General features: G+C 71.7%; 98 protein-coding genes and 5 pseudogenes (1 of these 103 only partly in view). 51 read left to right on the plus strand and 52 right to left on the minus strand.

Translation table 11 applies throughout. The features are described 5' to 3' along the window. Window positions 1–166: 166 nt before the first annotated feature. Window positions 167–400, plus strand: a complete 234-nt coding sequence (locus ACFZDC_RS06425; protein ID WP_391320734.1) for a hypothetical protein — start codon at window positions 167–169, stop codon at window positions 398–400. A gap of 494 nt (window positions 401–894) precedes the next feature. Here ACFZDC_RS06425 and gcl read toward each other — a convergent pair whose 3' ends face one another. Beyond that, window positions 895–2,682 carry a glyoxylate carboligase gene (gene gcl / locus ACFZDC_RS06430; protein ID WP_391320736.1) on the minus strand — a complete coding sequence of 596 codons (1,788 nt, stop codon included), beginning with the start codon at window positions 2,680–2,682 and terminating at the stop codon, window positions 895–897. A 236-nt stretch (window positions 2,683–2,918) separates the two neighbouring features. On the opposite strand from gcl, the gene ACFZDC_RS06435 reads away from it, so the two are divergent. Then, complete coding sequence (locus tag ACFZDC_RS06435) at window positions 2,919–3,605, plus strand: hypothetical protein (RefSeq protein WP_391320737.1); 687 nt, start codon at window positions 2,919–2,921, stop codon at window positions 3,603–3,605. 9 nt (window positions 3,606–3,614) lie between these two features. On the opposite strand, the gene ACFZDC_RS06440 is transcribed toward ACFZDC_RS06435, so the two are convergent. Both ACFZDC_RS06440 and ACFZDC_RS06445 read right to left on the minus strand, forming a co-directional pair. Beyond that, window positions 3,615–5,225, minus strand: a complete 1,611-nt coding sequence (locus ACFZDC_RS06440) for an AMP-binding protein (protein ID WP_391320739.1) — start codon at window positions 5,223–5,225, stop codon at window positions 3,615–3,617. Continuing rightward, window positions 5,222–6,895, minus strand: coding sequence for an AMP-binding protein (locus ACFZDC_RS06445; protein WP_391320741.1), 1,674 nt, complete (start codon window positions 6,893–6,895; stop codon window positions 5,222–5,224). Before ACFZDC_RS06445 ends, ACFZDC_RS06440 begins: the two co-directional genes overlap by 4 nt. A gap of 146 nt (window positions 6,896–7,041) precedes the next feature. On the opposite strand from ACFZDC_RS06445, the gene ACFZDC_RS06450 reads away from it, so the two are divergent. The 3 genes from ACFZDC_RS06450 (at window position 7,042) to ACFZDC_RS06460 (ending at window position 11,897) form a co-directional block, all read left to right on the plus strand. Further along, window positions 7,042–7,878 carry a LuxR C-terminal-related transcriptional regulator gene (locus ACFZDC_RS06450; protein ID WP_391320743.1) on the plus strand — a complete coding sequence of 279 codons (837 nt, stop codon included), beginning with the start codon at window positions 7,042–7,044 and terminating at the stop codon, window positions 7,876–7,878. 179 nt (window positions 7,879–8,057) lie between these two features. Further along, the gene (locus ACFZDC_RS06455) at window positions 8,058–10,901 is read left to right on the plus strand and encodes an AAA family ATPase (RefSeq protein ID WP_391320745.1); all 2,844 of its coding nucleotides are present in this window, start codon (window positions 8,058–8,060) and stop codon (window positions 10,899–10,901) included. Window positions 10,902–11,105: 204 nt separating this feature from the next. Further along, a complete protein-coding gene (locus ACFZDC_RS06460; RefSeq protein WP_391320747.1) occupies window positions 11,106–11,897 on the plus strand; it encodes a trypsin-like serine protease in 792 nt (263 codons plus the stop codon). A gap of 111 nt (window positions 11,898–12,008) precedes the next feature. Here the strand turns inward: ACFZDC_RS06460 and dmpI are convergent, their stop codons facing one another. From dmpI to ACFZDC_RS06475, 3 genes are all read right to left on the minus strand, one after another. Further along, on the minus strand, window positions 12,009–12,191 hold the full coding sequence (dmpI, locus tag ACFZDC_RS06465; protein ID WP_361128401.1) for a 4-oxalocrotonate tautomerase DmpI: 183 nt from the start codon (window positions 12,189–12,191) through the stop codon (window positions 12,009–12,011). Window positions 12,192–12,292: 101 nt separating this feature from the next. Further along, window positions 12,293–13,159: a LysR substrate-binding domain-containing protein gene (locus ACFZDC_RS06470; RefSeq protein WP_391320749.1), complete on the minus strand. Its 867-nt coding sequence runs from the start codon at window positions 13,157–13,159 to the stop codon at window positions 12,293–12,295. A gap of 39 nt (window positions 13,160–13,198) precedes the next feature. Continuing rightward, a complete protein-coding gene (locus ACFZDC_RS06475; protein WP_391320751.1) occupies window positions 13,199–14,308 on the minus strand; it encodes a DNA glycosylase AlkZ-like family protein in 1,110 nt (369 codons plus the stop codon). Window positions 14,309–14,578: 270 nt separating this feature from the next. Between ACFZDC_RS06475 and ACFZDC_RS06480 the strand changes: the two genes are divergently transcribed. The 3 genes from ACFZDC_RS06480 (at window position 14,579) to ACFZDC_RS06490 (ending at window position 17,141) form a co-directional block, all read left to right on the plus strand. Continuing rightward, a complete protein-coding gene (locus ACFZDC_RS06480; RefSeq protein WP_391321544.1) occupies window positions 14,579–15,742 on the plus strand; it encodes a CorA family divalent cation transporter in 1,164 nt (387 codons plus the stop codon). Window positions 15,743–15,767: 25 nt separating this feature from the next. Continuing rightward, window positions 15,768–16,265 carry an NUDIX domain-containing protein gene (locus ACFZDC_RS06485; protein ID WP_391320753.1) on the plus strand — a complete coding sequence of 166 codons (498 nt, stop codon included), beginning with the start codon at window positions 15,768–15,770 and terminating at the stop codon, window positions 16,263–16,265. Window positions 16,266–16,445: 180 nt separating this feature from the next. Continuing rightward, entirely contained in the window at window positions 16,446–17,141 is a 696-nt protein-coding gene (locus tag ACFZDC_RS06490; RefSeq protein WP_391320754.1) for a sugar phosphate nucleotidyltransferase, read from the plus strand. Window positions 17,142–17,172: 31 nt separating this feature from the next. Here ACFZDC_RS06490 and ACFZDC_RS06495 read toward each other — a convergent pair whose 3' ends face one another. The 6 genes from ACFZDC_RS06495 to ACFZDC_RS06520 all read right to left on the minus strand — a co-directional run bounded on the left by ACFZDC_RS06495 (window position 17,173) and on the right by ACFZDC_RS06520 (window position 22,261). Continuing rightward, the gene (locus ACFZDC_RS06495) at window positions 17,173–18,348 is read right to left on the minus strand and encodes an aminotransferase class V-fold PLP-dependent enzyme (protein ID WP_391320756.1); all 1,176 of its coding nucleotides are present in this window, start codon (window positions 18,346–18,348) and stop codon (window positions 17,173–17,175) included. Then, window positions 18,303–19,370: a CDP-glucose 4,6-dehydratase gene (gene rfbG / locus ACFZDC_RS06500; protein WP_391320758.1), complete on the minus strand. Its 1,068-nt coding sequence runs from the start codon at window positions 19,368–19,370 to the stop codon at window positions 18,303–18,305. The genes ACFZDC_RS06495 and rfbG overlap by 46 nt, the downstream gene beginning before the upstream one ends. 27 nt (window positions 19,371–19,397) lie before the next feature. After that, window positions 19,398–20,174 (minus strand): SDR family oxidoreductase, encoded by a 777-nt coding sequence (locus tag ACFZDC_RS06505; protein ID WP_391320760.1) that lies wholly within the window; start codon window positions 20,172–20,174, stop codon window positions 19,398–19,400. Then, window positions 20,155–20,946, minus strand: a complete 792-nt coding sequence (locus ACFZDC_RS06510; protein ID WP_391320762.1) for a hypothetical protein — start codon at window positions 20,944–20,946, stop codon at window positions 20,155–20,157. The genes ACFZDC_RS06505 and ACFZDC_RS06510 overlap by 20 nt, the downstream gene beginning before the upstream one ends. Next, window positions 20,943–21,692: an SDR family oxidoreductase gene (locus ACFZDC_RS06515; RefSeq protein WP_391320765.1), complete on the minus strand. Its 750-nt coding sequence runs from the start codon at window positions 21,690–21,692 to the stop codon at window positions 20,943–20,945. The genes ACFZDC_RS06510 and ACFZDC_RS06515 overlap by 4 nt, the downstream gene beginning before the upstream one ends. Window positions 21,693–21,754: 62 nt before the next feature. Continuing rightward, complete coding sequence (locus tag ACFZDC_RS06520) at window positions 21,755–22,261, minus strand: VOC family protein (protein WP_391320767.1); 507 nt, start codon at window positions 22,259–22,261, stop codon at window positions 21,755–21,757. Between the two features lie 230 nt (window positions 22,262–22,491). Between ACFZDC_RS06520 and ACFZDC_RS06525 the strand changes: the two genes are divergently transcribed. Continuing rightward, window positions 22,492–22,953: a hypothetical protein gene (locus ACFZDC_RS06525; RefSeq protein WP_391320769.1), complete on the plus strand. Its 462-nt coding sequence runs from the start codon at window positions 22,492–22,494 to the stop codon at window positions 22,951–22,953. Here the strand turns inward: ACFZDC_RS06525 and ACFZDC_RS06530 are convergent. Next, entirely contained in the window at window positions 22,938–24,176 is a 1,239-nt protein-coding gene (locus ACFZDC_RS06530) for a methyltransferase domain-containing protein (RefSeq protein ID WP_391320771.1), read from the minus strand. The genes ACFZDC_RS06525 and ACFZDC_RS06530 overlap by 16 nt on opposite strands. Then, entirely contained in the window at window positions 24,173–24,763 is a 591-nt protein-coding gene (locus tag ACFZDC_RS06535; RefSeq protein ID WP_391320773.1) for a dTDP-4-dehydrorhamnose 3,5-epimerase family protein, read from the minus strand. The genes ACFZDC_RS06530 and ACFZDC_RS06535 overlap by 4 nt, the downstream gene beginning before the upstream one ends. A 310-nt stretch (window positions 24,764–25,073) precedes the next feature. Between ACFZDC_RS06535 and ACFZDC_RS06540 the strand changes: the two genes are divergently transcribed. The 4 genes from ACFZDC_RS06540 (at window position 25,074) to ACFZDC_RS06555 (ending at window position 30,442) form a co-directional block, all read left to right on the plus strand. Continuing rightward, complete coding sequence (locus ACFZDC_RS06540; protein WP_391320775.1) at window positions 25,074–25,688, plus strand: Type 1 glutamine amidotransferase-like domain-containing protein; 615 nt, start codon at window positions 25,074–25,076, stop codon at window positions 25,686–25,688. Window positions 25,689–25,773: 85 nt separating this feature from the next. Next, on the plus strand, window positions 25,774–26,544 hold the full coding sequence (locus ACFZDC_RS06545) for a glucose 1-dehydrogenase (protein WP_391320777.1): 771 nt from the start codon (window positions 25,774–25,776) through the stop codon (window positions 26,542–26,544). A gap of 105 nt (window positions 26,545–26,649) precedes the next feature. After that, complete coding sequence (locus ACFZDC_RS06550; RefSeq protein ID WP_391320779.1) at window positions 26,650–29,487, plus strand: SUMF1/EgtB/PvdO family nonheme iron enzyme; 2,838 nt, start codon at window positions 26,650–26,652, stop codon at window positions 29,485–29,487. Between the two features lie 109 nt (window positions 29,488–29,596). Then, complete coding sequence (locus ACFZDC_RS06555; RefSeq protein WP_391320781.1) at window positions 29,597–30,442, plus strand: patatin-like phospholipase family protein; 846 nt, start codon at window positions 29,597–29,599, stop codon at window positions 30,440–30,442. Window positions 30,443–30,463: 21 nt separating this feature from the next. Here the strand turns inward: ACFZDC_RS06555 and ACFZDC_RS06560 are convergent, their stop codons facing one another. Genes ACFZDC_RS06560 through ACFZDC_RS06590 form a run of 7 tightly spaced genes read right to left on the minus strand, consistent with a single transcriptional unit; the run spans window position 30,464 to window position 39,609 of the window. Then, window positions 30,464–31,777 (minus strand): extracellular solute-binding protein, encoded by a 1,314-nt coding sequence (locus ACFZDC_RS06560; protein ID WP_391320783.1) that lies wholly within the window; start codon window positions 31,775–31,777, stop codon window positions 30,464–30,466. Continuing rightward, window positions 31,774–32,862, minus strand: a complete 1,089-nt coding sequence (locus ACFZDC_RS06565; protein WP_391320785.1) for a hypothetical protein — start codon at window positions 32,860–32,862, stop codon at window positions 31,774–31,776. Before ACFZDC_RS06565 ends, ACFZDC_RS06560 begins: the two co-directional genes overlap by 4 nt. After that, window positions 32,859–34,448 carry a VWA domain-containing protein gene (locus tag ACFZDC_RS06570; RefSeq protein WP_391320787.1) on the minus strand — a complete coding sequence of 530 codons (1,590 nt, stop codon included), beginning with the start codon at window positions 34,446–34,448 and terminating at the stop codon, window positions 32,859–32,861. The genes ACFZDC_RS06565 and ACFZDC_RS06570 overlap by 4 nt, the downstream gene beginning before the upstream one ends. A gap of 35 nt (window positions 34,449–34,483) precedes the next feature. Next, the gene (locus tag ACFZDC_RS06575) at window positions 34,484–36,727 is read right to left on the minus strand and encodes a tetratricopeptide repeat protein (RefSeq protein WP_391320789.1); all 2,244 of its coding nucleotides are present in this window, start codon (window positions 36,725–36,727) and stop codon (window positions 34,484–34,486) included. Beyond that, window positions 36,724–38,418, minus strand: a complete 1,695-nt coding sequence (locus ACFZDC_RS06580; RefSeq protein WP_391320791.1) for a trypsin-like peptidase domain-containing protein — start codon at window positions 38,416–38,418, stop codon at window positions 36,724–36,726. The genes ACFZDC_RS06575 and ACFZDC_RS06580 overlap by 4 nt, the downstream gene beginning before the upstream one ends. A 53-nt stretch (window positions 38,419–38,471) precedes the next feature. Continuing rightward, window positions 38,472–38,942 carry a TIGR03668 family PPOX class F420-dependent oxidoreductase gene (locus tag ACFZDC_RS06585; RefSeq protein ID WP_391320793.1) on the minus strand — a complete coding sequence of 157 codons (471 nt, stop codon included), beginning with the start codon at window positions 38,940–38,942 and terminating at the stop codon, window positions 38,472–38,474. 16 nt (window positions 38,943–38,958) lie between these two features. Next, a complete protein-coding gene (locus tag ACFZDC_RS06590; protein ID WP_391320795.1) occupies window positions 38,959–39,609 on the minus strand; it encodes a phosphoribosyltransferase family protein in 651 nt (216 codons plus the stop codon). Between the two features lie 183 nt (window positions 39,610–39,792). Here ACFZDC_RS06590 and ACFZDC_RS06595 point away from each other — a divergent pair, with 183 nt between their 5' ends. Then, complete coding sequence (locus tag ACFZDC_RS06595; protein ID WP_391321546.1) at window positions 39,793–40,560, plus strand: polysaccharide deacetylase family protein; 768 nt, start codon at window positions 39,793–39,795, stop codon at window positions 40,558–40,560. Between the two features lie 96 nt (window positions 40,561–40,656). Next, on the plus strand, window positions 40,657–41,097 hold the full coding sequence (locus ACFZDC_RS06600) for an SRPBCC family protein (RefSeq protein ID WP_391320797.1): 441 nt from the start codon (window positions 40,657–40,659) through the stop codon (window positions 41,095–41,097). A gap of 12 nt (window positions 41,098–41,109) precedes the next feature. Here the strand turns inward: ACFZDC_RS06600 and ACFZDC_RS06605 are convergent, their stop codons facing one another. The 5 genes from ACFZDC_RS06605 to ACFZDC_RS06625 form a co-directional block, all read right to left on the minus strand. After that, complete coding sequence (locus ACFZDC_RS06605; RefSeq protein ID WP_391320800.1) at window positions 41,110–42,261, minus strand: XdhC family protein; 1,152 nt, start codon at window positions 42,259–42,261, stop codon at window positions 41,110–41,112. Window positions 42,262–42,304: 43 nt separating this feature from the next. Continuing rightward, complete coding sequence (locus ACFZDC_RS06610; protein WP_391320802.1) at window positions 42,305–43,762, minus strand: solute carrier family 23 protein; 1,458 nt, start codon at window positions 43,760–43,762, stop codon at window positions 42,305–42,307. Between the two features lie 209 nt (window positions 43,763–43,971). Continuing rightward, window positions 43,972–46,395: a molybdopterin cofactor-binding domain-containing protein gene (locus ACFZDC_RS06615; RefSeq protein ID WP_391320804.1), complete on the minus strand. Its 2,424-nt coding sequence runs from the start codon at window positions 46,393–46,395 to the stop codon at window positions 43,972–43,974. A 1-nt stretch (window position 46,396) separates the two neighbouring features. Further along, window positions 46,397–46,978: a 2Fe-2S iron-sulfur cluster-binding protein gene (locus tag ACFZDC_RS06620; protein ID WP_391320806.1), complete on the minus strand. Its 582-nt coding sequence runs from the start codon at window positions 46,976–46,978 to the stop codon at window positions 46,397–46,399. After that, window positions 46,978–47,871, minus strand: a complete 894-nt coding sequence (locus ACFZDC_RS06625) for an FAD binding domain-containing protein (RefSeq protein WP_391320808.1) — start codon at window positions 47,869–47,871, stop codon at window positions 46,978–46,980. The genes ACFZDC_RS06620 and ACFZDC_RS06625 overlap by 1 nt, the downstream gene beginning before the upstream one ends. 343 nt (window positions 47,872–48,214) lie before the next feature. On the opposite strand from ACFZDC_RS06625, the gene ACFZDC_RS06630 reads away from it, so the two are divergent. From ACFZDC_RS06630 to ACFZDC_RS06640, 3 genes are all read left to right on the plus strand, one after another. Next, window positions 48,215–49,909, plus strand: coding sequence for a PucR family transcriptional regulator ligand-binding domain-containing protein (locus ACFZDC_RS06630; RefSeq protein WP_391320809.1), 1,695 nt, complete (start codon window positions 48,215–48,217; stop codon window positions 49,907–49,909). Window positions 49,910–50,089: 180 nt separating this feature from the next. Further along, complete coding sequence (locus ACFZDC_RS06635) at window positions 50,090–50,872, plus strand: hypothetical protein (RefSeq protein WP_391320811.1); 783 nt, start codon at window positions 50,090–50,092, stop codon at window positions 50,870–50,872. Between the two features lie 91 nt (window positions 50,873–50,963). Next, window positions 50,964–51,500, plus strand: a complete 537-nt coding sequence (locus tag ACFZDC_RS06640; RefSeq protein WP_391320813.1) for a DUF2231 domain-containing protein — start codon at window positions 50,964–50,966, stop codon at window positions 51,498–51,500. 57 nt (window positions 51,501–51,557) lie between these two features. Here the strand turns inward: ACFZDC_RS06640 and ACFZDC_RS06645 are convergent, their stop codons facing one another. Continuing rightward, window positions 51,558–52,343 (minus strand): FCD domain-containing protein, encoded by a 786-nt coding sequence (locus ACFZDC_RS06645; RefSeq protein ID WP_391320815.1) that lies wholly within the window; start codon window positions 52,341–52,343, stop codon window positions 51,558–51,560. A gap of 997 nt (window positions 52,344–53,340) precedes the next feature. On the opposite strand from ACFZDC_RS06645, the gene ACFZDC_RS06650 reads away from it, so the two are divergent. Continuing rightward, on the plus strand, window positions 53,341–54,384 hold the full coding sequence (locus ACFZDC_RS06650) for a DUF2637 domain-containing protein (RefSeq protein ID WP_391320817.1): 1,044 nt from the start codon (window positions 53,341–53,343) through the stop codon (window positions 54,382–54,384). Between the two features lie 141 nt (window positions 54,385–54,525). Here ACFZDC_RS06650 and ACFZDC_RS06655 read toward each other — a convergent pair whose 3' ends face one another. From ACFZDC_RS06655 to ACFZDC_RS06665, 3 genes are all read right to left on the minus strand, one after another. Further along, entirely contained in the window at window positions 54,526–54,975 is a 450-nt protein-coding gene (locus tag ACFZDC_RS06655) for an ATP-binding protein (protein ID WP_391320819.1), read from the minus strand. Window positions 54,976–55,303: 328 nt separating this feature from the next. Beyond that, entirely contained in the window at window positions 55,304–57,046 is a 1,743-nt protein-coding gene (locus tag ACFZDC_RS06660; protein WP_391320821.1) for a pyruvate dehydrogenase, read from the minus strand. Window positions 57,047–57,115: 69 nt separating this feature from the next. Then, on the minus strand, window positions 57,116–58,825 hold the full coding sequence (locus tag ACFZDC_RS06665; RefSeq protein ID WP_391320823.1) for a protein phosphatase 2C domain-containing protein: 1,710 nt from the start codon (window positions 58,823–58,825) through the stop codon (window positions 57,116–57,118). A 371-nt stretch (window positions 58,826–59,196) separates the two neighbouring features. Here ACFZDC_RS06665 and ACFZDC_RS06670 point away from each other — a divergent pair, with 371 nt between their 5' ends. Next, window positions 59,197–59,391, plus strand: coding sequence for a hypothetical protein (locus ACFZDC_RS06670; RefSeq protein WP_391320825.1), 195 nt, complete (start codon window positions 59,197–59,199; stop codon window positions 59,389–59,391). A 4-nt stretch (window positions 59,392–59,395) separates the two neighbouring features. Here the strand turns inward: ACFZDC_RS06670 and ACFZDC_RS06675 are convergent, their stop codons facing one another. From ACFZDC_RS06675 to ACFZDC_RS06715, 9 genes and pseudogenes are all read right to left on the minus strand, one after another. Next, window positions 59,396–60,658, minus strand: coding sequence for a GDSL-type esterase/lipase family protein (locus tag ACFZDC_RS06675; protein WP_391320827.1), 1,263 nt, complete (start codon window positions 60,656–60,658; stop codon window positions 59,396–59,398). 226 nt (window positions 60,659–60,884) lie between these two features. Further along, window positions 60,885–61,430, minus strand: coding sequence for a methylated-DNA--[protein]-cysteine S-methyltransferase (locus ACFZDC_RS06680; RefSeq protein ID WP_391320829.1), 546 nt, complete (start codon window positions 61,428–61,430; stop codon window positions 60,885–60,887). Further along, entirely contained in the window at window positions 61,430–62,824 is a 1,395-nt protein-coding gene (locus ACFZDC_RS06685; protein ID WP_391320831.1) for an AlkA N-terminal domain-containing protein, read from the minus strand. The genes ACFZDC_RS06680 and ACFZDC_RS06685 overlap by 1 nt, the downstream gene beginning before the upstream one ends. 282 nt (window positions 62,825–63,106) lie before the next feature. Then, window positions 63,107–64,201 (minus strand): ribosome small subunit-dependent GTPase A, encoded by a 1,095-nt coding sequence (gene rsgA, locus ACFZDC_RS06690; RefSeq protein WP_391320833.1) that lies wholly within the window; start codon window positions 64,199–64,201, stop codon window positions 63,107–63,109. Window positions 64,202–64,452: 251 nt separating this feature from the next. Then, window positions 64,453–65,934 carry a cellulose binding domain-containing protein gene (locus ACFZDC_RS06695; protein ID WP_391320835.1) on the minus strand — a complete coding sequence of 494 codons (1,482 nt, stop codon included), beginning with the start codon at window positions 65,932–65,934 and terminating at the stop codon, window positions 64,453–64,455. 234 nt (window positions 65,935–66,168) lie between these two features. Further along, window positions 66,169–67,488, minus strand: coding sequence for a radical SAM protein (locus tag ACFZDC_RS06700; RefSeq protein ID WP_391320837.1), 1,320 nt, complete (start codon window positions 67,486–67,488; stop codon window positions 66,169–66,171). Window positions 67,489–67,545: 57 nt separating this feature from the next. Then, window positions 67,546–68,220, minus strand: coding sequence for a pyridoxamine 5'-phosphate oxidase family protein (locus ACFZDC_RS06705; protein ID WP_391320839.1), 675 nt, complete (start codon window positions 68,218–68,220; stop codon window positions 67,546–67,548). 145 nt (window positions 68,221–68,365) lie between these two features. Beyond that, a pseudogene (locus ACFZDC_RS06710) lies at window positions 68,366–68,434 on the minus strand (hypothetical protein); the annotation flags it as partial. 131 nt (window positions 68,435–68,565) lie between these two features. Beyond that, complete coding sequence (locus tag ACFZDC_RS06715) at window positions 68,566–69,573, minus strand: NAD(P)-dependent oxidoreductase (RefSeq protein ID WP_391320841.1); 1,008 nt, start codon at window positions 69,571–69,573, stop codon at window positions 68,566–68,568. Window positions 69,574–69,681: 108 nt separating this feature from the next. Here ACFZDC_RS06715 and ACFZDC_RS06720 point away from each other — a divergent pair, with 108 nt between their 5' ends. From ACFZDC_RS06720 to ACFZDC_RS06745, 6 genes are all read left to right on the plus strand, one after another. After that, window positions 69,682–70,935 (plus strand): FAD-binding protein, encoded by a 1,254-nt coding sequence (locus ACFZDC_RS06720; RefSeq protein ID WP_391320843.1) that lies wholly within the window; start codon window positions 69,682–69,684, stop codon window positions 70,933–70,935. 139 nt (window positions 70,936–71,074) lie between these two features. Continuing rightward, window positions 71,075–72,394, plus strand: a complete 1,320-nt coding sequence (locus ACFZDC_RS06725; protein ID WP_391320845.1) for an ROK family protein — start codon at window positions 71,075–71,077, stop codon at window positions 72,392–72,394. Window positions 72,395–72,401: 7 nt separating this feature from the next. After that, complete coding sequence (locus tag ACFZDC_RS06730) at window positions 72,402–75,305, plus strand: glycoside hydrolase family 2 TIM barrel-domain containing protein (protein WP_391320847.1); 2,904 nt, start codon at window positions 72,402–72,404, stop codon at window positions 75,303–75,305. Between the two features lie 117 nt (window positions 75,306–75,422). After that, window positions 75,423–76,007, plus strand: coding sequence for a WHG domain-containing protein (locus ACFZDC_RS06735; protein WP_391320849.1), 585 nt, complete (start codon window positions 75,423–75,425; stop codon window positions 76,005–76,007). Further along, window positions 76,000–76,728: an alpha/beta fold hydrolase gene (locus ACFZDC_RS06740; protein WP_391320851.1), complete on the plus strand. Its 729-nt coding sequence runs from the start codon at window positions 76,000–76,002 to the stop codon at window positions 76,726–76,728. The genes ACFZDC_RS06735 and ACFZDC_RS06740 overlap by 8 nt, the downstream gene beginning before the upstream one ends. A 192-nt stretch (window positions 76,729–76,920) precedes the next feature. Next, entirely contained in the window at window positions 76,921–77,259 is a 339-nt protein-coding gene (locus ACFZDC_RS06745) for a hypothetical protein (protein WP_391320853.1), read from the plus strand. Between the two features lie 56 nt (window positions 77,260–77,315). Here the strand turns inward: ACFZDC_RS06745 and ACFZDC_RS06750 are convergent, their stop codons facing one another. Beyond that, complete coding sequence (locus tag ACFZDC_RS06750) at window positions 77,316–77,894, minus strand: hypothetical protein (RefSeq protein WP_391320855.1); 579 nt, start codon at window positions 77,892–77,894, stop codon at window positions 77,316–77,318. A 933-nt stretch (window positions 77,895–78,827) separates the two neighbouring features. After that, window positions 78,828–80,042: a helix-turn-helix domain-containing protein gene (locus tag ACFZDC_RS06755; RefSeq protein ID WP_391320858.1), complete on the minus strand. Its 1,215-nt coding sequence runs from the start codon at window positions 80,040–80,042 to the stop codon at window positions 78,828–78,830. Window positions 80,043–80,448: 406 nt separating this feature from the next. On the opposite strand from ACFZDC_RS06755, the gene ACFZDC_RS06760 reads away from it, so the two are divergent. Continuing rightward, window positions 80,449–80,721, plus strand: a complete 273-nt coding sequence (locus ACFZDC_RS06760; protein ID WP_391320859.1) for a hypothetical protein — start codon at window positions 80,449–80,451, stop codon at window positions 80,719–80,721. Window positions 80,722–80,947: 226 nt separating this feature from the next. Here ACFZDC_RS06760 and ACFZDC_RS06765 read toward each other — a convergent pair. Further along, window positions 80,948–81,544: pseudogene (locus ACFZDC_RS06765) on the minus strand (DUF2264 domain-containing protein); the annotation flags it as partial. Window positions 81,545–81,761: 217 nt separating this feature from the next. Then, window positions 81,762–83,210 (minus strand): argininosuccinate synthase, encoded by a 1,449-nt coding sequence (gene argG / locus ACFZDC_RS06770; RefSeq protein WP_391320861.1) that lies wholly within the window; start codon window positions 83,208–83,210, stop codon window positions 81,762–81,764. Between the two features lie 251 nt (window positions 83,211–83,461). On the opposite strand from argG, the gene mmuM reads away from it, so the two are divergent. After that, window positions 83,462–84,379 carry a homocysteine S-methyltransferase gene (gene mmuM, locus ACFZDC_RS06775; RefSeq protein WP_391320863.1) on the plus strand — a complete coding sequence of 306 codons (918 nt, stop codon included), beginning with the start codon at window positions 83,462–83,464 and terminating at the stop codon, window positions 84,377–84,379. A 76-nt stretch (window positions 84,380–84,455) separates the two neighbouring features. Here mmuM and ACFZDC_RS06780 read toward each other — a convergent pair whose 3' ends face one another. After that, window positions 84,456–86,024, minus strand: a complete 1,569-nt coding sequence (locus tag ACFZDC_RS06780; protein ID WP_391320865.1) for a carboxylesterase family protein — start codon at window positions 86,022–86,024, stop codon at window positions 84,456–84,458. 93 nt (window positions 86,025–86,117) lie between these two features. On the opposite strand from ACFZDC_RS06780, the pseudogene ACFZDC_RS06785 reads away from it, so the two are divergent. Further along, window positions 86,118–86,333, plus strand: a pseudogene (locus tag ACFZDC_RS06785) (substrate-binding domain-containing protein); the annotation flags it as partial. A gap of 29 nt (window positions 86,334–86,362) precedes the next feature. Beyond that, a complete protein-coding gene (locus ACFZDC_RS06790) occupies window positions 86,363–86,542 on the plus strand; it encodes a hypothetical protein (protein WP_391320867.1) in 180 nt (59 codons plus the stop codon). A gap of 71 nt (window positions 86,543–86,613) precedes the next feature. Here the strand turns inward: ACFZDC_RS06790 and ACFZDC_RS06795 are convergent, their stop codons facing one another. The 4 genes from ACFZDC_RS06795 to ACFZDC_RS06810 all read right to left on the minus strand — a co-directional run bounded on the left by ACFZDC_RS06795 (window position 86,614) and on the right by ACFZDC_RS06810 (window position 89,716). After that, complete coding sequence (locus ACFZDC_RS06795; RefSeq protein ID WP_391320869.1) at window positions 86,614–86,886, minus strand: hypothetical protein; 273 nt, start codon at window positions 86,884–86,886, stop codon at window positions 86,614–86,616. Continuing rightward, on the minus strand, window positions 86,883–87,746 hold the full coding sequence (locus tag ACFZDC_RS06800; protein WP_391320871.1) for an isocitrate lyase/phosphoenolpyruvate mutase family protein: 864 nt from the start codon (window positions 87,744–87,746) through the stop codon (window positions 86,883–86,885). The genes ACFZDC_RS06795 and ACFZDC_RS06800 overlap by 4 nt, the downstream gene beginning before the upstream one ends. A 160-nt stretch (window positions 87,747–87,906) precedes the next feature. Then, the gene (locus tag ACFZDC_RS06805) at window positions 87,907–88,557 is read right to left on the minus strand and encodes a ThuA domain-containing protein (protein ID WP_391320873.1); all 651 of its coding nucleotides are present in this window, start codon (window positions 88,555–88,557) and stop codon (window positions 87,907–87,909) included. A 70-nt stretch (window positions 88,558–88,627) separates the two neighbouring features. After that, the gene (locus tag ACFZDC_RS06810) at window positions 88,628–89,716 is read right to left on the minus strand and encodes a calcium-binding protein (protein WP_391320875.1); all 1,089 of its coding nucleotides are present in this window, start codon (window positions 89,714–89,716) and stop codon (window positions 88,628–88,630) included. A gap of 217 nt (window positions 89,717–89,933) precedes the next feature. Between ACFZDC_RS06810 and ACFZDC_RS06815 the strand changes: the two genes are divergently transcribed. Genes ACFZDC_RS06815 through ACFZDC_RS06825 form a run of 3 tightly spaced genes read left to right on the plus strand, consistent with a single transcriptional unit; the run spans window position 89,934 to window position 91,553 of the window. Next, on the plus strand, window positions 89,934–90,758 hold the full coding sequence (locus ACFZDC_RS06815) for a Scr1 family TA system antitoxin-like transcriptional regulator (protein WP_391321548.1): 825 nt from the start codon (window positions 89,934–89,936) through the stop codon (window positions 90,756–90,758). Next, the gene (locus tag ACFZDC_RS06820) at window positions 90,755–90,949 is read left to right on the plus strand and encodes a DUF397 domain-containing protein (RefSeq protein ID WP_391320880.1); all 195 of its coding nucleotides are present in this window, start codon (window positions 90,755–90,757) and stop codon (window positions 90,947–90,949) included. The genes ACFZDC_RS06815 and ACFZDC_RS06820 overlap by 4 nt, the downstream gene beginning before the upstream one ends. Then, window positions 90,924–91,553 carry a VOC family protein gene (locus tag ACFZDC_RS06825; protein ID WP_391320881.1) on the plus strand — a complete coding sequence of 210 codons (630 nt, stop codon included), beginning with the start codon at window positions 90,924–90,926 and terminating at the stop codon, window positions 91,551–91,553. The genes ACFZDC_RS06820 and ACFZDC_RS06825 overlap by 26 nt, the downstream gene beginning before the upstream one ends. On the opposite strand, the gene ACFZDC_RS06830 is transcribed toward ACFZDC_RS06825, so the two are convergent. Further along, window positions 91,550–92,008 (minus strand): hypothetical protein, encoded by a 459-nt coding sequence (locus ACFZDC_RS06830; protein ID WP_391320883.1) that lies wholly within the window; start codon window positions 92,006–92,008, stop codon window positions 91,550–91,552. The two genes, ACFZDC_RS06825 and ACFZDC_RS06830, sit on opposite strands and share 4 nt — an antisense overlap. 77 nt (window positions 92,009–92,085) lie before the next feature. On the opposite strand from ACFZDC_RS06830, the gene ACFZDC_RS06835 reads away from it, so the two are divergent. Continuing rightward, the gene (locus ACFZDC_RS06835; protein ID WP_391320885.1) at window positions 92,086–92,484 is read left to right on the plus strand and encodes a VOC family protein; all 399 of its coding nucleotides are present in this window, start codon (window positions 92,086–92,088) and stop codon (window positions 92,482–92,484) included. Here the strand turns inward: ACFZDC_RS06835 and ACFZDC_RS06840 are convergent. Next, window positions 92,473–93,153 (minus strand): annotated as a pseudogene (locus ACFZDC_RS06840) (helix-turn-helix domain-containing protein); the annotation flags it as partial. The gene ACFZDC_RS06835 and the pseudogene ACFZDC_RS06840 overlap by 12 nt on opposite strands. A 214-nt stretch (window positions 93,154–93,367) precedes the next feature. Here ACFZDC_RS06840 and ACFZDC_RS06845 point away from each other — a divergent pair. Next, window positions 93,368–93,555 (plus strand): annotated as a pseudogene (locus ACFZDC_RS06845) (cupin domain-containing protein); the annotation flags it as partial. 158 nt (window positions 93,556–93,713) lie between these two features. On the opposite strand, the gene ACFZDC_RS06850 reads toward ACFZDC_RS06845, so the two are convergent. Beyond that, window positions 93,714–94,871 carry a YhjD/YihY/BrkB family envelope integrity protein gene (locus ACFZDC_RS06850; RefSeq protein ID WP_391320888.1) on the minus strand — a complete coding sequence of 386 codons (1,158 nt, stop codon included), beginning with the start codon at window positions 94,869–94,871 and terminating at the stop codon, window positions 93,714–93,716. Window positions 94,872–95,001: 130 nt separating this feature from the next. Here ACFZDC_RS06850 and ACFZDC_RS06855 point away from each other — a divergent pair, with 130 nt between their 5' ends. From ACFZDC_RS06855 to ACFZDC_RS06925, 15 genes are all read left to right on the plus strand, one after another. Beyond that, window positions 95,002–96,639 carry an acyl-CoA dehydrogenase family protein gene (locus ACFZDC_RS06855; RefSeq protein WP_391320890.1) on the plus strand — a complete coding sequence of 546 codons (1,638 nt, stop codon included), beginning with the start codon at window positions 95,002–95,004 and terminating at the stop codon, window positions 96,637–96,639. A 319-nt stretch (window positions 96,640–96,958) separates the two neighbouring features. After that, complete coding sequence (locus tag ACFZDC_RS06860; RefSeq protein WP_391321550.1) at window positions 96,959–98,233, plus strand: GAF domain-containing protein; 1,275 nt, start codon at window positions 96,959–96,961, stop codon at window positions 98,231–98,233. A gap of 802 nt (window positions 98,234–99,035) precedes the next feature. After that, window positions 99,036–100,370: a hypothetical protein gene (locus ACFZDC_RS06865; RefSeq protein WP_391320892.1), complete on the plus strand. Its 1,335-nt coding sequence runs from the start codon at window positions 99,036–99,038 to the stop codon at window positions 100,368–100,370. Between the two features lie 46 nt (window positions 100,371–100,416). Next, entirely contained in the window at window positions 100,417–100,989 is a 573-nt protein-coding gene (locus tag ACFZDC_RS06870; protein WP_391320894.1) for a GNAT family N-acetyltransferase, read from the plus strand. A 127-nt stretch (window positions 100,990–101,116) separates the two neighbouring features. Continuing rightward, the gene (locus tag ACFZDC_RS06875; RefSeq protein WP_309486338.1) at window positions 101,117–101,200 is read left to right on the plus strand and encodes a putative leader peptide; all 84 of its coding nucleotides are present in this window, start codon (window positions 101,117–101,119) and stop codon (window positions 101,198–101,200) included. 126 nt (window positions 101,201–101,326) lie between these two features. Next, window positions 101,327–103,024 (plus strand): nitrite/sulfite reductase, encoded by a 1,698-nt coding sequence (locus ACFZDC_RS06880; protein ID WP_391320896.1) that lies wholly within the window; start codon window positions 101,327–101,329, stop codon window positions 103,022–103,024. Further along, window positions 103,021–103,203: a hypothetical protein gene (locus tag ACFZDC_RS06885; protein WP_391320898.1), complete on the plus strand. Its 183-nt coding sequence runs from the start codon at window positions 103,021–103,023 to the stop codon at window positions 103,201–103,203. The genes ACFZDC_RS06880 and ACFZDC_RS06885 overlap by 4 nt, the downstream gene beginning before the upstream one ends. After that, window positions 103,200–103,916: a phosphoadenylyl-sulfate reductase gene (locus tag ACFZDC_RS06890; RefSeq protein ID WP_391320900.1), complete on the plus strand. Its 717-nt coding sequence runs from the start codon at window positions 103,200–103,202 to the stop codon at window positions 103,914–103,916. Before ACFZDC_RS06885 ends, ACFZDC_RS06890 begins: the two co-directional genes overlap by 4 nt. Window positions 103,917–103,942: 26 nt before the next feature. After that, window positions 103,943–104,479, plus strand: coding sequence for an adenylyl-sulfate kinase (cysC, locus tag ACFZDC_RS06895; protein ID WP_391320902.1), 537 nt, complete (start codon window positions 103,943–103,945; stop codon window positions 104,477–104,479). Continuing rightward, window positions 104,476–105,420, plus strand: coding sequence for a sulfate adenylyltransferase subunit CysD (cysD, locus tag ACFZDC_RS06900; protein WP_391320904.1), 945 nt, complete (start codon window positions 104,476–104,478; stop codon window positions 105,418–105,420). The genes cysC and cysD overlap by 4 nt, the downstream gene beginning before the upstream one ends. A gap of 2 nt (window positions 105,421–105,422) precedes the next feature. Further along, entirely contained in the window at window positions 105,423–106,757 is a 1,335-nt protein-coding gene (locus ACFZDC_RS06905) for a GTP-binding protein (RefSeq protein ID WP_391320906.1), read from the plus strand. A 234-nt stretch (window positions 106,758–106,991) separates the two neighbouring features. After that, entirely contained in the window at window positions 106,992–108,104 is a 1,113-nt protein-coding gene (locus tag ACFZDC_RS06910) for an aliphatic sulfonate ABC transporter substrate-binding protein (protein ID WP_391320908.1), read from the plus strand. Between the two features lie 36 nt (window positions 108,105–108,140). Continuing rightward, window positions 108,141–108,920: an ATP-binding cassette domain-containing protein gene (locus tag ACFZDC_RS06915; protein WP_391320910.1), complete on the plus strand. Its 780-nt coding sequence runs from the start codon at window positions 108,141–108,143 to the stop codon at window positions 108,918–108,920. After that, window positions 108,907–109,797 carry an ABC transporter permease subunit gene (locus tag ACFZDC_RS06920; protein WP_391320912.1) on the plus strand — a complete coding sequence of 297 codons (891 nt, stop codon included), beginning with the start codon at window positions 108,907–108,909 and terminating at the stop codon, window positions 109,795–109,797. The genes ACFZDC_RS06915 and ACFZDC_RS06920 overlap by 14 nt, the downstream gene beginning before the upstream one ends. 6 nt (window positions 109,798–109,803) lie before the next feature. Continuing rightward, window positions 109,804–110,544, plus strand: coding sequence for a CbiX/SirB N-terminal domain-containing protein (locus tag ACFZDC_RS06925; protein WP_391320914.1), 741 nt, complete (start codon window positions 109,804–109,806; stop codon window positions 110,542–110,544). 30 nt (window positions 110,545–110,574) lie between these two features. On the opposite strand, the gene ACFZDC_RS06930 is transcribed toward ACFZDC_RS06925, so the two are convergent. Then, window positions 110,575–111,909, minus strand: a complete 1,335-nt coding sequence (locus ACFZDC_RS06930) for a S28 family serine protease (protein ID WP_391320916.1) — start codon at window positions 111,907–111,909, stop codon at window positions 110,575–110,577. A 293-nt stretch (window positions 111,910–112,202) separates the two neighbouring features. Between ACFZDC_RS06930 and ACFZDC_RS06935 the strand changes: the two genes are divergently transcribed. Continuing rightward, window positions 112,203–113,940 carry the 5' portion of a hypothetical protein gene (locus ACFZDC_RS06935; RefSeq protein ID WP_391320918.1) on the plus strand. Its footprint extends 470 nt past the window's final position, so only the first 1,738 of its 2,208 coding nucleotides appear in the window; its start codon is at window positions 112,203–112,205; its stop codon lies off the right edge, out of view.

Genomic DNA, 113,940 nt, shown 5'->3' on the forward strand with positions numbered 1-113,940 from the left:
CGAAAGACGTCGAGCTCGCCGCATAACCTCAGCAACCCCGAACCACCCCAAACCCGACAGGAGTGCCTTGACGGAAGACATAGAGGCACCCCCCCGGACAGGGGGGCGCTTTCGTGCCGTCCGGCTCCGGCGTGCGGGTCCGTCCCATCCGCAGGACGCTGAAGCCATGGGCAATCCGACGCAGTACCCGCACATCGTGGTCCACGCTCCGGCCCTCGACGGCTCGCGGCGGGTCACCGAGGGAGAGGTGACCCTGGGGCTCGCCTCCCACCTGGACGACATCGTCGAGATCCTGCGGCTGGCCGATCTGGACCGGATCGAGGTGGAGGAGAGCGATCTGATCGAGTGGCAGGGTGGCGGCCCGGACGACTGGCCGGGGCTGTCGGAGCACGAGCTGTAGGCGGTGCCGCGTACGGCAGGGGCCGTAGTCGGGCTACGCAACCCTCAAATCAACCTCTGAACAGCGCGGACCAGGCGTCGACCGGCCCTGCGCGCGGGCACAGTATCGGCATGCGGGGCCCGCCGGCACGGGGGCGGCGGGCCCCACCGGGGTCTGTCGGGCCGTACGACGTCGCTTCCGCCCGACCCGTGCGCGGTCGCCCCGCTGGGGGGGCGGTGATCGCGCCGCCGTCACCGCGGCTGTCCTGCACGCCGTCCGCCCGCGCGCCGAGGGCGAGTCCCTCGCCGCCGACGGCCGATTCCTTCTCTGGCGGGCTGCATCCGCCCGGGCGGGCCGTCGGCCGGCCGACGGCCACGATGACGGCGGCTCGCTCGGCGGGCACGACTACGGGAGCCGGATGCGGGGGCGGGTCCGGGTGATGCGGGCGGGCACGGGCACGGCGAAGGGGCGGCCCCTCCTCTCGGACGGGCCGCCCCTGTACCGCGTGGGACGGGTCAGACCTTCAGCGGCTTGACCGACGTCGGCGCGTGGCCGGGCTCGGTGGCCAGGTCCTCGAACTCGGAGATGTCGCTGATGTCCATCGTCCGGCTCATGGAGATGTTGGTGATGCGCTCCAGGATCGCCTCGACGACGACCGGCACCTGGTACTCCGCGGCCAGCTTCCTGGCCTCTTCGAAGGCGGCGCCCAGCTGGTCCGGCTCGGTGACCCGGATGGCCTTGCAGCCCAGGCCCTCGGCGACCTTGACGTGGTCGACGCCGTAGCCGCCGAGCTCGGGGGCGTTGATGTTCTCGAACTCCAGGTTGACCTGGAAGTTGAGGTCCAGGCCGATCTGCGCCTGCCGGATCAGGCCCAGGTAGGCGTTGTTCACCAGGACGTGGACGTAGGGGATCCGGTGCTGCGCGGCGACCGCCAGCTCCTCGATCAGGAACTGGAAGTCGTAGTCGCCGGAGAGGGCGACGACCGGGGAGTCGGGGTCGGCCTTGGCGACGCCGATCGCGGCCGGGATGGTCCAGCCGAGCGGGCCTGCCTGGCCGCAGTTGATCCAGTGGCGCGGCTTGTAGACGTGCAGCATCTGCGCGCCGGCGATCTGGGAGAGACCGATGGTCGTGACGTACCGGGTGTCCGGGCCGAAGGCCCTGTTCATCTCCTCGTACACGCGCTGCGGCTTCATCGGCACGTTGTCGAAGTGCGTGCGGCGCAGCAGGGTGGCCTTGCGCTCCTGGGTGGAGGCGACCCAGTCGGCGCGGTCGGGCAGCTTGCCGGCGGCCTTCAGCTCCTTGGCGACCTCGACGAACAGCTCCAGCGCGGCCTTGGCGTCGGAGACGACACCGTAGTCCGGCGGGAAGATCTTGCCGATCTGGGTGGGCTCGATGTCGACGTGGACGAACTTCCGGCCCTGGCGGTAGACGTCGAGCTTGTAGCCGGTGTGGCGGTTGGCCCAGCGGTTGCCGATGCCGAGGACGAAGTCGCACTCCAGGAAGGTGGCGTTGCCGTAGCGGTGCGAGGTCTGGACGCCGACCATGCCGGCGTTCAGTTCGTGGTCGTCGGGCAGGGTGCCCCAGCCCATCAGGGTCGGGACGACGGGGGTCCGGGTCAGCTCGGCGAACTCGACCAGCAGGTCGGTGGCGTCGGCGCCGATGATGCCGCCGCCGGCGACGATGACCGGGCGCTCGGAGGCGAGCAGGAAGGAGATCGCCTTCTCGATCTGGGCGCGGGTCGCGGCCGGCCTGTAGACCGGGAGCGGCTCGTACGTCTCCGGGTCGAACTCGATCTCGGTGAGCTGGACGTCGATCGGCAGGTCGATCAGAACCGGGCCGGGGCGGCCGGAGCGCATCAGGTGGAAGGCCTGCTGGAAGACGCCGGGGACCTGCGCGGCCTCCAGGACGGTGACCACCATTTTCGTCACCGGCTTGGCGATCGAGGCGATGTCGACGGCCTGGAAGTCCTCCTTGTGGATCACGCTGGTGGGCGCCTGGCCCGTGATGCACAGGATCGGGACGGAGTCGCCGATGGCCGAGTACAGGCCGGTGATCATGTCGGTGCCGGCGGGGCCGGAGGTGCCGATGCAGAGGCCGATGTTGCCGGGCTTGGCGCGGGTGTAGCCCTCGGCCATGTGGGAGGCGCCCTCGACGTGGCGGGCGAGGGTGTGGTGGATGCCGCCGGCCTCCTTCAGCGCCTTGTAGAACGGGTTGATCGCCGCGCCCGGCACACCGAAGGCGTCGGTGACGCCCTCGCGCTTGAGGATCTGAACTGCCGCGCGGGCAGCGGTCATACGAGCCATCGAGTACTCCTGCTTCGGCTGTCGGATGCGTACTCCCGTCGCGCCCCGCGGTGAGCACAGTCCCCAGATCGAGCAAATTCCACATCACGGAATTTACTTTCTACTATCTGGAAGCAATGTAGGAGGGCAGGCGAATGCCGTCAAGAGACGGAAAGACCGCGTAAGCGCCGGACAAGCGGTGGCCTGAAGGAGGACGATGGGGGCCGCTGTCCCAACGCGACGCCTGGGAGTGGGCCATGCCCGAGAGCGTGCCGGTGCGCTGTCCGGCCTGTCGGCGCGAGCACGTCTACACCGCGCCGTCGTACCCCTGCGCCTGTGGCACGCCGACCGCCCTGCTGCCGGACAGTACGGCCGGCCCGGCCGTACTGGCGCACCGCGCCTGGGACGAGGACTGGGTCACCGTACGCTGCCCCGCCTGCGGTCGCGGCAACCAGTGGCCGCACCCCGAACTGGGCTGCCCGTGCGGCACGGTCCTGCGCATCCCGGTGAGCGACGCACCATCGGCGGCCGCCCGGAGACCGGTGCGCACGCCCCACCGCCGGGCCCCCTACCAACCCGTCACCATCCGCACCGCCCGCGACGCCGTCACCGCCACCGCGCTCTATCTGCGCTGGCTCGGCTACCCGGACATCCGCCGCGCCGACCAGCGCCCCCCGTCCGGCATCGGTCTGGCCGCGCACGGCCTGCTCGCCCAGGTGGACCCGACGGTGCGCCCTGCCTCGTTACGGGACGTGGAGTGCCTGTGGCTGACGGCCATGACGGAGTCGGCGGGCTGTGTCTACTTCTCCCTGGCCGGATACGCCGAGGACGCCCGCGCTCGTGCCGACACGCTGGGCGTCCCCCTGTTCGTCCTCGACCTCACCGGCACCCCCAACCCGGTGAACGGACCGGGACGGCGACTCGCCGAGTCGGGCGCGGCCTGACCGGTCATGTCAGGCTCCGTACTTCTCCCGCAGCTCGATCTTGCGCACCTTCCCGGACACCGTCATCGGGAAGGAGTCGAGGATCCGCAGCCGGCTCGGGATCTTGTAGTGCGCCAGCCGCCCCTGGCAGAAGGCGTGCAGCTCCTCCAGGGTGAGCGCGTCGGCCGCGTCGCGCGGGATGACGCAGGCGAGGACCTCCTCGCCGTACGTCTCGTGCGGCACCCCGACGACCTGGACGTCGCGGATCTTGGGGTGGGCGTACAGGAACTCCTCGATCTCGCGCGGGTAGATGTTCTCGCCGCCCCGGATGATCATGTCCTTGATCCGGCCGACGATCTCCACGTACCCGTCCTCCCGCATGACCGCGAGGTCCCCGGTGTGCATCCAGCGGCCCGCGTCGACGGCCTCGGCCGTCTTGTCCGGCTCGTTCCAGTAGCCGAGCATCACGCTGTAGCCACGGGTACACAACTCCCCCGCGCTACCGCGCGGTTGGGTGACCCCGGTGGCCGGGTCGACGACCTTGACCTCCAGGTGCGGCAGCACCCGGCCCACCGTCGCGGTGCGGTGCTCCAGATCGTCGTCGATGCGGGTCTGCAACGACACCGGTGACGTCTCCGTCATGCCGTAGCAGATGGAGACCTCCTCCATGTGCATCTCGGCGACGACCCGCTTCATCACCTCCACCGGGCAGGGCGAGCCCGCCATGATCCCGGTGCGCAGCGTGGAGAGGTCGTACGTCGCGAAGTCGGGGAGGTTCAGCTCCGCGATGAACATGGTGGGGACGCCGTACAGGGACGTGCACCGCTCCCGCTGCACCGCCTCCAGGGTCGCCTTCGGCTCGAAGGAGGGAGCGGGGACGACCATGCACGCGCCGTGCGAGGTGGCGGCCAGATTGCCCATCACCATGCCGAAGCAGTGGTAGAAGGGCACCGGGATGCAGATCCGGTCCTGCTCGCCGTAGGCGACCGACTCGCCCACGAAGTAGCCGTTGTTGAGGATGTTGTGGTGGGAGAGGGTGGCCCCCTTCGGGAAACCCGTCGTCCCCGACGTGTACTGGATGTTGATGGGGTCGTCGCAGGACAACTCCGCTTCGCGGGCCCGCAGTTCCTCACGCCGGACGGCGGAGCCACGCGCCGTGAACGCCGTCCAGCCCGGGTCCCCGATATGGACGACCTCCCGCAACCGCGGGCATCGGCCCCGCACTTCCTCGACCATCGCCCGGTAGTCGCTCGTCTTGTGGCGGAGGGAGGCGAACAGCAGGGAGATCCCCGCCTGGTTGAGCACGTACTCGACCTCGTGCGTGCGGTAGGCCGGGTTGATGTTGACCATGATGGCGCCGACGCGCGCGGTGGCGTACTGCACGAGCACCCACTCCGCGCAGTTGACCGCCCAGATGCCCACCCGGTGGCCCTTGGCGACCCCGCTCGCGAGCAGCGCGCACGCCAGCCGATCCACGTCGGCGGCGAATTCGGCGTACGTCCAGCGCCGTGCGGAAGGGACGTCGACCAGCGCCTCCCGGTCGGGCCAGGCGGCCACGGCCCGGCCGAGGTTGGCGCCGATGGTGTCGCCGAGAAGGGCGGTGGGGCCCGTCCCGTGCGTGTACGACAGCTCCGAGGTCACCGGAAGTCCTCCTCGCGGTACTCGTGCTCGGAGCCCGAGGCCGTGGCCTCGCGCAGCTCGATGCGGCGGATCTTGCCGGAGACGGTCTTGGGCAGCGTGCCGAACTCCAGCCGGCGGATGCGCTTGTAGGGCGCCAGCACCTCGCGGGAGTGCTCGAAGACCACCTTCGCGGTGTCGGGGCCCGGCTCCCAGCCCTCGGCGAGGACGACGTACGCCTTCGGCACCGCGAGGCGCAGCTCGTCGGGGGCGGGCACGACGGCCGCCTCGGCCACGGCCGCGTGCTCCAGCAGCGCGCTCTCCAGCTCGAACGGGCTGATCTTGTAGTCGGAGGCCTTGAAGACGTCGTCCGCGCGGCCGATGTACGTCAGATAGCCGTCCTCGTCGCGGGAGGCGATGTCGCCGGTGCGGTAGTAGCCGCCGGCCATCGCCTCCGCCGTGCGGTCCGGGTCGCCGTGGTAGCCGGCCATCAAGCCCACCGGGCGCTCGGACAGGTCCAGGGCGATCTCCCCCTCGTCGGCGCCGGGCGCGCCGGAGACCGGGTCCAGGAGTTCGACGCGGTAGCCGGGACTGGGCCGGCCCATGGAGCCGGTCTTCAGCGTCTGACCGGGGCTGTTGGAGACCTGGACGGCGGTCTCGGTCTGCCCGAAGCCGTCCCGGACGGTGACGTCCCAGGCACGGCGGACCTGCTCGATGACCTCCGGGTTGAGCGGTTCGCCCGCGGCCACGACCTCGCGGGGCGGTGTGCGCAGCTGGCCGAGGTCCGCTTGGATGAGCATGCGCCACACGGTCGGCGGCGCGCAGAAGGTGGTGACCCCGGCCCGGTCCATCTCGGCCATCAGGCGGGCCGCGTCGAAGCGCGTGTAGTTGTGGATGAAGACCGTCGCCTCGGCGTTCCACGGGGCGAACAGATTGGACCAGGCGTGCTTGGCCCAGCCGGGCGAGGAGATGTTCAGGTGCACGTCACCGGGTTTCAGGCCGATCCAGAACATCGTGGCCAGATGCCCGATCGGGTACGACGTGTGGGTGTGCTCGACCAGCTTGGGGCGGGCGGTCGTCCCGGAGGTGAAGTACAGCATCAGCGGGTCGTCGGCCAGGGTGGGACCGTCGGGGACGAAGTCGGCGGGTGCGGTGTACGCGTCCTCGTACGGCTCCCAGCCCTCCTCCGGCAGTCCGCCGACCGCGATCCGGGTGTAGGCGCCGGGCACGTCCGCGAACTTGGCGGTGTCCTCGGCCCGTACGAGCACGTGCTTGACCCGGCCCCGCTCCACCCGGTCGCGCAGGTCGGCGGGGCCGAGCAGCGGGGTGGCCGGGATGACGACCGCGCGCAGCTTCATCGCGGCCAGCGCGGTCTCCCACAGCTCGGCCTGGTTGCCGAGCATGACGAGGATGCGGTCCTCGGCGGCGACACCCCGCGCGCGCAGATGGTTCGCGACCCGGTTGGAGCGTTCGGCCATCTCGGCGAAGGAGAGGCGGGTCTCGGTGCCGTCCTCCTCGACGATGTGCAGCGCGGCCCGGTCGTTGCCGTCGGCGATCACGTCGAACCAGTCCAGCGCCCAGTTGAAGTGCTCGGGCCGGGGCCAGCCGAAGCCCTCGTAGGCAGTCGCGTAGTCCTCGCGGTGCTCCAGCAGGAAGTCCCGAGCACTGCGGAACAGCTCGGTCGCCGTCGTCATCTGTCCTCCTAGGTTCCGGACCATTGCCGGGCGGCTCTCTGGCATCGTCTAATCCGTGATGCAGGTCTCACTACCCCCGAACGGGGGTGTGGTCCACGCGAACGGGGGTGTGGGCAGCGCGGGAGCCGCACCGAAGGAGCGATGAAGTGGCAGCAGAGGCCGTGGCGGCGGCGGAGATACGTGGTGCGCTGGCCCGGCTGCGGCGCGGCACCGGACTTCCTGTTGCCTTCGGCGGCCTTGTCGAGTCCGGCCGGCCACGGATCCGCATCAGCGAGCTGAGCGGCACCACGACCGCGGCCCTCAGCTCGCTCGCGGTGGCCTCCGGCAACGGGCTGGGCGGCAAGGCGGTGGCACTGGCCCGGCCGTGCGCGGTCACGGACTACTCCAGCTCCCGGCAGATCAGCCACGAGTACGACGTCCCGGTGGCCGCCGAGGGCATCCGCTCGGTGCTCGCGGTGCCGGTCGTGGTGCGCAGGCGGGTGCGCGGGGTGCTGTACGGCGCGCTGCGCTCGGCCCAGCCGCTGGGCGACCGGACGCTGGGCGCGGCGGTGGCGGCGGCGCGGGACGTGGAGCAGGCTCTGGTGGTGCGCGACGAGGCACGGGGGCTGCTGGCATCGGCCCGGCCGGAGCCCACCGACGGCCACCCGGGACCGGGTACCGCCTGGGAGCAGGTGCGCGAGGCCCACGCGGCGCTGCGCGCGCTGGCGCCCCGGATCAAGGACCCGGCCCTGCGCGCGGAACTGCTCGCCGCCTGCGGTCTTTTGACCGCACCACACCCGGTCGGCGGCGGGAGCCTGGCGCCACGCGAGCTGGACGTGCTGTCCTGGGTGGCGGCGGGCGCCACCAACGCGGCCGTGGCCGAGCGGCTGGGCCTGCGCCCGGAGACGGTGAAGGGGTATCTGCGCTCGGCGATGCGGAAGCTGGGCGCGCACACACGAGGGGAGGCGGTGACCGCGGCACGCCGGACGGGACTGCTGCCGTAGGCGGGCCGGCCTCCGAGGAGGCCTGCCACCACAGCCGTGAGGAAACTTGTCCATTCATGCAACGTCACTTTGAATTTCCCTATGCGTAACCGTTTGTTATTTCCCTCACCACGGCTTCCGTCCGAATTTCACGGATCGTTGCCTAGAATTTGGCCAGTACGCGACACAGGAGGGGAGCGGTGACCGTGCGACGGGACTTCCAGGAGCCTGCCCGATGCCGCCCCGACCTGCTCATAGGCCGAGAGGACCTGTTCGCGACCGCGCGTGACCAGCTCGCCTCGGGTGGCAGTGTGCTGCTCCACGGCCCCGCCGGAATTGGGAAATCGACCGTGCTGCGAGCATTGGCCGAGGAATACGGCGCCACCGCGCGCACCGTCCTGCGCTGCTCCGCCACGGAGTCCGAATCCCACCTCCCCTTCCTGGCCCTGGCCGACCTCCTCGGTCTGGTCCTCGACGACGTCGCCCCCCGGCTGCCCGCCGCCCAGCGCACCGCCCTGGAGTCGGCACTCACCGGACGCGGCGAGTCCAGCCTCCTGCGCGACGGCCTCGCGCTGCGCCTCGCGGTGCTCTCCGCCCTGCGCGCGCTCGCCGCGCAGGGCCCGGTCCTCGTCGTCGCCGACGACCTGCAGTGGCTGGATCCGGCCAGCGCGGAACTGCTCGGCTTCGCCGCCCGCCGCCTGGAGGGCACACCGGTGCAGCTGCTGTGCGCGGTGCGCACGGAGGGCCAGGAGAGCCAGGAGTACGACCGGCATCTGCGTGCCTGCCCGCCGGACACCGTCGCCGTCCGGCTCGGCCCGCTCACCCACACCCAGACGGCGCAGCTGCTCGACCACCGCGGCCACGGCGGCCTGCCCCGCTCCACGCTGCGCGAGATCCATCGCACGAGCGGCGGCAACCCGCTGTTCGCCCTGGAGCTGGGCCGCGCCCTCGCCGAGAGCCCCACCCCGCCCCGGCCGGGCGAGCCGCTGCCGGTGCCGACCTCGCTGCGCGCCCTGGTGCTCAGCCGCCTGGACATGCTGTCGGTCGAGGCCCGCCGCACCCTGCTGGTGGCGAGCGCCGGCGCCCGCCCCACCCCGGCGCTGCTGCACGCGGCCGGCCGGGAGAACGCCGAGGCCGAGTGCGCCCAGGCCGCCGAACTGGGGCTGCTGGCCACCGAGCAGGAGGCGCCGGCCGTGCGGTTCGCGCACCCGCTCATCTCCGCCGCGCTGTACGCCGAGGCGCCCGCCCAGGAGCGGCGGGCCGCGCACGCGGCACTGTCGACCGCGGCCTCCGACCCGATCGAACGGGCCCGGCACCTGGCCCTCGCCACCACCGGCACCGACCCCGAGGTGGCCGCCCGGCTCGCCGAGGCCGCGGCCCTGGCCCGGGACCGGGGCGCCCCGTCGGTCGCCGCCCAGCTCGGGCTCCTGGCGGCCCGGCACACCCCCGCCGGCGGTGTGCCCAGCCCCGACGAGCGGCGGCTGCAGGCGGCCGAGGACGCGATCACCGCGGGCGAGGTCGACCTGGCCCGGGACATCGCCCGCGAGGTGCTCACCCGGGCGACCGTGCCGGCGGACCGGGTGCGGGCCTGGATCATCGTCATCGACACCGCCGGGCACACCATGGCCGAGGTCGACGCCGTCTTCCCGCAGGCCCTGGCCGACGCCGGCGACGACCCGCGGCTGCTGGCCCTCGTCCACTACCAGCTGGCCTGGCGGGGGCTGATCGTCGAGGGCGACTTCACCGAGGCCCGGGAGGAGGCCGCGCACGCCGCCGAGCTGGCCGAGCGCGGCGGCGACCGGCGCACCGAACTGCTCGCGCTCGCCTTCCAGGCGCAGACCGAGACCCTGATGGGCCATCCGGAGGCACCCCGGACCATCAAGCGCGCCCTGAAGGAGCCCCAGGACCCGAGGGTCGCCTGCCATCACAACGGTGCGGGCAGTGCCCGGTTCCGCTGGCTGGTCATGGGCGACCAGCTGGCCGAGGCCCGGGCGACGGTCACCGCGCTGCTGCGCGAGGTGCGCCGGCGCGGCTCGGTGGAGAGCGAGGTGCACTTCCTGCGCGGCCTCGCGGAGACCGAGCTGCGCGCCGGGCACTGCGGCCGCGCCCTGGAACTGGCCCGCGACAGCCTCCGGCTGGCCCGGGACTCCGGCATCGGCGAGACCGCCTCGGCGATGCTCACCTCCCTCGCGGAGGCCTCCGGCGGGGACGTGGACCGCGCGCTGGCGCTCGCCCGTGAGGCGGTGGAGCACGCCGAGGAGGACGGCGACCAGATGTACCTGTCCCGGGCGCTGGGCGCCCTCGGGTACGCCCAGTTGGTGGCCGGGGACCCGGCGGGCACGGTCCGTTCGCTGCGCCGGGTGCGCCGTCTGGAGCTGGGCCTCGGCATCACCGACCCGGCGCGCGGGCGCTGGCACGGAGACCTCGCCGAGGCGCTGGTCCGTATCGGTGAACCGGCCGAGGCGCAGGACGTCATCGACGCCAGCCGCGAGCACGCCCTCAGGCTCGGCCGGGACAGCGTGATCGCCGTGCTCGACCGCGCTGAGGCGCTGGTGCGCGCCGCTCTCGGCGACCAGGAGGCCGCCGTCGTCCAGCTGACGTCCGCTCAGGACCGGCTCGCGAAGCTCGGCTACGGCCTGGAGGAGGCACGGGCCGCCTTCGCGCTGGCCCATCTGCGCACCCGGCACGCTGAGACCGGCCCGCGCAGGACGGCCGCCTACGACGAGGCCACCCGGCTGTTCCGCCGCTGCCGCGCCCTGCCCTGGCTGCGCCAGGTGGACGAAGCCCTCACCGGCCAGGAGCCGGAGCCGGCCCTCGCCGTGCCGGACACGACGGACGGGCTCGACGCGCTGGCCGCCCTGGCCTCGATGGAGCGTCAGGTCGCCGCCCTCGTCATGGAGGGCGCCACCAACCGGGAGATTGCCGGCAGGCTGTTCGTCAGCGTGAAGACGGTCGAGGCGACCCTGACCCGGGTCTACCGCAAACTCGGGATCCGATCCCGCGTGGACATCGTCCGTTTGGCGGCGGCGCGGCGCGCGAAGTGACGGCGCGCCAGGTTAACTGATCCGGACCGAGGGTTTTCCCTCCCCCACCCCCCTAGGGGGTTCCCTCATTGGGACACGGGGGTTCCGGGTCCTAGCGTAATGGGCGTGCCGCTCGCCCGGGCATACGGGGGACGGTCCCGCGATCCCCGTGTACCACCCCCACACCCGCGCGACCCCCACCGGCAACCCCACCTGAGGAGACTCATGTTCGGGCTCAGACGTGCCAGAAAGACCGCCGCGGTCCTGGTGGCCACCGCCGCCGCCGCGACGACCGCGCTGATCGCCTCCCCCACGGCGACCGCCGCACCCCAGCCCATCGTGGGCGGTACGACCACCACCACCACGGCGTACCCCTTCGTGATGCAGATCACCGACGCGTCCGGCAGCCAGTTCTGCGGCGGCACCCTGGTGGCCGCCAAGAAGGTCGTGACGGCCGCGCACTGCGTGGTCGGCGAGACGACCGGCAGCGTCCGGGTGGTCGGCGGCCGGACCTACCTGAACGGCACCAACGGCACGGTCAGCAAGGTCAGCAAGATCTGGGTCGACCCGGACTACACCGACGCCACCAGCGGCGACGACGTGGCCGTACTGACGCTGTCGACGTCGATGCCGTACACGGCGGCGTCGTACGTCTCCTCGTCCCAGACCGGCCTGTACGCGCCCGGCACCACCGCCCGGATCCTCGGCTGGGGCACCACCTCGGAGAACGGCAGCTCCTCCAACCAGCTGCGGACCGCGACCGTCCCGGTCGTGTCCGACTCCAGCTGCAAGAGCTCCTACGGTTCGGGCTTCGTCCAGACCGACATGGTTTGCGCCGGATACACATCCGGCGGCGTAGACACCTGCCAGGGCGACAGCGGCGGTCCCCTGCTCATCGGGGGCGTCCTGGCAGGGATCACTTCTTGGGGCGAGGGGTGCGCGGAGGCCGGTTACCCGGGTGTGTACACCCGGCTGACCACCTTCTCGAACCTCGTGACCGCGCAGGTCAACTCGTGACCCGGAAGAAGAACACCTGAGCACCCCTCAGGCAGATGCCAGGGGGGCGTTGCGAGCCACCACGAGCGGCCCGCAGCGCCCCCCTCTCCATGCGTACGGCCTCAGGGGCGGCTACTTGTCGGCCGTGAGCTTCCCGGCGGCGCCCCAGCTGTCGGCCGGCACCTCGTGGATCCACACCTGCACGCTCTCCGCCGGGATCCGGTAGGCGTCCACGAAGGCGTCGGTGACCCGCTTGACGAGGTCCCGCTTCAGCTCGGTGTCGCGGGGGCCCTGCTGGATGGTGACGATCGGCATGACTGACTCCCTGGTCGCTCGCGATCTCGTGTGATCGCCTGTGGGAACCAGTCCATCGCTTGGCGGACCGCCGACCAAGAAGCAGATCGCGACCGTAACGATCAGCTTTCGTGATCACCGCAGGCCAGCAGCAGTTTCTTCAGATGCGGCGGGGGGTCGGCGGCGGAGACGGCGAGGCCCGTGGGCAGGGCGAGTCCGGGGGCACGGAAGGGGACGTAGGCGACCCGGGGCGTGCGCAGCACGCGCGCGTGGGAGGCGAAGACGACCGTCCACAGGGGGCGGGAGCCGATGGTGGCGAGGGTGTCCTGGAGAGAGCCGTTGACGGGCCCCGGCCGCGGCTCGAACCCGGCCGTGTGACAGGCGCCGACGACCAGGTCGACCAGGGCGGGGTTGTTGCGGCGCGGGGTGAGGGTGAGCGGCAGGTCGGCGAGGTCGGCCAGAGCGACCTCGGGGCGGGCGGCCAGCGGGTGGGTGGCCGGGAGGGCGGCCACCAGCGGGTCGGGCCACAGGGGCAGCACCCGTACGCCGGGCGGTGGTTCGGCCGCCCGGACGAACGCGGCGTCCAGCCGGCCGGCCGCTACCCGGGCCAGCCGTTCGGCGACCGGGAGCGAGAACAGCTCGACGGGCACCTGCGGAGCCCGCTCGGCGAACGCGGCGAGCACCCGGTCCAGGTGGGCGCCGAGCCCGGTGCTGGTGCCGATGCGCAGGCCGGAGGGTGGCGCCACGGCCGTCCGTGCCCGCTCCGCCGCCGCCAGCACCGACCGTGCCTCGGGCAGCAGCCGCTCGCCCGCCGCGGTCAGCCGCACCCGGCGCGGCGAGCGGTCGAACAGTTCTGCGCCCAGCTCTCGTTCCAGGCGCTGTATCTGCTGGCTGACCGCGGACTGCACGATGTGCAACCGGTCGGCCGCCCGACCGAAGTGCAACTCCTCGGCGACGGCGACGAAATAGGTGAGCTGCCGCAGTTCCATGGCCCGACTGTAGAGGGGTCACCCGCCCGGGTGACCGGCTCACCCCCGCACGACGGTGCCGAACCGGATGTCGTACGACGTCCCGGGATGCATCGTCTCCAGCATCCGCGCGCCCTCCGCGGTCACGTCCGCCCGCTGGGCCTTCGTCAGCGTCCCGAAGGGCTCGACGACCAGGGCGTCGCCGTCGAGCCTCCACAGACCGGCCAGGAAGCCGTCGACCAGGAGGGCGCGGTGGGCCTGGTTGCCCCGCCAGGTGCGGCCCCGGTGCTCGGGGGGTACGACGCGGGTGCGGTCGGCGTGGGAGAGGAGGAGGTTGTCGAACTCGGGCAGGAAGCGGGGCGGGGCCGGGGTGCCGGGGTCGGGGCGGGGGGCGTCGGGCAGGTCGAAGAGTTCGGCTCCCTTCGGGTCCCGGAAGGTGAGGAGCTTGGGGCGCAGGCGTTCGAAGACCTCGCGGAGCCGGGTGAGTCCGGCCCAGGTCTGCATGTCCTTGACGGAGGCGGGGCCGAACGCGGCGAGGTAGCGCAGGACCACGGCCTCGGGGGCCGGGGCCGGTCCGGCCGGACGGCCCAGCCAGTGTTCGGCGGTGGTGAGGGAGACCTGGCCGCTACGTCCCCACAGGCCGCGCGGGGTCACCTGGACCAGGGGGAGCCTGCAGCGGGCGGCGACGGCGAGGGACTGCGGGTCGGCGTCCGGCCACTGGGCGCTCAGCGCCTCCCGGAGCTGGGTCATGGTCCGGGGCCCGGCCTCGACCAGCTCCCGGGCGGACGCGGCCAGCCGGTCGAGGTCGACTCCGTCGAGGCCCTTGCGGAAGTTCGTCAGTTCCCGGTCCCGGGCGGGCTGGACGAGCGGCCGCAGGGTCAGGCAGTCCTCCGCGGTGTGGGTGTGGATGGTGGAGCGCAGGGTGACGATCCGGACGGCCTCGCGGGCGGCCATGAGCCCGGACAGCTGCTCGGGGGCGAAGCCGTCGAGGCGGGCGGCGAGGGCGTAGTACGGGGGCTTGACGTTCTGTGCCTGCAGTCCGAGCAGGTGCCGTACGGCGTCCCGGGCGGACAGCGAGGAGCGGCGCAGCAGGAGCTGCCGTTCGAGGGTGGCGCGGTTCAGGGCACGGGTGTCCAGGAGGGGAGCCGTCGCTGCGCTGCTCTTCGTCATGCCCGCACGCTAACGCGCCTTGCGGACACCTTCTGTCCGCAACTCTCACCGAACCCTGGCCCGGTTCCGGGCGCCCGTCGGGTACGCCCCCGATATCCTGATCCTGCTCGTACCCACCGCGTGATCACGCCGTACGCGGGCTCGACGAGAGGGGAGCCGATGTCCGAGCGCCCCGCCCGCCCCGCCGCGAGGAATGGCGGGACCTCCGGCCCCTCCGGCGGCTCCGCGAAGCCCGGCGGCTCGTCCGACGCCGTGAACGGCGCGAGTGCCGTGGGCGGCAGGAGCGGCGGCGGCAAGGGCAACGGCGGCGGCCGGAACGGCGGCCGCAGGTCCGTCTGGCGCCGTTCCCCCGCCGTGCCGCAGCCGGCCCCCGTCGAGCCGGGCACCGCACAGTCCCCGGAGCCGGCCGAGACGGCGAGTGCCGTCCAGGCGGCCCTGTACCGGGACGGTGTACGGGTCTCCTCCCCCGACACGCTCGCCGAGACGTACCGCGAGCTGCGCGAGCAGCCGTCGGGCATGGCGTGGATCGGCCTCACCCGCCCCACGGAGGCGGAACTGCTCTCGCTGGCCGCCGAGTTCGGCCTGCACCCGCTCGCGGTCGAGGACGCGATGGAGGCCCACCAGCGGCCGAAACTGGAGCGCTACGGCGACACGCTGTTCGTCGTCCTGCGCGCCGCCCGCTACCTGGACGCGCCGGAGGAGGTCGACTTCGGCGAGCTGCACATCTTCGTGAGCCCTGACTTCGTCATCACCGTCCGGCACGGCGCCGCCCCCGACCTGTCCGCGGTCCGCCGACGCATGGAGGACTCCCCCGAGCTGCTCAAGCTCGGCCCCGAGGCGGTCCTGTACGCGATCCTCGACGCGGTGGTCGACGGCTACGCACCCGTCGTCTCCGGCGTGCAGAACGACGTCGACGAGATCGAGACCGAGGTCTTCCGCGGCGACCCCGAGGTGTCCCGCCGCATCTACGAGCTCTCCCGCGAAATGGTCGAGTTCCAGCGCGCAACCCGCCCGCTGGTCGGCATGCTGCACGGTCTGATGGCGGGCTTCGCCAAGTACGAGACGGACGAGGAACTCCAGCGCTACCTCCGTGACGTCGCCGACCACGTCACCCACATCAGCGAACGCGTCGACGGCTTCCGCCAGGCCCTCACCGAGATCCTCACCGTCAACGCGACCCTCGTCACCCAGCAGCAGAACGCGGAGATGCGGGCCCTGGCGGAGGCGGGGTTCGAGCAGAACGAGGAGGTCAAGAAGATCTCGTCGTGGGCGGCGATCCTGTTCGCACCGACGCTGGTCGGCACCATCTATGGCATGAACTTCGAGCACATGCCGGAGCTGAGCTGGGGGTTCGGGTATCCGTTCGCGATCGGCCTGATGGGGGTGGTCTGCTTCAGTCTGTATGTGGTTTTCAAGCGGCGGGACTGGCTTTGACGGAAACCCGAAACGGAGCACCCACATGAGCGCCGTGGAGGCGGTCGACATCGACGGTGTCCCTCACGAGGTCGCGTTGGCGGACCTTTCGTGGCGGCCGAGCATCTATGCCGTGCTGATTCAGGACGGGAGCGTCCTCCTCGTGCCCCAGAAAGGGAGAGGTTTCGACCTTCCGGGCGGCGGTGTGGAGTTGGGCGAGTCGCTCGGCGAGGCAACGGTGCGCGAGGTCAAGGAAGAAACCGGACTCGATGTCGATCCCGGTCCCGTCATCGCGGTCCGGGAATCCTTCTTCGTATGGGCCCCGGCCGATCCGGCCGCGCGGGCGGCGTACCAGTGTCTTATGTTCTACGTCACCGCGACCGTGGTCGGTGGGAGCCTCAGCACCGATGGCTTCGATTCCCGCGAGCGGCAGGACTCGGCCATGGCCCGGTGGGTCCCGCTGGCTGCCCTGGACACGGTGAAAGTGGCCAGCAGCAGGGACTTCCGCCCCATTGTCGAGGCCGTGGCCGCGGGTAGTCGTTGACGCACCGCGCGCTCCTGCCAGGCGCGCGATCCGCAGGCATGCTCTTGGATCCGCAACCCGTGCTTCCTATGCTTGCTGAACGCCGCCAATGATCCCCGGCTGCGAATGCCAGACCCACGTTCATGTGTACGCCGCACCTGCTCAACGAACGACCGACGCAGGCTGACGTAAGGATCCCACGTGGAGCCGACATCGCTGGTAGTTCTCGCGGGAGGGCGGGGAAGCCGCCTGGGCACGCTGACCGATTCCCGACCCAAGCCTCTCGTGCCGATCGGCGATCAGCCCATACTGTGGCACATCCTCAAGGCTTACGAAGCCGCTGGAGTTCCACGCTCGGTCATCGCCGGGGGGTATCGCGTGGAGCAGTTGAAACGGGCCTTCTCCCACTCGGAATCGGTGGAGGTGGTGGACACCGGCGCAACGACCAGTACCGCAGGGCGACTCCTACGACTCGCCGACCGCCTGCCGGAGACCTTCTGCCTCACCTACGCCGACGGTCTCAGCGACGTCCCGCTGACCGAAGTGATCGGCCTTCATCTCAGCCATCGGCCACAGGCGACCATTACCGCCGTCCATCCGCCGTCGCGATTCGGAACCCTTTCCCTGTCCGGTAGGACGGTCACGAGCTTCGAGGAGAAAACGACGCTTCGGTCGGTCTGGGTCAATGGCGGATTCATGGTCCTCAACCGAAGCGTTCTCGACCTGATTTCCGGCGATGACACCAGTCTGGAGCAGGAGGTCCTTCCCAAGCTGGCCGCCACCGAGCAACTGATCGCGTATCAGCACGACGGATTTTGGTATCCGATGGACACGGTGGCCGACATGGCGTTCCTGAACGTTCTCTGGCAGGGAGGGGCCCCATGGCGGACGTGGTAGGGGCCGGCGGTCGCCGATCGGTGTACGCCGCTCAGCGCAGGCGCGCATGCCCGACGACCGCTCCCCGCAGGACCGTGCACACGCGATCGATCTCGGCCACCGACATGTCGTGGTAGCTCGGCAGGTTGATGGCACGCACGGCGAATCCCCGCGCGACGGGACAGACGTCCGCTGACAGCCGGAAGACCGGAAGGGTCGAGAGGCTGGGGAAGACGACCCGGGCGTCGATGCCCCCGTCCAGAAACGCTGTGCGCAGATACTGGTTCGAGATGCCGGTCGGCTCAAGACACTCGACAGTCGGCATCCACGCCCCGAGGCTGTCCCCGTCCCGGCACATGTTCAGCCTCACGCAGGAGAGCCCGCTCAGCCGCTCGCGGTACAGCTCGAGGATCTGCTTCTTCCTGGCGACGAGTTCCTCGATCCGCTCCAACTGCCCGAGTCCGAGCGCTGCTTGGAGGTTGGACATCCGGTACTTATAGCCGATTCTCTCCGGAGCGAAATCCGCAGCCCGTCCCGGAGCACGTCCGTGGTTGTTGAGGACGCGCACCGACTCGGCGAGAGACCTGTCGTTCGTCAGCAGCATTCCCCCTTCACCCGTGGTCACGGTCTTCGTCCCGTGGAACGAGAAGACGGAGAAGTGACCGAGGCCACCGGCTCGGTGCCCGCCGGCCACTGTCCCGATCCCCTCCGCGGCGTCCTCGATCAACGCGATGTGCCACTTCTCGCAGATCTCCGCCAGTCGAACGACGTCACAGGGATTCCCGTAGAGATGTACGGCCACCACGGCACGGGTCTTCTCCGTGATCAGGGACTCCACGGAGTCCGGATCGACGCACCAGGTGACGGGATCGATGTCCGCGAAGCGGACTGTTGCGCCAAGGTGAACGGCAGGCGCGGCAGACGCGATCCAGGTGATGTCCGGAACGATCACTTCATCTCCCGGCCCGACACCGAGGGCGCTCAGACCCAGATGAAGCGCTCCGGTCGCGCTCGAGGTGCTCACGGCGTGGGAGACCCCTACATGGTCGGCGAAGCCCTTCTCAAAACGCTCGATGTAGTCATAGCAGTGCTCACCCCAGCCGTGTGCCGCCGCATCGAGTGCGTAGCCGATCTCCACATCCGTGATCGAGGGCCGGGTGTAAGGAATCTTCCCCCCGTCTGTCATTTCGCCCCCAGATCCCAGTAATCCCGGATCATCGCCTTGCACACGGTCAGCGGATCCCTTCCGTCCTGGATGAGGTGGTACCAGCGAAACGTCTCTGCTATGGCTTCGTCGACGCCCAGCATGTTCGAGAAACCGAGGACCCGGCTCACCTTCGAGGAATCGATCTCCAGCCATGCGGACTCGTACGACGCGGTCCACCCGGTGCCCAGGACGACCTCTCCGTGTGGAAAGAGGGTCTGAGCCCTCGCCACCACGTACGCCACGTCCACGGCCTCGTTCGGGCCGGGGCCGAAGTTGTAGGGTCCTTCCGGGGCTTCCCCTCGGCAGATTCCTTCGGCCAGCAGAAGATAACCCGTCAAAACGTCGAGCACGTACTGCCAGGGACGCACATGGCCGGGATTTCTGATGAAGACCGCTTCTCCCGCGGCCCAGGCCCGAATGATGTCCGGAACAAGACGAGACTCGCCCCAGTCGCCGCCCCCCACCACGTTCCCCGCGCGGGCACTGGCGACCCGGGTGCCGATCGGTCGCAGATAGGTGTCCCGATAGCATTCCGTGACGAGTTCGGCGCAGGCCTTGCTCGCCCCGTACGGGTCGTTGCCACCGAGTGCGTCGGTTTCGCCGTAGCGGCGTCCGCGGCCCCGATTTCCGTAGACCTTGTCTGTGGTCGCCACGACCACGGCAGCTGTGTCTCCGTAGGAGCGCACAGCCTCAAGCACCCCCGCCGTGCCCAGAACATTGTGGGAGAACGTGTCCAGGGGGCTCGCATACCCATGCGCGACGATCGCCTGCGCCGCAAGGTGCACGACGATCTGTGGCCGCGCGGCCTCCACCGCTCGCCGGAGCGCGAGCGGGTCGCGCACGTCTCCGCGCAAGTCCCGGCAGAGACCGCCTACCCCCGCGGCCGAGAAGAGGCTCGGGTCACCGACCGAGGGAAGGCTGAAACCCGAGACCTCGGCACCCAGGAGGTGGAGAAGGATCACCAGCCAACTCCCCTTGAAGCCCGTGTGGCCGGTGACCAGGACCCTCCTGCCGTTCCAGAAGTCCGTGCTCAAGAGGCTCATGACTCTCGCACACCCCCAGCGGAGCCGCTAGTACGTCAGCAAGCCGCCGCTCACGTTGAATACCGATCCCGTCATGTACTCGGCGGCATCCGAGAGCACGAATCCGATGACGCCCGCGATCTCGGCAGGTTCCGCCAGGCGCCGCCACGGAATGCGGTCGGCCTGCCGCGCGAGCCCTTCCGGCGTCAACTGGCCCCGCAGCATCTCGGTGTCTACGAGTCCCGGGGCGACCGCGTTGACCGTGATCCGCACAGGCGCGAGTTCGCGTGCGATACCGCGCACGAGGGACACCACGCCCCCCTTGCTGGCGGCGTACGCGAGGGATCCGTCGTAACCGCCCGTCCACCAGGCGTCCGAGGCGACGGCGACGATACGCCCGCCGGTGTCCTGGAGCCGCATGACCCTGGCACACTCCTGCGCCAGGAAGAAGGTGCTCCTGAGGTTGGTGCGGATGTGCAGTTCCCAGTCCTGCTCGTCCACATCGAGAAACGGTGTCCGTTTCAGAACGCCGGCGGCATGGACGAGAAAGTCCACACCTCCCAGCTCCCTGACCGCGACCTCCACGACGTGGCGCGCGGACGAGGTCACCGAGAGGTCCTCCGTCACGAGGACGGCTCGGGCGTCCTGCCACTGCTCCAGCAGGCGTGTGTCCCGGTCGACCGCACAAACCATGGCGCCTCGGTCGAGGAGATGACGGGCAACCGCCCGTCCGATCCCGCGGCCGGCTCCGGTCACGATGGCTCGTCTGCCGGCGAAGGCACCCTCACCGGAACCATCCAGGTCCTCAGTTCGCCACGACGCCATGCGCGAGCTCCTCGGTCAGTGTCGCGTCGAACGCGGGCAGGACGACGGCTCCCGATTTCTCGAGGAACCCCTGCAGACGGGAGGACTCCTCCAGGGAGCGGGAGAGGCCCAGCGGCGTGCGGCTGCTGAAGTTCTCCCGGGTGAAGATTCCGTCGGTCCAGACCACCGCTCCCGTGCTCGTACTCACCGTAATGGCGAGTGATTCGGCGTGATGGACCCCTACGGCGAGCGAGGTGACACCGGGTGCGATCGTGTCCTCGTCCTCGAGGAAGTTGACCCGGTGCCAGGCGTCGAACAGCACGTGGTCCATGACGCGCCTCGGTACGGACAGCTCCCTGACCTGCGTCTGATCCCGCAGATACGAACGCGAGGGCGCGAGGAACTCGGCCCAACCCGAGCGCAGGATGTGCACGGTGGCGCCGGTGAACTCGCCGATGTCGGAAACGGAGTACGCCTGGAAGGGGGAGACTATGACGTCCGTGACGTCATGGGGGGCGATGTCGAGGGCGCGAAGCTGACCACAGACGGTGGTGCCGAAGCGCATCCTGGCGCGAGGGTGCCCGGAGTAGTCCTCCCATAGGCGATCCAGTGCCGGGTCCGCCTGCGACATCCCCGCGTTGATGAGCATGCAGCGGGACCTGTTGCGAACCAGCACGGACGAGAAGCCCAGGGTGACCCACTCGTCCCAGTGGCTCATCCAGAAGACCTCGGGCCCGCGTACGTCCGCCCGACCGTATTCCAGGATCCGAACCGAGTACCGGTCGTCCTTCATGCGCTGTATCCCCCGTCGACCAGAAGCGTCGCACCGGTGGTGAAGGAGGAAGCCCGGGACATGAGGAAGTACGCCGACTCGGCCACCTCCTGCGGGGAGGCGTACCTGCCGAGGGGGTGGGCGGACAACTCGGCGGCCACCGCTTCCGCGTAGGGAACCGGTCTGGCCATCATGTCAGCGTGTTGCATGGGGGTGTCCACGGCACCTGGCGCTATGACGTTCACGCGGATCCCGCGGGGTGCCAGCTCGAGGGCGAGTGCCTTCGCGAACATCATGAGGCCGCCCTTGCTCGCACAGTACGCGGCGAAGTTCTCCGATCCCCGCATGGAGGATATCGAGCCGGTGAAGAGGATGGACGAACCGCGGCTGAGGAAGGGCAGAGCGGCCCGGGTGACGAGGAACGCGCCCGTCAGATTGGTCGCGAGGATGCCGTTCCACATGGTCAGGGAGGTGTCCTCAAGGCTCTGGTAGTGGGCGACACCGGCGTTGCTCCAGACTCCGGTCAGCCGCGTGTGCGGTGGAACGGCAGTGGCGAAGGCGTCGCGGACGCTCGTTTCGTCGGACACATCGCAGGAGACGAAGACCGCGTCCCCTCCCTGACCGCGTATCTCGACGGCCACGGCTTCGCCCGCCGGATCACGGTCGAGGAGGACGACGGCCACTCCTCGTTCGGCGAAGTACAGCGCGCCGCCGCGTCCGATCCCGGAGGCCGCCCCCGTGATGACCACTGTCTCCTGAGTCTCCACGCATTCCTCCGCGTTGGCCTCGCATGGATGATCGGCTGGAGCTCACGGGTGGGTGAACGCTGTCACGGAGTAGGACCGCTGCCGTGCAGCCAGTTCGGGGACTGGATCAGTTCGACTCGTATGCCGTCGGGTCCGAGGGCCAGGACGACCTTGCCGCCACGGATCGGACCGATCGTGGGCACGACCGGGTCGGACAACAGCTCGAATCCCGCTTCCTTGACCCGTCGGCACATGTCCTCGATGTCCGTCACGGCGAGAGCGAGGTGGGCGGTTCCCGCTGCGGCGTTCCTGGCGTCGGCAGCCTGCGCGGAGACGTGGCCGAAGTGCACGAGTTCGACCGCGAAGGTGGACCCCTCGATGCGCAACACGACCGCTTCCATCTCGTACTCGGAATCGTCCAGCAGTGTCCCGAGATAAGGGGCCCGGGGAGACCAGCGGAAGGCCACCTCGAGTCCGAGGACGTCCACGAAGAATGGGAGGGCCTCATCGATTGAGGTGACGTGAATTCCGATGTGATGGGGTGCCAGGACCCTCGGAGTGGATTGCCTGCCCGGATTCTGCACCACCATGACTCTCCCCCATGAGCATGACAGTTGCTACTCCTCAGCCGTGATTAGGCTAGCCCAGCGTCCGGGTCCTGTCGATCCCTCGAAAAAACGATCTCCGCTGAGGCTGATGAGCCGGCCGCGACCGGCCTGTCCACCGGTTGACGTGCCTCATCTACGACGGTTGCGGCGTCGTCATCAGCGGTGCGGCCCCCATAAACTTCGATACTTCAAGCACGGTGGAGGGAGCGACCTTGAGCGCGGAGAATCGGCACCCCCAGCACCTGGACACCGGTGGCGGTGCCTTCGTGGGCGGAAATGTCGACACCGGAGGCGGAGACTTCGTGGGAAAGGACAGCATCAAGTCAGTTGTCCACGGGTCAGTGGGGCGCCTTTCCGTGGGAACGACTGACGGAGCTGCCGCCGACGGCCAAGGAGAGGCCGCCTTCGCGGAATTCCAGCGGGCGTTGGAGGACTTGACCGAACAGCTGAAGCTGGCGGAAATGAGCCCTGGCGCGAAGAAGGCCGTCATCGAGGACGTCGAGACGGTGCTCTCGGAGACGCAGGAGGAAGAGCCCGACGCGGACCTGATCCTTCACAAGGTCGACTCGATCAGCCAACTGCTCGGGAAGATGGCCGGTGCGGCCACTTCGCTGACCGGAATAGCCGATCTCGCGCACCGACTTCTCGATTGGGCCACTCAGCTGTTCCGGTAGCCGAGCACCGTGAGTTCGGGGACCGCGACGACGAACGCCACCCCGTTCTCCGCCAACGCCCCCAGCTGTTGCACCACTTCCTCGGCAAGGTTCCAAGGCAGAACCAGGACGTAGTCCCAGTCGCCGGGTGCGAGACATGAAGGCGGCATGACCGGGATGTGGCTGCCCGGCAGGTGCTTGCCCTGTTTCGATGGCGCGGCATCGTAGACCACGGGGAGCAGGTCGGGTTTGACACCGGCGAAGTTCAGCAAAGTGGTGCCCTTCGCCGCTGCACCGTAGGCGGCGACACGTACGCCTCGGCGTTTCGCGTCCAGCAGGAAGGTCAGCAGGTCGTCCTTGATTCTCTCCGCTCTGGCCTGAAGCTGAGCGTAGGTCCCGCTCTCCATCAGGCCCGCGTCGACTTCCGACTGCAGAAGCTGACGCACCCGAGGAGTCACTTTCCGAGCCTGGCCCTGATGCTGCGCGTAGACCCGAAGGCTCCCTCCGTGTGTGGGCAGCTGCTCCACGTCGAAGACTTCGAGACCCGCCCGTTCCAGGACGTGCCCCGCGGAGGTCAACGACAGATACGAGAAGTGTTCGTGGTAGATCGTGTCGAACTGTCCGTGCCGGAGGAGATTCTGCACGTGCGGGAACTCGAGGGTCACCACCCCCTCGGGCTTGATCATGGAGCTGAGGCCGGCGGCGAAGTCGTTGATGTCGGGCACATGGGCGAACACGTTGTTGGCGACGACGAGGTCGGCCAGGACGTCCTGCTTCGCCAGCTCATGGGCCAGGCTCGCCGAGAAGAACTCCTCGATGACGTCGATCCCGTACTGGCGGGCGGCCCGGGCGGCTTCCGTGGCCGGCTCGATGCCGAGGCACGCAATCCCCCGTCCGGCGAAGTTCCTGAGCAGGTGTCCGTCGTTGCATCCGATCTCCACGACAAGGGACTTGGCACACAGGCCCAGGCGAGCGGTGACGGAGTCGGTGAACGCCGCCACGTGTTCGAGCCATGACCGCGCTGTACCGGATCGGTAGGCGTAGTCCGCGGTGAAGAGCCGCCGTGGGTCGGAATGGTCCTCCAACTGCATGAGCTTGCACACGGAGCAGAAACGGACGCGCAGCGGAAGGTACACCTCCGGCTCGTCGAGTTGACGAGCCGACAGATAGGCGTTCGAGGGCGGGGCGAAGCCCAGGTCGAGCACCAGGCCGTTCAACGCGGACGCACACGATCTGCACTTCATAGCGTCACACCCGTGAAACCTGCGTCAAGGGGAGGGTAGGAGGCGTCCCGGGCCGACAGGTGTGAGACGGGGAGAGGCCAGCTCACGCCCAGTCGCTCGTCCTCGGCTCCGATCCCGCGCTCGTGCGGTGGTGAGTACTCGCAGCTGTGAACGTAGACCACCGTCGCGTGCGCGGACATGGCTTGGAAACCATGCGCGAAGCCGGGTGGGACGAGCATGCTGTTGAGCCCGTCCCCGCTGAGCGTGCGCGCACACCACTTCAGGAAGGTCGGCGAACCACTGCGAACGTCGACCGACACGTCCCGGATTTCCCCCCGGACGCAGGTGACGAGCTTGGCCTCGGCCCTGGGAGGAACTTGGTAATGCAGGCCACGGACGGTTCCCGCGCGGACGGTCTCCGAGACGTTCACGTGGACGACCGGCCACCGCCAGCCGGCGGCGAGCAGCTCCCGGCTGTCGAAGATCCGGGCGAACCTTCCCCGCGTGTCCTCCCTCGGGATCCGCGCGATTTCCACGAGGCCCTCGATCTCCGTGCAATGGAAGACCAGCACACCCCAGATGAAACCATTGCCCCGTCGGGGTGACAAGCGGGCCACCCGCGGCGGTGCGCCACACCCGGCCAGTGAGTACACACGCACCAGCACCTACACCAAAAGGCCCAGGCAGGCCGGAACTTGGCGCGACGGCCCCTCTCACGGGCGACAATGAGGACCCCGGTTCGCTCCACGGGCTCGGGGAGCGACTCCCGTACGCAAGGATGGGGATACCGACCTCCTTCACTCGATCAGTGTGCGGGCTGAAGAAGCTCAGTGACAGCGGTGAACTCCTGGCCGTGGTATTCCCATCCGACGGTCTGTCAGCTCACCTCCCTGCAGAACAGAGAGGGAAATTCCCGTCATGCCGTTGTTCCTCACGTCCATTGCCTGCGAGGTACTCGATCAGATCGCGGCCCACCTGGACGGCGATCCGCATGACCTGAAAGTCGCCTTCATCCCCACGGCCTCGAACCCCTCGGAAAACAAGGAGGGAACCGAGAACGACCGCAACAAACTGGTGAGCCTGGGATTTCAGGTCTTCGATGTGGACATCGCTGCCACCGGACATGAGGACCTCAGGCAGGCCCTGGAGCCGGCCGACGTCATCTTCGTCGGCGGCGGCAACACCTTCTACCTGCTTCAGGAGGCCCGCCGGAGCGGATTCGACCAGATGCTCCGCGATCTGGTGGGCAACGGCAGGTCGTACATCGGTTCCAGTGCGGGCTCGGTCCTGCTGGGCACCACCATCGAGCCCATCAAAATGATGGACGATCCCAAGGAGGCTCCGGAACTCGCCTCGTACGACGGACTCGGCTTCGTCGACTTCGTCCCGCTCGTCCACTACGGCAATGAGGAGTTCGTCGAGGAGTACGGCGCGGCCCTGGCCGAGCTCTACTCGTCCGGGCCCAGGTTCGTGCTTGTCCGCGACAACGAGTTCCTGATCGTCCGCGGCGACCACTGGCGGATCTGCGGTTGATTCGCGTCGGCGCTGTCCTTCGCGCCGGAGACGTGTCGGGACCTCTCGACGGACAGGCAACGCGGAGCGAGGAGCGGGGGCAGCCGTGGGTCAGCGATTGGCTGGGAAAGTCGCCCTGGTCACGGGCGGCGCGAGGGGGATCGGCCGGGCCACGGCACTGGTGTTCGCCCGGGAGGGTGCCGAGGTCGTGGTCAACTACGTCCGGCACGCCACGGCGGCCCGCGAGGTGGTCGAGGCGATCCTCGACGGCGGGGGCAGTGCGACGGCCCTGGGGGCCGATGTCGCGAACCCTGACCAGGTGTCCCGCATGTTCCAGGAGATCGAGCACCGATTCACCAGGCTCGACATCCTCGTCAACAACGCCGGGCTGTGGCGACCGGGGCGGGGCCTGACCATGGACGGCTCCCTCCTGGACGACCTGTGGTCGGTCAATCTCAAGGGCGCTCTCAACTGCGCGCAGCTGGCAGCACCCTTGATGAACCGCCATGACTACGGCCGCATCGTGAATGTCTCCTCGGTGGCCGGGCTCGCCATGGCCACCCCGGACAACACGCCGTACACCCTGACCAAAAGCGCACTCATTGCCCTGACCAAGCGCCTCGCCCTCGAACTCGGCCCCACCGTCACGGTGAACGCTGTCTGTCCTGGTCTGATCGCCACGGACATGATGGAGGGGGACCAGGCACGCCATACCACCGCGGGGATCGTGAGCCGCACGATCCTGGGTAGAGCCGGCACGCCCGCCGAGGTGGCGAACGCCATCCTGTTCCTGGCGAGTGAGGAGGCGAGCTTCGTGACGGCCCAGGCCCTCACCGTCGACGGAGGACGCACCGACTTCGTGTCGCGCTCGGGCTGAGCGGTCTTCACATCGCACCGGACGGGTGGCAGACCTTGGGGCAGCGGGAGCCTCCGCGGCCGAAGGAAAAAATCAATATGTCTCTGCGTAGAGGATTGCGCGATCATGGACGAGCCTGAATCTATCTCGACCGAGGGCGGAGCGGTGATCCGCGGTGACGTGGGCTCTGAAACGTTCATCGGGCGGGATCAGATCATCGTACTGTCCGGCTACTCGCAGGCCGAACTGGAACAGACCCTCGCGCGGATGGTGTCCCTGCTCCAACAGCCGGAGGCCTCGATCCGCTTCGGAGTCCGCGACGGCCACCGCACGATGTCCCTCACGGGTGGCGGCACCGAGGCCATGGTCTCCCTTGAGGCCGCGATGGCTCTGTCCTCGATGGTCCCCGGCGACCAGTCGTCGTACCTGGCATCCGTGATCGTCAGTCCGGTTCTCCGCCGCTGGGTCACCCAGTTCGTTCCGCTGTCCGGCACCGTGACGGTCGTGGAAGACCCGTCGGGGATCCTGGAAGTCCATCCGGAGTTCAGCATCCTCCACGCCCGTGGTGAGGGTGCTGCCCGCCGGGTCTTCCGCGAGCGAGTGGCCGACATATCGACAGTGGCTCGCCGGTACAACACGTTCGTCGTGCTGGGGGATCCCGGCGCGGGCAAGACCACGGTCCTGTGCAAGCTGGCGCTCGAAGCGGCTGAGATGCGCCTGCGCGACGGCTCCGGCCGGCTGCCCCTGATGGTCACGCTGGCCGACTACCGGAACCCCACCGACCCCTATGCGTTCCTGGTCGATCAGGCACGGCAGCGGCTCGGCGACTCCGTGTCCGTGAGGGACCTCCTCGCGCGCGGTGAACTCCTTCTCCTCGTGGACTCTCTCAACGAGATGCCCCGTACGAGCGACCAGGAGTTCAGAAGCAAGGTCCGGACCTGGAGGGATTTCGTCAACCGCTGGCCCGAGAACCAGTTCATCTTCTCGTGCCGGCAGCGCGACTACTCCGAGCCGTTGGGCGTCCAGCAGGTGGAGATCGACCCCCTGGACGATGCTCGAATCCGACTCTTCCTGGAGCAGTACCTGGGTGCGGAGTCCGCCGAGACCTTCTGGGCACGCATCGCGGCCGGGCGGGACAATCTCGTCAGCCTGGCGCGCAATCCCTACCTGCTGACGATGCTCACCGCGATCTATCTGTTCGAAGGGGACCTGCCGACCAACCGGGCCCTGCTGTTCACCAACTTCATCGAGGTGTTGTTCAGACGGGAGTCCAGCAAGGGGCACGCGGACTGGCCGCCCGAGACGGTGCTGTTCTCCGCACTGGCGCAACTCGCGTGGGAGATGCTGGCCAGCGGCGAGGGGACGAGGCTGTCCTACACGGCGATGGCGCGGCTGCTCCGGCACCAGGTGGACGCCCCGACGGACACCGGATACACGCCTTCCGACGTGATAATCCAACTCGGCCTGGCGACAAGCCTGTTGGAGTCTCATCCCGGAGCCGAGGGCGAGGAGGAGATCTTCTTCTACCATCACCTGCTCCAGGAGGCGATGGCCGCGCGAGAGATGCTGCGGCGGTGGCGGTCGGGGCAGGACCTGAGGCCCCAGGTCGAGGTCCCCCGGCTGGTGCACGAGATGCCCGACGTGGGACCGCTCGGCCCCAGTGAGCCCCTCCCTCCGCCGCCGTCGAGCGGATGGGAGGAGACCACCGTTCTCGCGGCCGGGCTGGCGGAGGATCCTGCCGCGTTCATCGACGCGGTCCGCGAGGTCAATCCGGTTCTGGCCGCGCGTTGTGTACTGGAAGCGGGCATCAACACCACGCCCGCCATGCGGTCACTGCTCGTCCGGGACCTGCAGCGGGAAGTGAGCGATGCGCGGGTCCATCTCAGAGCCAGGATCCTCGCGGGAAGCGTACTGGGAGACCTGGGCGACGGCCGCTTCGAGCACCTGGCGGTGGAGGAGCGACCGGTGCTTCTCGCGCCCCTGGTCGACGTTCCGGCCGCCAAGGCCCGGATCGGGAGCCCGCGGTGGGTCACCGGTCGGCTCGTCCGCGAGGGGCACAGGTTCGGACGGGACGAGGAGCCTCGCCATACGGTTCGCCTCGGGGCCTTCCGCATCGGCACCTACCCGGTGACGAACGCCGAGTACCGCCGTTTCGTGGCGGACGACGGCTACGGGAAGTACGGGTGCTGGACGGAGGCGGGCCGTGCCTGGTTGCGAGGCGAGGATCCGGGCGGCGGCCCCGAAGCGGAGTTCCTCAACCTGCGTCGCCATCTCAGCGTCGACCCCAGCACCATGAAGCGATGGACGCAGGACCCGAGCGCGTCCAAGGCGATCGCGGGGTGGCGGGCACTGATCTCGGAGTCGGACGAGCGGGCGATCGCGGAACTGGAGGAGTACTACGCGCGGAGGTCGAGGCAGCAGCCGGCCTTCTGGGAGGACGAACGGTACGGGCAGCCGAACCATCCCGTCGTCGGAGTGACGTGGTACGAGGCGATGGCGTACTGCTCCTGGCTCACAGTGCAACTGAGGCTGGCGGGCCGGCTGCCGCAGGAGCACGTCGTCCGGCTCCCCACCGAGGCCGAATGGGAGTACTCGGCTAGGGGGCCCGGGTCGCACGCGTATCCATGGGGGCGGAAGTGGGATCGGGCCCTGGCGAACACGCGGGAGGGCCAGGTCCTCGGGCCGACCTCGGTAGGGGTGTACGCGGTGACCCCCTCCGCGTTCGGCTGCGCCGACATGTCGGGCAACGTCTGGGAGTGGACGCACAGTCTCCATCGGGCCTATCCCTACGATGCCGATGACGGGCGGGAGGACCGGAGCGACCATGGCTGTCGCGTGGTCCGGGGCAGTTCCTGGATCGATCCGCAGCTGTACGGCCGTTGCGCGTACCGGGGACGACACCCACCTGACTTCTTCGACTACGACCAGGGGTTCCGTGTGGTGGTCGCCGAGCGTCTGGGGTGATGTCCGCCGGCCCTGACACCTGCGGCGCGCCGCCGGCCCGATGGTCTTGGCTATCGTGGCTCCCGGATCGAGCAACGGATCCGTCGGGGAATTCTTCGAAGGGGGCGGGATGACCGAGGCGTTGGTGCTGGGCGGCGGCGGTGTGGGCGGGATCGCGTGGATCACCGGGCTGCTGGCGGGGCTCGCCGACACCGGGCAGGACGTCACCGGGGCCGATCTGCTGCTCGGAACCTCCGCGGGCTCGACCGTCGCGGCGCAGGTGGGCAGCGGGCTGGCGCTGGAGGAGCTGTACGCCCGTCAGGTGGATCCCGCGCTGCAGGCCGCCGAGATCATGGCCGAGATGGATCTCGAGTGGTTCGCCGCAGAGATCGGTGCCGCGACGGGCGCCGCCGCCTCGGTGCCGGAGTTGCGGCGGGCGGTGGGGCGGGCGGCGCTGGGGGCGCGGACCGTGCCCGAGGTGGAGCGGCGTGCGGTGATCGAGTCACGGCTGCCGTCCCACGCCTGGCCCGACCGAACGCTGAAGGTCGTCGCCGTGGACGCCGAGAGCGGCGAGGCGCGGGTCTTCGACAAGGACTCGGGTGTGCCGTTGGTCGACGCCGTGGCGGCGAGCTGTGCCGTGCCGGGCGTGTGGCCGCCGGTCACCATCGGCGGGCGCCGGTACGTCGACGGTGGAGTGCGGTCCATCGCCAACGTCGACCAGGCGGCCGGAGCGGATCGGGTGGTGGTCCTCGTGCCGCTGGGCACCACCGAGCCGTTCCCCAGTGAACAGCCGCTGGAGCGGGCCGTCGAGGAGCTGCGCGAGCGGGGCGCCGAGGTCGTGGTGGTCGCGCCCGACGAGGCGTCGCGGGCGGCGATCGGTGACAACGCCCTGGACCCGGCCACCCGCCGCCCGGCCGCCGAGGCGGGGCGGGCGCAGGGGCGCCGGCTGTCGCTTCCGTGGAGCGACCGGAGCTGAACCGCGCCGCCGGCGTCCCCCTCAGGTTCGGCGGTCGCAGACCGACGGCACCCAGGTCAGCTCCTCGTTGCTGCTGAGGCTGTCCAGGTTCTTCAGCAGGTCGTCCAGGTGGCGTGGGTCGGCGAGGAAGTCGATGGTGGCCTGGGCGAAGGCGTCCCGGACCGGGGGCGGCATGGCGTCGGAGGCGTCGAAGCAGTGGACCGCCTCCGGATCCAGCAGTGTGCCGGCCAGGGAGCGGTGCCAGGAACCGTCGGAGCCGGCGGTCGGCTGCGCTCCGGTGTGGACGGAGAAGCCGGACTCCTCGGCGTTCCAGGCCCGCTGGGCGTCGGTGGAGGCGAGGTGGCGGATCAGTTGCCGCGCCTGCGGGGTGTCGTGCAGCAGGGCCACGAGGTCCCCGGAGACCTCCCAGGTGTTCCTGGCCGCGGCGCCGGGGATCAGCTCGGAGGAGGGCTTGTAGCTGCCGTGCGCGTCCTTCCAGGGCTGGTAGGCGCGCACGAACGATGCCTGGTGCTCCAGCGTGCACTGCCGCGGCCGCCGCGCCACCAGTTGGGAGGCGTCCTGGTACTCGGTCTTCAGCGCCCGTGCCACGAGGTCGGGGGACTTTCCGGCGCCGACCAGCTCCCCCCAGGTCCGCCAGGCCCGTTCCACCTCCTTGGACTGCCAGGGCAGCAGGCCGCGTGCCCACCGCTGGTAGATCCCGGGGCCGGACTGCTGCAGGAGGATGTCCTCGACCCAGTCCGTGCCGGGCCAGCCGCTGGTGGCGCCGGAACCCATGCCGAGGCACCACTGGTCGGGCCGTCCGCCGGCCTGCCTCAGCTGCCGGTCGCCGGTGCGCCCCGGGTACCAGACGATGCTCTTGACGTCGGCCTTGAGCGGGAACCAGTACACGTGTCCGTGCAGCGGGGTGGCCCAGGACGTGCCGAACGCCCCCTCGGGGACGAGATCCTCGACGGGGAAGAGCTGCCCCCGCCCGGCGTAGTCGGCGAGTTCGCCCGGGCCGGTGAGCACCACCACGTCGGGTGGCGTACCCGCCTCTACGTCGGCGCTGAGCACCTGGCTCTCGGCGGAGCTGCCCTGGTAGTCGACGTGGATGTGGTGCTCGTGCTCGAACGGGGCGATCACCGCGTCCCGGAAGTGCCCGGCGTCGCCGCCGGTCCAGTTGGCCAGCAGGGTGACGGTCGGTTCCTGCCCGAGCGCGCGTACCCCCACCACGACGGCCGCCGCGAGCACGGCCAGGCAGCTCGCCACCACGGCGATCACGCGCACGAGGTGGCGGGAGGGGCGGCGCCGGGTGCCGGGTGCGGCCGTCGCGGGGCCGCTGCCGGGGGCGCTCACCGGGGCCTGAACCGGTAGTCGTTGATGTGCTGCCGCAGTCCCGTCTCGGCCAGCGCCATGAGCAGGACGCCTCCTATCACGATCCACACCGAGGCCGCCGCGCGGAAGCCGGTGTGCGCCAGGTACGAGGCGGCGTCCCGCCCCGCTCGGGGAATGTCCGGACCGGGCGGCGCCCCGTCGAGCAGCGCGCGGGTGTCCGCCATGCCCTGGTGGGTCCACACCGTGAACAGCAGCAGGGCCACGAAACCCGTGGCCAGCAGCGCTCCGGCGGCGATGAGCTGGCGGTTGTACTTGCGCCGGAACCTGCGGCGCAGGAAGAGCTGGGTCTCCACCAGGGCCGCGCCGAGGGCGAGGACGAGCAGCGCGACCACGCTCCAGCCGAGCCACAGCAGCGGCCCGAAGGAGGTCTGCCGCTTCACCGCGGCCAGCTGTTCGCTGCGCAGCGCCCTGAGCCGGGCTTCGATACCGGAGTCCTCGGATTTCAGGATGCTGGTCGCGTAGCTGAGGTACGCCTCGCGCAACACGCTTCCCGGCGGCTCCGGTTGGGCCTTCTGGACCATGCCTCCGTACCCGGAGATCAGTCCGGCGACGGTCTGCACGGCCTGCCGGGCGGCCGGCCCGCCCACGTCGTCCGCGGCGGCCACGGAGACGCTCTGCGCGGCCACCGAGATCTGCGTCTGGAACTCGCTGATGGACGGGGGCGTACCGGTCGCGTCCGCCTGTGCCGCCTCGAGCGCGTACAGCGCGGTGTCGATGGCGAGGACGGCCGGGGCGCTGGAGGTGCGCAGCGGGTTCGCGTCGCCGTGCACGCCCTCGTAGGAGAGGAACAGCGACAGGGTCAGCACGGCCGAGAGGGCCAGCAGCAGCCGGCGGCGCACGGCGAGCTCGTGGGCGGTCGTACTGCCCTCCTCCGGCGGGCGCCGCCCGGCGGCCAGCAGACGGCCGAGGAGACGGGGCAGGGGCGCGGGATCGTGGGGACCGGCTGCGCGGTGGGCGGCCCCGGCCGGGCGTGGCTCCACCGGGCCGCCGGTCCCGGCGCGCGTGCTCGTACCGGCACCCGCTCGCGCACCCGTGCCGACGCTCATACGGCCCTCCTCAGCAACCGTCCGCAGTCGCCCCCGCAGTACACCGAGTCCGCCGGGCCGATCCATGTGCAGTCGGGGCACTCGATGAGTTCGTCGGCACCGCCCGGTGCGGGGCCGTCGCCGGAGGGGTCGGGTGGGCCCGCCAGGGGTGGGCCTTGGGCGGGCGGCCCGGCGGCGGCCGGCTCCTCGGGTGGTGTGGTCATGGCGCTGGAGAGGATCAGGTGCTGCCAGTCGACGTCCTTGAGGCCGTCACGGACCCGGCCCGTGCCCGGCACACCCGCGAGCCGGCGCAGCGCGCCCAGCAGCTGGGCATCGCCCAGTTCCTCGGCGAGGGACAGCGCCCGGGCGAGTTCACGGTCGGCCTCCGCCCCGCCCTCGGCGCGGCGCAGCCAGGCCCGGTACGCCCGCGCCACGGCGGCGCTCGCCTGCTGGTACAGCTCGTGGCGGCGGACGCCGGGATGCTGACGGGAGGCGTCGAGCGGGTTGTCGGTCCAGCGGACCAGGATCGGCTGCGGCGCGGGCAGCCGCACGGTGCGCCCGAAGTCGGGTACGACCACGTCCACGGCGGCGAGCTGGAGGTCCTCGCCGATCTCGCGGCCGGTCGGGTCGGCGGTCAGGACGACCTGGAAGTGCCGGGTCTCCTCGCCCCAGGCCCGGGTGACGTATTCGGCGCCGCGCTCGCCGAACTCGGCTGCGCAGGCGAGGAGTTCCTGCTCTCTCGGCACGACCTGCTTGACCTGGCGGATGACGGTGCCGGGGGTCGGGGTGAGCCTGATGCGCAACTCGGGGATCGCCTTGCCGAGCAGTCCGTTCACCAGCTCCTCGTAGGCGGCGGGCAGTTCGGACTCGCGGCGGACCGCGCCCGCCCGGCCGTGCAGCCGCCGGGTGATGCGCAGCAGGAGGTCGGCGTCCCAGTCGTCGCCGATGCCCCACGCGTCGCAGACGAACCGGCCGTCGCAGGCTTCGAGGGCGGTGTCCAGGGCCATGGTGGCGCGGTGGTCGTGCTCGTTGCGCCCGTCGGTGAGCAGCAGGACGTGCTTGATGGGCGCGGACTGCTTGCTCAGCAGCCGCCGGGCCAGGTCGAGCCAGGGGCCGATGGCGGTGCCGCCGTCCGCGTCCAGGATCCGTACGGCGCGTTCGGCGGCCTCGCGCTCGGCGGGCCCGGCGACGGCCATCACCTCGCGGCCCGGGCCGGGGTGCACCACCGTGGCGTCGAACCGGCCGGAGAGCACGGCGAACGCGCTGCCCTCCGGCAGCAGCCGGAGGGCGGCGACCGTGGCGTCCTTGGCGGCGTGCAGTTTGGCGGCCGGGTGCAGCATGGAGCGCGAGGTGTCGACGATCAGCACCTCGGCGAGGGCGGGCCCGGACCCGCGGGCGGCTCCGGTGACGAGGCCCGGGCGGCCGCCGTGGTGCGTGACCCCGATCTCCACGATGGCGTGCATCTCCCGGTCGTGGGGCCGTCCGGGCGCGGCCGGCACGGCGGGCAGTTCCTTCTTCTGGCCGACCGCGAGGGTCACCGCGATGTCGCCGGCGTCCTCCTTGTGCTCGCCGGTCCCGGCGCTCCCGGTGTTCCCGGCCGTGCTCATGGCGGCGTCCCCCTCGCTTCTTCGTTTCGGAGTTCTCAGAACGTGGTCATCGGCCGCACGGCGTGGGCCAGGTCGAGCAGCCGGCCGTGTTCGCCCGCGGTGCGTGCCTGTGCGGCCAGTTGTCTGAAGGACTGCTCCAGCAGCGTGCGCAGGGCGTCCTCGGCGCCGGATCCGAACAGCTCACCGATGGGGAGCTTGGGCCGCCGGCCCTGCTCCGCGCCGTGCAGCACGTTCTCGCGGACCTCGGCGACCAGCCGGGCCCGTGACTCGCCGTCGGCGGCACCGCCGTCCAGGTGCAGCTCGGGCAGCCGCCGGTGCGCGTCCCGCAGATCGGCGAGCGACGGGGCGCGGCCGTGCAGGAGGCCGGCGCGGACGCGGACGGCCGCGATGCGGGCCGCGTCGTAGTGGCGGGACGTGGAGGGGACGTCGTCGAGGACGTGTACGGCCGCGTCCCGGTCTCCGGTGGCCAGGTGGCCGCGGGCCAGGCCGAACGCGGCGGCGGTGTGGGCGAAGTCCCGTGCCCACACGGCCTCGTAGAACCGCATCGCGTGGGCCGTCCGCCGGTCGCCGTGTTCGGCGCAGTACCCGAGGGCGAGCTTGGGCACGTACTCGCCGGGCAGCGCCCGGTAGACGGCCTCGAAGCAGCTGCCGGCCTGCCGTACCTCGGCCTTGCTCAGGTGCAGCACGCCGCGGTGCCAGGCGATGCGCCAGTCGTGAGCGGCGGCGCGCTCGCCGAGCTGGGTCTCCGCCTCGGTCAGCCAGCTCTCGGCCTCGCCCTGCTCGCCTCTTCGGAGGTAGGCGCGGCACAGCCACAGCGCGGTCTCGGGGGTGCCGAGGCGGGATTCGCGGGGCCACTGCCGGGCGACCCGGTCGGGTGCGTCGGGCGGGAAGGTGTCGAGCAGCAGGGCGGCACCGTCGTCGGGGTCGGGCACCGGCTCCGGGAGGGCGCCGGCGACCTCGGCGGCCGAGGGCGGGGAGACGTCCAGCTCGGCGGGCTGTGCGCCGGGGCGGGTGGTCCAGTGGTCCAGGGAGGGGATGGCGCCGAGTCCGGCGTCGAGGCTGGCGTCGGTGGCGCGGAACCGGGTGGAGCTCTCGGGCAGCTGCTCGCCGAACTGCAGCGAGCGGAACTCGCGCAGTACTTCCCAGAGCTGGCGGGACATCTCGGCGGCCGAGCGGAACCGGGCGCGGGGCTCGGTGTGGGTGGCGCGGTGGATGAGGCGGCGGAAGGAGTCGGGGGCGAGGCCACGGGCCGGTTCGGCGCCCTCGGCGAGGCTCTGGAGGGTCATGCCGACGGTGTAGAGGTCGCTGTCGACGTGCCAGCCGCGGCTGTGGATCTCCTCCCTGGGCGGGGCGAAGGTCTTGGTGTACACGTAGGCGGAGGTCCGGTCGCCGATGGCGCGGACCGCGCCGAGGTCGACGACCTTGATGGCCCGTCCGAAGTGGATGACGTTGGACGGCTTCATGTCGCAGTAGAGCAGGCCGCGTTCGTGCATGTACTGCAGGGCGCCGAGGATCTTGCAGCCGTAGGTGAGGACGTGGTCGAGGCGGGGGCGGCCCTGGAAGATCCGCTCGACGTCGTCGGCGTGGAAGAGCCGCTGCAGGTCCCGGCCGGCGATGTAGTCCATGACCAGGTAGCCGGTGGGTGACCGGCCCGGGACCTGGTGTTCGGCGTAGGTGATGAGGCGGACGACGTCGGGGTGGTGCAGGTCGGTCAGGGAGCGGCGTTCCTCCACGGCGTTGCGGCGGGCGAGCGCGTCATGGGCGTCGATCAGGCCTTTGAGGACGACGCGGTGGCCGTCGGCGCGGGTGTCCTCGGCGAGGTACACCCAGCCGAGGCCGCCGCGGGGAAGGCAGCCGAGGACCCGGTAGTGGCCGTCGACCACGTCGCCCTCGGCCAGCTGGGGCAGGAAGGAGTAGGGGGTGCCGCAGCGCGGGCAGCGGCCGGTGGTGCGGGCGGCCTGGCCGCCGTAGCCGATGCCGATGGTCATGGTGCAGCCGTTCGCGCCGCAGCGGCGGCCGCCGGTGGGCGGCCGGGGGTCCTCGACGAGCCCGCTCTCGGGTGCGGGCACGTCGGGCAGCCTGACCAGTCCGTGCTGGTCGAGTTCGCCCACGCCGGCGACGGCGTGGGTGGGCCCCGGCCCGGGCGGCTCCTCGGTGGCGGGGTCGGGCGGCGGGGGCGATGGCTCGGTCCGCGGCTCGTGGTGGCGGTGTCCGCAGGTGTCGCAGTAGCCGGTGGCCATGATGTGGCCCGCGCAGCCGGGCCGGACGCATGAGGTCATCGGGGGCCCTCCTCAGCGGTTGCCGTGCCGGAGCAGAAGCCGACGAACCGCCGGACGGCGGTCTCCGCCGCGTCCACGTCGCAGGGGGTCTGCCGCAGCAGCGACAGGGCGAGTTCGTAGAGCCGGTAGGCCTCCACGACCCGGTCGCCGCCCTGGGCCGTGGCCCGTTCCTGGCACAGCGGCCACTCGGCGGTGATGCGGCCGAGGAGTTCCTCGCGGCGGCGCAACCGTGCGTCGAGGACGGAGAGAGCCTGTTCCAAACGCCGGCGGCGGCGTTCGGCGGCGTCCTCGAAGGTGAACAGCAGGTCGGCGCGCCGGGGTTCCTTCTCCCGTTCGGGTGTGTGCGCGACCCATGCGCGCAGCATCCGGGTGCGCCGTACGCCGGCCTCGGCCTGGTCCAGCAGGTGCCGGGCGCCGGGATCCGGTGCCACGCGGTCGCGGCGCTCGTCGAGTGCGGGCCCCCACTCGTCGACGATCCGGTCGATTTCGTGGTGCAGTCGGCTCCAGCGCTCGCGCAGCGGTCGCTGCACGAAGGATTCGGCGGCCTGGGCCGCACGGCCGCCCCGGCGCCGGAAGACCAGTAACAGCCGGGCTCCCTGCTGGGCGAGGCGGTCCAGGAGGCCGAGCAGGGCGTCGGGTTCGGCCGCCTGGTCGACTCCGACCAGGACGGCGGCGAGGGGGACGCGCAGCGCGCCGAGCCGTTCGGGCCGGGGGTCGCCGCGGATACCCAGCCGCTCCGCGATCCGGTCCATGACCTGAGTGGCCGTCATGCCCTTGACGTCCAGCGCGAGATCGTGCCCACCGGCCGGGGGCACGGTCTCGGGCGGGTCGTGGCCGAAGGCGCTGGTGTTCTGCTGGGTGCGCAGTTCCCGGTCGGCCAGGGTGATGGCGCGGGTGAGGGTCCAGGCGCGGCCGCTGCGGGCCGGGACGACGGTGACGAGCACCGGCCAGCCCTCGCCCCGGAACCAGGAGGCGAGTTCGGTGGCGAACGGTACGTCGAGCCGGCGGGCGGCTCCCGGCGCGCCGGTGCGCAGCGCCGGGTCGACGGCTTCGGCGCCGTCGGTCCAGGCGGCGACCTGCGGCAGATGACTGAGGATGGTCTCGGTGGGGCTCATGTAGCTGAAGACGGAGCCCGGGCCCTCGTCGACGCTGAGGACGATCCCGATGACCTCGTCGGTCTCGTGGTCCACCACTCCCCCGCCGCTGAAGCCGGGTGCGGCCAGTTCGTCGGGGGTCTGCGGGCGCAGCTGCACCTGGTTGTCCCGGCCGCGGGCGGCGACCAGGGTGGCTCCGTGCCAGCGGCCGCCGTCGTCCCCTGCCGGGAAGCCGTACATGCTCACCGGTCCGTGGGGCGAGGCGAGCCGGTAGAGCCGGGTGGTGTGCTCGGCGGGCAGGGGGTCGGCCAGGCGCAGCAGGGCCAGGTCGCCGATGCGGTCGCCGAAGGCGTCCTCCCGCTGCGGCACGTGCTCGTCCTCGCGGGCCGTCGCCGCCACGCCGGGTACGCCGGGCACGCCGACGAAGTGGACGACGTAGGTGCGTCCGGGACGCACGACATGGGCCGCGGTGAGCACCTGGTCGGGCGCGAGCAGCACCCCGGCACCCAGGACCCGCCCGTCCGGCTCTTCGATGCGGGCAACCCAAGGTGGCGTACGTAACCGCGACTTGACGGCTCGCTCCCCCGTGCGCGTCATGGCACCCGAGGTTACTCCCCGTGCCCGTCCGGTACCACTGGTGTGCACGGGCTTCAGTGGCCGGGAATCTCCTCCCGTGCCTGCCAGCCGCTCCAGCGGCCTACGGTGACGGCGATCACCGGGCCGGCCGGCGGGGTGTCCCGGTACTGCGGGTACTTCTCGCACAGCAGCCCGACGGCGGCCTCATGGGCGCGCCGAACGGCGGGGTCGGACGCGTCGGGCGGCAGGATGCGGGCGTCGCCGTCGGCGCGGGCCCACCACAGGTGGTCCCAGTTCTCGTCGTAGGCGTCCACGAGCAGGCAGACCGGCGCGTGTGCGGCGATGTTGCGGAGCCGCTTGAGGCGGGTGGTGGTCTTCGGTTTGTGGTCGACGGCGGTCACGAGCTGTTCGGTGCCCTCGAGGAGGTGCCAGGCGAAGACCACCGGCACCTGGTGGGGGCGGCCCGCCGCGTCCACCGTGGCCAGCCGGGCCACCCGGGCGGCGGTGAACCGGCGCCGCGCCTCCGCCTCGGCCAGCTCCGGCATCCTCGCTCCCGTGCGGTCAGCGGGCGTGCAGCGCGTCGAGCACGTCGAGCACGTCGGCGTCGGTCAGTTGCTCGAAGTCGTCGTACCACTGGCCGACGGCGCTGAACGCGGCCGGCCGGAGCGGGCAGACCACCGCGTCGGCTTCCTCGGTGAGTTGGTCGAGGGAGTCCGGGGCGCCGACCGGGACGGCCAGGACGACCCGGGCGGGTGCCCGGCGCCATACGTGGCGCAGGGCGGCGCGGGCGGTGGCGCCGGTCGCCAGTCCGTCGTCGACGACGATCACCGTTCGGCCCCTCAGGTCAGGGGGCGGGCGGTCGCCGCGGTAGCGGCGCTCGCGCCGGCCCAGTTCGTGCCGTTCGCGCTCCACGGCCGGGGCGAGCCGCTCCTCGGTCAGGCCCAGCTGGTCGAGCGTGTCCGCGTCGAAGAGGGGCGGGTCGTCGGCGGCGAGAGCGCCCACGGCGAACTCCTGGTGGTGCGGGGCGCCGATCTTGCGTACGACGAGCACGTCGAGCGGGGCGCCGAGGGCGCGGGCGACGGGCGCGGCGACGGTGATCCCGCCGCGGGGCAGGGCGAGGACGACAGGGTCGGGCAGTTCGCCCCGGTCGCGCAGTTCGCTCAGCAGGCCGGCGAGTTTCCGTCCGGCCTCGGCACGGTCCCGGAAGCGCATGGGGTGGTCCTCTCGCCGGAGTGCTTCCTCCCCCGCACCTCCATGGTGCAACGGCGGTTCGTCGCGCCGTCGGGACACTCCCACAATTCGAACACGTGAGCTATACACTGAGTGTATAGTCCGGGCATGCCTCATTCGACTTCGCCCGGGACGAACCCGAACCCGGAGCACGCACCCATGAAGATGCGCGGACGGGCCCGAAGGTTGCGCCTGTCCGCCGTGGCCTCGGCCGCCACCTGTCTGGCGCTGGCGCTGTCCGGCTGCGCGCAGGTCGACACGACCTCGCCGAGCTCGGCGCGCGCAGAGGCGGCACACGGGGCACCGGCCCGGTTCGGCACCGTCGACTGCCGCGAGGCCAAGTGCATCGCGCTCACCTTCGACGCCGGGCCCAGCGAGAACTCCCCGCGGCTGCTGGACATCCTCAAGGAGAAGAGGGTCCCGGCCACCTTCTTCCTGCTCGGCAAGCGGCACATCGACACCTACCCGGAGCTGGTCAAGCGGATGGCGGCCGAGGGCCACGAGGTCGCGAGCCACACCTGGGACCACAAGATCCTCACCCGGATCCCGGACGCCCGGATACGCGAGGAACTGAAGCGGCCCGACGACGCGATACAGCGGCTCACCGGGCGCAAGCCCACGCTGATGCGGCCGCCGCAGGGCCGCACGGACGCCCACGTGCACAAGATCGCCAAGGAGCTGGGCCTGGCGGAGGTGTTGTGGAGCGTGACCGCGAAGGACTACACGACCGACGACTCCGCGCTGATCACCCAGCGGGTCCTGGACCAGGCGTCCCGGGACGGCATCATCCTGCTGCACGACATCTACAAGGGCACCGTGCCCGCAGTACCCGGCATCATCGACGCCCTGAAGGCGCGCGGCTACGTCTTCGTGACGGTGCCCCAACTGCTGGCGCCGGGCAGGGCGGAGCCGGGGAAGGTCTACCGGCCCTGAGGGACCGGGTCATCCGAGTGGGCGACGTGGGGGGCCAGACAGGTGAGCCGGGGCCGAACGCGCAGGTGGCCGACGCCGATTGCCTACGATCGTGCCGTGCCCCTCTTCTCTTTCGAACGCACTGTGCCGCTTCCCCCCGAGGAGGCGTGGCGCCGGCTCACGCAGTGGCCCCGCCACGGTGACACGGTGCCGCTGACCCGGGTCACCGTGGTCACGCCCGCACCGACCCGTGAGGGCACACGCTTCGTGGCCCGTTCGGGCGTCGGCCCGCTGGCCTTCGACGACGTCATGGAGGTCACGGTCTGGCAGCCGCCGGTGGACGGCGAGCCCGGGCTGTGCCGCCTGGAGAAACGCGGGCGGGTCATCCTGGGGTGGGCCGAGATCGAGGTACTGCCGGGACCAGGTGGCCGCAGCCGTGTGGTGTGGCGCGAGGATCTGCGGATCCGCTTCCTCCCCCGCTTCTTCGACGGCATCGTGGAGCGGGCGTCACGCGCGGTGTTCGGGCGTGCGGCCAACCGGCTGCTGAGGCGGGCGTGAGGACGGCAATCCTCAGGCCACCGACCCGATCCGCCCCGCCGCCGGCGACGCCGTGTCGTGGTGGATCGGCGTGTGCGCGCCGGTCAGGGACACTCCGCTCCCGCCCCGCCGGGCCGCGACGATCTCCGCGGCGATGGACAGTGCCGTCTCCTCCGGCGTGCGGGCGCCGAGGTCCAGGCCGATGGGAGAGCGCAGGCGGGCCAGTTCGAGTTCGGTGACGCCGACCTCGCGCAGGCGCTCGTTGCGGTCCTGGTGGGTGCGGCGGGAGCCCATCGCGCCGACGTAGGCGACCGGCAGCCGCAGCGCCGATCGCAACAGCGGTACGTCGAACTTGGCGTCGTGGGTGAGGACGCACAGGACGGTACGGCCGTCGACCTCGGTGCGCTCCAGGTACGTGTGGGGCCACTCGACGACGATCTCGTCGGCCTCCGGAAAGCGGGTGCGCGTGGCGAACACCGGGCGGGCGTCGCACACCGTGACGTGGTAGCCCAGGAACTTTCCGACGCGGACCAGCGCGGAGGCGAAGTCGATCGCGCCGAAGACGATCATCCGGGGGGCGGGGACGGAGGACTCCACGAGGAGTGTGAGCGGGGCGCCGCAGCGCGAGCCCTGTTCGCCGATCTGCAGGGTGCCGGTGCGGCCCGCGTCCAGGAAGGCGCCGGCCTCGGCGGCGACCGTGCGGTCCAGCTCGGGGTGGGCCGCGAAGCCGCCGTCGCAGGAGCCGTCGGGACGGACGAGGAGGGCCCGGCCCACCAGTTCGGCCGGACCCTCGACGATCCGCGCCAGCGCCGCCGCCTCCCCACGGGCGGCGGCGGCCAGTGCGGCCGCGACCACCGGCCGGGCGGGACCGTCCGCCCGTACCGGTGCGACGAGGATGTCGATGACGCCGCCACAGGTCAGGCCGACGGCGAAGGCGTCCTCGTCGCTGTACCCGAAGCGCTCCAGGACGGTCTCGCCGTCGTCGAGCGCCTGCCGGCACAGGTCGTACACGGCGCCCTCCACGCACCCGCCGGAGACCGAGCCGATCGCCGTGCCGTCGGCGTCCACCGCGAGGGCGGCGCCGGGCCGGCGCGGGGCGCTGCCGCCGACGGCCACCACGGTGGCGACGGCGAAGTCACGGCCCTGCTCGACCCACCGGTTCAGCTCCTCGGCGATGTCCAGCATCTCTTGGTCTCCTCAAGCGGGTTGGAGGGTTCGAGGTGGGTGGCTATTGCACGCCCAGCCAGCCCTCGATCGGGTGGAGTGCGAAGTAGATCAGGAAGACGGCCGTCAGACCCCACATGAAGGCGCCGATCTCGCGGGCCTTGCCCTGCGCGGTCTTGATGGCCACGTAGGAGATGACGCCCGCGGCGACACCACTGGTGATGGTGTACGTGAACGGCATCAGGACGACGGTCAGGAAGACCGGGACGGCGGTGGCGCGGTCCGCCCAGTCCACGTGCCGGGCGTTCATCAGCATCATGGCGCCGATGACGACCAGGGCGGCGGAGGCGACCTCCTGCGGGACGATCGCGGTGACCGGGGTGAAGAACAGGCAGGCCGCGAAGAACAGGCCGGTGACCACGGAGGCGAGGCCGGTGCGGGCGCCTTCGCCGACGCCGGTGGCCGACTCGATGAACACCGTCTGGCCGGAGCCGCCCGCCACGCCGCCGATCGCACCGCCGGCGCCGTCGATGAACAGTGCCTTGGACAGGCCCGGCATCCGGCCCTTGTCGTCGGCCAGTCCGGCCTCGGTGCCGACCCCGATGATGGTGGCCATCGCGTCGAAGAAGCCGGCGAGGACGAGGGTGAAGACGATCATGCCGACCGTCATCGCGCCGACCTTCTCCCAGCCGCCGAACTCCACGTGCCCGAAGAGCGAGAAGTCCGGCGCCGAGACCGCGCTGCCGTGCAGTGCGGGGACGCCGTTCGCCCACTGCTTGGGGTCGATGACGCCGAGGCCGTTGAGGACGGCGGCGACGATGGTGCCGGAGATGATGCCGATGAGGATGGCGCCGGGGACGTTGCGGGCCTGCAGCATGAAGATCAGCAGCAGGGTGCCGGCGAAAAGCAGCACCGGCCAGCCGGTGAGCTGGCCCGCCGGGCCCAGGCTGACCGGCGTGGCCTCGCCCTTGTGCACGAAGCCGGACTTGTAGAAGCCGATGAGGGCGATGAACAGGCCGATGCCCATCGTGATGCCGTGCTTGAGCGCGATCGGGATCGCATTCATGATCATCTCGCGCAGGCCGGTGACGACCAGCAGCATGATGACGACGCCGTACATCACGCACATGCCCATGGCCTGCGGCCAGGTCATGCTCGGGGCGACCTGCGAGGACAGGACGCCGGAGACGGAGAGGCCGGCGGCGAGCGCGAGGGGCACCTTGCCGACGAAACCCATCAGCAGCGTGGTGAGGGCCGCCGCGAACGCGGTCGCGGTGATCAGCGCCTTCTGGCCGAGCGTGTCCCCCGCCGCGTCCTTGCCGGACAGGATGAGGGGGTTGAGCAGGAGGATGTACGCCATCGCCATGAAGGTGGTGACGCCGCCGCGGACCTCACGCGAGACCGTGGATCCTCTTCTGGATATGTGGAAGTACCGGTCGAGCCAGGACCGCCCTGCCGGGACGCGGGTGCCTTCGCCCGCGTCGTCGGCTGCGGTCCTCGGCTCCACTGACTGCTGGGTCATGGTGCCATCTCCCAAGGTTCACAGGGGCACCCGTGCGACCGCCGTGAGCGGGCACGGGATTTGGGAATGGACGACCCGGGGGACGGCCCGAGACGAACGAATTTCCTGGTACTTCAAGGACCGCGAGCGGTGCGGAACTCAAAGGGGGTTCCTCCGGGCGGCGCGGCGGAGTGCGTGACGTTCCCTGCGCCGCCCGGAGAGCTGGGGTGTTACGCGGTCCCCGTGAGGTGCTCAGGCCGTACCGGAGTGCGGTTGAGTTCCAGCCCGGTCGCGTTCCGGATCGCCGCGAGGACGGCCGGGGTGGACGACAGGGTCGGGGCTTCGCCGATGCCGCGCAGCCCGTACGGGGCGTGGTCGTCGGCGAGTTCGAGCACGTCGACCGGGATCGTCGGCGTGTCGAGAATCGTGGGGATCAGGTAGTCCGTGAAGGAGGGGTTCCTGACCTTCGCCGTCTTCGGGTCGACGATGATCTCCTCCATCACCGCCACGCCCAGGCCCTGGATCGTACCGCCCTGGATCTGGCCGATGACGGAGAGCGGGTTGAGCGCCTTGCCGACGTCCTGGGCGCAGGCCAGTTCGATGACCTTGACCAGGCCGAGCTCGGTGTCCACCTCGACGACCGCGCGGTGCGCGGCGAAGGAGTACTGGACGTGTCCGTTGCCCTGGCCGGTGCGCAGGTCGAAGGCCTCGGTCGGCCGGTGCCGCCACTCCGCCTCGATCTCGACGGCCTCGTCCTCGAGGACGTCGACCAGGTCGCGGAGGACCTCGCCGCCGTCGGTGACCACCTTGCCGCCCTCCAGCAGGAGTTCGGCCGTCGCCCAGGCCGGGTGATAGGTGCCGAACTTGCGGCGCCCGATCTCCAGGACCTTCTCGCGGACGAGTTCGCAGGCGTTCTTCACGGCGCCGCCGGTGACGTACGTCTGCCGGGAGGCCGAGGTCGAGCCGGCGCTGCCGACCTGGGTGTCGGCGGGGTGGATGGTCACCTGGGTGACACCGAGCTCGGTGCGGGCGATCTGCGCGTGGACGGTGACACCGCCCTGGCCGACCTCCGCCATCGCGGTGTGCACGGTCGCGACGGGCTCGCCGCCGACGACCTCCATGCGCACCTTGGCGGTGGAGTAGTCGTCGAAGCCCTCGGAGAAGCCGACGTTCTTGATGCCGACCGCGTAGCCGACTCCGCGTACGACGCCTTCGCCGTGCGTGGTGTTGGACAGACCGCCGGGCAGCTGCCGTACGTCGGCGCCCTCGCTGGACTCCCACTGGCGCTCGGGCGGCAGCGGCATCGCCTTGACGCGGCGCAGGAGTTCGGCCACCGGGGCCGGGGAGTCGACCGGCTGCCCGGTCGGCATGATGGTCCCCTGTTCCATCGCGTTCAGCTGCCGGAACTCCACCGGGTCCATGCCGAGCTTCTGCGCCAGCTTGTCCATCTGTGCCTCGTAGGCGAAGCACGCCTGGACCGCGCCGAAGCCGCGCATGGCGCCGCAGGGCGGGTTGTTGGTGTAGAGGGCGATGGCCTCGATGTCGACGTCGTCGACGACGTACGGGCCGACGGAGAGCGAGGAGGCGTTGCCGACGACCGCCGGGGAGGCGGAGGCGTAGGCGCCGCCGTCCAGGACGATCCTGCACTTCATGTGCGTGAGCTTGCCGTCCCTGGTGGCCCCGTGCTCGTAGTGGAGCTTCGCCGGGTGGCGGTGCACGTGCCCGAAGAAGGACTCGAACCGGTTGTAGACGATCTTCACCGGCTTGCCGGTGCGCAGCGCCAGCAGGCAGGCGTGGATCTGCATCGACAGGTCCTCGCGGCCGCCGAACGCGCCACCGACGCCGGCCAGCGTCATGCGCACCTTGTCCTCGGGCAGGCCGAGGACGGGCGCGATCTGGCGCAGGTCGGAGTGGAGCCACTGGGTGGCGATGTAGAGGTGGACGCCGCCGTCCTCCTCGGGTACGGCGAGGCCGGACTCGGGGCCGAGGAAGGCCTGGTCCTGCATGCCGAAGGTGTACTCGCCCTTGACGATCACGTCCGCCCTCTTGGCGGCCTCGTCCGCGTTGCCGCGGACGATCGGCTGACGGTGCACGATGTTCGGGTGCGGTACGTGCCCGACGTGGTGGTCGGCGCGGTTCTCGTGGACGAGGATCGCGTCGGGGGCGGTCGCGGAGGCCTCGTCGGTGATGACGGGCAGCTCCCGGTACCCGACCTTGATCTTGGCGGCGGCGCGGCGGGCCGTCTCCGGGTGGTCGGCGGCGACGATCGCGACCGGCTCGCCGTGGTGGCGTACCTTGCCGTGGGCGAGGACCGGCGTGTCCTGGATCTCCAGGCCGTAGTTCTTCACCTCGGTGGGCAGGTCGTCGTACGTCAGGACCGCGTACACGCCGGGGGTGGCCAGGGCCTCGCCGGTGTCGATGGAGACGATCTCGGCGTGCGCGACGGTGGAGCGCAGGATCTGGCCCCACAGCATGTCCTCGTGCCACATGTCGGACGAGTACGCGAACTCGCCGGTGACCTTCAGGGTGCCGTCCGGGCGGAGCGTGGACTCGCCGATGCCGCCCCTGGTCCGGGTGCCCTGCGTGATCCTCGTAGGAGCGCCCATGGGGGCACCTCCCTGCTCGAACGTAGTGGAGAGCTCGGGGGACGGCATGTCAGACCCCCTCGGACTGGCGGGCGGCCGCCAGGCGGACCGCGTCCATGATCGTCTCGTAGCCCGTGCAGCGGCACAGGTTGCCCGACAGCGCCTCGCGGATGTCCGCGTCCGTCGGGTTCGGGTTGTTCTCCAGCATCTCGTCGGCGGCGACGAGCAGCCCCGGGGTGCAAAAGCCGCACTGGACGGCGCCGGCGTCGATGAACGCCTGCTGGATCGGGGAGAGTTCAGTGCCCTCGCCGGTGTGCGAGTCGGCGCCCTTGGCCTGCCATCCCTTGGCCTCGTCCAGCGGGGTGCCGCAGGCGCCGGACGCGCAGCCGCCCTCGGCACGCTGCTTGGCGAAGTCCGCGAGGCCCTCCACGGTCACGACCTCGCGGCCCTCGACCTGGCCGGCCGCGACCAGGCAGGAACAGACCGGGACGCCGTCCAGGCGCACGGTGCAGGAGCCGCACTCGCCCTGCTCGCAGGCGTTCTTGGAACCGGGCAGGCCCAGGCGCTCGCGCAGGACGTACAGCAGGGACTCGCCCTCCCAGACGTCGTCGGCCTCCTGCGGGCGTCCGTTGACGGTGAAGTTGACGCGCATTACGCAGCTCCCTCGGATGCGCGGCGGGCGCCGCGGTACGACTCCCAGGTCCAGGTGAGCGTCCGGCGGGCCATCACGCCTACCGCGTGGCGGCGGTAGCTCGCGGTGCCCCGGACGTCGTCGATCGGATTGCAGGCGGCGGAGCACAGGTCCGCGAACTGCTTGGCGACCGACGGGGTGATGATCTTTCCGTTGTCCCAGAAGCCGCCTTCTTCCAGGGCCGCGTTCAGGAAGTCCTCGGCGGCCCTGGCCCGCACCGGGGTCGGGGCGGCGGAGCCGATGCCGGTCCGGACGGTGCGGGTCTCGGGGTGCAGGGCGAGACCGAAGGCGCACACCGCGATGACCATGGCGTTGCGGGTGCCGACCTTGGAGAACTGCTGCGGGCCGTCGGCCTTCTTGATGTGGACGGCGCGGATCAGCTCGTCGGGCTGCAGGGCGTTGCGCTTGACGCCCGTGTAGAACGCGTCGATCGGGATGCGGCGGGTGCCGCGGGCCGCCGACTCCACCTCGACCTCCGCGCCGGCCGCGAGCAGGGCGGGGTGGGCGTCACCGGCGGGCGAGGCCGTGCCGAGGTTGCCGCCGACGCCGCCGCGGTTGCGGATCTGCGGGGAGGCGACCGTGTGCGAGGCGAGCGCGAGACCCGGCAGCTCGGCACGGAGATCCCGCATGATCCTCGTGTATGGGACGGAGGCACCCAGCCGTACGGTGTCCTCGCCGGCCTCCCACTCGCAGAGGTCGCCGACGCGGTTGAGGTCGAGCAGATACTCGGGCCGGCGGTGGTCGAAGTTGATCTCGACCATCACATCGGTGCCACCCGCAATCGGCACAGCGGTGGGGTGCTCGGCCTTCGCGGCGAGCGCCTCCTCCCAGCTGGCGGGGCGAAGGAAGTCCATGACCGGCTCTCTTCTTCGTCTCGTGGGTCGTACAGATTGAGCCAATCCGTGTGCGGCGGCCCCGGCTCGTTCATGTGGTGTTAACGCGGAGTGGACTCAGTACACCGCCCTGTACTCCGGCGGGGTCAGTCACCGAAACCATGAAGGAGTTGGCTGGCCACAGAGGGCATCTTGTAGATTCGTATGAACGGAGGTCATCAGTAACCTCTCCGTTTTCCTGGGGAAACTCGGGAAACAGCCTGACGGCCCCGCCGGACGGTCCGTGCATCCGGGCTCCGGGTCCGTCACCGGTCCCCCACCAAGATTCATCGTAGGTTTCGAGACAAAGAACGGCGGCGACGAGATGCGGCTGCGCGCACTGCTGGACACCGACGCGCTGGGGCTGCGGCTGCTGGGCGGCGAGGACGAGCTGGACCGCTCCGTGCGCGGGGTCATGACCACCGACCTGCGCGACCCGAGCCGCTACCTCTCCGGCGGCGAGCTGGTGCTCACGGGCCTGGCCTGGCGCCGGGACGCCGACGACTCCGAGCCCTTCGTACGGATCCTGGTGCAGGCCGGGGTGGCGGCACTGGCGGCCGGCGAGGCCGAGCTGGGCGATGTCCCGGACGACCTGGTGCTGGCCTGCGCGCGGCACCGGCTGCCGCTGTTCGCGGTGCACGAGTCGGTGGCGTTCGCGACGATCACCGAGCACGTCGTACGGCAGGTGTCCGGTGAGCGGGCCGGGGACCTGGCGGCGGTGGTGGACCGGCACCGTCGGATGATGACCTCGGGCCCGGCGGGCGGCGGCCCTGACGTGGTCCTGGACCTGCTCGGCTCCGATCTGGACCTGCGCGCCTGGGTGCTCTCGCCCGCCGGCCGCCTGATCGCGGGCTCGAAGGTCGCGGGCCCCGCGCTGCCCCCGGAGACCTGCGCCAAGCTCGCCGCGGAGTACCTGGCCGCCGCCCGCACGGGCCGCCGCGGACCGCACCGCGCCCTGCTCGGCGGGACGACGTACTCCCTCTTCCCGATCCGCTCCTCCGGGCGTTCCCCGCAGGCCGCCCGCGACGTGCGCGAGACGGTCCTGTCGGACTGGCTGCTGGCCGTCGAGGCGGACGCCGGGGACTGGCCGGAGGAGCGTCTGGACCTGCTCCAGGGCGTCACGCAGCTGATCTCCGTCGAGCGGGACCGCCGCGACGCGGCGCGCACGGTGCGCCGCCGGCTCGCGCAGGAGGTGCTGGAACTGGTGCAGACGGGCGCGCCGCCCGCCGAGATCGCCGCCCGCCTGCGGGTGGCGGCGCCGGTGCTGCTGCCCGGGCTCGGCGCGGCCCCGCACTGGCAGGTCGTCGTGGCCCGGGTCGAATGGCAGCAGACGGGGGACGGGTCCGCGGGTCCCTCGGTCGAGGGCGGCCCGGTCGCCCAGTCGCTGCTGGAGGAGGTCCTGGTCGACCCGCTGGCCACAGGACCGGAGCCCTCGGACCGCATCGCCGTCGCACACACCGGGGACGAGGCGATCGCCCTGGTCCCGCTCCCGGCGGTCTCCTTGGAGCACGACGGCTCGGAGACCGGCCTGCTCGCCGACGCGCTGCTGCAGACGGTGCGGGAGCCGCTCTCGGCGGGTCTGAACGACGACGGGCGGCTCACCCTCGGCGTCAGTGCGGCCGTGCACTCGCCGGAGGGGCTGCGCGGTGCCCTGGAGGAGGCCCGGCACGCCCGCCGGGTCGCCGCCGCCCGCCCCGGCCGGGTCTGCGCGGCCGGCCACCAGGAGCTGGCCTCGCACGTCCTGCTGCTCCCGTTCGTCCCGGACGACGTACGCCGCGCCTTCACGGCACGCCTGCTGGACCCGCTGAAGGACTACGACCGCCGCCATCGCGCGGAGCTGATACCGACCCTGGAGGCGTTCCTCGACTGCGACGGCTCCTGGACCCGCTGCGCCACCCGGCTCCACCTGCACGTCAACACGCTGCGCTACCGGGTCGGCCGTATCGAGCAGTTGACGGGACGGGACCTGTCGCGCCTGGAGGACAAGCTGGACTTCTTCCTGGCGCTGCGCATGAGCTGAGGCCGTACGGGCCTGGGGCGGCCGAGCCGAGGTCGCACGGGTGCGGGGCGGCCGCCCCAAGTCACGCCAATGCCCCACGACTTTGTGAAATCTTTCACCCACCCCCTTGGCCCGGCCGGGCATTGGTGCTGGAATGCCGCCACCACTCAACAGCTCGACGGCGTGCTCGGGGAGGGCAACGTGGCGCATTCCGCCATGTCTGGTAACGGAACGACCCTTGGTGACGATCCTCTCCAGATCGCGGTATGGCGGCTGCGCTCGCGGGCCTGCTGGGCGGACGCGGCGGCCCTGCTGCCGCCGGACACCCCGGCCTCGGCCCTCCAGCGGGCGGCGCTGCTGGTCGAGCGGTGCCTGTACACCGAGCGGGGCTGGGAGGAGGCGGAGGACGCCCTGCGCACGGCCGAGGCGCTGGCGCACACCGACGACGAGCGGGGGGCGGCCGCCTGCGAGCGCGGCCAACTGGCCTACGCGGCCACGCTGCACGGGGTCCGCGACCGGGCGGACGAGGCGCGGGCGGCGCTGGGGCGGGCGGCGGCGCTGATCCCCCCGGGGGCCGCGGGGAGGGCGCTGCTGGACTTCCGCAGAGGCCTGCTGGCCGAGAACCTCGCCCGCTCCCCGCAGGCGGCCCGCGCGGCCTACCGCCGGGCCCACGCGGGCGCCACGGCGCACGCCGACCCGCTGCTGCTCTCCTTCACCTGGCGCCATCTCGCCGGACTCGCCCTGCGGGACGGCGAGCTGGCGGACGCGCGGCACGGCTTCGCCGAATCGCTCCGCATCCGTGAGGAGTTGGGCTACCTGGTCGGTACGGCCCCGGCGCTGGCCTCCCTGGCGGACGCGGAGTCAGAGCCGGAGGCGTCGCGGCTGCGGGAGGAGGCCCGGCGGCTGTTCCGGCTGCTGGGAGGCGTACCGACCTGGCTGGCCCGGCAGCTGGCCTCGCCGACACCGGGGGCGGCCACGGCGTAGGGCCCACCGCCTGAGGGGTGTGTGCTCAGAAGGAACTGAGAGAATCCTGTGCCAGGCTGGCGCGCCCCGAGCCCCCTCAGGAGTGCTACCGATGAGTCTGGTCAACGGCCTGCCGGCCCATGTCCTGCTGGTTCACGTCGTCGTCGTACTGATACCGCTGACCGCGCTGGCCCTGGTGGCCGGCGCGGTGTGGCCGCGGGCCGCCCGCCGGCTGGGCGTGCTGCTGCCTTCGCTCGCCCTCGTCGCCTTGCTCAGCGTGCCCCTGACCACCCAGGCCGGCGAGTGGCTGGAAAGGCACGTCGACGACGACGCCCTGGTACGGCGGCACACGGAGCTGGGTGACGGGCTGCTGCCCTGGGCGCTGGGCCTGTTCGTCCTGGCGGCGGTCGTGTGGTGGGCGGCACGCGGTACGACGGAGCGCGGTACGACGGACGGGCTGCGGGGCGGCGGCGCGGCACGGGCCACCTGGCCGGCCTCGCTGCCGGTACGGGTCGTGGTGGCGGTCCTGTCGCTGGCCGTGGCGGCCGGAGCGGTCGTGGACGTGTACCGGATCGGCGACTCCGGCGCGAAGGCCGCCTGGCACGACAGCTTCTCGAAGAGCGCGCACGGCTCGCAGGACGGTTCCTGACCGTGATGGACCGGGGTGGGCGCGGCCCGGTCGGCGGGCCCCCGCCCACCCCAGCGGTCAGGCCGCGCCCGTGAAGTGCTCCCCGACGAGTCCGCGCACGGCGTCCAGATCCCGCGCGACCAGTGCTTCCAGCAGTGCCGTGTGTTCCGCCGCGTCCGCCACCAGGTCCGCTCGGCGCTGCCGGACCGGGCCGCCGACCAGCGGCCACTGGGCCCGCCGGTGCAGATCGTCCGCTATCTGCACGAGCTGCTCGTTGCCCGCGAGGGACAGTACCGCCCGGTGGAAGGCCCGGTCGGACTCCGCGTACGTCGCGGGGCAGCCGCAGGAGGCGGCGCGCACTGTCTCCTCCGCCAGCGGACGCAGTGCGGCCCATCGCTCGGCGGGCACGGTGCGGGCGAGCCGCAGCATCACCGGCACCTCGATCAGGGCCCGCACCTCGGCCAGCTCGGCCAGCTGCCGTGCCCCCCGCTCGACAACCCGGAAGCCCCGGTTGGGCACGACCTCCACGGCGCCCTCCAGCGCGAGCTGCTGCATGGCCTCCCGCACCGGTGTGGCCGACACCCCGAAGCGGTCGCCGAGGACGGGCGCCGAGTAGACCTCGCCGGGCTTCAGCTCGCCCGCCACCAGCGCCGTACGCAGTGCGTCCAGGACCTGCCCGCGCACCGAGGAGCGCTGCACGAGCCGCGGCTGCGGGATCGGCGGCTCACCATGCGTGTGCTCGCCCCGCACGCCCGGCAGGGCGGCTGCGGGGTCCCGCTCCCGGGCCACGTCGGCCGCGCGCTGCTGCGCCGGAACCCGGGCGTCGCCCCGTGTCCCGGCGGAGTCCTGCACGCCCTGCTTCACGCGGTCCTCCTCCGGGCTGTCGGCACTTAGGGGTCATTAACGGCGGGTTGTTACTTGTCCGTCAAGCACCTTAGGCGCACAAGGCGACAGTTCAAATTTCCTGACAGATGGGCAAGGTTTGCCTTACCTGTGCACGCTGCCCGCGATCAAGGCTCGGGATCCTTCCTCGCCCGGGACGGGGCGCAGAGTCTGCGGGCCTACGGGCGGCGGGCCCATCGGTAGTCGTCGCGAGTTTCAGCCTGCACCGCTACGCCCGGCCGGCCTGCCCGCCGATCACCGCCCGGTGGTTCCCGCACCGCCGGGTCCCGCGGCCGCCCGTGACGCAGGTCTCGTACGACAGCACCGTCCGACCGTATGGTCGTGCCTCCCGCCTCCTACGCCTTTCGGGCGACCCGGCGGCCGTACGGCCGTGCGTCAGGCCTCGTACGCCTGCCGGGCGACCCGGCGGCCGCGCTGCCCGACGCCGCCGTCGGGCTGCGGCTGCGGCTACGGCTACGGCTACGGCTACGGCGACTACGTCGGCTCGGCCGCGTTGCGTGTGCCGTCCGGGCCGGACCGCGAGCCGCTGCCCACCCGGGACCGGGCCGGCTGCTGCGCGTCTCCACCGTGCGGCCGGAGGACACCCGCACCATCAGCCCGCGCACGCCTACGATGCCGGCCGCATCGCCAAACCCACGGTCGGCGTGGCCGCCTGAGGCACCCTCAGGTCGGCAGCAGGCACCGGGGTCCACTAGGATCACCGCGACCGGACCGCCCGCTTCCGAACAGGTATTCACAAGTTCCCCACCTGTCTCGGGAACTTTCCGAGGAACCATCCGTACGGGTAGTCTTATTCGAACTCAACTCCCGCCCCTCATGCGGCAGTTCGAGCAGAACGCCGCCCTGGGCATCCCCTTGCACCTTCTTGGCGGCCTCTTGCCCCGAAACCCCCTGAGGGCCGTCGGGAGTGGGCCACTATGGCGGGCGTTAGGCCCTATCCCAATGCAAGGGACCCCTGATGAGACTGACCGAGATATCGCTGAACTGGCTGCTTCCGGGCGCCGTACTGCTCCTGGGCATGCTGGCGGCGGTGGCGGTGCTCGCGCGCGGCAAGCGTTCCTCCGGGGAGAACGCGAGCGCGGACGACTCGTGGGAGCGCAGCGAGGAGCGCCGCAGGCGCAAGGAGGCCATTTACGGCACGGCCTCCTATGTACTCCTGTTCTGCTGTGCGGCGGTGGCGGCCGCACTGTCCTTCCACGGCCTGGTCGGCTTCGGCGAACAGAACCTCGGACTGACCGACGGCTGGCAGTACCTCGTGCCGTTCGGTCTGGACGGCGCGGCGATGTTCTGCTCCGTCCTCGCGGTGCGTGAGGCCAGCCACGGTGACGCGGCCCTCGGCTCCCGGATACTCGTGTGGATGTTCGCCGCGGCGGCGGCCTGGTTCAACTGGGTGCACGCGCCAAGGGGCGCCGGGCACGACGGCGCGCCGCAGTTCTTCTCCGGCATGTCCCTGTCGGCGGCCGTGCTCTTCGACCGCGCGTTGAAGCAGACCCGCCGGGCCGCCCTGCGCGAGCAGGGTCTGGTGCCGCGCCCCCTGCCGCAGATCCGCATCGTTCGCTGGCTGCGAGCTCCCCGTGAGACCTACGGCGCTTGGTCGCTGATGCTTCTGGAGGGCGTACGCAGCCTGGACGAGGCCGTCGAGGAGGTCCGCGACGACAAGCGGCAGAAGGAGCAGGAGCGGCAGCGTCGGCGCGACCAGCAGCGGGTGGAGCGTGCCCAGCTCAAGGCGATCAGCCGGGGCCACCGCGGCTTCGTCGGCCGCAGCGGCGGCCGGCAGGTCGAGGTGCAGCCGATGGAGCGCGGCCCCGCGCAGGCAACCGCGGAGCCTGCCATATCCGCGCCGGAACAGCTGCCCGTACGCTCTCGGCCCTCCCTTCAGCCGGTCCGCAAGGGCTCTGAGCCGGTCACTGTCGACCTCACCGCGGAGGACGACACGATGGCCCTGCCGCGTCTGGACTCCCTGGAGCGCAAACTGAAGGACCTCGAGCAGCAGTTCGGCTAGCACTCGGCTCGCATCGGAACGGGGGCGTGACCACGCGGGTCCGCCCCCGCCCCGTTTCCGCTCTCGAGTCCGGTCCGCCTCACGGCGCCGGACTCGCGCCGGTCACGCAACCGCCTCCGGCGCCCTTGCCGCCGGTCCGCCTCACGCGACCTCGGTGGCGAGCTCGAACCACACCGACTTGCCCACCCCGTGCGACCGCACCCCCCAGGCATCCGCGAGGGACTGCACCAGCACCAGCCCCCGCCCATGAGTGTCCTCACCCAAGTCCGGCGCACGCAGCCGCGGCCTGCGAGCCACGAAGTCCCGGACCTCCACGCGCAGTCCGCGCGGTGAGACGACGGCGGTCAGGACGGCGTCGTCGTCGGTGTGCACGATCGCGTTGGTGACGAGTTCGCTGGTGAGCAGTTCGGCTATGTCCGAGCGGCCGGGTTTGCCCCAGTGCCGCAGCAGTTCGCGCAGTTCCCGGCGGGCCTCGGGCACCGCCCTGAGGTCCGCCCGTCCCAGCCTGCGCCTGAGCTGGGACGGGTGTGCCCGGTCCGTGATGGTGTCGGTCTCTTCCCCCGCCTTCGCCGAGGAGGCCCCGATGGCCACGGGACCGCCCCCTCGTGCCTGCCTTTTCATGACCCCCGCCCGCACGCTGCTTGGCCCTGCCCTCCTGGTCGAACATGTCCACGGGGAACCATGCCCAGCGAGACCACGGGCAGTCATGGGGGCTCGCGGACGTCCCTCTGTTCGGCCACGGCCACCCGCCCCCACGGTCGGCCCCCGGACACCGTCCTGCCGGTGCCCCGCCCGGCAGGGCCGCCGTACAGCGCCCCTGGCGCCCCAGCACGGACGGGCGAGGGCGTGGCGCACCGGCCGCAGACGTACCGTCACACCGCGTAAAAGTGGCCGGAAAACACCGTTGTCCGGCCGCTGTTCAGGGCCTGGGGACGTTGCGCAGGTTGGAGCGGGCCATCTGGAGCATGCGGCCGACCCCGCCGTCCAGCACGATCTTCGACGCGGACAGGGCGAACCCGGTGACCATCTCGGCGCTGATCTTCGGCGGAATCGACAGGGCGTTGGGGTCGGTGACGATGTCCACCAGGGCCGGCCCCTTGTGCCTGAAGGCGTCCCTCAGCGCCCCGGCGAGCTGCTTGGGCTTCTCCACCCGCACCCCGTAGGCCCCGCAGGCCCGGGCGACGGCGGCGAAGTCGGGGTTGGTGTTGGCGGTGCCGTAGGAGGGCAGGCCCGCGACCAGCATCTCCAACTCGACCATGCCGAGGGAGGAGTTGTTGAACAGCACGACCTTGACCGGCAGGTCGTACTGGACCAGCGTGAGGAAGTCGCCCATCAGCATGGAGAAGCCGCCGTCGCCGGACATGGAGACGACCTGCCGGCGCCGGTCGGTGAACTGGGCGCCGATCGCCATGGGCAGCGCGTTCGCCATGGAGCCGTGCGAGAAGGAACCGATGACCCGGCGGCGGCCGTTGGGCGAGATGTAGCGGGCGGCCCATACGTTGCACATGCCGGTGTCGACAGTGAAGACCGCCTCGTCGTCGGCGACTTCGTCCAGTACCGCGGCGACGTACTCGGGGTGGATCGGGATGTGCTTGTCGACCTTCCGCGTGTACGCACTGACCACGCCCTCCAGCGCGTCGGCGTGCTTCTTCAGCATCCTGTCGAGGAAGCGCCGGTTGGTCTTCTCCTTCACCCGCGGGATCAGACAGCGCAGGGTCTCGCGGACGTCGCCCCACACGGCGAGGTCCAGCCGGGAACGGCGGCCGAGGACCTCGGGCCGTACGTCGACCTGGGCGATGCGCACGTCGTCCGGCAGGAAGGCGTTGTACGGGAAGTCGGTGCCGAGCAGGATCAGCAGGTCGCACTCGTGGGTGGCCTCGTAGGCGGCGCCATAGCCGAGCAGCCCGCTCATACCGACGTCGTACGGATTGTCGTACTGGATCCACTCCTTGCCGCGCAGGGCGTGCCCCACGGGCGACTTGATCAGCTCCGCGAACCGCATGACCTCGGTGTGCGCCCCGGCCGTGCCGCTGCCGCAGAACAGCGTGACCTTGCCGGCCGCGTCGATCATCTCCACCAGCTTGTCGATCTCTGCGTCGCTGGGCCGGACGGTGGGCCGGGAGGTGACCAGGGCGCTCGCGGGGGCCTTGTCCGGGGCGGGTTCGGCGGCGATGTCGCCGGGCAGGGAGACCACGCTCACCCCGCGCCGGCCGACCGCGTGCTGGATGGCGGTCTGCAGCAGCCGGGGCATCTGCTTGGAGCTGGAGATCAGCTCGCTGTAGTGGCTGCACTCCTGGAAGAGCCGGTCCGGGTGGGTCTCCTGGAAGTAGCCGAGGCCGATCTCGCTGGAGGGGATGTGCGAGGCGAGGGCGAGCACCGGGGCCATGGAGCGGTGGGCGTCGTACAGGCCGTTGATGAGGTGCAGGTTGCCCGGGCCGCAGGAACCCGCGCAGGCGGCCAGCTGCCCGGTGATCTGGGCCTCGGCGCCGGCCGCAAAGGCGGCGGTCTCCTCGTGCCGTACGTGGATCCAGTCGATGGCGGCGTTGCGGCGGACGGCGTCGACGACCGGGTTGAGGCTGTCGCCGACGACACCGTACAGGCGGCGCACTCCCGCGCGGACAAGGATGTCGACGAACTGTTCGGCGACGTTCTGTTTGGCCATGGCTGTCGTCTGCCCCTTCGCTGTCCCGGGATTCGCCCCTCCCGTTCCATCAATCCACAGGGGCCGCGGTTACGCCTCCCAGACGGCTGCCGCCGTGCGGTCGTCCGCGTAGCCCTTCACCCGTACCTGCACGTCCGCGAGGAACGCGGCGAGGCCGGGCGGGGTGCGGCCGGACCAGCGCCGGGCCAGGTAGGCGCAGAGCGCCGGTTCGCCGCGCAGCGGTTCGGCGAGCCCCTCGGTGCCCATCACGAGCACGTCACCCGGACGGGCTACCGAGGCGCGGAACCGGAAGGGTTCGCGGGGCGGTTCCGGGGCCGGCTCGTACGGGCTCGGCGGGGTCGGGATGCCGAGGTCCATGGTGAGCCGGTCGCCCTCGGGGGTCTCGGCGGGCGGGGAGCCGAAGCCGAGGACGGGTTCACCGGTGGTGTCGGCGGGCGAGACGTGCGGCTCGATGTCCTGCCACTCGCCGTCCCGCAGCCGGAACAGGCCCCCTCCACCGACGCCGAAGAACACGCGGGTGCGGCAGTCGGGGTCGGCGGGCAGCAGCAGGCAGCGCAGGCTCGCCGTGTACTCGTCGGGGTCCAGGTCCTGCTCGACGGCACTGGCGCGCAGCTTGCCGACACTGCGGTCGGTCAGGCGGTGCAGTCCCGACTTCAGGTCGCCGCGCCGGGCGGCCCGGAGGTCCTCGACCAGCCTTTGGTGACTGCGGCCCACGGCCCGCCCGATCAACTGGCACGCCTCGGCCGCCGCCAGGTGCGCAGAGGGCGTGGCCCGCGCGCCGGTCGCCATCGCGACGAGCACCAGGGCCTGCTCACCCGTCCCGAACCGCGCGGTGAGCAGCGAGTCCCGTCGCGGCTCCCCGCGGTAGCGCGCCGAGTCCCCGCGCAATGACACGGCCCGCAGCGTGCAGGCCCCGTACCGGGCGCCGTCCAGCGCGGTGTCGGCGACCAGTTCACCCAGGTCGTCGGGGTCGGCGGCGGGGAGGGCAGTGGGCTCGGGGTCGTAGGTGGGGGGTCCGGAGCCCACGTACTCGAGGGAGGAGGGGGGTGGGGGCGGCAGGGGTGGGGCGGACGGGTCCGCGGAGGGGACCGCCGGACGGGGGCCTGCCGCGGACGGGGAGGCCGGCGGCTCGGGCCCGGAGGAGCCGGCCGACGCGCGCACCGCCTCCATCCGGTCCCCGGCCCCGCCCTCGACGGGCGGGAAGGTCACCGGTGTCCCGGGCTCGGCGGGCGGGGGTTCCCAGGGGGCCCGGCGAGCAGGTGGCGTGTCCTGAGCGGCGGGAGGCACCGGCGGAGCGGCCGAGGCGGAAGGAGGCATCGAACCGGCGGGCGCGACCGGCGCGCTGGAAACGGTCGGACCCGTGGGACCGGCCGGCGCGCTGGAAAGGGGCGGCCCCGTGGGACCGGCCGGCGCCGCCGGACCGGCGGTAGCCGGGGGCGTACCCGCCGGCGCCGGAGGCGTACCCGCTGGTGCCGGGGGCGTACCCGGTGGCGCCGGGGTGCGCTGCGCCGGTACCACGCGCTCCCCGGGCGGGCGCTCCGGCGCCGGCCCCAGGGGTGGTTCGGGGGGCGGCGGCTGGGCCGGCTCGTGCGGCGACGGGCCCCCGGTGTCCCGCCGTGCTCCCCCCGGCCGTCCCGCCACCGCGTTCTTCGCCGAGGTGAAGCGGTCGTCCAGGGAGTCGGGCGCTGCCGTGGGGCCCGTGTCCTCGGTGGAGTCGTCGTACAGCTGCCTCCACCAGTCGTCCTCGTGACGGGTGGGCCTACCCCCCTGCTGGCTCATGCCGCCAATTGTCCACCGCACGGGCCGTATGAAAACGGGGCATCGGGAAAATCCCGCGCGCCCGACCGCCTCGAACGGCGTGTCGAGGGACAGCCCGAACTGCCGTACGTCAGCCGGTGGAAGGCCGCCGGGCGGTCCCACCCCCCACGGGAGGGCCGCCCGGCGACATCGGAAGTGACCCGGCCCCGCTCCCCTTCGTGCACTCGCGCACGTCCGGGCCCGGGTCACCGTCACACACCGACCGGGGCGCCCGAGGCGCCGGTCGAACGGCCGGATGGTGGCCTGGATTCCTTGGACGCGGCTGTGAGCCCGGCGTACGGTCGCCCGCCCTTCGGCGGTGCCACCTTGGCAGAGTCACCTCCGGTACGGCGATGATGGGCGGCAGCGGGTTTGCGCCGTGGCCGGCCGGGATCCACCCGCGCGAGCGGCCGCGGCTCGGTGGGTACGGCGAGGCGGTGGACGCGCTGCGCACGACGATGCGGGCGGGTGGCTCCGGCGTCCTCGCCGGACTGTTCGCGCGTCCGCTGATCGCGGGGGCGTGGCTGGGGGCGGTGCCGTGGGGCTGAGCGGTCAGCGGGCGAGCGGGGCGAGGGCTGCCGGGCCGGCCGGGCGGCGCTCCATGGCCTGGCCGACGGCGTCGGCGACCGCGCGCAGGCCCGCGTCGTTGAAGTGCAGGTGGTCGCCGTGGTCGTAGCCGGGCAGGAGGCGCTGGAGGTCCGCGGGGTCGCGCAGGACGGCGTCGGCGTCGGCGACCGCGTCGAAGACGCCGCCGGTGCGGATGAACCCGTTGACCTGCTGGCGCACCGCCTCGCGGGACGCGTTGAAGAAGCGGTGGCCGCGGTACGGGGTGAGGGTGACGCCGATGACCCGGATGCCGCGGGCGTGGGCGCGGGCGACGAGCGTGCGGTACGCGTCCGCGAGGGCGGCGGGGTCGTCCACCTCCGGGGTGCCGTTGATGTCGTTGATGCCCTCGAACACGACCAGGACCCGCACGCCCGCCCGGTCCAGGGCGTCGGCGCCCAGGCGGGCGAGGCCGCTCGGTCCGGTGCCGTCGCGCAGCAGGCGGTTGCCGGTGATCCCGGCGTTCAGGACGCCGAGCCGGCTCGCGCGCAGGTGTTCGGCGAGCCGGTCGGGCCAGCGGTGGTTGGCGTCGGGGGTGGCGCCCAAGCCGTCGGTGAGCGAGTCGCCGAAGGCGACGACGCTGCCGGTGGCGGTGCCGCGGACGTCGACGCCGGTGACGTAGTACCAGTGGCCGGTGGCCGTCGTGTACGCGGAGCCGTCCTCGTCGTCCGCCCGGCTGGCGCCGGCGGGGGCCACGTAGCTGGTCTGCACGGCTTGGCTGTGGAAGGTGGCCGGGCCGTTGTCGTCCGGGGTGAAGACGGTGACCAGCAGGTCGGCGCCGGCCGGTACGGACAGCGAGACCGGATCGGTGAGCAGGTCATGGCCCGGCGCGACGGTGGCGGTGGGGGCGCCGCGGAAGGTGGCGGTGCGCAGGGTACCGGGCGCGGCAACCGGTCCGGCGGCCCCCCGCAGCGCGACGGTGACCGCACCGAGCCGCAGGGGCGCGGTGCCGAGCCGGTTGCTGAGCCGGACCCGCACGGCGCTGCCGCCGACGCTGAGGTGGACGACGTTGCGGATCGCGGCGCCGGGCAGCGCGGGTGCGGTACCGGAGGGGGCGGTCTCCCACGTACCGGTCCAGGCGCCGGAGCGTGGGGCGGGTGCGGTGAAGTGCGGCACTCCCGCCTGGGGGCCGGCCGCCGCGGCGGCTCGCGCCGTCGCGCCCGGCAGCATCGCGAGCAGGAGTGCCGCGATGACCCGTACGGTCTTGCCCATGTGTGCGCCCGCCTTCCGTGGCTCGTCGGAGGCGACCGTGCCACACGGCCGCCGCGCCACGGCGGAGCGCCACTACGGTTCACCCGCTCGGCCCAGGGGGGCGCAGGGCAGGGGGTCTTGGGCCTGTCGTCAACGGCCTGTCGTCAACGGCCTGTCGTCAAGGGCCTGTCGTCAAGGGCCTGTCGTCCGGCTCGCGTGCGTTGGGGTCGCCGCCCGCGACGGCGCTTCAGCGCGGAGGTGATCCGCGTCCGTCCGCGCCGGGTGCACGGCTGGGGGCCGGAGGAGAGCCGGGTCCAACGCCCTCCAGGGTCAGCAGCTGGATCTTCCGGTCGAGCCCGCCGGCGTACCCGGTCAGCGAGCCGTCCGCTCCGATCACCCGGTGGCAGGGGCGCACGATGAGCAGCGGATTTGCGCCGATCGCGCCGCCGACGGCGCGGACGGCGGCGCGCGGTGCGCCGATGCGTGCGGCGATCTGGCCGTAGGTCGCGGTGGCGCCGTACGGCACGGAGTCGAGCGCGGCCCACACCCGCTCCCGGAACTCGGTGCCGTGGGTGCGCAACGGCAGCCGGAACTGCTGGAGTTCGCCGGCGAAGTACGCGGCGAGCTGGTCCTCGGCCTGCCGGAAGGGCCCACGATCGTGCCGCCGGCCGTCCTGGACGGCCCGTGCGCCCTTCTGCCCCGGCACGGACAGCGAGGTGAGGGCGCCGTCCGGGTCGGCGGTGAGCAGCAGCCGTCCGACCGGGCTGTCCAGCGTCCAGTGGATCGTCTCCATCAGCCCCTCCACTCCCCCGCGACCCGCAGGTGCTGGACGGCGTACGACCGCCAGGGCCGCCAGGTGTCGGGGACGTCGGCGCCGGGAGGGGCCACGTCGGGGTCGCCGAGGGCGCGGACGCGGACGGCGGCGGCGACGGCCGGGTCCATGCCGGGCAGGGCGAGCAGGGCCTCCTGGGCGTCGTCCCGGTCGGCGCCCGGGTCCAGCCGTACGGTGCCGTCGGCGAGGGCGGCGGCGAGCGCGCCGAGGGGGCCGTCGGGCTCGGCCTCGGCGAGGGCGGCGGGCTCCGGGAAGAGGTGCGTGAGGCTGCCGCAGGGGGTGTCGAGGGCTTTGCCGTACCGGCGGACCAGCTCCTGCGCTCCGGGCACCCCCACCAGAGCCCGTACCGCGGGCTCCAGCGGGTCGACGGCGCCGGGCGAACGCAGTCCGGGCCGGGCGGCGACCAGCGGGGCGAGCCCCGGGTCGGCGGCGAGCCGCTCGTCCACCGCGTACGGGTCGGCGTCGAGGTCGAACAGCCGTCGCAGCCGCTGTACGGCGGTGGTCAGGTCCCGCGGGTCGGTGAGGCGCAGCCGCGCGTCGAGCCAGCCGCCCGGACGCGTGCCGCCGCCCGCCTGCGGGCCCTGGGCGCGCTCCTCGACGGCGGCGAGCGCGGTGCCGTACGGCAGCCGCAGCGTGCGCCGGTAGGTACGACCGCCGGGGGCGCCGCTCATCTCCTCGACGCCGGGTACGGCCTCCCGTGCCAGCTGGTCGAAGAGGGCGGCGGCCTGGTATGGGCCCCGGTACGCGAGCCGGATCGGGATGCCTGCCCCGGGCGTGGCCCGGCGGGCGCCCCTGCCCCGGGGTGCGGCGGCCCGTAGCTCGGTCGGAGTCGCGTCGTACACCTCGCGGACGGTGTCGTTGAACTGCCGCACGCTGGCGAACCCGGACGCGAACGCGATCTCGGTGATCGGCAGGTCGGTGGTCTGCAGCAACACCCGGGCGGTGTGCGCCCGCTGGGCGCGGGCCAGCGCCACGGGGCCGGCGCCGAGTTCGGCGGTGAGCTGCCGCTGCACCTGCCGGGCGCTGTAGCCGAGCCGGGAGGCGAGTCCGGCGACGCCCTCGCGGTCCACGACGCCGTCGGCGATCAGGCGCACGGCCCGGCCGACGGCGTCCGCGCGGACGTTCCACTCGGCGGACCCCGGCACGGCGTCCGGCCGGCACCGCCGACAGGCCCGGAAGCCGGAGCCCTGCGCGGCGGCGGCCGTCGGGAAGAACCGCACGTTCCGCCGCTTCGGCGTCACCGCCGGACAGCTGGGCCGGCAGTAGATCCCGGTCGTCTCGACGGCGAAGAAGAACGCCCCGTCGAACCGCCCGTCCCGGCTGCGTACCGCTTCGTACCTGGTGTCCTCGTCCATCACGTGTTCCATTGTCGGCCCCGGACGGAGGGGCGCACTGGCGGGAATCGGACGTGCAGCTCGGCCGCGGCCGGCGGGCGGAGCCATGCCCCTGGGAGTGTCTTCCGGATCGTGTCGGCGACGCGGTCGGCCGGACAGGCACCGTTCCTGTCCGGCCGACCTGATCCAGAGGACACCCCCAGGCCCGTCCGGCGGATCATGCCGGAAACGCGGGGCACGGCACACCCACCCGTACGGACAGGACACCGTTGCCTGGAGCCGGCCTCGTCCGCCGGGCAGGCCCTAGCTCCAGCGGCCCCGCTTGGCCTCCATCGCCGCCTTGCCTTGGGCGCCCTTCCGCTTCCAGTCCTTCCTGATCTCGGACCGGAGCCGGGCGTCCGTCTTGGCGACGATCCACTGGTTCTCCCGCATCAGCTTGCGGTAGCTCTCCAGCCGGCGGACCGGAAGCTCCCCGCTGTCCACGGCGGAGCGCACCGCGCAGCCGGGCTCGCTCTCGTGCGCGCAGTCGTGGAAGCGGCACCGCTGGGCCAGTTCCTCGATCTCGGAGAACACCTGCCCGACCCCGCTCTCGGCGTCGAACAGGCCGACGCCCCGCAGCCCGGGGGTGTCGATGAGCACGCCCCCCGAGGGCAGGGGCAGCAGGTTGCGGGTGGTCGTGGTGTGCCGGCCCTTGCCGTCGACGTCCCGGGCGGCCCGTACGTCCATGACGTCCTCGCCGACGAGCGCGTTGGCGAGGGTGGACTTGCCCGCGCCGGACTGCCCGAGCAGCACGGACGTGCCCGAGCCGACGAGGGCGACGAGCACGTCGAGGCCGTCGCCGTGCAGGGCGCTGACGGTGAGCACGGGCACGCCGGGCGCGGTCGTCCCGACGTCCTGGACGAGGTGGGCCAGGGTCACCGGGTCCGGCACGAGGTCGGCCTTGGTGAGCACGACCACGGGCTGTGCGCCGGACTCCCACGCCAGGGCGAGGAACCGTTCGACGCGCCCGAGGTCGAGTTCGACGGCGAGGGACACGGCGACGACGGCGTGGTCGACGTTGGCCGCGAGGATCTGCCCCTCGGACCGCTTGGAGGAGGTGGAGCGCACGAAGGCGGTGCGGCGCGGCAGATACGCGCGCACGTAGCGGGGGTTGCCGCCTGGTTCGACGGCGACCCAGTCGCCGGTGCATACGACCCGCAGGGGGTCGTGCGGGGTGACGAAGGCGGTGTCGGCACGCAGCACACCGCGTGGGGTGACCACGTCGCACTGGCCGCGGTCGACCCGGACCACCCGTCCGGGCAGCAGTCCTTCGGCCTCGTACGGGGTGAACGCGTCGGCCCAGGCGTCGTCCCAGCCGTAGGGAGCCAGCGCGGAGTGAACAGCGGAGCTGGAAGTCAAGGGAGACCCTTCACAAGGGTGGCCCCGGCGCGCGCGTACGGCGCCGGTCGTCAGCCGGTGGCCACGGAGGTGGACTTGAGGAGTTCCTGGATGAGGGCAGCGCCCAGCACAGTGACAGCCATTCGGTCGACACCTCCTCGCTCCGCTCGTCGGTACGTACGCCACCTCGGCGTGCGCGATCACTCTAGCCCGCCGTCGGCGCCCCGCGTCAACGCGTTTTCCGGGCGCCGGGCACGGCGGTGGGGTTCCCGTCAGTTCACCGCGCAGGCGGTGCCGTTGAGGGTGAACGCGTACGGCGGCCGGTTCTTCCCCTGCCAGGACGCCAGGAACCCGAACGTCAACGTGCCGCGCGCGGGTACCGACTTGTTGTAGTCGGCCGCGGTGGCCGTGACGCGGGAGCCGTTCTGGTGGACGGTCGCGTCCCACATCTGGCGCACCTGCTGGCCGTCGCGGAAGCTCCAGGCGACCTGCCAGCCCGCGAGGGCCTTGCCCGGGGTGACGGTGACGGTGGCCTGGAAGCCGTCGGGCCACTGGCTGTCCAGGGTGTAGGCGACCCGGCAGGTGGGGGCGGGGGCGGGGTTGCGGCTCGGGCCGCCGCTGGTGGTGGAGGAGGAGGAGGTGCCCTGGGGTTCGGGGTCGGGATTCTTCCGGTCGGACTTGGCTCGCGTGGCGGGCGCGGACGGGGTGGTGGAGGCCGGGCCGGAAGCGGAAGGAGCCGGGTGTGTGGTGCGGGAGGTGGCGGGGTCGGCGACCGGCTGACGGTCGTCGCGGGCGGCGGCCGTGTCGTCGCCCGAGTCGTCGAACGGCATCATGGACACGCCGAGGGCCAGCGCCGACAGCAGGACAGCGGCGGCGAGCAGGCCGTTGCGCAGGACGCGGCTGCGGCCCGCGTGCTCCTTCGGGTCGCCGCCGTCGGTGCCGGCCGCGGGCGGGCGGCCCACCCCGAGACGGACCTCGGCGGCGCGGCGCCGGCGCTCCAGATAGGCGAGGCCGCCCCAGCCGACGACCCCGCCGGCCAGCGCGGCGGGCAGGCCGCCGCCGTGCAGCCGCAGACAGGCAGCGGCCTCGGCGCACTGCACGCAGGTGGCGAGGTGCCGGGAGAGGTCGTCCGGTGTGTCGGCGGCCGGCGAGCGGGTGACCGCGTCCAGCAGGCGGGCATAGCTGCGGCACTGCGCGTCCATCGGGGTGTCGAGATGCGCACGGTGGCAGCGGTCCCGGAACAGCGAGCGGACGTGGTCGAGTTCCTCGGCGACCGTGGCCGGGTCGAGGCCGAGCCGACGGGCCACGGTCGGCAGGGGCAGTGCCTCCACCTCGGCGAGCCACAGCAGCGAGGCGTCCGCCTCCTGCATGTCCCGCAGTCCGCGCAGGGCGACCGGGCGCTGCAGCGGCGGACCGGTGTAGCGGGCGGCCTTGCCGGAGTGGAGCCACAGTCTCAGCTCGGGATCCAGCTTGTGCCCCTGGCCGTCGGCCTCCCAGCCGGCGGCCGTGTTGCGTACGGCGGTCAGCAGCTCCGGGATCATCGGCAGCCGGCCGGCCCGGCGGCCGGTGCCGCGCGCGGGCACCGTCCCGGCGGCGCGCACCTCGCGCATGCCGCGGGTGAACGCCTCGGTCGCCAGCTGATGAGCCGTCAGGGACCCGGAGGTGCACAGGTCCGCGTACGAGAGCACCGCGTCCCAGCACTCCGAGAACAAGGCGGCCTCGGTGGCGTCCTGGGGGGTCGGCAGGTCGGGCATGGGACTCCTGCATCCACGAGCGAGGTCAACTCACCATAGGAGAAATGGAGTTGGAGGGAACCTCGCGGCGGCAGGAGCCTTTCACGTCTCCGACACAACTGACAAGCGGCCTATTCAAATCCGGTGACCGTCAGATCGCGTGACGTGACCGTTCCGCCGGGCCCACAACTCCCTCCCCTGATACGTGTGCGAGCGCCGTCCGACTCACCCTCCGGGTTCCTCTTCCGGGACGGATCACACCTCCGCCGGTTCCGCGGCGGGCAGGCTGTCCATGAAGGAGCTGACGGAGAACACCGCGCGGCCGGGTCCGGGCGGGCCGTACCCGGGGGGTGAGGAGAGCCCGAAGTCGTCCATCGTGGCGCGGTAGGCCTCCAGGAGCCGGATGTGGTACTCCAGCGGCGCGCCCTGCGGGTTGGCCTTGCCGAGCGGGGTGGTGGGCTCCGGGCACCAGGTGGTGAAGCGTGGCGTGATGCCGTGGGACATGAAGAAGCGCAGGCCCTCGGTGGTGGAGGCGATGGCCTCGTCGACGGTGGTGAAGCCGAACGGTTCGGCCATCTCCACGCCCGCCACGAAGTTGGGGATGACGTTGCGTGCCCCGAACACCTCGGTGGAGTCGAGGATGCGCCGGTGCCACTCGTCCCGGCCGACGTACCGCTCCTTGCCGGGGCAGTACAGCTCGAAGAGCCGGCGGTCCCACACCTCGAAGTTGGGGTGGTAGATCTGCACGCCGTAGTCCTTGAACCGCTGCACGTCCGCCTTGGGCAGCGCCTGCGCCACGACCTTGCCGATCCAGCGGCCCGGGAAGCGCTCCTCGATGGCCTTGGCGTAGTGGCCGTAGAAGTCGGCCTCGTCCCGTCCCGCGACCGTCTTGGTGATCGCGCCGCCGGTGAGGGTGTAGGCGGTGGACGCCTTCTGGGTGTCGTACCGGTCGATGATCTCGAGGGCCTCGAGCACCTCCTCGACGTCCTTCACACCCGTGTACGGCCGCCCGGCCGCCTTGTGCTGGCGCCAGTTGTGGTTGATGTCGCAGTACTGGCACTCCTCCTTGGCGCCGAAGTACTGGCAGACCCGGAAGACGGTCAGGTAGATCAGGTAGCCCCACTGGATGGTGGGGGCCACCTCCATGACGGACTTCCCGCTGGAGAGCGTGTGCCGGTAGTACTCGGGCATCGGAGGCACACCGACGTCGGCGATCCGCCCGCCGTCGAGGTACAGCCCGAGCAGTCCCTCGTCGTCGGCGGCGACCCGGTACGGCGACGCCGGGTTCACCCGTACGGAGACCACCGTACGGCGCAGGTCGTACGGGCCGCCGGTGAGGACGATCTCCTCCGGGGGCCGGCGCAGGGCGGCCTCGCCCAGCTCGGGCAGGGTGCCGTGGTCGAAGGAGAAGATGAAGTACGACTTCGGCTTGACCTCGCCGCTCTCGTTGTCGCTGAGGGCCGACGTGTCGAAGGCGACGCCGCCCCGGAGCAGGTCCTCCTTGAAGACGGCCTCCCGTGGCACATGCGGGAAACGCTCCATCAGATCCTCGACCAGCGCGGTGCGACTGCCCATCCGTAATCTCCTCCCGGCTCAGGCGTTCGCCTCTCACCGTATGCCCCCGTCCTGGCGTCAGCCGTGCCGGGTCCCCGCACGCCGCGCGATGTGTCCCGGTACGGGGGTGTCGGCCGGCAGCGCCGGATCCGCCACGGGCTCGCCCCAGAGGGAGGTCAGCGGCAGGACCCCGGCCCACAGGCCGAGTTCCGCGTCGGGCCCGTCGCCGTCCTCGGGGGCGCCGGTGCGGATCTTGACCGAGGCCTCCCGGAGGGAGACGGCGAGGAGGGCGGTGGCGGCGAGTTCCCTGCGGTTCGGGCGGCGGGCGTACGACCACTGCCCCGGTGCGGAGTGCTCGGTGAGCCGGCGCAGCCCCTCCAGCTTCTCCTCGGGGTCGGTGACCTTGCGGGCGTCGCCGTGGATCATGGCGCTGCGGTAGTTCACGCCGTGCTCGAAGACGGACCGGGCGAGCACCAGCCCGTCGACGTGCGTGACGGTGACACAGACCGGGAGATCACCGGCGAGGCTGCGGCCGGCCACGGCCCCGTGCAGATACAGCCACCGCTCGTCCCGTCCGTACACCGTGGGCACGACGACCGGCCGCCCCTCGATCACCACGCCCAGATGGCAGACGAACCCGGCGTCGAGGATCGCCTCCAGCTCGGCCCGCTCCAGGCTGCCCTGCTCGCGCAGGCGACGGTGGCGGGTGCGGTCGGTGACGGGGAGCAGGGAAGGGAGGGGTTTCGAGCTCACGGCTCCGAACGGTACCGATATCGCATACACAAGGCCAGATATCTCGCGATTACGGCACCGACCTGCTCCAGAAACAACGAAATCCGTAGCAACGGAGATGGTGCCGTCGAGGATCAGCGCCGGGTCGGGGGCCAGGCCGAGGAGCTCATGGGCGCGGGTGGCCGCGGCCACGTAGGTGCCGCCCCAGCACCCGGGAGACGGTCGACGCGGAGACGCCGGCGCGCGCGGCGACGTCCCGAACGGTCGAGGTGGCCCCTCCCGCGCCGGGGCGCGCCCTTCGTCACCGCTCGGCTCCCCCTCCTCCCCGTGTGTTCGGGTCACCTGATGAGTCCGGTGCGGGGCTCCTCACGCCGCCCGCTCGAGATCCGCCTGGTCGACGGCGTACAGCAGGCCGTCGCCCGCCGACAGCCGCTCGGCCTCCTCCACCACCGTCAGCCCCAGCCGGGCCACCTCGTTGCCCTGGGAGCCGGCGAGATGGGGGGTCACGAAGGCGTTGGGCAGGTCGAACAGCGGGGAGTCGGCGGGCAGTGGCTCCGGGTCGGTGACGTCGAGTACGGCGCTGAGGCGCCCGGTGCGCAGTTCGGCGATCAGCGCGTCGTGGTCGACCAGGGCGCCGCGCGCGGTGTTGATCAGCACGGATCCGGTGGGCATCAGGGCGAGTTCGCGGGCGCCCAGCAGGTGCCGGGTCTCGGGGGTCTGCGGCGCGTGCAGGGTGACGATGTCCGAGCTGCTCAGCAGGTCGTCCAGCGGCAGCAGGGGGACGCCGAGCCGGGCGGCCTCGGCCTGGTCGACGTACGGGTCGGCGAGGCTCGCGGCCAGGTCGTGGGGCCGGAGCAGTTCGATCAGGCGCCGGCCGATGCGGGAGGCGCCGACGATGCCGACGCGGCGGCCGTAGTTGCCGATACCTGGGACGATGCCGCCGCAGGGGAAGGTGCGGCGGGCGCGCAGCAGGTCGCGGAAGGCGAAGGCGTCCTTTCCGGCGAGCAGGATCATGGCGAGGGTGTACTCGGCCACGGGCAGGGCGTTGGCGGCGGCGGCCGAGGAGACGAGGATGCCGCGCTGCCAGAGCTCGGGGGTGGTGAAGCCCTTGACCGAGCCGGCCGCGTGCAGCACCGCCCGCAGGTGCGGGGCCGCGTCCAGGACCGCCGCGTCCAGCCGGGGGCAGCCCCAGCCGGTGATCAGGACCTCGGTGCGGGCCAGGGCCGCGCGCATCCGGGGGTCGGTGAAGTCGTGCGCCACCAGAGCGGGATCGATTTCTACCGACCGGCGCAGCCGGGCGAGCAGTTCCGGCGGGAAGACGAGCGGCACGTACTGGGCCGTCATGGCGAACTGGGCGTGTGGACGCTCGGTCAAGGAGGTGACCTTCCGGCGCGGTGACGTGCGGACAGCAACCGGTCTCCACGGTAGGTCTCGGCGAATGAGAGGGTCAACGGACACGCCTTCTCGGGAGGGACGACAGGGATGACGGAGCCGGCGCAGACGGTCACCAACTGGGCGCGCAACATCACGTACACGGCCAAGGAGTTCCACCGCCCGGACACGTTCGACGCGCTCAGGGCCCTGGTGGCGGGCAGCGCGAGGGTGCGGGTGCTGGGCAGCGGCCATTCCTTCAACCGGATCGCCGAACCGGGTGGCGAGGGGGTGCTCCTGTCGATCGCCGGCCTGCCGCCGGTGATCGAGGTGGACACCGCGGCCCGTACGGTACGGGTCTCGGGCGGCGTCCGGTACGCGGAACTCGCCCGCACGGTCCACGCGCACGGTCTGGCGCTGCCCAACATGGCCTCGCTGCCGCACATTTCGGTGGCCGGCTCGGTGGCGACCGGCACCCATGGCTCGGGGGTGGGCAACGGTCCGCTCGCGGCGGCGGTGCGGGAGGTGGAGCTGGTGTCGGCGGACGGTTCGACGGTGTCGATCGGCCGGGGGGACGCCCGCTTCGACGGGGCCGTGACCTCGCTCGGCGCGCTCGGCGTGGTCACCGCTCTCACCCTCGAGCTGGAGCCGTCGTACGAGGTTGAGCAGCAGGTGTTCACCGAACTGCCCCTGGCCGGGCTGGACTACGAGGCGGTGGCGGCGTCGGCGTACAGTGTGAGCCTGTTCACCGACTGGCGGGAGCCGGGTTTCCGGCAGGTGTGGGTCAAGCGCCGCACCGATCAGGCGCCGGTGGACTTCCCGTGGGCCACGGCCGCGACCGAGGCGCTGCACCCGGTGCCGGGGATGCCCGCGGTCAACTGCACCGAGCAGTTCGGGGTGCCGGGGCCGTGGCACGAGCGGCTGCCGCACTTCCGGGCGGAGTTCATCCCCAGCAGCGGCGAGGAACTCCAGTCGGAGTATCTGCTGCCGCGGTCGGCCGCCGTCGACGCGCTGCACGCGCTCCACGGCATCCGGTCGGCGGTCTCCGGTGTACTGCAGACCTGCGAGGTGCGTACGGTGGCCGCCGACCCGCAGTGGCTCAGCCCGGCCCACGGCAGGGAATCGGTGGCCCTGCACTTCACCTGGATCGAGGACACCGCGGCCGTACTGCCGGTGGTCCGGCGGGTGGAGGAGGCGCTGGACGCCTTCGATCCGCGCCCGCACTGGGGCAAGGTGTTCACCATGCCGTCCACGGCGCTCCGCCGACGGTACGCACGCTTGGCCGACTTCCGCTCCCTGGCCCAAGCCCTCGACCCCACCGGCAAGTTCACCAACGCCTTCGTCCAGGATGTCCTGCGGGACTGACCGGCAACCGGGAACGCCGGGGCTTTCCACAGCCCCTTTCCTAACCCCTTGTCGAAAGTCCCTCCCAGCCCATAGCCTGACGCCGCGCCGGTGCCCACCTCGCCCCGGCCTGGTCTGACGGGACGGGAGGGGCAGCTCCGTGAAGCGCACATCACGTGACATCCGCACGGCGAACCGCTACGAGGTGCTGCGCCAGATCATCGCCGAGTCTCCCACGTCCCGGCAGGAGCTGGCGGCCGCCACCGGGCTGAGCCTGGCCACGGTCGCCACGCTCGTCGGCGAGCTGCTGGACCTGCGCATGATCACCGAGGTCGGTTTCGAGGACTCCGCCGGGGGCCGGCCGCGGGGTCTGGTGGCCGTCAACGCGTCGGGGGGCGCGTTGATCGGTGTCGACGTCGCGGAGACGTACGTCCACGTCGAGCTGTTCGACCTGGCGCTGAACGTGCTGGCCCGCGCCGACGAGGACATGCGGCCGGGTGAGAGCCGGCCGGAGCAGGTGGTCGGACATGTGGCCGCCGCCGTCGGTTCGGTGGTCGCCCAGGCCGGGGTCGAGGCGGCCCGGGTGCTCGGTGTCGGAGTGAGCGTGCCGGGCCAGGTGGACCGGGACACCGGCGTCGCCGAGTACGCGCCCAACTGGAACTGGCACGACGTCCCGTTGCTCGGCCTGCTCGCCGAACACATCGCCCATCCCCTCTATCTGGACAATCCCCTGCGCGCCTGCGCGGTGGCCGAGCTGTGGTTCGGGGCCGCGCGGGGACGCGGGGACGCCGTGGTGGTGAACCTCGGCACGGGTGTCGGTGCCGGACTGGCCCTCGGCGGCGAGCTGCACCGGGGCGTGAGCAACAGCGCCGGCGAGTGGGGGCACACCACGCTCGTACTGGACGGACGGCTGTGCCGCTGCGGCAACCACGGCTGTGTGGAGGCGTACGTGGGCGCGCCCGGCATCATGCAGAACCTGCGCGAACTCAGCCCCGGGTCCCCGCTGTTGCATCCCGAGGACCAGACGGCCACCATCGACGCGCTGGCCGGGGCGGTCGCCGCGAACGACCCCGTGGCACTCAAGGTGGTCCGGGACACCGCCCGCTACCTGGGTGCCGGGATCTCCGACCTGATCAACCTCCTCAATCCCGAAGTGGTCGTGCTCAGCAGCTGGGTGGCGTCCCGACTGGGCGAGCCGCTGCTCGATGAGGTGCGCGCGGCCGTCTCCCGGCACGCGCTCAGGCGGCCGCTGGCCGCCACCGAGATCGTCCTCTCCCCGATCCCCACCGACCCGGTGTCCCTGGGCGCGGCCACGTTCGCACTGGAAGGGGCACTCCAGGCCGTCGGACACAGGACGGGCACCAAGCGCACCACCAGTCCCGCAAGGAGCCGTACCGCACCGCCTGCTGTTCGTGTTCCTCTCCCTCGAGCGCCGGCTGGTGCAGGGGATCGCGCAGACGGGTATCAAGGGCTGAGCTAGGAGACCGATGTCCTTTCGCACCACCACCGATTACGTCGAAGACGTCTCGCCGGGATCCGGGGCGCTGCCGCCCCGCGCCCGGTACGCGCCCTCGGACGCCAAGTCCCTCTCACTGAACGGCAGCTGGCGCTTCAGACTGTCGGACACGGCGGACGCCGAGGACGACTCCTTCGCGCAGCAGGGGTACGACGCCGGTGACTGGGCGGGGGTGTCGGTCCCCGGCCACTGGGTCCTGCAGGGCCACGGTGCCCCCATCTACACGAACCACCGCTACCCGTTCCCGGTCGACCCGCCCCGGGTCCCGACCGAGAACCCGACCGGCGACCACCTGCGCGTCTTCGACCTGCCCGGGGACTGGCCGGCCGACGGCGGGGCGGTGCTCCGCTTCGACGGCGTGGAGTCCTGCGCCCGGGTCTGGCTGAACGGCACGGACCTGGGCGAGTTCAAGGGGTCCCGGCTGCCCCACGAGTTCGCGGTCGGCCATCTGCTGAAGACCGCCGGCAATGTGCTGGCGGTCCGTGTCCACCAGTGGTCGGCGGGCTCGTACCTGGAGGACCAGGACCAGTGGTGGCTGCCCGGCATCTTCCGTGACGTCACCCTGCTGCACCGCCCGGCGGGCAGCGCCCTCGACTTCTTCGTGCACGCCTCCTACGACCATGTCGCCGGCACCGGCACCCTGCGCGTCGACTCCGATGTGGACGGCCGGGTTACCGTCCCGGGCCTCGGCATCGACATCGCGACCGGCGAGCCGGTGACGGTGCCGGTCGAGCCGTGGTCGGCGGAGAACCCGAGGCTGTACGACGGCGTGCTGGCCACCGAGGGCGAGCGGGTGCCGCTGCGCATCGGCTTCCGCACGGTGGCACTGGCGGACGGCCTGATCAAGGTCAACGGCAGGGCTGTCCTCTTCAAGGGCGTCAACCGGCACGAGTGGCACCCGGAGAAGGGCCGCGCCCTCGACCTGGCGACCATGCGGGAGGACGTGCTGCTGATGAAGCGGCACAACATCAACGCCGTGCGCACCTCGCACTACCCGCCGCACCCCGCCTTCCTCGACCTGTGCGACGAGTTGGGCCTGTGGGTGATCGACGAGTGCGACCTGGAGACGCACGGCTTCACCGAGCAGGCCTGGCGCGACAACCCCGTCGACGACGACCGCTGGACCCCGGCCCTGCTCGACCGCGCCGCCCGCATGGTGGAGCGGGACAAGAACCACCCCTCGGTCGTCATCTGGTCCCTGGGCAACGAGGCCGGCACCGGCCGCGGCCTGACCGCCATGGCCGAGTGGATCCACGGCCGGGACTCCTCGCGGCTCGTGCACTACGAGGGCGACCTCGACTGCCGTGACACGGACATGTACTCGCGGATGTACGCCGACCACGCCGAGGTCGAGCGGATCGGCCGCGGCCTGGACGGCGGCACGCACAGGCGCCGTGAACTGCCCTTCATCCTCTGCGAGTACGGGCACGCCATGGGCAACGGCCCCGGCGGTCTCGCCGACTACCAGCGGATCTTCGAGGCCCACGACCGGCTCCAGGGCGGCTTCGTCTGGGAGTGGATCGACCACGGCATCAAGGACGAGCGGTACGGCTTCGCGTACGGCGGTGACTTCGGCGAGGAGCTGCACGACGGCAACTTCGTCTGCGACGGGCTGCTCTTCCCCGACCGCCGGCCCTCTCCCGGTCTGGTCGAGTACAAGAAGGTGATCGAACCGGTCGCGATCGAGGGCGACGGCACCGGCGGCACCGGCGGCACGGTGCGCATCACCAACAAGTACGACTTCGCCGACCTGTCGGCGCTCGCGTTCACCTGGTCCTACGAGGTGAACGGCGAGACGGTCGGGACGGGTGCCCTGACGGTGCCCGCGCTCGCGCCCGGCGAGTCGGCCGAGGTGAAGCTGCCCGAGCCGCCGGTGGCGACCGCGGCCGGCGAGGCCCACTGGACGGTACGCGCGCTGCTCGCCGCCGACGCCCCGTGGGCGCCGAAGGACCACGTCGTCGCCTGGGGCCAGTTCGCGGTGTCCGCCCGCCAGGTGCCGGCGGTCGCGGCGACCGACGGGCCGGTCCTCGGCGACGGTCTGATCACCCTCGGTCCGGCCTCGTTCGACGCCCGCACCGGCGCGCCGAGGTCGGTCGGCGGGGTGGACGTCACCGGGCTGCGCCTGGACGTGTGGCGGGCCCCCACCGACAACGACGACGGTGCCGCCTGGCAGACCGACATCCGCTACGGCCCGCTGTGGCGCAAGCTCGGCCTGCACCGTATGCGGCACCGGCTGGACGCGGTGGAGCGGGCCGACGACGCGCTGACGGTCCGCACCCGGGTGGCGCCCGCGGCCGGGGAGATCGGGCTGTCGACCGTGTACCGCTGGACGTCGGACGGACATCGTCTGCAGCTGACCGTGTCCGTGAAACCGGAGGGAGACTGGAGCGTACCGCTGCCCCGGCTCGGCCTCCGCTTCGCACTGTCCGCGGCCGACCGGGTGCGGTGGTACGGCGGCGGCCCGGGTGAGGCGTACCCGGACAGCGGGACGGCGTCCATGGTCGGCCGCTGGCAGTCGACCGTGGACGATCTGCAGACGCCGTACGTCCGTCCGCAGGAGAACGGCGCCCGAGCCGACGTCCGCTGGGCGGAGATCGGCGGCCTGCGCATCGAGGGCGACCCGGAGTTCTTCTTCACCGCCCGCCGCTGGACCACCGAGCAGCTGGACGCGGCGGCACACCGCACCGACCTGTCCCCCGGCACTGCATCCGACGGCGGCTCCGCCGCGGGCGTGTGGGTCAACCTCGACCACGGCCAGCACGGCCTCGGCTCGCAGTCCTGCGGCCCCGGTCCGCTGCCCCGGTACCACCTGCGGGCCGAGCCCGCGCAGTTCTCGTTCGTCTTCTCAAAGACCCCGTCGTCGCAGACCAGTTGACCGACATGGTCCTGAGGCTCCCGCGGCCGGCCGGCTCTTCGCTCTCGCTCCCGGGTGAGCCGCGTGCCGCTTCCTAGATGCCCTAGGATAATCCCTAGGTATCCAAGGAGGTGGCTCATGGCCCGTGCGGGGCTCACCGTCGACCGGCTGGTCACGGCCGCCGCCGACCTCGCCGACGAGGTGGGCTTCGAGAAGGTCAGCCTGTCCGCGCTGGCCCGGCGGTTCGGGGTGAAGGACGCGAGTCTGTACTCCCACGTCCGGGGCCTGAACGACCTGCGCACCCGGCTCGCACTGCACGCGGGCGGTGAGCTGATCGACCGGATCGCCGAGGCCGTGGCCGGCCGGGCCGGCAAGGACGCGCTGGCCGCGTTCGCGGGTGCCTACCGGGCCTACGCCCTGCGCCACCCGGGCCGGTACGCGGCCACCCAGATCCGCATCGACCAGGCCCTGATCGCCGACTCCCCCGCCCTGCGCCGCACGGCCGAGATCACCTACGGCATGCTGCGCGCCTACGGCCTGGACGAGCCCGATCTGACGGACGCGGTACGCCTGTTGCGCAGCACCTTCCACGGCTACTGCGCCCTGGAGTCCGCCGGCGGCTTCGGCGCGGACCGGGACGTCCAGGCCTCCTGGGACAAGGCGGTCGAAGCCCTGCACCTCACCCTCACGCACTGGCCCCGGGAGAACAACGGCGATGAGTGAGCCCCCGCACTACGACGTCACGGGCAGCGGTCCCGTCCTCCTGCTGGTGCCGGGCGGGGCCGGGCACCCCATGGGGCTCGGACCGCTCACCGAGCGGCTGGCGCGCCGCTTCACCGTGGTGACGTACGACCCGCTGGGCCTCGCCCACGGCCAGCTCGGCCTGCCGGTCCCGGACCAACGGCCGGCGGACTGGAGCGACGGGGCGCACCGGGTGCTGGAGGCGGTAGTGCCGCCGGGCGAGCGTGCGCACGTGTTCGGGACCAGCTCCGGCGGCATCGCGGTCCTCGATCTGCTCGCCCGGTCGCCGCGGCGGCTGGCGCACGTGGTGGCGCACGAGCCGCCCTGCGTGACGGTGTTGCCGGACGGCCCGCAGCGGCGGGAGGAGCTGATCGGTCGGCTGGACGGTCCCGGCCGGCCGGCCGCCGAGGGCGCCTCGGCGACCCCGATGGGCGTCTTCCTCGCCCACGTCCTGCGCCCGTTCACCACCTACGTCCCCTCCCCCGCCACCCCCGCGCACCGCCTCACCCTCGCTGTCGGCGCCGACTCACGCGGCCAACTCCTTCACCGGGCGACCGAGTTGGTCGCCGACCGTCTCGGCAGCGCGTTGGTGGAGTTCCCCGGCGGGCATCTCGGCACCCTCGATCACCCCGTGGAGTTCGCCGACCTGCTCACCGAGACGCTCCGCTCCGGCGCGCGCGCCTCGCCGCAGGAGGGGCCGTAGTGCCCCGGCACCCGCCCGACCTCGCCGTCCGCCGCCGGTCACTCCGCGCGCTCGGCCGCGCTGCGCTCCACGCAGAACTCGTTGCCCTCGGGGTCTCCGAACGCACCGTTCTAGGAGTTCTGGAGTGGTGCCATCGTGGCCGCATCGTCCCTGGTCAGCGAGGGTCAGCGTTCGACTCACTCACACGGGTCCGTGAAGACTGACCAGACCCGTGCCGTGTCCGCTATCCGCCTGTCCGTCGAGACCGACGAGACCACCAGCCCCGGCCGTCAGCGCGCCGCCAATGAGAGCGCCGCAGCATCCATCGGCGCAGAGATCATCGGGGAAGCCGTAGACCTAGGAGTCAGCGCCAGCAAGACCGACACCCATAGTGCGGCGGACGTGGTCTTTCCTCCGGGCAGCGCTCCGGTAAGGCGCGGCACATACCGACAGCGGGGCACACTCATTGACCTTACCCACTACGGCGCTGACGGTAAGCCGCTGATGCCACCGGCCATTCCACTGGACGTGCTCCGCCCAGATGTGGGCTGACCACTACGACCCCAGCCTCTGACAGTGATGCCCTGTGTTCCATCCACACAGGGCACCTACTTAAGGCTGCCGTCATCATCAAGAGCTGCCTGAGCAAGGAATATGAACCGATCCAAGGTATGCTCAAATTCTTGCGCCTCCTCCCCTATCCGGCTTCTGATCCCCAACAAGTCTCTTTGGTCAGCACTCCTCTCGCCGGACGTGTACTGATGGAGACCTAGTACGCGGAAAATTATGGCATTGCTGAGTCTTTCGAGTCGGCTAGCTGTTTCCGCTATTTCTTTAGGACCAGCCAGAGCAACCTCTACCCACTTCTCCTTTACTGCATCTGCTGCTTCCTCGCAGCGCGCGGTGAAATTCGAGTCGATACGTTCGAAAGGGAAGGAGTCGTAGTCAACCGCGAAAATGCCGACACGATCATTCATTCTAGACGCCTCAGTAATGAAGTCCTTGTAGGCCCCATACCTAGGCTGTCGTCGTTCCTTGCGATGCTCTGAGCGAGCGGTGATGCGCGCGCCTTCCCGCTGCGCCCACCCGGTTGCCAGCGCTGCACCAATCGTCGCGACCGACCCGGCAAGTGCCCCTAGCACGGCGGCTGTTCCTGCATCCATGACGCCAACCTTGCTGACCTTCAAGGCAGGTGGTCAAGAGCGCGTGTCCGGGGTGTGCTGACGCAACCAGGCACCCTCGGCCGGCCGAAATCCCCACGTTTTCTGACCTGCGCCTTTGTATCGCGGCTACGTCGCTGTCATGTGTGCTGGCGCTAAGGAATCAGCATGTCCAGTGCGTACATTGGCTTGGTCGGCCACGGGACAATCTTGCCGTTCAAGTTGAACGGCACTTTGCCAGCCTCATCCCACAAGCCTGAAATTGACTCCGCCAACTGATCAAGAGTCCGAGTCCCCCACGGGTCCGGGAGGAAAACTGTGTAGTGGCCGATTCTTACGACCACACTACTCAGCTCCCCCGGTTCTTCAACGATCATGATTTTCCTACCGTCGGAATCATGACTGGAGTTGAAGCCGATAATTGACGGCAGAGTGGCGGGTGATCCGGGCTTGATCTGTTCCCGGATAGGGTTCAATTCTGGCTGGAGAATGTAGCTCCACCCCAAGGCAGAGAACGCAGCCAAGTAGGCGGAGCGAACCCACGAAACATCAGCGTGCTTTGACGAAAATCGGTGCACGCCTACACCCGGGGATGACGCCCTTCCCCTCGCTAGCCACTCGGCAGGGAGGAGAAAAGCTAGCGCCGCAACCTCGACCGTTTGCGCGGCGGCTTTCCGGTCGTCCGTCCGCGCCCCTGTCGTCACGGATAGTTGCCCGGATGCGCGCCATTGCGGATCACGACGAAGAAGACGAAGAGGAGGCGGCGCGCCAGGAATACGAGGACACGCTAAATAGACGGCATGAATTCACAAATCCTCTAGTCGACTCTGTTAACGCGCTCGGCACAGTTGCCAGTGAAATTCTTGACCGAGACGGAACCGAAGTCCAGAAACGCTCTCGATGGCGACGATTCCGCAATCGGGTTGGTGGCAGTGCCGCGCAAGCACCCGGCTGGTCCTCCTAGGCTGCCTGGTGCTCAGCGAGCAGGGCGGCCACTTCCGGCACATCCGCGTACCCCTTCAACCGGCTTAGGATGACGCGCACCCGTTCGACCACTCTTTCTGACGATGTGTCAGATGCTAGGGAAATGATCCGCTCGGCTACGGCTGCCGCCTCTTCTGGTTCATTGGCATCAGCCAGCGCCACGGCCAGCCAAGACAGGTACAGAGCCATTTCCCGGGTATGGGTGGCGTCATAGCCGCTGAGGACTTCCCGGAGCAAGGGCACAGCGCGCAAGGGGCGGTGAAGCTCCGTGTAGACCCGGGATTCCATCACCCGGAGTTCCCCGGCATCCACCCAGTACAGGTATGCAGGCGACTCCGTCCCGGGGTTGTCTTCGCTGAGCGCTTGCCCGGCTTCCCCCAGTGCGCGCAGAGCTTGCTGCCCGTTCTCGACTCCCCCGGCTTTCGTGTGAGCCCACGCCACGCGGTCCAGATACAGCGCGCGGGCTTTCGGGGATGCCTCGCTGCCAGCGTCATACAAGGCCGCTTGCGCCAGCGTGAGCCCCTCGTACTCGCGTCCTGTGTTGCTGAGCTGGTAGGCGAGTGACCCGGCGATGTTCCCGGCAAGGGTGTGATCCTCAGCCTGCCTTGCCGAGCTGATTCCTAGCCGGTAGATGCGCTCTGCCTCTTCGTGCTGTCCGGCATCGCTGGCAATCCATCCGGCAATCTGTGCCAACTCCCCGATCTGCCGGAGAAGTTGCCGCCCTACTTCGCTGCCATACGTGTTCTCTCGGTACAGCTTCACAGCGCGCCGAAGGTCTCTGAGTGCCGGGCGGACTAGGTCTCCCCCTGCCAGCACGTCATCAGCCAGCCTGAGCCCATGCACGCGCTGTTGTAGGTCATCCACCGTGGACATGCCGATTCGACCTGTACGGGCTTCCAGCGGGCTTAGCGGGTCTTCTTCGGGTAGGAAGTCAGCCAGGGTCGGCAAAGGGGGCTCTGCGGGATTCTGCGGCGCCCTGAGCGCATCCACCGGCACGCCCACGGCGGCAGCGAGGAACGGCAGCCATTCACGGGGCGTGCGTTTGCCCGTCTCCCAACGGCTGATCTCCTGCCGCCCGACCGGATCACCGATCACCCCCGCTGCCTTGCAGACCTCACGCGCTAGCCGTGCCTGACTCCAGCCGCGTTCTTCGCGTAGCCGCCGGATGTTGGCCCCGATGCTGCTCCCCATGTCCCAATTCTGGCCGACAGTTGGCCTACAGGGGGCCGCTATGCAGTCACTCTCTGGGGCGGAAAGTTTGGGAGCAAGGACCCCCGCGACGGGCGAACGTCCGGGGGCGTGGCCACCAACCATCAGGGGGTTGACGACGTGACCCATACAACCAGAATCCTCACGCTGCACCAGAGGGCTGGAGTGCACGCATGACCCTGCCCAGGACTTACCCCAGTTCGCCCGTAGAACTGCCGCTGAGGCTCGACGGCGCCCCGGAGCCTGTAGCGGATTGCGACGTGTGCCAAGCGTTGGCTGAGCAGCGTTCGGAGGCACGCGCAGAGGGCGACATGTCCAAGGTCTCAGACTTCAACGTCGAGATCCGGAACCACCCGCACAGGAGCAGGGGGCGGCGCTCGTGATTCCTATGGAGATCTACAAGAGCAGCAAGCAAGCCGCTGCCGACGCGCATGAGGCGCTGCGGCAAGCACTGCTGGCAATCGGGATTCCGAATCGGGACCTTGGCTGGCTGGCTCCGCGTGTAGCGCCGGACGGCCGTCCGATGGTGGCCCTGGGAACGTGGAACGCCGACGTCGTGCAGAAGGTAGCGGCGCGTCTGATGGCGTCACCCGCGCAGGTCCAGACGACGCCGGACGGCCGTGTCGTGACCGACCATGCCCACGTGACCCGGGACGAATGACCCGGCTTGCTGAGGACGGCAATCAAGGCTCAGCAAGTCGGCTGCCCCGTCTGTGCGTTGCTCCCCCCGTGACGCATGGCCGGGGCTTCTGCACGTCGGCTGACCAGGGGCAACGGGGCCTGTACTCTAGAACCGCTAGTTAGACGCGTTCGGATCGGCCAGGACCGCCCAGCCGGTGCCGTCGGCCTTGCGCCGGTCGTCCACCAGGGTCGCGCCCAGGGCGACACTTGCGGCCGTCCCCGTCGGTGTACCAGCCGTCGCCGACGTACCAGTCCTCGATGCGCTCCAGGCCACGGTCGATCGCCTCGCGGGCCGCCTCGGCCTCGTGGCCGATCTCCGCCAGGAATCCGCCCGCGGTGACCGGGAACAACTCCCAGTTGCAGGGCCAGGGTTCGGCGGTCAGCGCGTCCGTCAGCCAGGCCGCCGTGCGCTCGCGCACCGGCTGGTCCAGGCGGTCCCACAGCAGTGGCCGGGTCAGCCGCAGGGCAAGGGCGATCGAGGCGGCCTCGACCAGGGGCTGGCTGCGGTCGGCGATCCTCGGCCAGACACCGCCGGGGCCGGCCCGGAGGCCCTCGGCGTAGCGGCCGAGCGCGGTCTCGTCCTGGCGGAAGGCGGCCAGCAGCAGCGTACGGGCGTATCCCTCCAGGCCGTCGGAGAGGTGACCCGCGTGGCTCACGTGGTCGCCGGGGAGGTGGTAGAGCGCGCGGTCGGGGGTGGCGTACGGCTCCACGGCGGCGAGCAGGGCGTCGGCGGCGGCCTCCCAGTGGGCGCGGGTGTAGCCGGTGTACGGGCTCACGGAGCGGTCGTCGGCGGGCAGTTCGATCACAGCGGCGGTTCTTCCTTCCCGGTGGGCCTGGAGCGCCCCGGTTCCGGTCGGGGCGCCCCAGGGCCTCATCCCACCCGCGCCCTGCCCTCGGCACCAGATGCCGGGCGAGGAGTTCGTCGCGGACCGGTCCCGCGCAGCACCTGTGACGGCGGGCCCCGGCGGCACAGGGTCCGCCGGGGCCCGTGGCCCAGGTAGGTGCGACAGTCGGCCGGTCTCAGTCCGTGCCGGACTCCATCGCGGCGCGGTCGAGCATCGTCTCCTCGTCCGTGGCCTCGCCGCGCGAGGCGATCGCCTCGGCGCCGCCCTCGGCCATGGCGCCGATCAGACCGGTCGAGGCCGCCTGCGCGGCGCCGACGAGCGTCGGGTGGCCGGTGCCGACCATGCCCAGGGTCGCGTACTGCTCGAGCCGCGACCGGGAGTCGGCGATGTCCAGGTTCCGCATGGTGAGCTGGCCGATGCGGTCCACGGGGCCGAACGCCGAGTCCTCGGTCCGCTCCATGGAGAGCTTGTCCGGGTGGTAGCTGAGCGCCGGGCCGCGGGTGTCGAGGACCGAGTAGTCCTCACCGCGCCGCAGCCGCAGGGTCACCTCGCCGGTGATCGCGGCGCCGACCCAGCGCTGCAGCGACTCGCGCACCATCAGCGCCTGCGGGTCCAGCCAGCGGCCCTCGTAGAGCAGCCGGCCGAGCCGCCGGCCCTCGTTGTGGTACGCGGCCACGGTGTCCTCGTTGTGGATCGCGTTGACCAGGCGTTCGTAGACGATGTGCAGCAGCGCCATGCCGGGCGCCTCGTAGATGCCGCGGCTCTTGGCCTCGATGATCCGGTTCTCAATCTGGTCGGACATGCCGAGCCCGTGCCGGCCGCCGATCGCGTTGACCTCCATGACGAGGTCGACCGGGGAGGCGAACTCCTTGCCGTTGACGGTGACCGGGCGGCCCTGGTCGAAGCCGACCGTCACGTCCTCCGGGGCGATGTCCACCGCCGGGTCCCAGAACCGCACGCCCATGATCGGCTCGACCGTCTCGATGCCGGTGTCGAGGTGCTCCAGGGTCTTGGCCTCGTGCGTGGCGCCCCAGATGTTGGCGTCCGTGGAGTACGCCTTCTCCGTCGAGTCCCGGTACGGCAGCCCGTGCGCGAGCAGCCATTCCGACATCTCCTTGCGGCCGCCGAGCTCCGTGACGAAGTCCGCGTCCAGCCAGGGCTTGTAGATCCGCAGGTGCGGGTTGGCGAGCAGCCCGTAGCGGTAGAACCGCTCGATGTCGTTGCCCTTGAAGGTGGAGCCGTCGCCCCAGATCTGCACCCCGTCCTCGAGCATCGCCCGCACCAGCAGCGTGCCGGTCACGGCGCGCCCCAGCGGCGTGGTGTTGAAGTACGGCCGGCCGCCGGACCGGATGTGGAACGCGCCGCAGGCGAGCGCCGCCAGCCCTTCCTCGACCAGCGCGGCACGGCAGTCGACGAGGCGGGCGATCTCGGCGCCGTACGCGAAGGCACGGCCGGGCACGGAGGCGATGTCGGGCTCGTCGTACTGACCGATGTCGGCGGTGTAGGTGCACGGGACGGCGCCCTTGTCGCGCATCCAGGCGACGGCGACCGAGGTGTCGAGGCCGCCGGAGAAGGCGATGCCGACCCGCTCGCCGATGGGGAGGGAGGTGAGGACCTTGGACATGGCAAAACTATGCAACATCTCGCATTCTCATGCAACGTCCGCGCGGTACCGACCTCGGCGCTCGGTCCCCCGGCTCTCCGCGCCCGCGATCACCGACCAGCGCGCGGGGACCAGCGCACGGGGACCCGCGAACGGCGACCAGCGCACGGGGACCCGCGATCAGCGACCAGCGCACGGGGACCCGCGATCGGCGAGGAGGACCGGGCGGCCGGGCCGGTCCGTTCGCGCCGCGCTTCGACTAGCGTCGTGACATGACCGGCAACACCTCCCCCGCCCTCGCCGAGGCCCTCGCCGCCGGAACGGTCGTGCTCGACGGCGGCATGTCCAACCAGCTCGAGGCGGCCGGGCACGAGCTGAGCGACGGGCTGTGGTCGGCACGGCTGCTGGCCGAGCGGCCCGAGGCGGTCACCGAGGCGCACCTCGCCTACTTCACGGCCGGCGCGGACGTGGCGATCACCGCCAGCTACCAGGCCACCTTCGAGGGCTTCGCCCAGCGCGGGATCGGCCACGAGGAGGCTGCCCGGCTGCTGGTGTCGAGTGTCGAGCTGGCCCGCGAAGCGGCCCGGCGGGCGCGGGCCGCCGGGGCCGAGCGTCCGCTGTGGGTGGCGGCGTCGGTCGGACCGTACGGGGCGATGCTGGCGGACGGGTCCGAGTACCGGGGGCGGTACGGGCTGAGCCTCGGGGAGCTGGAGCGGTTCCACCGGCCGCGGCTGGAGGTGCTGGCCGGCGCCGGCCCCGATGCGCTGGCTCTGGAAACCGTCCCGGACGCCGATGAGGCGGCTGCCCTGCTGAGGGGTGTGCGGGGGCTGGGGGTGCCGGCCTGGCTCTCGTACACCGTCGACGGCCGGCGCACCCGGGCCGGCCAGCCGTTTGAGGAGGCCTTCGCGCAGGCCGCCGACGTCGACGAGATCATCGCTGTCGGGGTCAACTGCTGTGCTCCCGGGGATGTCGAGCACGCGGTGGAGGTCGCGGCCCGGGTGACCGGAAAGCCGGTGGTCGTCTACCCCAACAGCGGTGAGGCGTGGGACGCGCGGGCCCGGGCCTGGAGGGGGCGGACGACCTTCGGCGCCGAGCAGGTCAAGGCCTGGCGGGATGCGGGGGCGCGGCTGATCGGCGGTTGCTGCCGGGTGGGGCCGGAGGCGATCGCCTCCATCGCTCGGCTGGTGTGATTCCCGCCGGCCTCGGGGGCTGACGAGTCGGCGGCGCCGGGTGACCGACGAGTCGCCGGTGCCACGGGGCCGCGAGTCAGCGGCGCCGGGCACCCACCGAGCGGCGCAAGCGCCGTACGGCCGAGGCCAGTTCGACTCCGGGGGCCTGTACGTCGGAGGGGGGCGCGGGTTCCGGGACGGTGGGGGCGGCCGACCACAGGGCGATTTCCGCGTCCCGTGGGCCATAGGCGGTGCGCGGCACACCGTCGCCGAAGATCCGTACCGGATGTGAGGCGTCCCAGGGCTGCCAGCCGGGGTCCCCGGTCGCGGCGAACCGTACCCACGCCGCGTGCATCGCGTCGGCCAGCTCCCGCGGGGCCCCCTCGCCGGCCAGCTTGGCCGACTCCGGGACGTCGCCGGTGTCGAAGACGAACCCGAGCTCCAGGGCGTGGCAGGCGCCGAGGCCCGGGAGGCGGGACGGCCAGGCGAACTCGTAGACGTACGAGGTGCCGGGGCGGGCGTCGGCCAGCCGGTGCAGGGGGATGCGCAGCAGGTGGTCGGTGACCATCTGGCCGACGATCTCGGCGGTCCCCGCGTCGGGGTGCAGGGTTCGGTAGCCGCGGGGCACCTCGTGGCCGACATGGCAGCGGGCCATGGCGCCGGCCAGGGCGGCCGCGCCCAGCCGGTCCACGCGCTCCAGGAGGCCGCCGGGCACCAGCCACAGCCGGTACTCGTCCCGGGTCCAGCCCATGAGCAGGTCGACGCCCTGGGCGGCCTCGCCGTCGATCAGGGCCTGGAGCGGGTCGCAGGGTACGAGGTCGCCGTCCACGACGATGCCGAAGGCGGGACCGCCCAGGACGGGGCTGCTCCGCCGTCCCACCTCCGCCTGGGTGCGCAGCAGCAGGTCGCGGTCGACGGCGGCGAAGGCCTCGGCGGTGGCGGGGATCTTCAGTCTGGTGGCGATGCGGCGCACCATGCGCCGCACCCTGTCGCGTTCGGAGGCCTCCGGCGGTCCGCTCTGCAGGACCGCCCGCCGTATCAGGCCCTGGGCCTGGGGTGCGGCGATCAGGGCACCCGTGCTGATCGCACCGGCCGACTGTCCGCAGAGGGTCACGTTGCCGGGGTCGCCGCCGAAGGCCGCGATCGTCTCGTGCACCCAGCGCAGTGCGGCGAGCTGGTCGCGCAGGCCGGGGTTGGGCGGCGCGTCCGGGAACAGTCCGTAGCCCTCCACGCCCAATCGGTAGTTGACCGAGACGCAGACGACTCCGTCACGGGCGAAGGCGCGGCCGTTGTACACGGGGACGGCCGAGGAACCTCTGGTCAGGGCGCCGCCGTGCAGCCAGACCAGGACCGGCAGCCGGGCTCCGGGGCCCGGCTCGGGAGTCCAGACGTTGAGGTTGAGGCAGTCGTCGCCGCCGACGACCGGGTCGGACAGGTACTGGGCGAACGCCTCGGAGTACGGCGGTTTCGGCGCCGTGGGCCCGAAGGCGCCGGCGTCGCGCACCCCGTCCCACGGCTCGGGCGGCTCGGGCGGCCTGAACCGCCGGGCCCCGACGGGCGGGGCGGCGTACGGGATGCCCCGGAACACCGCGATGCCCTGCTCGTACCGGCCGCGCACGGCCCCGTGGGGCGTTCTGACCACGGGGCCCGTCTGGTCTGCCGTCATCGCCCACCAGCCCTTCGCCGCGCTCGTGCACCGTTCACATCAGAGCGCCACACCGCCCGGATGTATTCCAGTGCACAGACCCGGCGCTGGGCCATTGGGGGGGGGTATCTGCCCGAGGCCCGCTGGGTGACCCCGGCACTGACCACCGTCCGCCGGCCGCTCGCGGAGGCCGCGACCGCGCTCGGACCGCTGGTGCGGATGATGGCCGGCGAGCGCCCGGAAGCTACCCGGACGGAACTGTCGACCCGGCTGGTGCGCAGGGCGAGTACGGCCGCGCCGCCCGCCGCGCGTTCAGGCGCGGCACGGTGACCACCCGAACCCGGGATCGTTGACCGGGCATGAATCCCTCCACGCGCACCGCGGCGGCCCTCGCCGCGGCCGCCGTCGCCCTGGTCACCGCCTACGGCACCGCCCGGGCCGCGAGCCGGATCGTCGCCCCCGCGCAGCACCGCGCCACCGTGGCCGTACCCGGCGACACACACGACCCGAAGCAGGAGACGGGCCTGCGCGAGGACTGAGCGGCACCGCACAACGCGACGGCCGGGCACCTCCCGCACGGGGTGCCCGGCCGTCGTCCTGCCGTTCCTGTTCAGTCGTCTCCGTCCCGGCCGGCGGCCCCGACCAGGGCCTCCACCACGTCCACGGCGCTGCCGTCGTGGTCGCTGCCGGCCGTGCCGCTGCCGGTCTGGAGGTTGGCCGTCCGGTCGACCTCGAGGATGGAGTCGGCCTGCGAGTTGTCGATGACGGTGATCAGACTGCTCCCGTTCGCGACCGCGGGCGCGGCACCGGCTCCGGCACCGGTCCCGAGGAGCGTCACCGCGAGCACCGCGGCCGCCCCGAGGCGGGATACGGCAGCCGTCACACGCCCACACCCTCGGGCTGCAGCCGCTCGGGGGCGATGTTGCGCTCCAGCAGGCTCGTTGACGCCTTCACCCCGACCCCGCCGGCCGGGTCCACCTGCGGAAGCCGGCCGTCGGCCGCCTTCAGCCCGGCGAGCGCGGAGTCCATCGCCTCGTGGGCGGCGAACAGGCAGGGGGTGCTGTAGATCGCGACGTCGACCCCGAGGTCGGACAGTTCACCGAGTGACAGGCGGGGCGACTTGCCGCCGGCGATCTGGTTGAACAGCAGCGGCTTGTCCCCGACGACCTCACGGATGCGCTTGATCCACTCCACGCTGCGCACCCCGTCGACCAGGACCACGTCGGCGTCGGTCGCGGCCAGCCGCTCGGCGCGGTGCAGGATGTCGTGCTCGTCGGTGGCGTCCGTGCGGGCGACGACGACCAGGTCCTTGCGGGTCTGCAGGACCTTCTCCAGCTTCTCCAGGTACTCCTCCAGCGGCAGCACCTGCTTGCCGTCGGCGTGCCCGCAGCGGCGGGGCCGCTTCTGGTCCTCCAGGATCACCCCGGAGGCGCCGATGCGTTCCAGTCCCTCGACGACGTGGCAGGCGACCTCGGGATCGACGTATCCGTCGTCGATGTCGACCAGCAGATGGTGGTGCGGGAACGCGCCCCGCAGCCGCTGGACGAAGGCCACCATGTCCGGCCAGGCGATGAAGCCGATGTCCGGCAGCCCGTAGTACGAGGCCGCGAAACCGAAGCCCGAGACGAACATCCCGTCGTAGTGCTTGGCCGCGATCGAGGCCGAGTACATGTCGTACACGCCGATCAGCGGTGTGGTCCCGGGCCCGGCGATCCGCTCGCGCAGCTTGTTTCCGTAACTCAAGGTCCGGCTCCTCCTGTGGGTGGTGGCGCGGGGCCGGGGGCCGGTCCACCGCGTCTCGACGCCCTTTACCAAGACAAGAGCATCTATAGATACGCACGTGACCAGTGCCGTGCACCAGCTTTACTCACCTCAATGGCGGAACGGGTTCACCGCAGAAACGTCACTCGGAGAGCCGTCCCGCCCAGGTGATCCCGCCGCTCAGGTGGGCCAGGAAGGCCGGTGCGCGGTAGGCCTCGGCGGCGTGTCCGAGGGCCGTGTAGAACACCCGCCCGCTCCCCTGTCGACGGCACCAGGCCAGCGGATGGTCGGCCCCCATCCCGCCCCCGTCGTACGACGCCTCGTCCGCACGCAGCAGCACCCGCACCCGGCCGCGGGGGTTGGAGTGGAAGTCGTACCACTCGTCGGTGACGTCCCAGACGGCGGAAAGGTGCCGGGTCGCGGGGTGATCGGGGTCCTCCACGACGGCTTTCCCCGGCTGGTACGCGGGGTGCCGCTCGAAGCGGGCGCCGAGGAGTTCGCCGTAGTACGGCCAGTCGTACTCCGTGCAGGCCGCCGCGTGCACGCCGACGAATCCGCCGCCCGACTCGACGTACTCCGCGAGCCGTCGGCGCCCGGCCGGGGTCAGCACGTCACCGCTGGTGGAGAGGAAGACGACGGCCGCGTATCCGGCCAGGGGCCGCTCCAGATCCGCCGGGTCCTCACTGTGCTCGACGGCGAACCCGCTGAGCCCGCGTACGGCTTCGACGGCGTCCGGGATGGAGTCGTGACGGTAGTCGGTGGTGCGGGTGTGGACGAGGAGTCGGGGTGCCATGGCAGACGTATTGTGCTCGGCCGTCCGCACCGTGACACCCCTTCGCAGGAAGAGTTGTCCGGGCGGTCCGTCAGCTCTCGCAGCGGAGGACGATGTCGTTCCCCGGGCCGCCGTCACAGGCGTCCGTGCCGGCACCGCCGTCGAGGACGTCGTTGCCGGGGCCGCCGTCGAGGGTGTCGTTGCCGGGGCCGCCGAGGATCCGGTCCGCGCCGCCCGCGGTGCCGATCGGGCGGAAGTCCTGGCCGGCGTTGTCCCCGATGAGGGTGTCGGCGCCGCCACGTCCGGAGATGACGTCGTTCCCCGCGGTCAGCCCGGTGGGGTCGCCGACGGAGCTGTCGCCGACGATCTGGAGTTCGTCGCCGCTGCCGCCGGTGATCAGGTCGTTGCCGGAGCCGATGGCCCTGCCCTGCGAGGTCTGGTGGTCCCCGAAGGCGAAGAGGGCGCCGTCCGGGCCCAGGTCGATGACGTCGTCGCCGCCGCTGCCGCTCACATCCCCCACAAAGGAGGAGCTGTCACCCGTCACGTCGCCGAACTGGCCGGGGCCCTCCAGGAGCACGTCGTCCCCGGCACCGGCGGCCGAGTAGAAGCCGAGCGAGTCGCCGATGAGGCTGTCGTCGCCGTTCCCTCCTTCGAGACGGTCGTTCGCACCGCCCGTCACGTGGTCACCCCGGCTGTCGCCGACCATGCTGTCAGTGCCGTCGCCGCCGAACTCCATGTCCGGGGACGCCCCGTCCGCATCGCCCTGAGCCGCCGAGTTGTCCCCCGTGATGGCGTCGTCGCCCGGGCCGCCGTACAGCCGGTTCCTTCCGGTGGTGGCGCCGGTGGCCGCCGTCGCGTCGCCCGTCGGGGCGGCGGTGTCGCCGACGATGCCGTCGCTGCCGTCGCCGCCGTCGATCGCGTCGTCGCCGGGCCCCCCGAAGAGGTGATCGTCCCCGCCCAGGCCGCAGATGAGGTCGCCACCGCCCCTGCCGTCGATCGTGTCCGCCCCCGAGGTGCCGATGATCACGTCCGGCCCGGGCGTTCCGGTGGTGCTGCCCGGGTTCGTCGCCGGGCGGCCGAAGCACGTGGGCTGAGCGGCGCTCGCCCCGGCAGCCCCGAAGAACACCATGGCGGTCGACGCGAAGACGGTCACCGAGACCGCCGACGCGGTACGTCTCATCCTGTTCATCCTGCTCACCCATCCATCCCTGATCGGCCGACTCTCACCAGGACCACTCATTGCCCGATCGGCAAGGCGATCCGCAGGCGCGGCGGCGAACTCCACCCGTAGGGGCTACCGGGCCGAGGTGGGGAATTTCGGCATTCAGGTGACCGGAGTCACTCTGAGTATCCATTATGAGACGGAACGTACGCGAGCGGGTGGGGAGTTCGACCGCATGGGCACGACTCGACGGGCACGGAAGAACGCCTCGGCGATGAAGATGGTGGGGGCGCTGCTCGCACTCCACCGCGAGGCGGCCGGATACACACAGAACTCGCTGGGTCAGCGGTCCGTCCTCGGCGAGGAGATGATCGCTTCGATCGAACAGGGCAGACGACCGTTGAAGCCCGATGTCGCCGAGCAGCTGGACGAACTCCTCGACACCAAGGGGACGCTGTCGGTTGCTGTGAGCAGGATGCCTGAGGTGGATCTTGTTCCGATGTGGGCGGAGGAGTATCTGGATCAGGAGCGGGAAGCGATCGTCATCTCCTGGTACGAGAGCCTGCTGGTGCCCGGGCTGTTGCAGACAGAGGCGTATGCGCGGGCGGTGTTCAGCAGCCGTGTGCCGGTCTACGACGAGGACGAGATCGATCAGTTCGTAGCGGCACGCATCGAGCGGCGGGAGATCCTGCACCGCAAGACGCCGCCGACCGCGAGCTTCGTGATCTGGGAGGCCGCACTGCGGGATCGGTTGGGTGGAAGGGGGGTCTACGTCGAGCAACTGCGGCACCTGCGGGAGTACGCCGGTATGAAGGGAATCTCCGTGCAGGTACTGCCACTCGGCCGGACGTCGCATGCCGGCCTCGAGGGCCCGTTCATCCTGCTGGAGACCCCCGAGCATCAACGACTCGCGTACAGCGAGACACAGCGTGGTAGCACCCTGATCGCCGACCCCGACGAGGTGGGGATCCTGACACAGAAGTATGCGATGCTGCGGACGCAGGCCCTCAACACCGAGGACACGCGGGACCTGTTGGACCGTCTGCTAGGAGAGCAATGAGCGACACCGCACTTGAGTGGTTCAAGTCGAGCTACAGCAGCGGCGAAGGCGGCGCCTGCCTCGAAGTCGCCCTCCAGCCCACCGCCGTCCACATCCGCGACTCCAAGACCCCCACCGCTCCGCACCTCACGGTCACGCCTTCGGTCTGGACCGCGTTCCTCAAGTATGAGCCGTATTCCACCGCTGCTTGACCACCTCGTCCTGGCCACGCCCGATCTGACCGCGACCGTCGCCGACTTCGCACGGCGGACGGGGGTGACGCCGGCGCCCGGTGGAGTGCACGTGGGGCTCGGCACCCGGAACCATCTGGTGTCGCTCGGCGGCCGGAGCTATCTGGAGATCATCGGGCCGGACCCGGAGCAGCCGGAGCCGGTGGAGCTGCGGCCGTTCGGGGTCGACCGCCTGACCGGTGCGCGCACGGTGACCTGGGCGATCAGCGCACCCGATCTGGAGGCGGCGATCAACGGCGCCCGCGAGGGCGGCTACGATCCGGGGCCGGTCCACCCGATGAGCCGCCGCACTCCGGACGGCACCCTGCTGCGGTGGCGGCTGACCGACAGCGGCACCGCGCACCCCTCGGGGCTGGTTCCGTTCCTCATCGACTGGGGTGAGTCGGTGCACCCGACCGGCACGGATCTTCCCGTCACGCCGCTGCTGGAGGTGGCGGCCACGGCACCCGACCCGGAGCAGGTGCGGCCCGTGTTGTCCGCCCTGGGCACCGAACTCACGGTCTCCGAGGGGCCGTTCGCCATCTCCTTCACCGTGTCGACTCCGCGGGGGCCGGTGACCTTCTAGAACAGGTGGAAGTTCCGGTAGTCCCCCGCCTGGTCGTAGACACCGCGCAGCCACGGCTGCCGGACGGCGGGGAGCCGGGCCAGCGTGTACAGGAAGACGTGCCGGTCGGGCCGGAAGAGCCGGTGCGGGCGCAGCGGCAGCGGGTCGTCGCGCTGGACGTCGCGGCGCAGTCCGCCGGTCACCGGCAGCAGCGAGCGGTCCTCGGGGAACGCCAGGGCCTGCCACACGTCGGCCGGCAGCGGCACGGTCGCAGGGCCGCCGGGCGGCTGCCACGTCTCGCCCGTCTGCGGGTGCACCGGAACCAGGGCGATCTCCGGGACGGGGTCGGGGACGGGCAGGCCCGGGCCGGCCAGGGCCGCTGTACGCGCCGGTTTGCCGGGCGGGAGCAGCGCGTCCGGCACGCGGGCGAACAGGTCCGTGACGAGTCCGCCGGGGAGCACCACGGGGGCGCCCATGCAACTGCTTGTCGCCCGGGGCCGCCGCGTCCGATTCCTTCAAGACCGGTCGCCGACCACCTGCCTACGGTGGCCGCATGACTCCACGATTCGCCGTGATCGGCATGGTGGCCTCCGATCTGGCCGCCTCGCTCACCTTCTACCGTCGCCTCGGGCTGGTCTTCCCTGACGGGGCCGAGGAACAGCCCCATGTCGAGGCCGAGTTGCCCGGGGGGCTGGTCCTCGCGCTGGACACCGAGGCGACCGTCCGGTCGTTTCACTCGGGGTGGCGGCCGCCCACCGGTGGGGGGCGGGTCGCGCTCGCCTTCCGGTGCGGTTCACCGGCCGAGGTCGACGCCGTGTACGAGGATCTGGTGGGCGCCGGGTACCACGGGGAGCTCAAGCCGTGGGACGCCTTCTGGGGGCAGCGGTACGCCACCGTGCACGACCCCGACGGCAACGGCGTCGACCTGTTCGCGCCTCTGGCGGCCGAGTAGTTCGCCGAGCGTCGCATCCGCCAGCTCCCTTACGTCACGGGCCAGGTGGGGCTGGTCCGCGTATCCGGCGCGGGCCGCCGTCTCGGCGTAGGGGATGCCGGAGCGGGCCAGGGCCAGGGCGCGTTGCAGGCGCAGGATGCGGGCCAGCGTCTTGGGGCCGTAGCCGAAAGCGGTCACGGAGCGGCGGTGCAACTGGCGGGCGCCGATGCCGAGTTCGTCGGCCGTCGCCGCCACCGGGCGGCCGGCGTCCAGGCACTCCACGAGCCGGCGCAGGAGGAGGTCGGGGGGCCTGGACCGTGCGGCCCGGTCCAGGGCGATGTCCTCCAGAGCCGTGGCCGGGTCGGGGGCCGATGCGACGCGGTCACGCAACCGCCGTACCCGGGTGGCGGGCCAGAGGTCCGCCAACGCGACTCGGGTGTCGCGCAGTTCGTGGGCCGGTACGCCGAGCAGGGTGGGCGCGGTGCCGGGGAAGAAGCGGATGCCGGCCCAGGCGCGGGGCGGGCCCCCGGGGACGTACGCGCGGGTGTCGGGGCCCGCGACCAGCAGCTGGCCCTCGCTGTACAGCAGGTCCATGCAGCCGTCGGGCAGCACCGGGCGGACGGCGGGGTCCTCCGGGGTGCGCCGCCACACCACCGCGCCGGTCAGCCGGGACGGCCGCTCCTCGTACACGCACGCCAGGCTACGCCGCCCGGGTACGGTGCTCCTGCGAGCTGACGCCGTACGCCCGGCGGCGGCGAGTGCCGCCACCCGGACGGCAGCTCCCTGAACGGCTCGATGGACCTCGGCGTGCGCACGGGTTCGACGCGGACGGTCTCCCCCATGAGCAGCGGGGTGGTGAGCGGGCACTGCCACACGTCGGCCGGGAGGGGCCCCGCTGACAGTGATGCTGCTGGCGCGCGGTGACGCCTGGATCACCCCGACGGCGGCGGTGAACAGGTCCGGCTGCACCCCGGCGACCAGGCGATCGCGCGCGGCCCCGACCCGTACACCTGCGCCGACGCCCCCGGCACCGCCCCGCAGGCGCTGCTCCTGCCCGGTGGCCGCTGCGGCCGGGCCGGCGGGGTGCCGGTCAAGCGGTCTCGCGGGCGCGCGGCTTCACCGGGCCCACCTGGTGCTTTTCCCGGGCGTGGGGGCGCCGGAAGTGGCGGTCGCGGTCGGTGGCCCCGCCCGCGAGGGCGACCGGCCGGAGGTGCGGCGGCCGGCGCTGCCGACGGCAGGGCGCGGCCGGCTCACTTGCCGTGTGCGGGTGTCTCCCCGTTCCCCTTGTGCGGGTGGTGGTGGGGGTTCCTCGCGTGGGTGCGCAGGCGGGCCGTGACGTCCTCCGGGGGCAGGAAGCGGGACCAGCGTTCGGGGAACTCGGAGGGCATGTCGGGGTCGTCGGGGTCGGCCTCGCGGAAGGCGGCGGCACGGGCGACGTACTCGGCGACCTGGACCTCGCGGATCCGTTCGTTGGCCGCACGGGCTGCGGCCGTGGCGGCCGCCGGCCAGACCCGGTCGATGGCGGCGTTCACCGCCGCGCCGACGAGCACGGCGAAGGCGGACACCCCGATCCACAGCAGCACCGCCACGGAGGCGGCGAGGGAACCGTAGATCGTGGCGCCCTCGATGCTGCTGGTCAGGTAGATGCGCAGCAGGAAGCTGCCGAGGACCCACATGGCGAGGGCGACCAGGGCACCGGGGACGTCCTCGATCCACGGGGAGCGGACGGGCACGGACACGTGGTACAGGGTCGTCAGGAAGACGATCGACAGCACGATGACGACCGGCCAGTACAGGACCTGGACGACCGTCTCCGACCAGGGCACGATCCGCACCACCGCGTCCGGTCCCGCCACCATCAGCGGCAGCGCGACCGAGCCGATCAGCAGGGCCACGATGAACAGCAGGAAGGCCATGATCCGGGTCTTGACGATGCCGCGGACGCCGTCGAGGCCGTACATGACGGTGATCGTGTCGATGAAGACGTTCACCGCGCGGGAGCCCGACCACAGGGCGAACAGGAAGCCGATGGAGATGACGTCCGGTCTGCCGCCCTTCATCACGTCGTGCAGGATCGGCTCGGCGATCTCCTTCACGCCCTTGTCGGACAGAACCGTGCGGGAGGCCTCGAGGAGGTTGTTCTCCAGGCCCTTGATGGTGTCCGCGCCGGTCCAGGCGTCGACGTAGCCGAGGAGGCCGATGAGGCTCAGCAGCAGCGGCGGCACGGACAGCAGCGTGAAGAACGCCGCCTCGGCCGCCAGGCCCAGGATGCGGTATTCCATGCAGGAGTTGACGGTGTCCTTGAGTAGCAGCCAGGCGGTCCTGCGCTTGGATACGTTGCGGTAGAGGGCTCTGGCCCGGTGGAGCCGGCCGGCGGGCCGCTCGGGGGTTTCACTTCCTGACTGCACGACCTAACGGTATCCGCCGTAGGGGACCGCCCCCACCTTCCGGGGCGGGTGACCGGGCCCGACGCACCCGCGGGCATGCTGTGCCACTCTGGAGGCCAGCATCGCCGCGATCCCGGGTAGGTTCGCAATCATGGCAGGCAACTCCACCCACACCGTGCAGAACCAGCCGCCTCCGCTGGTGGGCTACGACGTCTTCGCCGCCGACCGGGCCCTCGTGGAGGCGGTCGAGCGGCACACCGCTCCGGACGTGCTGGAGGAGGTGCGCGCGGAGCTGTCCGCGCTGGGCCGGGCCTCGGGCTCGGCGCAGCTGCAGGAGTGGGCCGTGCAGGCGAACGAGTACCCACCACGGCTGCGCACGCACGACCGGTACGGCCACCGGATCGACCAGGTCGACTTCCATCCGGCCTGGCACCGGCTGCTCGGCAAGGGCGTCTCGGCCGGGCTGACCGGCGCCTGGACCCGGCCGGCCGGTCATGTGCGCAGGGCGGCCGCGTTCCTGGTCTGGAGCCAGGTCGAGGCGGGCACCTGCTGCCCGCTGTCGATGACGCACGCGGCGGTTCCCGCACTGCGGGCCGACCCGGACCTGGCCGCCGAGTGGGAGCCACGGCTGACCTCCGCGATCTACGACCAGGACCTGCGGCCCGCCGCGCGGAAGGCCGGCGCCCTCTTCGGCATGGGCATGACCGAGAAACAGGGCGGCAGCGACGTACGGGCGAACACCACCGAGGCGCGGCCGCTCGCCGAGGACGGGACGTACGAGCTGACCGGGCACAAGTGGTTCTGCTCGGCGCCGATGTCCGACGGCTTCCTGGTGCTGGCGCAGGCCCCCGGCGGGCTCACCTGTTTCCTGGTCCCGCGCGTCCTGGCGGACGGCGCCCGCAACGTGTTCCTGCTCCAGCGGCTCAAGGACAAGCTGGGCAACCGGTCCAACGCCTCCGCCGAGGTCGAGTTCGCCGGCACCTGGGCGCGCCGGGTCGGCGAGGAGGGGCGCGGGGTGCGCACCATCATCGAGATGGTCGCCGCGACCCGGCTGGACTGCGCGCTCGGCTCGGCGGGCCTGATGCGGCAGGCGGTCGCACAGGCCGTCCACCACTGCGGGCACCGCGAGGCGTTCGGCGGCAAGCTGATCGACAAGCCGCTGATGCGCAACGTGCTGGCCGACCTCGCCCTGGAGTCGGAGGCCGCGACCGCGCTGGCGCTCCGGCTCGCGGCCGCCTACGACGACGGGGGCGAGCAGGAGCGCGCCCTGCTGCGGCTCGCGGTGCCGGCCGCCAAGTACTGGATCACCAAGCGCTGCGCGCCGCTCGCGGTGGAGGCCGCGGAGTGCCTGGGCGGCAACGGGTACGTCGAGGAGTGGGGCCTGCCCCGGCTGGTGCGCGAGTCGCCGCTGAACTCCATCTGGGAGGGCGCCGGAAACGTGCAGGCGCTGGACGTGCTGCGGGCGCTGCAGCGCGAGCCGGGCGCGCTGGACGCCTGTCTCACCGAGATCGGGCGGACGCACGGTGCCGACCACCGGCTGGACCGGGCGGTGAAGGACCTGTTCACCGAACTCGCCGACCTGAACGGCGCCGAGGGCCGGGCGCGGCGGGTGGTGGAGCGCCTCGCGCTGGTGCTCCAGGGGTCGCTGCTGGTGCGGCACTCGCCGCCGGAGGTCGCCGACGCGTTCTGCGCCTCGCGGCTCGGCAGAGACCGGGGAGCCGCCTTCGGTACGCTGCCGGCCGGCCTGGACCTGGCGTCGGTGGTGGAGCGGGCCCGGCCGGTGTCCTGACCCGGATGGGGCCGCCCGTTTCGGCGCAGGCGTCGCGGGGGTGGTGCTGCGCCGACACGGCACCACCCCCGCTGTGGGCCCGTTCGAGGCCACGAACGCCGCCCGGAGGCGGCTTCGTGGTCAAGTCTCGGCCAGCCTCATGCGATTCACCAGGGTTGCAGGGGGTTGCAACTTGTTGGTGACGGTGCACGGAGTGTGTGCCTCCGGCATGCGCCAAACGGCAGTATGTGGGGAACAGTCGGACCGGAAACCGCCGCCCGGACGGCTTGACAAGTGTGTTCGATGCCCTTCCGGGAGGACCCCAGTGGCGAACCCGCCGATGAACGTGGCGCGCCTGGCCGCCGTGGACGCGGCGCAGGCGGCGCGGGTGCTGAGTGAGGTGCGCGAGGCGACGCTGGCCGGGCAACGTGCGCGGATCGCACCCCGCCCGGTGATCGAGCAGTCCTGGGGGCGGATGCTGCGCAGCGGCGTGGACCCCGACCACGACTTCAGATCCCGGCTGCTGCCCGCCGACGAGGTCCGGCGCAGACGGGAGGAGTCACCGCTCAGACACGTCATGCCCGTGCTGCGCCAGGGTCTGCTTTCGGTCGCGGACGTCGCCCATCACATCATGGTCGTCGCGGACGCCGAGGGACGCGTGCTGTGGCGGGAGGGATCGTCGCCGGTGCTCCGTAAGGCCGACGGTCTCGGGTTCGAACTCGGCGCCGACTGGCGGGAAGACGTCGTCGGCACCAACGGCGTGGGCACCCCGGCGGTCGTACGGCGGCCCGTGCAGGTCTTCGCCGCCGAGCACTTCGTCCGCTCGCACGCCTCCTGGACCTGCACGGGAGCCCCGATCACCGACCCCAAGGACGGCAGCCTCATCGGCGTGGTGGACGTGAGCGGCCCGCTGGAGACCATGCATCCGGCGACCCTCGCCTGGGTGGACGCGGTGGCCAAACTCGCCGAGGCCCGGCTGCGGGAGCTGCACCTGGCCTCGCTGGAGCGGCTGCGCGCGGTGGCGGCGCCCGCGCTGGCCCGGCTGGTCGGAAGGGCGCTGGTGGTGGACCGGGACGGCTGGACGGCGGCCGTGACCGGGATGCCGTACGTACGGCGCGTCACGCTGCCCAAGTCCCTCGCGCCGGGCCGCCGGTGGCTGCCCGCGCTCGGCACCTGCGCGGTGGAGCCGCTGGCCGGGGGCTGGCTGCTGCGGGCGGCCGAGGACCCGCTGCCGTCCACCACCCCTCGGATCGTGCTGGATCTGAGCCGGGTGGGTCGCACCTCGGTGACCGTGGACGGCGCGGCGGGCTCCTGGTCCCGCGAACTCAGTCCCCGGCACGCGGAGTTGCTCTACCTGCTCACCGAACACCGCGCGGGGCGAGGCGCGGCGGGCCTCGCCGAGGATCTGTTCGGCGACCCGTCACGAACAGTGACGGTGAGAGCAGAGATGTCCAGGGTTCGGCGGTATCTCGGGGATTTTCTGCACCACCGGCCGTACCGTTTCCGTGAGGACGCGGAGCTCGAAGTGCTGCTGCCCGGTGACCTCCGTGACCTGCTGCCCCAGTCGACGGCACCGGCGGTGGCGCGGCGCAGAGCGGCGGCGGACGCGGGCTGACGGCGGCGGGACTGCACGCAGGCGGCGGGACGGCGGCCGGCGGCGGCGGTCGGCGCGCATGACAGCCGCGGGGCGGCGGCCGGCGGCGGTCAGCGCGCATGACGGCCGCACGACGGCGGAACGGCGCGCACGGCAGCGGGTCGGCGCGCATGACGGCCGGACGACGGCCGCGGGGCGGCGGCCGACGGCGGCCGGCGGCGGCGGTTGGCGCGCATGACGGTCGCGGGGCGGCGGCCGGCGGTGGCGGAACGGCGCGCACGGCAGCGGGTCGGCGCGCATGACGGCGGGACGGCGGCCGGCGGCGGTCGGCGCGCATGACGGCCGCGGGGCGGCGGAACGACGCGCACGGCAGCAGGTCGGCGCACATGACGGCCGGACGACGGCCGCGGGGCGGCGGCCGACGGCGGCGGTCGGCGACGGTCGGCGCGCATGACGGCCGCACGACGGCGGGACGACGCGCACGGCAGCGGGTCGGCGCGCATAACGGCCGAATGGCGGCGGGGCGGCGGCCGGCGGTGGCGGGTCGGCGCGCACGGCGGCGGGTCGGCGCGCATGACGGCCGAACGGCGGCCGGACGGCGACGGAACGGCGCGCATGACGGCGGCCGAACAGGGGGCATGGCGGCCGCGGGGCGGGCGGCCGGCGGCGGGGTGGTCCGTTCCGTGCGGGGCGCCTTCCGCATATTTGCGGGACTTGGCCCCGCGGCGCCCGTTACTGCCGTAGCATCCCTACGGGCCTCCCCACCTGTTCCTCGGTGAACGCACGGACCACCAGGCGCAGTTGGCCCGCCTCGGGAGGAGACATGAAGCATCGCGGCAGACACCGCCGACGCAGGCGGGGCGCGGCCCTTCGCGCGGTCCTCGCCGGGACCGCGCTGGCACTCACCGCGGTCGCCACCCTGATCAGCGCCTCGCAGGCCACGGTCGCCGAGAACCCCGGCGCACTCAAGCCGCTGGCCTCCCGGGCGGACACCGGTTCCCTGCGGCTGCGGGAACACCGGGTGCCCGCCCGCACACTGAACCGGCTCGCCACCTCCATGGGCCGCCCGGTCGGCGTGGACGCCGTACTGCGGAGCGCCGACCGCACCCTGCGCGAGGGCGCCGAGTGCGCCTCCGAGGACCGCGAGACCCTCCCGGTCGCCCCGGCCGCCACCCGCGCCTACTGCTGGGACCGGGCCGACACGGCGACCACCGCCTGGCAGCCGGCCTCGGTGACCACCTCCGGGGACGCCGACGACGACGGGGTCTGGGGCAGCCACCGGGTGCTCCTCACCGGCTGGACCCACAACACCGCCACCGGGCCGGCCGCCGAGCGGGGTCTCGCCAGGGTCGCGTTCGTCGACGCCGACGACCCGGACCGTCCCGCCTACCGCTGGGTGCTCCTGGTGGTGCCCGTCGAGGGCGGCCGCGACTACCGCGGCCTGGCCTCCGGCGTCTCCGGCATGGTCTGGTATCAGGACAAGCTCCTGGTCACCACCACGACCGGCAGCGCCGACGCGCTCTACGTCTACGACCTCGACCGTATCCAGCGCACCACGGTGGACGAGCCCGCGATCGGCCGGGTGCCCGGTGGCTGGTCCGCCGACGGCTACCAGTACGTGATGCCCGCCGTGGGCTCCTACCGCTTCGCCGCCGGCCGCTGCGGCGCCTCCGGTCCGCCCTGCCCCGCCGGCCTCTCCCTGGACCGCGGCACCGTGCCCGACAGCCTGGTCGCCGCCGAGTGGACCGCCCCCGGCAGCGACCGGCACGCCCGGCTGTGGCGTTACGCGTTCAGCAAGGACCCCGCACGCGGCGGGCTGCTCGCCACCGACGCCGCCGGGCGGGTGGACCCGGTCGAGGCCTACCGGACCCGGGCCAGCGGGATCCGGGGCGTATTGTCGTACCGGCGAGCCGGAGCGACCGTTCCGTCCTGGTACGTGGGACACCTGTCCGAGTCCGCGGGCGGCCACGGCGGAATGTGGCGGCAGGACACCAAGGGCGCGAAGGCGGCCCGCTGCGGCTCGGACGCCTCCCGCCACTGCTGGGCCGAGTCCGCGGGCACCCTGTCCTACTGGCAGGAGACGGGCGAGGTGTGGTCCCTGTCGGACCGGATGCTGTTCGCGGTGCCCCTGGCCGCACTGGACCGCTCGCTGGGGTGAGCCGGGCGATCGACAGACCACCGGCCGGGATGATTCCCTGACCGGCATGAGCAGTGTCCCTGTCACCACCTGGTCCCTGGAACAGACCTCGCCGACCGACCTCCTGCCGGCCGCCGCCCCCGACGGCGACGTCCGGATCGTCCGCGCCGAGGTCCCCTCCCCCGAGTTCAGCCGCTTCCTGTACGCCTCGGTCGGCGGCGACATCCGCTGGACGGACCGGCTCGGCTGGAGCTACGCCCGGTGGCAGGAGCACCTGGACCGCCCCGGCGTGGAGACATGGGTGGCCTACGACCACGGCACCCCCGCCGGATACGCCGAACTGGACCCGCAGGACGACGGGGTGGTCGAGATCGTCTACTTCGGTCTGATCCCCGCCTTCCGCGGCCGCCGCATCGGCGGGCACCTGCTGTCGTACGGCGCTGCCCGCGCCTGGGACCTGGCCGAGCGCTGGGCCGAGCGGACGCCGACCAAGCGTGTGTGGCTGCACACCTGCAGCAAGGACGGCGAGTTCGCGATGGACAACTACCTGCGGCGGGGCTTCACCCTGTTCGACACCAAGGTGGAGGAGGAGGCCGAGGTGTCCGCGCCCGGCCCCTGGCCCGGGGCCTACCCCGCCTGACCTGCTCCGACAAGCCGTCTCGCACGGCATGTGACCGAAGACACCCTTGTTCCACATTGCGGGACAAGGGTGTCCGCATGATGGACGAAGCTGGACTGTGTCCAGATCGCCGTGACACGCTTCCGTCATGTCTGGAACTGGAATTGCCTTGGTGAGTCGGCGGCACGTCGACCTCGGCCGCATGTCCAGCGCCATCTGTCCGGCGAGCTGACCGCACCAGCACCGCCGAGACCTCCTCACCCGTCTTCCTGCTGCGCAAGGACGCGCACGCATGCCCTCATGCGCGCGTACCCGCAGGTCAGAGCCGCTTTCCGCCTGTCTTGAAGGACGTAGAACCATGGCCGCCACCCCGCAGAACCCTGCCGCCTCCGCGCCCCGCCGCAAGGTGAGCCGTCACCGCGGTGAGGGTCAGTGGGCCGCGGGCCACTTCACCCCGCTCAACGGCAACGAACAGTTCAAGAAGGACGACGACGGTCTCAATGTGCGGACACGCATTGAGACGATCTACTCCAAGCGCGGCTTCGACTCCATCGACCCGAACGACCTGCGCGGCCGGATGCGCTGGTGGGGGCTGTACACCCAGCGCCGTCCCGGGATCGACGGCGGCAAGACCGCCATCCTGGAGCCGGAGGAGCTGGACGACACGTACTTCATGCTGCGGGTGCGGATCGACGGCGGGGCGCTGACGACGCAGCAGCTGCGGGTGATCGGCGAGATCTCCCAGGAGTTCGCCCGCGGCACCGCGGACATCACCGACCGGCAGAACATCCAGTACCACTGGATCCGGATCGAGGACGTGCCGGAGATCTGGGAGCGGCTGGAGGGCGTCGGCCTGTCGACCGTCACCGCCTGCGGTGACACCCCGCGTGTGATGATCGGTTCGCCGGTCGCCGGCATCGCCGAGGACGAGATCATCGACGCCACCCCGGCGCTGGAGGAGATGAAGCGCCGGGTCCTGAACAACAAGGCGTACTCGAACCTGCCGCGCAAGTTCAAGACGGCCATCTCGGGCTCGCCGGTGCTGGACGTGGTCCACGAGATCAACGACGTGGCGTTCGTCGGCGTACGGCACCCCGAGCACGGCCCGGGCTTCGACGTGTGGGTGGGCGGCGGCCTGTCCACCAACCCCAGGCTGGGCGTGCGCCTGGGCGCCTGGGTGCCGCTGGACGAGGTCCCGGACGTCTACGAGGGCGTGCTGTCGATCTTCCGTGACTACGGCTACCGCCGGCTGCGCAACCGGGCCCGCCTGAAGTTCCTCGTCGCCGACTGGGGCCCGGAGAAGTTCCGCCAGGTGCTGGAGGACGAGTACCTCCAGCGCAAGCTGGTCGACGGACCCGCCCCGGACCAGCCGGTCCAGCAGTGGCGCGACCACATCGGCGTGCACCGGCAGCAGGACGGCCGCTTCTACGTCGGGTTCGCCCCGCGGGTCGGCCGGGTCGACGGCGCCACGCTGACGAAGATCGCCGACCTCGCGGAGTCGCACGGCTCGGGCCGGGTCCGCACCACCGTCGAGCAGAAGATGATCGTCCTCGATGTCGAGGAGGGGCAGGTCGACTCGCTGGTCGAGGGCCTGGAGGCGCTGGACCTCACCGCCCGCCCGTCCTCCTTCCGGCGCGGCACCATGGCCTGCACCGGCATCGAGTTCTGCAAGCTCGCCATCGTCGAGACCAAGGAGCGCGGCTCCCAGCTCATCGACGAACTGGAGCGCCGTCTGCCGGACTTCGACCAGCCGATCACCATCAACCTCAACGGCTGCCCGAACGCCTGCGCCCGCATCCAGGTCGCGGACATCGGTCTCAAGGGCCAGCTGGTCCTGGACAGGGACGGCAACCAGGTCGAGGGCTACCAGGTGCACCTCGGCGGTGCCCTTGGCCTGGAGGCGGGCTTCGGCCGCAAGGTGCGCGGCCTGAAGGTCACCTCGGACGAGCTGCCCGACTACGTCGAGCGTGTCCTCAAGCGCTACCAGGCCGAGCGCGAGGACGGCGAGCGCTTCGCGACCTGGGCGGCGCGGGCTTCCGAGGAGGCGCTGTCGTGACCGAGCGGGCCGCACCTTTCTACTGCCCCTACTGCGGTGACGAGGACCTGCGTCCGAGCGAGCAGGGCCACGGCGCCTGGGAATGCGGGGCGTGCAACCGCGCATTCCAGCTGAAGTTCCTCGGGCTGCTCGCCCGGGGTCTGCAGCGAGCCGACAACGGAGGGGACGACCGCACATGACGACCGCTCAGGAAAAGCACACGACCGAGCAGTTGAAGGCGCTCGCCGAGCAGGCGGGCCGTGATCTGGAGGACGCCCCCGCCCTGGAGATCCTGCAGTGGGCGGTGGACACCTTCGGCGAGAAGTTCTGCGTCACCTCCTCCATGGAGGACGCCGTGGTCGCCCATCTGGCCTCACGCGTGTCGAAGGGCGTCAAGGTCGATGTGGTGTTCCTCGACACCGGTTACCACTTCCCGGAGACCATCGGCACCCGGGACGCGGTCGAGGCGGTGATGGATGTCAACGTCATCACCCTCACGCCGAAGCAGACGGTCGCGGAACAGGACGCGGAGTACGGCCCGAAGCTGCACGACCGCGACCCCGACCTGTGCTGCAGGTTGCGCAAGGTCCAGCCCCTCGAAGAGGGCCTGAAGGGCTATCAGGCGTGGGCGACCGGCCTGCGCCGCGACGAGTCCCCGACCCGGGCGGACACCCCGGTGGTCGGCTGGGACGAGAAGCGGCAGAAGGTCAAGGTCTCCCCGATCGCCCGCTGGACCCAGGACGACGTCGACGCCTACGTCGCCGAACACGGCGTACTGACCAACCCGTTGCTGATGGACGGCTACGCCTCCATCGGCTGCGCCCCGTGCACCCGCAGGGTCCTGGAGGGCGAGGACGCTCGCGCCGGCCGCTGGGCGGGCCGCGCCAAGACCGAGTGCGGGCTGCACGGATGACGACCGAACAGACACAGGAGAACCACGTGACCACCGGAGCCACCGTCTGGCTCACGGGTCTGCCGAGCGCCGGCAAGACCACCATCGCGTACGAGCTGGCCGGCCGACTGCGCGCCGAGGGCCACCGCGTCGAGGTGCTCGACGGCGACGAGATCCGCGAGTTCATCTCGGCGGGCCTCGGCTTTTCCCGCGAGGACCGGCACACCAACGTGCAGCGCATCGGCTTCGTCGCCGAACTGCTGGCCCGTAACGGCGTCAAGGCGCTGGTCCCGGTGATCGCCCCCTACACGGACAGCCGGGACGCCGTCCGCAAGCGGCACGAGGAGAACGGGACGCCGTACCTGGAGATCCACGTGGCGACCCCGGTCGAGGTCTGCTCGGTGCGGGACGTGAAGGGGCTGTACGCCAAGCAGGCCGCGGGCGAGCTGTCGGGACTGACGGGGGTCGACGACCCGTACGAGGAGCCCGAGACGCCCGATCTGCGGATCGAGTCGCACCACCAGACCGTGCAGGAGTCCGCGGCCACCGTGTACGCCCTGCTCAGCGAGAGGGGACTGGCATGACGACCGTCGCCAAGACCGCGTCGGGCGGTGAGGGTACGGACACCCCCTACGCCCTGTCGCACCTGGACGCGCTGGAGTCCGAGGCGGTGCACATCTTCCGCGAGGTGGCGGGCGAGTTCGAGAACCCGGTGATCCTGTTCTCCGGCGGCAAGGACTCCATCGTCATGCTGCACCTCGCGCTGAAGGCGTTCGCCCCGGCGGCGGTCCCCTTCTCGCTGCTCCATGTGGACACGGGGCACAACTTCCCCGAGGTACTGGAATACCGGGACCGCGTGGTTGCCGCACATGGGCTGCGCCTCCATGTGGCCTCCGTACAGGACTACATCGACCGAGGTGTGCTCAAGGAGCGCCCCGACGGAACCCGCAACCCCCTGCAGACGCTTCCGCTGACGGAGAAGATCCAGAGCGAGAAGTTCGACGCCGTGTTCGGCGGCGGGCGGCGCGACGAGGAGAAGGCCCGCGCCAAGGAGCGGGTGTTCTCGCTGCGGGACGAGTTCTCCCAGTGGGACCCGCGCCGCCAGCGGCCCGAGCTGTGGAACCTGTACAACGGCCGGCACGCCCCCGGCGAGCACGTCCGCGTCTTCCCGCTGTCCAACTGGACCGAGCTGGACGTCTGGCAGTACATCGCCCGCGAAGGCATCGAGCTGCCGGATATCTACTTCGCGCACGAGCGCGACGTGTTCCAGCGCAGCGGCATGTGGCTGACGGCGGGCGAGTGGGGCGGCCCGAAGGCGGGCGAGACCGTCGAGACGCGGCTGGTCCGCTACCGGACCGTCGGTGACATGTCCTGCACGGGCGCGGTCGACTCCGACGCGACCACGCTGGACGCCGTCATCGCCGAGATCGCCGCGTCCCGGCTCACCGAGCGCGGCGCCACGCGTGCCGACGACAAGCTCTCCGAGGCCGCGATGGAAGACCGCAAGCGCGAGGGGTACTTCTAAGCATGAGCACGACCACGACCGAGGCGCTCTCGGCCACCACGCTGCTGCGGTTCGCCACCGCCGGCTCCGTCGACGACGGCAAGTCCACGCTCGTCGGACGGCTGCTGCACGACTCCAAGTCGGTCCTCACCGACCAGCTGGAGGCCGTGGAGCGCGCGTCGGCGAGCCGTGGCCAGGAGGGCCCGGACCTGGCACTGCTCACCGACGGCCTGCGCGCCGAGCGGGAGCAGGGCATCACCATCGACGTCGCCTACCGCTACTTCGCCACGCCCCGCCGCCGGTTCATCCTCGCCGACACGCCCGGCCACGTGCAGTACACCCGCAACATGGTGACGGGTGCCTCCACGGCCGAGCTGACGGTGATCCTGGTCGACGCCCGCAACGGCGTGGTCGAGCAGACCCGCCGGCACGCGGCGATCGCCGCGCTGCTGCGCGTGCCGCACGCGGTCCTCGCCGTCAACAAGATGGACCTCGTCGACTACCAGGAGTCCGTGTTCGCCGCGATCGCCGAGGAGTTCACGGCGTACGCGACCGAGCTGGGCGTGCCCGACGTCACCGCGATCCCGATCTCGGCGCTCGCCGGTGACAACGTGGTGGAGCCGTCCGCCCACATGGACTGGTACGGCGGCCCGACCGTCCTGGAGCACCTGGAGACCGTCCCGGTCAGCCACGACCTGGCGCACTGCCACGCGCGGCTGCCCGTGCAGTACGTGATCCGGCCGCAGACCGCCGAACACCCGGACTACCGGGGTTACGCGGGCCAGATCGCCGCCGGTACGTTCCGCGTGGGCGAGGACGTCACGGTCCTGCCGTCCGGCCGGACCACCAGGATCTCCGGCATCGACCTGCTGGGCGAGCCGGTCGACGTCGCCTGGACGACGCAGTCGGTGACCATCCTGCTCGAGGACGACATCGACGTCTCGCGCGGCGACCTGATCGTGCCGACCAAGGACGCCCCGGCCACCACGCAGGACGTGGAGGGGACCGTCTGCCACGTCGCCGACCAGCCGCTGACCGTCGGGCACCGGGTACTGCTCAAGCACGGCACCCGTACGGTCAAGGCGATCGTCAGGGACATCCCGTCCCGGCTCACGCTCGACGACCTGTCCCTGCACCCGCACCCGGGACAGCTCATCGCGAACGACATCGGCCGGGTGAAGATCCGTACCGCCGAACCGCTGCCGGTCGACTCCTACGCCGACTCGCGCCGCACGGGCTCGTTCATCCTGATCGATCCGAACGACGGCACCACGCTCACCGCGGGCATGGTCGGCGAGTCGTTCGCGTCTCCCGAGCCGGTCAAGGACGAGTCCGACGACGACGGTTGGGACTTCTGAGCATGAACGCCAACGACGTCTACTCGACGTTCGCGAAGGAGGGCGGCCGTGTCGGCAGCGGCGCCCTCGGCAGCGGGCAGGGCGGAGTGGCGCGATGTGTGCGCTGACGTACGCGCACCGCTTGCGCGCCCCGTCCCCCCACCCGACGTCCCGGAAGCGACGAAGACTCTTTGCCGACTCCCGGCCACGACCTGAGAAACCGTGACCGCCGGGCCAACGAGAGGAAACCCTCCCGTGCCTGCCAACCGCTCCAAGCTCCTCCGCCGCGGGATAGCCGCGCTCGCCGCCCTCCCCCTGCTCACCCTCGCCGCCTGCGGCTACGGGTCCGAGTCCAAGGACGACACCGCCAACGCCACGGTCGCCGCCGGCGCCAAGAAGATCGACGGACTGGACTCCGTCAAGATCGGCTACTTCGGCAACCTCACCCACGCGACCGCGCTGGTCGGCAACCAGAAGGGCTTCTTCCAGAAGCAGTTGGGCGCCACCAAGGCCGACTACCAGATCTTCAACGCCGGGCCGTCCGAGATCGAGGCACTGAACTCCGGTTCCATCGACATCGGCTGGATCGGCCCCTCCCCGGCGGTCAACGGCTACACCAAGTCCGACGGCAAGAGCCTGCGCATCATCGGCGGTTCGGCGTCCGGCGGGGTGAAGCTGGTCGTCGACCCGAAGAAGATCAAGTCCCTGAAGGACGTCAAGGGCAAGAAGATCGCGACGCCCCAGCTGGGAAACACGCAGGACGTGGCGTTCCTCAACTGGGTGGCCGAGCAGGGCTGGAAGGTCGACGCCGAGAGCGGCAAGGGCGACGTGTCGGTCGTCCGGACCGACAACAAGGTGACCCCGGACGCGTTCAAGTCCGGCTCCGTCGACGGGGCCTGGGTGCCCGAGCCGACCGCTTCCAAGCTGGTCGCCGAGGGCGGCAAGGTGCTGCTGGACGAATCGACGCTGTGGCCGGGCAAGAAGTTCGTGATCACGAACATCATCGTGTCGCAGAAGTTCCTGAAGGAGCACCCGAAGGCCGTCGAGGCGGTGCTGAAGGCGTCGGTCGAGACCAACAAGTGGATCAACGCCAACCCGGACGAGGCGAAGGCCGCGGTGAACAAGCAGTTGGGCATCGACTCCGGCAAGGAGCTGCCGGCCGGCGTGCTGGACCCGGCGTGGAAGTCCATCCAGATCACGAACGACCCGCTGGCCTCGACCCTCAACACCGAGGCGCAGCACGCCGTCAAGGCCGGTCTGCTGGAGAACCCGAAGCTCGACGGCATCTATGACCTCACCCCCCTGAACAAGGTCCTCGCGGCCGAGGGCGAGTCCTCCGTCAGCGACGCCGGTCTCGGCGTCAAGTAACCCCCGTAGCCGAAGAGTTCCCAGGAGGTGACGACCATGGCCACGACCTTCGCCAAGGCGGCAGCGTCCGTCGAGCACGCGGCGCGCATCGAGCACGTCTCCAAGTCCTTCGCGGGACCCGGCGGGCAGCAGCTCGTCCTGGACGACATCAGCCTCGATGTCGCGCCGGGCGAGTTCGTCACCCTCCTGGGTGCCTCGGGCTGCGGCAAGTCGACCCTGCTGAACCTGGTGGCGGGCCTCGACCAGCCCTCCGCCGGCAGCATCACGACCGAGGGGCGTCCGGCTCTGATGTTCCAGGAGCACGCCCTGTTCCCGTGGCTGACCGCGGGCAAGAACATCGAACTCGCCCTGAAGCTCAGGGGGGTCGCGAAGAACGAACGGCGCGAGCGGGCCGAGCGGCTGCTCGAACTCGTACGCCTGCAGGGGGCGTACGGCAAGCGGGTGCACGAGCTGTCCGGCGGTATGCGGCAGCGCGTGGCCATGGCCCGAGCGCTCGCGCAGGACAGCCAGCTGCTGCTGATGGACGAGCCGTTCGCGGCGCTGGACGCGATCACTCGCGACCTGCTGCACGACGAACTGACCCGGATCTGGGAGGAGACGGGCCTGTCCGTCCTTTTCGTCACGCACAACGTGCGCGAGGCGGTGCGGCTCGCACAGCGGGTGGTGCTGCTGTCGTCCCGCCCGGGCCGGGTGGCCCGCGAGTGGCAGGTGGACATTCCGCAGCCGCGGCGCATCGAGGACGCGCCGGTTGCCGAACTGTCCCTCGAGATCACCGAAGTCCTGCGTGGGGAGATCCGCCGTCATGGCCAGCACTGACACAGCGAAGGCCGATCCGCAGGAGGCGGCGAGCGTCGAGGCGGGCCTGGACGCCCTGGAGGCCGGCGTCGTCGGCCGGACGTCGTTCCGGCAGACCTTCACCGGCAAGATCCTGCCGCCGATCGTCGCCACCGCGGTGGTGCTGGTCGTCTGGCAGGCGCTCATCTCGTTCAAGATCGTCGACGATCCGACGAAGCTGCCCTCCCCTGCCGACGTGGGCAACGAGTTCAAGGACGCCTGGCTGGAAGGCAAGCTGCTCGGCTACATCTGGACCAGCGTCTCGCGCGGTCTGCTGGGATTCCTGTTCGCGCTGGCCATCGGCACGCCGCTGGGGCTGCTGGTGGCCCGGGTGAAGTTCCTGCGGGCGGCCATCGGTCCGGTGCTGTCCGGTCTGCAGTCGCTGCCGTCGGTGGCGTGGGTGCCGCCGGCCGTGATCTGGCTGGGCCTGGACAACCAGATGATGTACGCGGTGATCCTGCTCGGCGCCGTCCCCTCCATCGCCAACGGTCTGGTCTCCGGCATCGACCAGGTGCCGCCGCTGTTCCTGCGCGCCGGCCGCACGATGGGCGCGACGGGCCTGAGGGGCGCCTGGCACATCGTCCTGCCGGCGGCGCTGCCGGGCTATCTCGCGGGCCTGAAGCAGGGCTGGGCCTTCTCCTGGCGCTCACTGATGGCGGCGGAGATCATCGCCTCCTCCCCCGACCTGGGCATCGGCCTGGGCGCGCTGCTGGAGAACGGCCGCAACGCCAGTTCCATGTCCATGGTGTTCGAGGCGATCTTCCTGATCCTGTTCGTCGGCATCGCCATCGACCTGCTGATCTTCAGCCCGCTGGAGCGGTGGGTGCTGCGCACTCGCGGCCTGCTGGTGAAGAGCTGAACCGCCATGCACCGTCAGCCGGTTCTCCTCGTCGTCGCCCACGGCAGCCGCGACCCGCGGCACGCCGCGACCGTGCACGCCCTCGTGAAGCGGGTACGCGCACTGCGGCCCGGCCTGCGCGTGGAGACCGGCTTCCTCGACTTCACCATCCCGTCCGTGCACGGGGTGCTGGAGTCGCTGGCGGCGGAGGGCGTGCGTGACGTCGTCGCCCTGCCCCTGCTGCTGACCCGCGCGTTCCACGCCAAGGCGGACATCCCCGCGGTCCTGCGGGACGCGCCGCCTCGGCTGCGGATCCGGCAGGCGGACGTGCTCGGCCCGTCCCCGCTGCTGCTGTCGGCGCTGGAGCGGCGCCTGTACGAGGCGGGGTTGACGCCCGCCGACAAGTCCTCGACCGGGGTCGTACTGGCCTCGGCGGGGTCCTCCGACCCGGAGGCGATCGCAGTGATCGCCGACATCGCGCGGGAGTGGTGGCACACCGGTTGGTGCGCCGTGCGACCTGCGTTCGCCTCCGCATCCCTTCCCCGTACCGAGGACGCGGTACAGGAATTGCGCGCCCTCGGCTGCGAGCGGGTCGCCGTGGCGCCGTACGTGCTGGCCCCCGGTTTCCTGCCGGACCGCATCGCGCGCGGCGCGGCCGCGGCGGATGTCCTGGCCGGCGTGCTCGGCCCCGCGCCGGAGGTGGCTCGGGTACTGCTGGAGCGGTACGACGCGGCGGCCCTGCCGGTACCGGCGGTCCTGGGCGCCTAGGATCTGCCGACCTGCCGCTGGGAGGCGGCTTCAGGAACCGGCGGTCCAGTGGGTGAGGAGGGCGACGGCTTCGGCGCGGTCGCCGGTCGAGAGACCGCCGATGGTGGCGTGGTGGGTGGCGCCGGGAGCCCACAGGACGCGCGAGTCCGGGGAGTCGGGGTGGAAGGACTCGGCGACCGCCGGGTCCTCGGTGCCGTTGACGAACAGCAGACGGCTGCCGCGGCGGCGGACCCAGTGGTCGCTGTCGGGCATCGCGGCGGAGTCGAAGCGCATCGGGATGTCGCGCCGGACGAAGGTACGGGGGCCGCATGGCATCCGGGTGGCGCAGCAGGTCGGCCAGATGGGCGGTGGGCACGTCCAAGTAGCCGAGCTGCGTGCCGAGTTGGTAGAAGTACGGGATGTACTGCCGTGCCACCGAGTCGGCGTAGACGGGCAGTGCGGCGGTGTCGTCCAGCCACGCGTACAACGCGTCGGTGCTCGCGTCCGGGCCGGGAACGGCAGAGCTGTCCGCGGCGGAACCTTCTGCCAGAACATGAACGCCGCGCGCAGCACGGCGATCTCGAGCGCCTTGTCGGCGCTGCCGACGAGGTCGAAGGCGGTACCGGTGGAGGCTGCCCAGGCCTGGTAGCGGGCGGCCATGTCGGCGCGACGGAGCAGGATCTGCCGTTGCGCCGTCCTGAGGGCGTCGCGGCAGGCGGCGGTGCCCACGGTGTCCAGGAAGCGGAGGTGGGCGGAGTCGTCCCGGTCGTCGACGTTGTTCGGAGCGGAGTAGGCCACGGTGCCGTCCACATCGTGCGGGTGGAAACGGCGGTGGTGGACGCCGGCCATACCGCCCTTGCTGCCGCCGGTGGAGATCCAGGCGCCGGGATACGGCGCGCGGAAGAGGCGCACGACGCGGTGGTGGTCGTCGGCGGCCTGCCGGACGGTCAGATGGCGGTAGTCGAGCGCGGCCGGGCGCGAGGTGCCGAAGTAGCGGTGCTCGACCTGGAGCTGGTTGCCGCCCAGCAGCACGGTGGGTTCGGCCCGCCGGGGCGAGAGCGCCGCCTCGTACCCGGTCGTGAACAGGACGGTGGGGCGGTCGGCGCAGGTGTGGAGGAGGAGCAGGCGCTGCTCGAAGGTGCCGGCCGCCGGGTCCCGGTGGTCGACCGGCTGGCGCAGTCCGAGGACGAAGAAGCGGTGCCCCGGCTCCGCTCCCGGCCGCTCCTCGACGACCCGCAGCCCCGGCAGGGCGCGCAGGCGTTCCACGACATCGTCGTGCCCGGACCGGATCCCGCTCGGGGCCCACGCAGGCACGCCCGTCGTGGCGGCGAGGCCGGCCGCCGAGGCCGCCGACTGCAACAGACGGCGTCGCGCCCAGGTACCCATGGTGAATCCTCCCCTGTGACGGCCGCACCGGTGACGTCGTGTCCCGTCGCCGCGGCCCCGGCCGTGGATGGCCGACCGCTTCAGTACAGCCGCCGGGGCGGCGCGGAAGGATCCCGCGCGCGAGGGGACCGTCTCCCCCGGCCGGGGGAGGCGACCCGCGGTGCGGCCGGCAGGGCAGGCACCGCTGGTCGCGGCCCGTCCCGACCTGTTCGGGTTCCCCGAAACCCCTTCCTGGTCACGTCCGGATCTGCTGGGATGGTCCTTCGAAGCACTATCGGGGGAGAACGGTGCGCGTGGCCGGTCAGGAGTTCGGGCATCACCTGGGGCTGCCCAGGGCGCTGTCGGGTCTGCCGCTGAGCCCCCTCGTGCCCGGTTACGGCACCCTCGCCGGCGCCCAGCACACGGCGGGGTTACGCCACCTCGGCGAGGTTCTGGACGCCTCACCCGTGGGGTTACGGGTCCTGGACGGGCTGTACGTGCCGGCGGGTCCGCGGGGCAGGCGCCGGGTGGACGGGCCGTTCCTGGACGGACTGGCCCGGGGGTCCGGCCCGGGCGCCCCGCTCGCCGCGCGGCTGGCCGAGCTGCACCGGCGCGATCCACAGGTCCTGCGCCGGGTCGTCCTCTACCAGTTGATCGGCCTGCTGCAGGACCACCCGACCTCCCAACGTCCGCGTCTCGCAGCCGAGTTGGGAGTGCATGCCGACGAGATCGCCGGACTGGTGGCGGCCGCCCGGCTGCGGCCGGTCCTGGACCGGCGCGGGCGCGATGCCGCCGAGTCGCTCGCCGACGCCCGCGAGCGGCGCCGGCTGCACCGGCTGCGCACGCTGCTCGACCGGCTGCCCACGGACGGCGGTGACCCGGCGCTGGCCGCGCTGCGCACGGAACTCGCCGACCGGCTGGCCCTGGTCGAGGACCTCCTGCGGTCCGCCCGGCAGGCCGAGGAGCAGGGCCGCAGGGAGGGTGCGAGCAGCGGGTACCTGGAGGCGTTGTGCGAGGCGGCCGACGACCGGCGCGCCCTGCGCGGCCTGGTTCGGGTGCACCGGCCCGAGTCCGGACACCGCCCCCTGCTGCGGGCCGAACCGCGGCCGGACCACGTGGAGTTGGCCTGGCAGGACGGGAACGACGTACCGGACGAGTGGCGGCTGCTGCGGCTGCAGCGCACGGAGCGGGGCAGACCCGTCGTACGGAGCGTGCCCGGCGCGGACCCGACGGCGGCCGGGACGGTGCGGGACAAGGACGCCCCGCTCGGCGCCAGGGTGCGTTATGCGGCGCTGCCGTTGCGGGACGGGCGGGTGGCGGGGCCGCCGCTGGTGTCACGGCAGCTGCTGGTCGCCCCGGAGGTGGGGCACCCGGTACTGACGGACGGCCCGGGGCGGATCCACTGCGCCTGGCAGCGGCCGACGGGCGCCACGGACGTCACGGTCGAGCCCACGGAGCGGGACGGGGCCGACTTCCACCTCGTACCGGGGCCCGACGGGTTCACCGTCACCGGCCTGCCGCCCGGCCCGCACTCCTTCCGTGTCGTCAGCCACTACAAGGCGCCCGACGGCAGCCGGGTCACCTCACCGGGCCTGCGTGTGACCGGGACCGTCCACCCCTGGCCCGAGCCCGTGCGCACCCTCACCGCGCGCCCCGGCGGCGGGGCCGTGCGGTTCGCCTGGACGGGTGGGCGGGACGCCGAGGTGCGGCTCGTGGTGTGGCCCGGGCAGGCGCCCGCACCGGGCACCGAACTGCGCACCCAGGAGTTGCCCGCCCCGCTGGACTGGCCCGAGAAGGCGGGCGCCCTGTGCCCTCCGCCCGGCGCCTACGCCGAGGTCGCCGCCGTCGCCGTACTCGGTGCGCGGGCGCTCGCCGGGCCGGTCGTCGGCGTGGAGGCCGTGCACGCCGTGCTCGGACTGGCCGCCGGCCGGCTGCCGGACGGGCAGGCGCAGGTCACGCTGGACTGGCCCGACGGCGCCGGGCACCTCGTGGTCACCTGGGCGGCCCTGGACGGCGAGGAGACCGGCGGTGAGCGGACGCTGACCGCGCACG

It is taken from the genome of Streptomyces sp. NPDC007905, from assembly GCF_042959345.1.
GTDB lineage: Bacteria > Actinomycetota > Actinomycetes > Streptomycetales > Streptomycetaceae > Streptomyces.

Coding starts and splice junctions, on each gene's coding strand:
- ACFZDC_RS06790 (WP_391320867.1), top strand. CDS start 86,363: ATGAATCCCTCCACGCGCACCGCGGCGGCCCTCGCCGCGGCCGCCGTC.
- argG (WP_391320861.1), bottom strand. CDS start 83,210: ATGTCCAAGGTCCTCACCTCCCTCCCCATCGGCGAGCGGGTCGGCATC.
- ACFZDC_RS06530 (WP_391320771.1), bottom strand. CDS start 24,176: ATGAAGTGCAGATCGTGTGCGTCCGCGTTGAACGGCCTGGTGCTCGAC.
- mmuM (WP_391320863.1), top strand. CDS start 83,462: ATGACCGGCAACACCTCCCCCGCCCTCGCCGAGGCCCTCGCCGCCGGA.
- gcl (WP_391320736.1), bottom strand. CDS start 2,682: ATGGCTCGTATGACCGCTGCCCGCGCGGCAGTTCAGATCCTCAAGCGC.
- ACFZDC_RS06890 (WP_391320900.1), top strand. CDS start 103,200: ATGACGACCGCTCAGGAAAAGCACACGACCGAGCAGTTGAAGGCGCTC.
- ACFZDC_RS06670 (WP_391320825.1), top strand. CDS start 59,197: ATGATGGGCGGCAGCGGGTTTGCGCCGTGGCCGGCCGGGATCCACCCG.
- ACFZDC_RS06755 (WP_391320858.1), bottom strand. CDS start 80,042: ATGGGGAGCAGCATCGGGGCCAACATCCGGCGGCTACGCGAAGAACGC.
- ACFZDC_RS06915 (WP_391320910.1), top strand. CDS start 108,141: ATGGCCACGACCTTCGCCAAGGCGGCAGCGTCCGTCGAGCACGCGGCG.
- ACFZDC_RS06460 (WP_391320747.1), top strand. CDS start 11,106: ATGTTCGGGCTCAGACGTGCCAGAAAGACCGCCGCGGTCCTGGTGGCC.
- ACFZDC_RS06520 (WP_391320767.1), bottom strand. CDS start 22,261: ATGGTGGTGCAGAATCCGGGCAGGCAATCCACTCCGAGGGTCCTGGCA.
- ACFZDC_RS06505 (WP_391320760.1), bottom strand. CDS start 20,174: ATGGCGTCGTGGCGAACTGAGGACCTGGATGGTTCCGGTGAGGGTGCC.
- ACFZDC_RS06565 (WP_391320785.1), bottom strand. CDS start 32,862: ATGAGCGTCGGCACGGGTGCGCGAGCGGGTGCCGGTACGAGCACGCGC.
- ACFZDC_RS06930 (WP_391320916.1), bottom strand. CDS start 111,909: ATGGGTACCTGGGCGCGACGCCGTCTGTTGCAGTCGGCGGCCTCGGCG.
- ACFZDC_RS06720 (WP_391320843.1), top strand. CDS start 69,682: ATGACGGAGCCGGCGCAGACGGTCACCAACTGGGCGCGCAACATCACG.
- ACFZDC_RS06660 (WP_391320821.1), bottom strand. CDS start 57,046: ATGGCCAAACAGAACGTCGCCGAACAGTTCGTCGACATCCTTGTCCGC.
- ACFZDC_RS06555 (WP_391320781.1), top strand. CDS start 29,597: ATGACCGAGGCGTTGGTGCTGGGCGGCGGCGGTGTGGGCGGGATCGCG.
- ACFZDC_RS06665 (WP_391320823.1), bottom strand. CDS start 58,825: ATGAGCCAGCAGGGGGGTAGGCCCACCCGTCACGAGGACGACTGGTGG.
- ACFZDC_RS06830 (WP_391320883.1), bottom strand. CDS start 92,008: ATGGGCGCCCCCGTGGTGCTCCCCGGCGGACTCGTCACGGACCTGTTC.
- ACFZDC_RS06650 (WP_391320817.1), top strand. CDS start 53,341: ATGAGACTGACCGAGATATCGCTGAACTGGCTGCTTCCGGGCGCCGTA.
- ACFZDC_RS06860 (WP_391321550.1), top strand. CDS start 96,959: ATGAACGTGGCGCGCCTGGCCGCCGTGGACGCGGCGCAGGCGGCGCGG.
- dmpI (WP_361128401.1), bottom strand. CDS start 12,191: ATGCCGATCGTCACCATCCAGCAGGGCCCCCGCGACACCGAGCTGAAG.
- ACFZDC_RS06625 (WP_391320808.1), bottom strand. CDS start 47,871: ATGGACTTCCTTCGCCCCGCCAGCTGGGAGGAGGCGCTCGCCGCGAAG.
- ACFZDC_RS06865 (WP_391320892.1), top strand. CDS start 99,036: ATGAAGCATCGCGGCAGACACCGCCGACGCAGGCGGGGCGCGGCCCTT.
- ACFZDC_RS06585 (WP_391320793.1), bottom strand. CDS start 38,942: ATGCCGGAGCTGGCCGAGGCGGAGGCGCGGCGCCGGTTCACCGCCGCC.
- ACFZDC_RS06825 (WP_391320881.1), top strand. CDS start 90,924: ATGAGCCGTATTCCACCGCTGCTTGACCACCTCGTCCTGGCCACGCCC.
- ACFZDC_RS06595 (WP_391321546.1), top strand. CDS start 39,793: ATGCGCGGACGGGCCCGAAGGTTGCGCCTGTCCGCCGTGGCCTCGGCC.
- ACFZDC_RS06640 (WP_391320813.1), top strand. CDS start 50,964: ATGAGTCTGGTCAACGGCCTGCCGGCCCATGTCCTGCTGGTTCACGTC.
- ACFZDC_RS06610 (WP_391320802.1), bottom strand. CDS start 43,762: ATGACCCAGCAGTCAGTGGAGCCGAGGACCGCAGCCGACGACGCGGGC.
- rfbG (WP_391320758.1), bottom strand. CDS start 19,370: ATGAGCCTCTTGAGCACGGACTTCTGGAACGGCAGGAGGGTCCTGGTC.
- ACFZDC_RS06820 (WP_391320880.1), top strand. CDS start 90,755: ATGAGCGACACCGCACTTGAGTGGTTCAAGTCGAGCTACAGCAGCGGC.
- ACFZDC_RS06605 (WP_391320800.1), bottom strand. CDS start 42,261: ATGCTGGACATCGCCGAGGAGCTGAACCGGTGGGTCGAGCAGGGCCGT.
- ACFZDC_RS06620 (WP_391320806.1), bottom strand. CDS start 46,978: ATGCGCGTCAACTTCACCGTCAACGGACGCCCGCAGGAGGCCGACGAC.
- ACFZDC_RS06445 (WP_391320741.1), bottom strand. CDS start 6,895: ATGACGACGGCGACCGAGCTGTTCCGCAGTGCTCGGGACTTCCTGCTG.
- ACFZDC_RS06685 (WP_391320831.1), bottom strand. CDS start 62,824: ATGGACGAGGACACCAGGTACGAAGCGGTACGCAGCCGGGACGGGCGG.
- ACFZDC_RS06740 (WP_391320851.1), top strand. CDS start 76,000: ATGAGTGAGCCCCCGCACTACGACGTCACGGGCAGCGGTCCCGTCCTC.
- ACFZDC_RS06805 (WP_391320873.1), bottom strand. CDS start 88,557: ATGGCACCCCGACTCCTCGTCCACACCCGCACCACCGACTACCGTCAC.
- ACFZDC_RS06630 (WP_391320809.1), top strand. CDS start 48,215: ATGCGGCTGCGCGCACTGCTGGACACCGACGCGCTGGGGCTGCGGCTG.
- ACFZDC_RS06680 (WP_391320829.1), bottom strand. CDS start 61,430: ATGGAGACGATCCACTGGACGCTGGACAGCCCGGTCGGACGGCTGCTG.
- ACFZDC_RS06510 (WP_391320762.1), bottom strand. CDS start 20,946: ATGAAGGACGACCGGTACTCGGTTCGGATCCTGGAATACGGTCGGGCG.
- ACFZDC_RS06780 (WP_391320865.1), bottom strand. CDS start 86,024: ATGACGGCAGACCAGACGGGCCCCGTGGTCAGAACGCCCCACGGGGCC.
- ACFZDC_RS06880 (WP_391320896.1), top strand. CDS start 101,327: ATGGCCGCCACCCCGCAGAACCCTGCCGCCTCCGCGCCCCGCCGCAAG.
- ACFZDC_RS06760 (WP_391320859.1), top strand. CDS start 80,449: ATGGAGATCTACAAGAGCAGCAAGCAAGCCGCTGCCGACGCGCATGAG.
- ACFZDC_RS06735 (WP_391320849.1), top strand. CDS start 75,423: ATGGCCCGTGCGGGGCTCACCGTCGACCGGCTGGTCACGGCCGCCGCC.
- ACFZDC_RS06590 (WP_391320795.1), bottom strand. CDS start 39,609: ATGCGCTTCCGGGACCGTGCCGAGGCCGGACGGAAACTCGCCGGCCTG.
- ACFZDC_RS06925 (WP_391320914.1), top strand. CDS start 109,804: ATGCACCGTCAGCCGGTTCTCCTCGTCGTCGCCCACGGCAGCCGCGAC.
- cysD (WP_391320904.1), top strand. CDS start 104,476: ATGACGACCGTCGCCAAGACCGCGTCGGGCGGTGAGGGTACGGACACC.
- ACFZDC_RS06485 (WP_391320753.1), top strand. CDS start 15,768: ATGAGCGCCGTGGAGGCGGTCGACATCGACGGTGTCCCTCACGAGGTC.
- ACFZDC_RS06835 (WP_391320885.1), top strand. CDS start 92,086: ATGACTCCACGATTCGCCGTGATCGGCATGGTGGCCTCCGATCTGGCC.
- ACFZDC_RS06905 (WP_391320906.1), top strand. CDS start 105,423: ATGAGCACGACCACGACCGAGGCGCTCTCGGCCACCACGCTGCTGCGG.
- ACFZDC_RS06920 (WP_391320912.1), top strand. CDS start 108,907: ATGGCCAGCACTGACACAGCGAAGGCCGATCCGCAGGAGGCGGCGAGC.
- ACFZDC_RS06570 (WP_391320787.1), bottom strand. CDS start 34,448: ATGAGCACGGCCGGGAACACCGGGAGCGCCGGGACCGGCGAGCACAAG.
- ACFZDC_RS06575 (WP_391320789.1), bottom strand. CDS start 36,727: ATGACCTCATGCGTCCGGCCCGGCTGCGCGGGCCACATCATGGCCACC.
- ACFZDC_RS06580 (WP_391320791.1), bottom strand. CDS start 38,418: ATGACGCGCACGGGGGAGCGAGCCGTCAAGTCGCGGTTACGTACGCCA.
- ACFZDC_RS06425 (WP_391320734.1), top strand. CDS start 167: ATGGGCAATCCGACGCAGTACCCGCACATCGTGGTCCACGCTCCGGCC.
- ACFZDC_RS06550 (WP_391320779.1), top strand. CDS start 26,650: ATGGACGAGCCTGAATCTATCTCGACCGAGGGCGGAGCGGTGATCCGC.
- ACFZDC_RS06470 (WP_391320749.1), bottom strand. CDS start 13,159: ATGGAACTGCGGCAGCTCACCTATTTCGTCGCCGTCGCCGAGGAGTTG.
- ACFZDC_RS06870 (WP_391320894.1), top strand. CDS start 100,417: ATGAGCAGTGTCCCTGTCACCACCTGGTCCCTGGAACAGACCTCGCCG.
- ACFZDC_RS06540 (WP_391320775.1), top strand. CDS start 25,074: ATGCCGTTGTTCCTCACGTCCATTGCCTGCGAGGTACTCGATCAGATC.
- ACFZDC_RS06730 (WP_391320847.1), top strand. CDS start 72,402: ATGTCCTTTCGCACCACCACCGATTACGTCGAAGACGTCTCGCCGGGA.
- ACFZDC_RS06615 (WP_391320804.1), bottom strand. CDS start 46,395: ATGCCGTCCCCCGAGCTCTCCACTACGTTCGAGCAGGGAGGTGCCCCC.
- ACFZDC_RS06475 (WP_391320751.1), bottom strand. CDS start 14,308: ATGACGAAGAGCAGCGCAGCGACGGCTCCCCTCCTGGACACCCGTGCC.
- ACFZDC_RS06695 (WP_391320835.1), bottom strand. CDS start 65,934: ATGCCCGACCTGCCGACCCCCCAGGACGCCACCGAGGCCGCCTTGTTC.
- ACFZDC_RS06875 (WP_309486338.1), top strand. CDS start 101,117: ATGTCTGGAACTGGAATTGCCTTGGTGAGTCGGCGGCACGTCGACCTC.
- ACFZDC_RS06435 (WP_391320737.1), top strand. CDS start 2,919: ATGCCCGAGAGCGTGCCGGTGCGCTGTCCGGCCTGTCGGCGCGAGCAC.
- ACFZDC_RS06675 (WP_391320827.1), bottom strand. CDS start 60,658: ATGGGCAAGACCGTACGGGTCATCGCGGCACTCCTGCTCGCGATGCTG.
- ACFZDC_RS06700 (WP_391320837.1), bottom strand. CDS start 67,488: ATGGGCAGTCGCACCGCGCTGGTCGAGGATCTGATGGAGCGTTTCCCG.
- ACFZDC_RS06855 (WP_391320890.1), top strand. CDS start 95,002: ATGGCAGGCAACTCCACCCACACCGTGCAGAACCAGCCGCCTCCGCTG.
- ACFZDC_RS06815 (WP_391321548.1), top strand. CDS start 89,934: ATGGGCACGACTCGACGGGCACGGAAGAACGCCTCGGCGATGAAGATG.
- ACFZDC_RS06810 (WP_391320875.1), bottom strand. CDS start 89,716: ATGAGACGTACCGCGTCGGCGGTCTCGGTGACCGTCTTCGCGTCGACC.